Genomic DNA, 115,343 nt, shown 5'->3' with positions numbered 1-115,343 from the left:
TTGAGAAACTACGTGATCCATGTGATTACATTGTGCGCCTGTAGACGATAAAATCGTGGTATCTGAAATTGGGGAGCAATGGTCACCACATACTGCTCCTGCCATTACTGCAGATAAGCATGGAATGATTAGTGCAGGGTCAGAGTGTACTGCCATTGCTGCGCCAATGGGTAACATAATCCCGAAGGTTCCCCAACTTGTTCCCGTTGAAAATGCCATTCCCGCTGCTAATGCGAATAAAATTACCGGTAAAAAACCTGCTGCGATATGCTCCCCTACTAAACCTGATAAATATTTACCGGTTTGCATATCACTTACCACACCATTGATTGTCCATGCAAAGAATAAAATAGTAATTGCACCGGACATCATTTTCACCCCTAAACCATAAGATCGGATGTAATTTTTAAAAGAAATATTACCGCTTGCAATGATACAAATAGTTGCCACAATTAAGCCGGCTAAACCACCTGCAACCAAAGAAATCCCCACCGTAGTATTTTCGAAAGCACCTAAAATCGAGAATGGCGTACCCGCTTCAGCTAATGCATCAGCACCGGTTTTAAACATCATTGAAACCGTTACTAAAATTAAAGCTAAAATTGGAAATACTAAATTACGCATACGACCTTTAACTTCAATATGTTCTTCCTCAACTTCGGCTAATTTTTCTGCTTGACGTTCGAAACGTGCCATAGAGCCAATATCAAATGAGAAGTAAGCGACAATAAAGACCATAATCATTGCAAAAATTGCATAGAAATTCATCGCACTCATTGTCATAAAGGCCCCCAATGGCGAGTAGCCTGTAATTGAATGTGTTGCCAATAAACCGGCAACTAAGGTAATAATGTAAGCTCCCCAGCTTGAAATCGGCATCAACACACACATTGGTGCGGCAGTTGAATCCAGAATATAAGCCAGCTTTGCACGTGAAACACGGAATTTATCTGTTACAGGACGAGCAATCGCGCCCACTGCAAGACTGTGGAAATAGTCATCAATAAAGGTAAAAAAAACTAAACCTGCTGCAACTAATTTAGCGCCACGTTTACTTTTAATTCTTTTCTGAGCCCAATTTGCGAATGCTTGGTTACTGCCTGAAATGCTTAATAACGAGGTTAAAATACCTAATAATACTAAGAATAAAATAATATTTACATTATTTGAATTTAACCCCTCTTCCGGTCCTTTATAAACCAAAGATACCACGCTGTTTTTAATATAAGTTAAAGCATCAAGAAAACTGCTGTTAGTGAGCATAAAGGCACCAAAAATAATCCCGATACTTAAAGAAATAATCACTTTACGGGTAAGAATTGCCAAAATCAATGCAATCAACGCCGGTAACACAGACCAAAGTGATGTAGAGTAATCAACTAGATTCATAAAACCTCTAAAATGACTTGTATAAAATAAGAATAATAGCCAAACAAGAGATCTACTGGGAATATTTATTACAAATAAATATATGAAGGAAGGTAAATATATAAAATTGAAACCCACCCTAACAGTAGCACTCCGTAGCATTTACTACGACAGTGTCGTTTCTTTCGACAACGACCCCAACCAGATAAGATGACGCTTAACTGATTTCGGCAAATTCACCTTTCCTTTCTCTTCATCGTTTTCCACTCAGAAAAAATACTTATTGAATTTGCACCTCTACAATTTGTAGGACGGCTAAAGATAGCATGAATAGCTTCAGATATAAAGTATCTATTTTTATTTATATTTATTTACCTAAAATATCTTTTAAGATATGATAAATAACCCAACAAGATGATCAAATCATTGTTAGGACATTATTGAATTAATTTAGGAGAATAAAAATGTCAGCGTTAAAAAGCCTTTTAAATATTCGCAGCTTACGTACATTAGCGAAAGAGTTAGATCTTGAGCAATTAAAATCTATTTCAGAAAAACTTAACGTTATTATTACAGAAAAAGAAGAAGAAATTAAACTTGAAGAATTAGAAAAAGCCAAACAACTAGAAAGCTTAAATAAATACAAAGAAATGTTGAAACAAGATGGGCTTTCTATTGATGAATTGGCTGCATTATTAGCTGATAAAGTAATTAAAAACCGTAAAGTTCGCAAAGCAGTTACGCCTCGTCCTGCAAAATATAAATTCACTGATGAAAATGGCAATGAAAAAACATGGACAGGTCAAGGTAGAACACCAAAAGCTCTTCAACAAGCTTTAGATAAAGGTAAAAAATTAGAGGATTTTGCAATTTAATTGCTTAATTCCGGCTTTATTTTAATAAGGGAGAACTCAAACAGAGTTCTCCTATTTTATAATAGGAATGATAAATGATCGAACACAAAATCTTATTAACTGAATGCCCTGATGATACAGGACTGGTCGCAAAAATTACTAATATTTGTTACAAACACCAATTAAATATTATTAAAAACTCTGAATTTGTCGACAACGAAACCAAACGTTTTTTTATGCGTACTGAATTGGAAGGGATTTTTAATGATAAAACTTTATTAGCCGATCTAGGCTTTACACTGCCTGAAGGTTCTATCTACAAATTATTACCGAAACAGAGAAAAAGAATTGTTATTTTAGTCACTAAAGAAGCCCACTGCTTAGGTGATTTATTAATGAAAAACTATTACGGTGGTTTAGATGTAGAAATTGCAGCTGTTATCGGTAACCATGATACATTAAGAGGATTAGTTGAGCGTTTTGACGTACCATTCCACTTAGTAAGCCATGAAAATTTAACTCGAGTTGAACACGATAAGTTGTTAGCAGAAAAGATTGACGAATATACGCCAGATTATATCGTCCTCGCTAAATATATGCGTGTACTCAACCCTGAATTTGTTGCACGCTACCCAAATCGGGTTGTGAATATCCACCACTCGTTCCTACCTGCGTTTATTGGGGCAAAACCTTACCAAAGAGCTTATGAACGTGGAGTAAAAATTATTGGCGCAACTGCCCATTTTGTAAATGACGAATTAGATGAAGGTCCAATCATTATGCAAAATGTGATTAATGTGGATCATACCTATACCGCAGAAGCTATGATGCGTGCAGGAAGAGATGTGGAAAAAACCGTCCTAAGTCAAGCATTGGAATTGGTCCTTTCAGACAAAGTATTTGTCTATAAAAATAAAACCATTATTCTCTAAAGCATATACAAACAGCCGGTTGATTATAGTCGGCTGTTTTGCTTGCTTATTTAGAGGGCAGATCTTCTAATGTTTCCGGAGCCATTCCTGTAAGTAAGCTCAACATCATCGCTGCTCTAGCTAATATTTCTCTAACTCTTACTTGATAGGCGCCCTCTGGATATTTTGCTGCATAACAAATAGCATCAATATTTCTAAATTTTGCAATTAACAATGCCCTTTCACAATGAAATTTTTGCGATACTATCGTAAATGGCGGCAATTTATATACCTCTTTAGCTCGAATGATTGAATCGAAGGTTCGATAACCTGCATAATCTTGTTTAATTTTTTGTGTTGCAATTCCCATTTTTAACAGATCAACGGTCATCGTTTTAGGCTCATTATAATAAGGTGTTTTGTTATCACCACTTAGCAACAATTTATCCACTTTTTCATCTTTAATTAATTCTGCCGCAGTATCTAAACGATATTTATAGTATTCATTAATAACATCTTTGGTATAAAACTTAGCCGTCCCCAGCACCACTGCATATTCCCTATGAGGGAGCAGTTCAATGTTTGTATAAACTTTATCTCTTACTATATAGCTAGTTAGGGCATCAATCACTAATAAAGCAAGAATTGCAAACAAATTCAATCCGACAATGATTTTAAACAGTTTAATCATCTGTTGCTTAATTCGCTGCCATAACGACAAAATAGCCATACTTTCTTTTTCTTGATTCAAATGGAATTCCCTGATCTATTTTTGCTTACCCGTTTAAAGACAAGCTAACTACTTCAATTGTTCAATAAATTTATTCTATTTCACTTCATTTGTTAAGAGTAAGGCATGATTTATTCCTCTAAACGTCAGTTTTTTAGCCGTTCAAAAATCTAGACGTTTAGACGTCTAAAATTTCTTGACAATTGAAATGAACACCGCTAATTTATGCTTTAACAGCACCAACATCATAATAACAAGCGGTCAAAAAACACTGTTTTTTTGGCAACGCAAAAATATCCCAAAGGGATCACAATAAAAAGACTATTCATACAAGGATTTTATGGCTCAGCATATTACGCTTTTTGAGGAAAAACCACTACAACTTGCACTAGGTGGCGAGCTTTCCCCTATTACTATTGCTTACCAAACCTATGGCACACTCAATATCGAAAAAAACAATGCTGTGCTAATTTGCCATGCTCTAACAGGCGATGCAGAGCCTTATTACGACTCCTCCACCGAAAAAGGTTGGTGGCAAGACTTTATCGGCAAAGGCTTAGCATTTGACACTGAAAAATACTTCTTTATTTGTAGTAATGTTCTTGGCGGATGCAAAGGCACAACCGGTCCTTCTTCCATTAACCCACAAACAGGCAAAGCCTATGGTAGCCAGTTCCCTACTATTACTGTACAAGATATTGTTAATGTACAAAAAGCCCTACTTGATTATCTTGAAATTCCCCAACTCCATGCAGTAGTAGGCGGATCTTTTGGCGGTATGCAAGCAACACAATGGGGAATTAGTTACCCGGAACATGTACATAATATAATCAACCTCTGCTCTTCGCTTACATTAAGCGCAGAAGCGATTGGCTTCAATCATGTTATGCGACAAGCGATTATTAATGATCCCCACTTTAACGGGGGCGATTATTATGATGGCATTGCCCCTGAAAATGGGCTAAAAATAGCCCGTATGCTCGGTATGCTAACCTACCGTACTGATATTCAATTAGCAAAAGCCTTTGGGCGTGAAACCAAACAAGCCGGGGCTATTTGGGGGGATTATTTCCAAGTGGAATCCTATCTAAGCTATCAAGGAACAAAATTCTTAAGTCGATTTGATGCAAATACCTATCTTCGATTATTAAGAGCATTAGATCTCTACACCCCTGCTCTCGGCTATGAAAGCGAAGAAATCGCCTTAAAACGTATTAAAGCCAACTACACCTTTATTACCGTAACCAGCGACCAGCTATTCAAGCAAGTTGATGTGTATAAAAGCAAACGAAAATTAGAACAGGCCGGCGTTAAATTAGCATTCCACGAATTCAATTCCGATTTTGGACATGACTCCTTTTTGGTCGATTACGATTTCTTCGAACCAATGATCAAACAAGGATTAGCAAAGTAAATTTGCAAAATTTTTGTGAAATTTGACCGCTTGTTGCTATTCTTTCTTTTTAAGAAAGAATCTTTTTATTTTATTGATCTTTTTATCACTAATTCTCCTATTTATACTACCTAAAAAAAACAAGACGGAGAAACTAAAATGAATAAATTACCTGCTCTTTTCGTTGGCCATGGTAACCCAATGAATGTGTTAGATGCTCAAAATACCTTTAACTTAGGTTTTAAACAAATTACGCAAACCTTTGAGAAACCAAAGGCCATTTTAATGATCTCAGCACATTGGTATAGCTCAAAACTGCAAATTACAAGCGGTCAAAATCCGGAATTAATTTACGATTTCCACGGATTCCCCGAAGAGCTAAGCCAAGTCTCCTATCCTGCGCCCGGTTCCCCTGAATTGGCTGAGCAAATCAAACAACTACTTTTACCGGAACAAGCCGAACTTAACCCAAGTCGCGGCTTCGACCATGGTATGTGGTCTGTACTAAAATACCTTTACCCAAACGCAGATATCCCAGTAGTGCAGTTGAGTATTCACCGCCATCAACCGGCGCAGTGGCATTTTGAATTAGCACAAAAACTCAAACCGCTAAGAGAGCAAGGCGTACTTATTATCGGCAGTGGGAATATTGTACATAATTTAAGAGCAATTAGCTGGCAACATATGGAACAACTTGGGGCGGGATATGATTGGGCATTCGAATTCCGCGAATATATCAACAAAGCGATTGCAGACGGCAATTATCAAGCCATTATTGAGAGTGAAAAATTTGGCAATGCCGCAGATTTATCGGTACCCACACCGGAACACTATTTACCGCTACTTTATATTGTGGCACAACGGGATAATGATGAAGCGATCACTTTCTTTAATGATGAAATCGTAGGAGGCTCTCTTAGCATGACTTCCATTAAAATCGGGTAACAAAAAAGCACACCGAAGTGTGCTTCTATTCAAATCATTATTTCTGACGCATTGCAGGGAATAAAATCACATCACGAATTGATGGTGCGTTAGCAAAAATCATCGCTAAGCGATCAATGCCTAAACCTTCACCGGCTGTCGGTGGTAAACCGTGTTCAAGGGCAACCACAAAGTCTTCGTCTTTAAACATCGCTTCATCATCGCCTGCATCTTTCGCTGCCACTTGAGCATCAAAACGTTCAGCCTGATCTTCTGCATCATTTAACTCAGAGAAACCGTTACCGATTTCACGCCCGCCAATAAATAATTCAAAACGATCGGTAACTTCCGGATTTTCATCATTACGGCGTGCAAGCGGTGAAATTTCCGCAGGATGTGCCATTAAGAAAGTCGGCTGAATAAGTTGATGTTCAGCCACCTCTTCAAAAATAGCATTGATGACCGAACCTAAGCCCCATGATTTTTGAATTTCAATGCCTAAACCTTTGGCAATTTCAACGGTTTTCTCAAAATTATCTAAATCTTCGCGTTTGATGCCATTGCCGTATTTTACAATCGCATCGTGCATAGTGATACGCTCAAACGGCTTGCCGAAATCAAACACATATTCGCCGTAAGGCACATCAGTTGTACCAAGAATATCTAACGCCAATTTACGCAACAACTCTTCGGTGTTGTCCATTAAATCATGGTAATCCGCGTAGGCTTGGTAGTACTCGATCATCGTGAATTCCGGATTATGGCGTACGGAAACCCCCTCGTTACGGAAGTTACGATTCAACTCGAACACACGCTCGAAACCGCCCACCACCAAGCGCTTAAGATAAAGTTCAGGTGCAATACGCAGGTACATGTCTACATCTAACGCATTGTGGTGAGTAATAAACGGTTTCGCTGCTGCACCACCCGGGATAATCTGCAACATCGGCGTTTCAACCTCGATAAAGTCTTTTTCCAAGAAGAATTGACGAATACCGGAAACTACTTTTGAGCGGATCATAAATGTACGGCGAGATTCTTCATTAGAAATCAAATCTAAATAACGTTGACGATAACGGGTTTCTAAGTCAGTTAAGCCGTGGTGTTTATCCGGTAACGGACGTAACGCTTTGGTTAATAACTGAACTTCGGAACAACGAACGGTTAACTCACCTGTTTTAGTTTTAAATAAAGTACCTTCAACGCCGATAATATCGCCTAAATCCCAAAGACTAACTTTTTCTTCATACACGCTTTCAGCCAAATTATCACGAGCAACATAAAGTTGAATAGCACCGCTTACATCTTGAATAGTAAAGAAAGAAGCCTTACCCATTACACGTTTTAGCATAATACGTCCAGCAACTTTAACTTGGATATTTTGTTCTTTTAATGCTTCACCCTCAACAGAATCGTACTGAGTATGAAGATCTTTTGCTAACGCATCACGACGGAAAGTATTAGGGAAAGCGTTACCCTGCTCACGAATTTTATTTAATTTTTCACGGCGCGCTAACATTTCGCCATTGAGATCTAATTCTTGATTTTCTACTTCAGACATTGAATTACCTTTGAATTTTTAAATTTGAATAAATAAAACTGGACGATTATACGTGATTTTAAGGAATTTGGATAGGAAACAAGCGGTAAGATTTTCTAAAAATTTTGCAAATGATAGTAAAAAATTGAGGCTAATCGAAATTAGCCTCAAATTCTATTTCAATGATTACATCACCACTACATCAAACTGATCTTGGTGATAATAAGGTTCTAATTTAATCTCAATTTTCTTACCGATAAATGCTTGAACCTCTGCCAATAATGCATGGCTTTCTTCATTAATTAAATATTCAGCCACATCTTTTGACGCATAAACGTGAATGTTCTCAGTTTTAAATAGATGATGAACACGCACAATTTCACGCATAATTTCATAGCAAACCGTCTCAACGCTTTTCACCGTACCACGACCTTGACAAGCAGGGCAATCACAGCAAAGAATGCGCTCTAAACTTTCCCGAGTCCGTTTACGGGTCATTTCAACCAAACCTAGTTGGGTAAAACCATTTACATTGGTTTTCACTCGATCACCTTTTAAGGCTTCTTGCAAGGATTGTAATACTCGCTCACGGTGTTCCTCTTCCTGCATATCAATAAAATCAATAATGATAATGCCACCTAAATTTCGCAATTGAAGTTGATGTGCAATGGCTTGTGTTGCCTCAATATTGGTATTAAAAATCGTATGAGCTAAATTACGATGTCCAACAAAAGCGCCTGTATTAATATCAATGGTTGTCATTGCTTCAGTTTGTTCAATAATCAGATAACCACCCGATTTTAAATTTACTCTTTTATTCAATGCTTTTTGGATAGACTCTTCCACCCCATAAGCATCAAATAATGTTTTAGCTCCAGTGTACAAGCTCACCGAGTTTGTCAGTTCAGGCATAAACTCAGTCAGAAATTCTTTAACTTGCTCGCAAGTTGTTTTTGAATCTACCCAAACCGCATTAATATGCGTACCGATAAAATCTCTCAACACACGTTGAGCTAATGCAAGTTCGCCATACAGCATCGATTTAGCAGGATATTTCGTCTTTCTTTCTAACACCTTCCGCCATAAGCGCTTTAAAAATTCGACATCTTGTTTTAGGCTATCTTCTGTTGCCTCTTCTGCAGCGGTACGAACAATAAATCCACCCAGTTCATCACAATAAGGCTCAACCAAGGCTTTTAAGCGCTCACGCTCAGCCTCACTTTCAATACGCTGAGAGACCCCCACATGGCTATTCTCAGGCATAAAGACTAAATAGCGGGAAGGTAAGGTAATATCTGTAGTCAAACGTGCACCTTTAGTCCCAATAGGGTCTTTTACCACTTGAACTACAATATCCTGCCCTTCACGTACCAGCTCGGAAATATCTTTCACCACAAACTGCTTCTTTTCATTTTCATCCACACATTCGGTGTGAGAAACAATATCCGATGCGTGCAAAAACGCGGCTTTTTCCAAACCGATATCCACAAAAGCAGACTGCATCCCCGGCAATACACGAGTCACTCGTCCTTTATAAATATTACCGACAATCCCACGTTTGGCTTCCCTTTCAATATGCAACTCTTTTAATAAACCGTTTTCAAGTAACGCCACTCGCGTTTCACTTGGTGTTACATTCACCAATAATTCAGTACTGCTCATTATATTTTCTCTAATAACAAAAACTATGCTGAAGTGTATCACTTAGCTTAACAATAAAGAACACAAAAATCACTGAAAACAAGGAGTGATTTTTCACTTTTCTAATAAAAAAGTCTCAGCTAACAGTCAAAAAATCAGTCTATTGCTTGTTTTTAAACCTAAAACTAAGAGCAGTGAGTTTTTTTTCAACACTTAGAAAACAAGTTCTCATTTTAGCATTGACATAAAACGATAAATCCGTAAAATGCCATCTCATTCCAGGACGCAATGTTATGGAATATTCAAATGCGGGAATAGCTCAGTTGGTAGAGCACGACCTTGCCAAGGTCGGGGTCGCGAGTTCGAGCCTCGTTTCCCGCTCCAAATTTTCAATTCATATGGCGTGTTAGCAAAGCGGTTATGCACTGGATTGCAAATCCATGTAGCTCGGTTCGACTCCGGGACACGCCTCCATTAATTCTAAGCACTCATTAAATTATAGAAAAAGTTTGAGACCTACAGTTATTTTATTACCCTGCCAATAAACTTTCTTATAACCCTTAAAACATTTAATCTAATTATAATTAATCCTTTTTATGAAAAATAAAACCCCTCACAAATTAAATATGAGGGGTTTAATCACATTCTATTGGCAAATTACCAATTTACGCGCATACCAACACCGATTGCTTTTTCTGTTGTTTTATCACCACGAATACCGTTTGCGTTGAATTCTTTTCCTTTCACGTATTTACCTTCAACATAAGCAACAACATGTTTGTGGAACTGGTAGTCAGCACCAGCTAAGAAACCGTGAGTTTTATCTTTGCTACCGTCTTCATTTTTGGTTTGGCCATATAGATAGTTACCATAGATTGAAGATTTATCCGTTACTTGGAATTTAGCCATTGGGCCAACATAGAATGATTTATCTTTGCTTGAACCGGTTTTCTCAACTTGGTAACCACCGTCAACACCAACAAGCAATGCATCTGTTACGTTATAACCAATCGCTGCATCAAACGCATCTGCACGATGTTTTTCTGAAGTATTTGCTTTGTAATTTGTACGACCATAAACCCCATGGAAAATCCAGTTGTTTGCTTCATAAATACCACCAAAAGCGAAGCCATTTTTGATTTGCTCACCTTTAGCTAAACTTAATGCTGTACCATCATTTTTGGTATTCTGCCCAAAGTTATAGTTTGCACTTAAAGTTAAACCTTCAATCGCAGTATAGTCGTAACGAATGCTATTTGTGCTTGAAGTTGGCACATAGTCTGCTAATAAACCATATTCATAGTCATTTGCAAGTCCTACATCATCAGCAATACTGAGTTGTTTACCAAAGGTCATTTGCCCGTAACCCGTCTTACCTAACCCCACAAATGCGTGATGAGCATATAAAGTACCAAAACCTGATGCTGAATCGTTTTTGAAGCGAGTTTGCAAACCACCCACTGCATAGTATCCATTATCATTTAATGCATGTGTGATATTTAAGCCAAAACGAGTATCGTTGTTACGCAAGTGAGAGTGCCCGTTGTCACCCTCTCTCACAGTCTTACCATTTTCTTTTTTAGTTTGATTATCCAAAATTACACGAATAGAACCTGAAAAATCAATTTTTGTACCTTCTTTATCGAAAATAGTTTCTGCTGATGCTGAAGTTGCAAATGCTGCAACTGCTAAAGCTAAAAGTGTTTTTTTCATTTGATTTTCCCTTATATAAAAAATAAATCATAAAGAATTTTTTGCTCAAAATGGAGCATTAATTCTCCAGAGCTATATTCCCTATTCTACATAGATTTGTCAAGGGTATTTTTACAAACTAACATGGAGACCTGCCCTATGATTGATAAAAAAACCCTAACAATTTTCATTGTTAGGGGTTAATTTTATAATCTAGCGACTAAGGATTACCAGAATACGATTAAACCTGCTGCAATACCTTTGTCAGTTTGTTTAGATTTATCATCAAAACGTGCTTTCGCTAATTTACCTTCTACGAACACTTTAGCATGTTTGTGGAAGCTGTAGTCAGCACCTAATAAGAATTGGTGTGCTTTATCTTTTTCTTGACCGCTCTTAACTACTAGGTAAGAGTAGTTACCATAAACACCAGTTTTAGTATCTTGGATATCATAGCGTAAACCAGTACGTACATAATTTAATTTGTCTTTAGCATCGCCTGACTTACGTACACTATAACCACCGTCAACACCTAATTTAACACCATTGACTACATAGTTAAAGCCACCAAATACGCCATCTTGGTCTTTCTTAACTTTGCTACCAGATTCAATATCTTTATGCGCATAACCTAAAGATACGCTTGCTGTACCTTCACCTGCTGCAAATTCATAAATTGCACCTGCACCATAACCTGCTTTATCTGAACCTACTGTGTCATGTTTGTTAGCAAAACTATAGTCAGCGCTTAATGTTAAGCCTTGTACACCTTTGTAGTCATAACGTACCGCTGAGTCAGAAGATTCATTTAAGATTGTCCAACCACCTACAGGAGCATATGCTGAACCTACATTGTAGTAGTTATCTAATCCGATACGACCAATATCATCACCTACTAATAATTGCTTACCGAAGGTTGCTTGACCATATTGTTTGTGACCTAAACCCACAAATGCACGTTTAGCATAGGCATTACCCCAGTTATCGCTACCTTTTTTATCACCACCATCGAAGCGAATCTCTAAACGACCTAATGCATAGAAATCTTCTGTGATGTTATGATTTACTGTTAAACCTAAACGAGTACCATCATTTGATAATGCTGAGTGACCATAGTTAGTTTTGTCACGGTTTACTTTTGTTGTTTCTTTATGAGCAACTACTTTTACACGACCATCAGTAGAAACTGTTGTACCGTCTTGACTGTAAAGATCGATTTTTGCAGTTGCTGACGCTGCGAATGCTGTTACTGCTAATGCAACTAATGTTTTTTTCATAATTTTCACCTTAGATTTTTATATGTTGTATAATAAGTAATTACTCTCGTTAAGGTGTAAGAGTAACTCTCCAAGCTACAATGTATCAGCAAATGCTTCACACTGTGTTCGCAAGCATAATTGCAAAAAGAAAACTTAATGTCAATACTTCCAGCCACAAGCGAAAACCATAAAAAAATCATTTAAAATCAATTGGTTATGAAATCATTTATTCATTTGGAGGATTTTTGCACAATTTTTAAAGTTTAACTTCATTTCATAACTCATTGAAATATAATGAATTTATAAACGCATTTTGATCTATTACAACTTTCCGAAAAAGTTCATTTATTTTGTGACATAGTTCACATTTTTAGAATTTTGTTCGTTATGCCAGCATTTTTAGGCGTTTTATTTGCAAAAAATTAGTAAAAAACAACCGCTTGTAGCAATACATTTCACATTTCCAAAAGACTTGTATAAAATGTAGAGCCAATAAAATCCGATAGCAATATAGAACCAGCTATGCAAAAACATCATTTTATTACTCAAATCCAACAGAATTTAGCTGTATTTTCGCCTTTTTTAGAACAGAATATTGTACTTAACTCGACCTATTTTTCCCGAAAATCCGGACCGGTCAATTTTTTTACTACAGAAATAGAAAAAACAGCTGAAATTCTACTCTCTCAGCACGATACTTTATATGTTGAATACTATTCCGATAAGTTAATAAAACAATTTGATGCCTTAAATAAAGCAGTTGAAAATATTCAAAAAGAGAAAAAAAGGCTTCAATTTCATTCTTCATTTCAATTCCCTATGAATATTCATCGCTTATCACCCAATAAGCGTTTGCAAGAATATCGTAAGGCACTACGAGCTTTAAATGAAAAAATCAGCTGGTTAATGGAGCAGAATTATAATGAAGAAGATGAAGTGTTAAGCCAAGCATTAAAAAATCAAATAACCGAGACGGAATACCGTAAAATGAAGTGTTTAAAAGCTATTGAGGATTTAGAACAAGAATTACAGTTTAGATGAAGTTAACACCATACAATGTATGGTGTTAATGTTTAAGAGAATTATAACGATTTCGCTAGTTCTTTAATGAAAACCTTAAATTCTTTGCCGCATTTATCGTGATTTAGGCTGTACTCTACGAAAGCTTTCATATAGCCAACTTTATCACCACAGTCAAATGAACGACCTGTCATATTAAAGGCTTCAACTGTTTCTTGGTGAATCAACATATCAATTGCATCAGTTAATTGAATTTCATCACCTACACCAACCGGCGTTCTTTCTAGTAGCTCCCAAATATTTGCAGAGAATACATAACGGCCAACTACCGCTAAGTTAGACGGTGCATCTTCTACACTTGGCTTTTCAACCATTCGACAGATTTTAGCTGAGCCACCTAACGGAATATCAACACCATCACAATCTGCAACACCATAGCTGCTAACATTTTCCATCGGTACCGGTGCAACCATAATTTGGCTGTTTCCGGTTTCTTTGAAACGTTTTACCATTGCAGCAAGGTTTTCCGTTTTAGGATTTGCGGTGAAATCACCCAGTAGTACATCCGGTAGCACCACCGCAAAAGGTTCATTCCCAACCACTGCACGTCCACATAATACCGCATGACCTAAGCCTTTTGCTTGTCCTTGACGAACATGAATTAAAGTAACGTCTTTTGGTACAATCGAGCGCACATCATCTAAAAGTTGACGTTTAACTCGTTTTTCAAGCATTGTTTCAAGCTCAAAAGAAGTATCAAAATGGTTTTCGATGGCATTTTTGGAAGAGTGTGTGACTAACACAATTTCTTTAAAGCCCGCGGCAACACATTCATTTACAATATATTGAATTAGCGGCTTATCTGCAAGTGTAAGCATTTCTTTTGGAATCGCTTTAGTTGCAGGTAGCATACGAGTACCAAGGCCGGCAACAGGGATAATAACTTTCATTTGAAATCCTTAATCATATTTGAGTTTGCTAAAAATTCTCCGAAATAAACCGCTTGCATAAATATAAGCGGTCATATTTCATGAAAATTTTACAAAACGCTTGTGTCTTGTGTAAATATCAGCATTACTCATTACCTAATAAGTAAAAACTTAACTCTATACCTCATTGACAAAGAATATCAAAACTTTGAAGCACATTAGTCTTTCCATCATGTTTTCCCTTAAGGTAATGAGTGCATCTATTTTTCCTCTTCCAAGGCTTTGATTCTGTCATAAATCTCTTGTCGGTGTACCGAGATTTCTTTGGGTGCATTCACACCTAATTTTACTTGGTTTCCTCGAATGTTAAGCACCGTAATCTCAACATCGTCTCCTACGAGTAAAACCTCCCCAATCTTACGAGTTAGAATAAGCATAATTGTCTCCTAATGGGTTTAAAACTCTATGATAATTATAGAGCAAAGTTTTTAAGACGAGTTCATCCTCGCCTATTATTATTTTAAAGTTTTGTGCTGATCCACTCTGTAGCAAGGGCTAAAGCAGATGGAAGATTTTGTGGTTCCGAACCACCGGCCATCGCCATATCCGGACGACCACCTCCTTTTCCACCTACTTTTTGTGCCATTGCTCCTACAAGTTCACCTGCATTCACTTTATGGGTTAAGTCTTTTGTAACACCAACAATTAAGTTTACTTTGTCTTCTGCATTTGAGCCAAAGACAATCACAGCTGTGCCTAATTGATTTTTAAGGTCATCTACCATGGTGCGTAATGCTTTTGGCTCCACATTTTCTAATTGTTGGATAACCACATTCACACCATTGACTTGGGTAGCTTGTTTAGCTAAATCTGCTCCTGCTTGCGCGGCAAATTTACTTTGTAATTGTTGAAGTTCTTTTTCTGTGCGTTTCGCCTTTTCTTGTAACTGAATAATTTTTTCAGCTAATGAATTACTATCTGCTTTGAGCAATTCTGCGCTTTGTTGCACAGCCTGTTGAAGGTTATGTAACCAGACAATCGCATTTTCGCCTGTTACAGCTTCAATACGGCGAATTCCTGCTGCTACGGCACCTTCTGAGGTAATTTTGAATAAGCCGATATCACCGGTTTGTCTAATGTGTGTACCACCGCAAAGCTCAATGGAGAATTCAGGAATATCAACAACGCGAACAACATCGCCATATTTTTCACCGAATAAGGCCATAGCACCTTTTGCTTTAGCCGATTCAATGTCCATTTCTTCGATAACCACTTGAATATTTTCACGCACTTTGGCATTCACAATACGCTCAACTTCTTCTAATTGTGCTTTTGTAATGGCTTCAGGCTGTGAAATATCAAAACGTAAAATCTGCTCTGACACTAAAGAGCCTTTTTGTGCGACATGATCACCTAATACTTGACGTAGTGCCGCATGCAATAAGTGAGTTGCACTATGGTTTAAAGTAATAGCATTGCGACGTTCAACATTCACTAGGGCAGAAACAACATCACCAACAGCTAAAACACCACCATTAAGTTGTCCGATATGCCCCCAAACTTGACCGTATTTCTGTGTATCATTCACTTGGAATAAACCCAGTGGTGAGCTAATCTCACCTGCGTCACCTATTTGACCGCCAGATTCTGCATAAAATGGTGTTTGGTCTAAAATCACAACGGCATTATCGCCCGATTCAATTTTTTCAACTGCAACACCATTACAGAATAAACTGAGTACTTTTGCGTTATATGCAGTTTGTTCATAACCTAAAAATTTGGTTTGACCTTCTACGTTAATAACGTTGTTGTAATCCACACCAAAGTTACTGCTTGCCTTCGCACGCTCACGCTGTGCCGTCATTTCTGCTTCGAAACCAGCTTCATCAATAGTAATTTCGCGTTCACGGCAAACATCTGCAGTCAAATCAAGTGGAAAGCCGTAAGTGTCATATAGTTTGAATGCTACACTACCTGAAAGTGTTTTATTTTCCACTTTCGTTAAAGCATCTTCTAACAACGCTAAACCACGCTCAAGCGTGCGAGCAAATTGTTCTTCTTCTGCTTTTAAGGTTTTTTGAATCTGAGCCTGTTTTTCAGTTAATACCTCTCCTGCTTGTCCCATAACTTTTGCTAGGGTTGGAACAAGTTTGTAGAAGAAGGCTTCTTTTGCACCTAAGATATTTCCGTGACGAACTGCACGACGAATAATACGGCGCAATACATAACCACGCCCTTCATTTGACGGCGTAACACCGTCTGCAACTAAATAAGAACATGCGCGGATGTGGTCTGCTACAACCCGTAAGGATTTGTTGTCTAAATCTGTTACATTAAGAAGAGATGCGACTTCTTTAATTAAAGTTTGGAAAATATCAATCTCGTAATTAGAGTTAACATGTTGCATCACTGCAGTCATACGCTCTAATCCCATACCAGTATCGACAGAAGGTTTTGGCAATTGTTCCATTGTACCGTCTGCTAAACGATTAAATTGCATAAATACAATGTTCCATACTTCAATATAGCGGTCACCATCTTCTTCTGGTGTACCCGGTAACCCACCCCAATGCTCAGGACCATGATCGTAGAAGATCTCAGTACAAGGACCACAAGGACCGGTATCCCCCATTGCCCAGAAGTTATCCGAAGCATAAGGTGCGCCTTTGTTATCACCAATACGAATAATATGTTCTGCCGGCACGCCCACTTCTTTATTCCAAATCTCATAGGCTTCATCATCGGTTTCATATACAGTAACGTAAAGTTTTTCTTTCGGTAAGCCTAACCATTGTGGAGAAGTTAAATATTCCCAGCCAAATTTAATCGCATCTTGTTTGAAATAATCACCGAAGCTGAAATTTCCCATCATTTCAAAAAAAGTATGGTGGCGAGCTGTATAACCTACATTTTCTAAATCGTTATGTTTTCCCCCTGCACGTACACAACGTTGTGCTGTGGTAGCTCGGGTATAAGGACGTTTTTCTAAGCCTAAAAACACGTCTTTAAATTGGTTCATACCTGCATTAGTAAATAATAATGTCGGATCATTTTCCGGAACTAACGAGCTGCTTGGAACAATGGTATGCCCTTTGGTTTCGAAGAACTTAAGAAAAGATTGTCTGATATCTGAGGTTGTCTTCATGTAAAATACTCTTTAAAAAATGGAAATTAAATAGTTAAGTTATCTTGCTATTTTACACAGTTTTTGCTGAATTTTGTTAGTTATGTTTAGCTTATTTCAATAATTTCTCTTCTTTAATTGTAAATTTTCTTGAAAAAAGAACCGCTTGAATAAGAAAATTCTACTTCAAGCGGTCAATTTTACTTAAAGATTTACGTATTATTCATCAGCTAATGGGACAACAAGCATATCTACACTGATATTGTTCATTACTTGGCGGGTTGATGACATGAATTTACTCCAGAAATCTTGATGATGTCCGGTAACCAATAGATCTACATCGTGTTTTTCAACTGCCTCTTGCAATACTTGGCTAAAATCTCCCGTGCCGTTTAAACAATCAGACACCGGATAATTGACCTTAGCAGCCAACTCAGCTAATGCTGTATTAGTTTCTTCAACAACACCGTCTTGCACTGAAGACATATTAATATCAATTAATCCTGTATATAAATCAGAGAAGTTCACATCAACATGAATAAGCGACAATTTTGCACCACATTTAGCAGCTAAGCTTGCCCCTTTACGTGCTAAAACAAGACTCTCTTCCGAAAGATCGACTGCGACTAAAATATGTTTATACATAATAAGCTCCTTGTTTTTAGAGTTTCTGGGTTTATATAGACATACTAGCACAGTCCGTTTAATAAAAACTTGAAGTAGATCGCAAAATCGAAAATTTGTAAAAATTTTATGATGTCTTATCTCTCTTTTAATTTTTTCTACCCCACTTTGCTTAATTTCACTTTAATGGTAAACTTTGTTCTAAATCAAAAATTGCCAAAATCAAGGTTAAATGGATGAAAATTGTATCTGAATTAAAACCCAATGGACGCACATCCTGCACAATTCATTGCCAAAACTGCAGTATCAGCCAGCTATGTTTACCATTTACGCTTAATGAAACTGAGCTAACTCAATTAGATAATATTATTGAGCGTAAAAAACCGGTTCAAAAATCTCAAGTGATTTTTAAGTCTGGGGATGAACTAAAATCGCTTTACGCTATTCGTTCCGGCACCTTAAAGGCTTATACCTTAAGCGAAAGCGGTGAGGAACAAATTACAGGTTTCCATTTACCGGGTGATTTAATCGGCTTTGATGCTATTACTAATATGCAGCATGAGGGATATGCTCAAGCATTGGAAACCTCAATGATCTGTGAAATTCCTTTTGATATTTTAGATGACCTTGCCGGCAAAATGCCTAAAATCCGCCATCAAATTATGCGTTTAATGAGCAATGAAATCAAAAGTGATCAAGAGATGATTTTACTCCTTTCAAAAATGAATGCCGAAGAAAAACTGGCCGCATTTTTATATAACCTTTCTCAACGCTATTCTGCTCGAGGCTTTTCTGCAAAGGAGTTTCGGTTAACTATGACAAGAGGTGATATTGGTAACTATCTTGGTTTAACTATTGAAACTATCAGCCGCTTATTAGGCAGATTCCAAAAAAGCGGTATGATTACGGTACAAGGTAAATATATTATTATCAACCGTATGGAAGAACTTGCTGAAATGGCAGGTGCAATTAAACCACAGCAACCTGTTATTGCGCAAACAACAGCTTAGCTTAATATATACAAACCCTCTTAATAAACAAATTAAGAGGGTTTCTCATCCGATCAGCTCTTAACATCATTTGCCCCTTCCCAGTATATCCGCTATAATCGAAATAATTTTTGCCCCAATGAATATAATATAGAGGAATTTTTATGGGTATCTTAACTGGTAAACGTATTTTAGTGACAGGCTTAGCAAGCAACCGTTCAATCGCATACGGTATTGCAAATGCGATGAAACAACAAGGTGCAGAATTAGCTTTCACTTACTTAAATGATAAATTAAAACCACGTGTAGAAGAATTTGCTAAAGAATTTGGTTCAGATATCGTGCTTCCATTAGATGTTGCAACCGATGAAAGCATTACAGAATGCTTTACTGAATTAAGCAAACATTGGGAAAAATTTGACGGTTTTGTTCATGCTATAGCCTTCGCTCCCGGCGACCAATTAGATGGCGATTATGTAAATGCAGCAACCCGTGAAGGTTATCGCATTGCACACGATATTAGCGCATACAGCTTCGTCGCAATGGCTCAAGCCGCTCGTCCTTTCTTAAATGAAAATGCTTCATTATTAACATTAAGTTACTTAGGTGCAGAGCGTGCAATCCCTAACTATAACGTTATGTGTTTAGCCAAAGCATCATTAGAAGCTGCAACACGCGTAATGGCAGCAGACTTAGGTAAAGAAGGCATTCGTGTCAATGCAATTTCTGCCGGTCCAATCCGTACCTTAGCCGCTTCAGGTATTAAAAACTTCAAAAAAATGCTTTCTGCATTTGAAAAAACCGCTGCATTACGCCGCACAGTGACTATTGATGATGTTGGTAACTCAGCAGCATTCTTATGCTCTGACTTAGCCTCTGGAGTAACGGGCGAAGTATTACACGTAGATGCCGGTTTTAGCGTAATGGCAATGGGCGAATTAGGCGACGAAGAATAATTTGCAAAAAATTAAAAAAATGTAACCGCTTGTCCCTCTTTCTGGAATATTCTTGAAAGAGGGTTTATTTATTTTTATCAGATTAGAATTATGTTCCAAGATAACCCCCTTTTAGCTCAATTAAAACAACAAATTGAAGCCAGTAAAGAATATGTAGAAGGCTCAGTTAAAAGCTCAGATAAGGCTTTTGGCTTTTTAGAATGCGAGAAAAAAAGCTATTTCATCCCCCCGTCAGAAATGAAGAAAGTCATGCATGGAGACACTGTTAAAGCTGTCGTTAAACGTGATGGTGATAAAGAACAAGTTGAGCTAGATTCTTTAATTGAACCAATGCTCGAACGTTTCATCGCCCAAGTACGTTTAAATAAAGAAGGTAAATTACAATTAAATGTTGATCATCCAAGCATTAAACAAGCTATTCCTGCAAATACCCACAAAAAAATCACTGAAAAATTAGAAAGCGGAGATTGGGTAGTTGCACAGCTTAAAAGCCATCCGTTGCGAGATGACCGCTTCTTCTTCGCTCAAGTCACTCAATTTATCTGCAAAGCTGAGGATAATTTTGCACCTTGGTGGGTAACGCTTGCCCGCCACGAACAACCTCGTGAACCTGTAGCAAATGAAAAAAGCTACGTACTACAAGATGAATTAATGCGTGAGGATTTGTCTCATCTTTATTTCACAACCATTGACAGCCCAAGCACACAAGATATGGACGATGCCTTATATATTGAGCCTATCTTAGATAACAACATCCAAACCGGCTGGCGTTTAGTGGTGGCGATTGCCGATCCAACCGCCTATATTCCGGAAAATTCCAATATCGAAAAAGCAGCTCGAGAACGTTGCTTTACCAACTATTTACCGGGCTTTAACATTCCGATGTTGCCACGAGAATTATCAGATGATCTCTGTTCTCTTGTACCAAATCAAAAACGCCCTGCATTAGTAGCTTTTATCGAAACTGATTTAGAAGGTAACTTAGCAACCGAAACAACCTTTACTTCCGCTTGGGTGGAATCTAAAGATCGGCTGGCATACGATAATATATCTGACTATCTTGAAGGTGTAGAAAATGCATGGCAGCCTACTTCAGCTGAAACCAAACAGCAAATTGATTGGTTGCATCAATTTACTCAAACCCGTATTCAATGGCGAGCTAAAAATGCCTTGCAATTTAAAGAACAAAGCGATTACTCTTTTGAATTAAATGAAGACGGTTCAGTAAAAGATATCCATGTGGAACATCGCAGAATTGCAAATCAAATGATTGAAGAATCAATGATACTGGCGAATATCTGTTGTGCGAAATTCTTAAGCCAACATGCCCAAACAGGTGTATTCAATACCCACGCAGGTTTTGATGCAAAAAATCTTGAATTAGTGAAAACCTTCTTACTAAACACTTTAGCAACCGACGAAAACCGAGAAGTGCTTGCTGAGCGTTACTCAGCCGAACGATTATCGACTCTGGAAGGCTATTGTGAAATGAAACGTGACACTCAAGATTTCCCCGAAAAATTCTTGGAATTACGTCTACGCCGTTACTTAACCTTTGCGGAGTTCAAATCTGAAGTGGCGCCACACTTCGGGTTAGGTATCAGCCATTATGCGACCTGGACTTCACCAATCCGTAAATATGGCGATATGGTTAATCACCGCTTAATCAAGCAGGTTTTATTAGGCAAACAAATCAAGGCAGTTGAAGCATCTGTTTTAACTCGCCTGCAAGAGGCCCGCCGACAAAATCGTCTGGTTGAACGTGACATTGCCGATTGGCTCTATGCCCGTTACCTGTTCCCGATGGTTGAACAAGCGGTCGAATTTGAATGCGAAATTGCAGATGTTTCTCGTGGTGGATTACGTGCAAAAATCATCAAAAACGGGGCACAAATATTTGTACCGTTCTCGAGCTTACATGATAATAAGGAAGAAATAGAGTATCGCCAAGAAGAACTTGCCCTTTACATCAAAGGCGAAAAAGCTTATCAAATTGGGCAAGAAGTTAAGGTGAAACTGACTGAAGTACGTTTAGAAACACGTTCTATCGTGGGGAATATCGTATAAATATATGATGGGGCGAATCATTATTCGCCCCATCATATTAGGAAATCTTTTGAAAGGACGAAAAATTTTTCGCCCTACGGAAATGGGACAACATATGTCAACATATATCGTTGGCGACTTACACGGTTGCTTTAAAGAATTTCAGCTTTTACTGGAAAAAGTGAATTACAACCCAAAACAAGATGAACTCTATTTAACTGGCGACTTAGTCGCTCGTGGAGAAGATTCTCTTTCCTGCTTACGTTTTGTCAAAGAGCCGAAAAATAACGCCAAAACTGTGCTTGGTAACCACGACTTACATTTACTTTCTACTTTACTTGGGTTTAAAAAAGTCAAACCGAATGATAAAGTCGATAGTATTTTCCAAGCGGAAGATCGTGCTGATTTGCAAAATTGGCTGAGAAATCAACCGCTTGTCATCCAGCACCCAACTCATCAATTTTTACTCACCCATGCAGGCATAAGCCCTGAATGGGATTTAGCAACCGCTTTATCCTGTGCTAAAGAAGCTGAGGAAGTCTTAAAAAGCCCCAACTATGCAGATTATATTTGCCAAATGTATGATAATCAGCCGGAAGCTTGGAGTGAGGATTTAGAAGGAGTTGCACGCTGGCGTTATATCATCAACGTTTTCACCCGTATGCGTTTTTGTTACGCTGACAAGCGGTTAGATTTTTCTTGTAAATTACCAATTGAAGAAGCGCCAAAAGAACTACTACCTTGGTTTGAATTAGCTAATCCGCTATTTGAAAAAACCGAAATTTTATTTGGGCATTGGGCAAGTTTGATGGGGAAATCAAGTCGCTCAAATATCTACGCCTTAGATACCGGCTGTGCTTGGGGCAGCTATTTAACAATGATCCGCTGGGAAGATAAACAATTATTCACTCAACCGCGTTTAAAATAACCAAATAGCGTCTATACCACCTTGCATGCAAGGATTTTTTCTATTAGAATTCCTCCCATATCGCGACTATAGCTCAGTTGGTTAGAGCACCACCTTGACATGGTGGGGGTCACTGGTTCGAGTCCAGCTAGTCGCACCATTATTTTTAAGCACGAAAATCCCCATTCGTGCTTTTATCCAAAAAATCCCTTAATAAATCAATAACTTAATGATTTATAATACCTCCCCAAGTGTAGCATAACCTCAATAAATCAAGTGTTTTTCTTATGAAAACTTGATATTTATTGATCGTTTATGATCTCCATTAACATTCCTTTGCACAAATTTGCACACTCAAATTGCACACAAACAAAGGAAGAAAAAATGGCTACAATCATTAAGAATGGCAACAAATACCGAGTCCAAATCCGCAAAAAAGGTATTTACAAAGCGGCTACGTTTAGTACAAAAACAGAGGCTAATCGCTGGGCTTATGCGATAGAGGCTCAAATAGATGCCGGCGAGTACAACACCACCCCAAACATCTTATTTGCCGAGCTGATTGACAAATATCTCAAAGAGGTAACACCAACAAAACGAGGACAACGCGAGGAGCGATTCCGCCTACTCCGCATTGCACGCAGCAGTTTAGGTAATGTTGCCCTGCCGGAATTATCAAAAGAGCATTTTAGAAAATGGCAAAATCAACGTTTGCAAGAAGTGCAACCTGTATCGGTAGCACGAGAAAGGGCCACCTTGTCAGCCCTTATGACAAAAGCTCTTGAGTGGGATTACCTCAAAGAAAACCCCTTAAAAACGCTGGAAAAACTCAAAACACCACCGGCAAGAACTCGCCGATATAGCGAAGAGGAAATCGACAAGCTGATTTTTGTTTCAGGCTACGGACCTACTCAGCCACCGCTATTGATGCAAAACAGAGTGGGAGCCGCGATTTTATTTGCAATAGAAACTGCAATGCGAGCAGGAGAAATTACCGGCTTAAAATGGGAACACGTTAAGTTAGAACAACGCACAGCCTATTTGCCAAAAACAAAAAACGGCTATGCTCGCACTGTACCATTAAGCACTAAAGCGGTCGAAATTTTAAAGCACCTATCACAGCTTGAGCAGGATAAAGATAATAGTGTTTTCCAACTCTCAAGCCGTAGTCTAGATGCCATATTTCGCAAGTTAAAACGCAAAGCCAACCTACACGAGGCTAATCTACATTTTCATGACACCAGACGAGAGGCTCTAACACGTCTGTCTAAGTATCTGTCAGTGATGGATTTAGCCAAAGTATCAGGGCATAGAGATATAAATATGCTGCAAAATACCTACTACAACCCCGATATCTCAGAGCTGGTGAGTAAACTGCAGTAATAACAAAAGCCGATAAACCTCAAAATTTATCGGCTTTTGCTTATAAGGCTTGGGAGAATACCCTCTCAGTTGCAACTTGAGCCAAAAATCCGCTACGTGTCTTATATTCTGGATTTCTTGCTACTAATTCGTCAATGCGGCGAATTAGTAAAGTAGGTAATGTAACATTGATTTTTTCCGACTTACCCATTAAATGGGTTAAATCTACATCCACCAATGCAAACATAAACCCCTTAAACTCAGGCTTATCTTTATGCTCGGTTAACCCTTGAGGCTGAGGGATTTCTTCGCCATCCTCAATCATACCTTCAACATGAAATTCAATAGCTTCTTTTGCATTAACAAAGGCTTCTTCGAGCGTATCTCCTGCAGAAAAACAGCCCGGGACATCAGGCACAACAACACTATAAGCGTGGGTATCATCCCCCATTTCAATCGCGATTGGATATAACATATAAACTCCTATTTTAAAATCCTAAACCGTTAAAACAAGGGGGCTATCACAGCCCCGCTTGGGTTAATATTGATTTAACTGTTTTAATTGCTAAATCTTTTTTAGGATGAGGCACTGTAACACGCCCCGTTTTTGTTGGATGCTTAAATTGATGATGGCTACCTCTTACCGCAACTCTATACCAACCGTCATCCTCAATCCTTTTTATCAAAGTTCGGCTATCCATGGTTTTACCTCGCTTATTTAGGATAGAGTTATAATAACTCTACTCTTTTCATATTGCAAGCACTTTTTAGGGTTATTGGAGTTATTTTTATGATCTTCACCAAAATCAGTTAATTACTCAGGATATTCAACACTTTAAACAAAATCAGTAGCATATAAAGGCGTATACGATACGTGATCTGCACCCCAAAAGTTGGACTAAACAACCAACTGATTAAGGTGCAGATTTTTATGACTAAATACAACCTATCTTTCAAACAGCAAGTGCTCGAATTTTATCTTCAAAACGATAAAAATCGTTCATTGACCCGTCAACATTTTCAGCTTGCGGAAACGACCCTAAAACGCTGGATTAACCAATATAACCATAATGGTATCAATGGGTTAGCGGTTTTAGGCAAAAATCGGATTTATCCGCCCGAATTCAAATTAGCCGTCGTGCAAGCGGTCAAAAACAGGCAATTTTCTGCAGAATCTGCCACACTTTATTTTGGTATTGCCAATTCGGGTATCATCAGCCAATGGTTGCACACCTTTGATAAACAAGGTATAAACGGTTTATTTCCTAAACCGAAAGGGCGCCCGCCGATGAAACCGAAATACCCGAAAATGCCGCCACCACCGAAAACCGAAGAAGAACGCTTGCGTTATCGTATTTTAGAGCTGGAAGCGGAGAACGCCATTCTAAAAAAGTTGCAGGAACTCAACCAAGCCAAAATGCGGAAAAAGCCAATGTCGTAAAATCGTTGCGAAATCATTTTCCACTTGAAATGCTATTGCAACTTATCGGTTTAAGACGGAGTACGTTCTTTTATTATCTTGCCGATAAGGTGGATAAAAATGCGGAGATTGCGCAGAAAATTGCCGAGATTTTTCACGAAAATAAGGGGAATTACGGCTATCGTCGCATCACGTCAGTTTTGCGAAGAAGTTGGACAATCAATCACAAAAAAGTCCAAGCAATCATGCAAAAATTGGGGTTGAAAGGGAAATGTCAGCGTCGAAAATATCGTTCTTATCAAGGCGAGGTAGGTAAAATAGCGGATAATCTGTTGGCACAATACTTCCGGGCAACTCAGCCAAACGAAAAATGGGTGACGGACGTGAGCGAGTTCAAATATGCGGAAGGTAAGCTGTATTTATCGCCTATCAAGGACTTATTTAATGGTGAGATTATCGCTTACGATTTGGCAAGAACCCCGAATTTTGAGCAAATTACCCGAATGATGGAACAAGCGGTAGCAAGGCTTGATGGTGCGAGACCGATATTGCATTCAGACCAAGGTTGGCAGTATCAAATAGTCGGTTATCAAGCTATATTGAAACGAAACGGTATCGTGCAAAGTATGTCGAGAAAAGGAAATTGCTTGGATAATGGGGCGATGGAAAGTTTTTTCGGGCGACTGAAAACGGAATGTTATTTTGGCAAGCGGTTTGAGACCTTTGCCGAGCTTGAGCAGACGATTCACAACTACATTCATTACTATAATAATGAGCGTATTCAAGTGAAATTAAAAGGACTGAGCCCTGTGGAATACAGGGCCCGGTCCTTGAATTAAATGAGTCTAACTTTTTGGGGGGCAGATCAAAATTGATAGCCTTTGTCATTTCAGTTATGCTGACTTCACTTTCTTGTTTTTATACCATTTCCAACCTATAAATAAGATTACTACACCTAAAATTACGAAAATAATATGCTGACCATTTGTAACTTGTTCTTTCAGCCAATCAATATTAGAGGCACCATAATCACCTAAATAAACCCAAATAGGCACAGAAATAATCGCAGCAATAAAATCAACGAATAAAAATTTAGCAAAACTAACCTTTCTGGTAATGCCAGAAACCAGATAGACTACCGCACGTAACCCTGGGAGGAAACGCGCCATGAAAAGTAATTTCCAACCTTGTTTTTCGAAACGTTCTTGTACTGTTGCAAAACGCTCAGGCGTTGCGACTCGTCTAATTAATGGAAACTTAAGAATTTTTTCACCATAAATTCTACCCAACCAGTACATCGTGCTATCACCGATCAATACACCAAACATACTGACTACAAGCATCCAATGTACATTGGTATAGCCCAACCCCGAAATAACACCGCCGGATACTAATGTAATATCTTCAGGAATAGGAAGCCCGAATCCACAGGCAAGTAGAACAAGAAATACAGCCCAATAGCCGTAACTACTAAAAAATTCAATTAACGTTTCCATATTACTCCTTAATTATTGTTAAATCTCTAACTGAGCTGCGTTTTACTAACTCCGGAAAAAATTCTAATACTTTTGGTTCTTTAGCTTTCTCATTATCTTCTATTCTTGCCAAGAGTAATTCCAAAGCAGCTGATCCCAAGCGGGATTTTGATTGGTGTACCGTTGTTAGTGGTGGCGCGTAAAAGCGTGAACTATGGATATTATCATACCCGATCACAGAAATATCCTGCGGTACACCTAAACCGCTTTCAGTAATTGCAGAAATTGCCCCTAATGCCATCACATCATTAAAACAGAATACTGCCGTTGGTAAGGTTTGACCACTTTTTAGCAAATTATTCATGCACTCATAACCGCCTTCTGGTTCAAAATCACCTTCTAAAACCCATTCATCACGGAGAACTAAACCGGCATTCGATAGCGCTTTTTTAAATCCGTCAAAACGAGTCCGTGCAATTTCTTTACTTAAATTTCCGGTAATTACCGCAATTTCTTTATGCCCATTTTCAATCAAATGCTGTGTGGCTAAATAACCGCCGTCAAAGCCATGATCTAAAATTAAATCACTACGCTCATCACTCATTCCCCAATCCATAATAACCATCGGAATATTGGTATTTTCGAAAATGTCGAAAGAATTATTGGTGTATTCAGAACACATCACTAAGATACCATCTACCCGTTTTTTAATAAGCATATCCAAATGATTTTGAATTTTCTCAGGATCATTTTGAGTATTACATAAAAACAGGGAGTAGCCTTTTCGGTAGCAATATTCCTCCACTGCTAGAACAATCTCAGCAAAGAAAGGCGATTCGCTGGTTGTAATGATCATACCAATCGATTTTGTAGTATTGATTTTTAAACTGCGCGCTACTGCACTTGGGGAATAATTAAGTTCTTTAATTGCATTCCATACCGCTTTAGTTGTCTCTTCTGCTACAAAGCGGGTTTTATTAATGACATGTGAAACGGTAGTAGTTGATACACCTGCCTGTTTCGCAACATCTTTTATCGTTGCCATAACTGTTTCCTTGAAAATAAATTCTTCGGATTATAACCGATTCTATCTTAGTTTTCTGCCAAAGCAAAAAACCATTAACTAAAAGCGGTTATTTACACCAAATTTTTTGCAAAAATGTTATGAAATATAACCGCTTGTTAAGCTTTGATTGCAATCATTGAGCCGAAGTTAAAACATTGAAACCATAACTCCACTTGCTCAAATCCGGCTTCTTTCAAACGGGCTTTATGAGTTTCAATACTGTCTGTTAACATTACGTTTTCTAATGCATTACGTTTTTGACTGACTTCCAGTTCACTATATCCGTTTGCTCTTTTAAAAGTATGGTGTAAATCAATCAACAATTCATTCATGATCTCACTATCGAAGGTAAATTTTTCCGATAATACCAACACACCATTTGAGTTCAGTCCATGATAAATTTTTTGCAGTAATTGAAGTCTATCTGCTCTTGGTAGAAATTGTAATGTGAAATTCAGCACAACCATAGAAGCATTTTTGATCTCAATTTCGCGAATATCATCCAATAAAATCTCAACAGGGATATCTGAATGATAGGCATTTAAATGAGCTTTACAACGCTCAACCATTGGTTGTGAATTATCCACACCGATAATTTGAACATCTTTCGCTTTTAGATTGCGCCGAATAGATAAAATTCCAGCACCTCGAGAACAACCTAAATCATAGACATTTGAGGAATCAGTTACAAAACGCTCGGCCAACATTCCGATTGCGGTGATGATGTTCGAATACCCCGGTACAGAGCGTTGAATCATATCGGGGAAAACTTCAGCAACCGACTCATCAAAGGTAAAATCCCCTAATTTTTCAATAGGCGCTGAAAATAACGTATCTTTTTGCATTTTATTCTCTCGATTTTTCTAAAAATTTGGTGATAGCACGAACTACGGCATCGGGTTTCTCTGCATGAACCCAGTGATCTGCATTCGCAACAATAAAAGATTTTGCCTGCGGGAATTGGCTTAAAATAGTATTCGTATATTCTTGCTGAATATAATCTGATAATGCCCCTTTAATAAAAAGGGTTGGTTTATCTACTCTTACCTCATGCCAATCCATTAAGTGCTGATAATTTTGGCTAAGTGCTGTTAAATTAAAACGGAATGACTCCTCGCTTGCATTATCAAAAGATTTAAGCATAAATTGTTGGATCCCCTCGTCAGGAATATATTCTACCATAATCGCTTTGGCTTGCTGTCGAGTTTCCGGCTTGGCATTTCGCACTGCTGTTAAGCCTGCAATAATTTGTTGATGACGATTTTGCGTATAAGTTACCGGTGCTATATCAATAATCACTAATTTATCCACTAATTCAGGGGCTATATCAGCTAATGCCATTGCACTTTTGCCGCCCATTGAATGGCCTACAATTATTGTATTTTGAATCTTTAATTCATTGAATAAACATTTTAGATCTTCGGCAATTATTTGGTAATCCATTTCGTCTGCGTGGAAAGATCGTCCATGGTTTCGCAGATCCACACGTAAAACAGCATACTCTTCGGCAAAGGCTTTTGCGATAATCCCAAGATTATTCAAATCTCCAAACAAACCGTGTAAAAACACCATGGTTTGGGCATTCGGATTATTTTCTACAGGCTGATAACTAAAGTGTAAAAGAGGTTGTTTTGTCATATAAATTTTTGCTTTTTAAAATACAAATTTTCAGCAAAGATCCTCTATAAAATCACAGCGATAATGCGTATAATATGACATATAATTACATGTTTTTATGATCAGATGAATGAGGATCCCGATGAAAAGAATCGAAATTGATGATGAATTATATCAGTATATTGCAAGTCGTACACAATCTATTGGTGAAACTGCGTCAGATATCTTACGTCGTTTACTACGCTTGCCAGAATCACCTCAACCGTTTGTTTTAGTACAAGAACATATGATTAACGAGCTTAAAGAGTTAGTAAAAAGCCCCTCTCGTGCTACAAAAAAAGATGAATCTAATATTGAAAAAACCGTTTCTAAACTAGAACATATCCTAGAATCTGAGCATTTTATCAATGAAAATAAAAATGTTGTGCGCTTTATTATGCTATTAGCCGCATTATATCGCTCAAATCCGGAAACTTTCGCCAAAGCAACTGAAAATGTGCGAGGTAACGAGCGAATTTATTTCTCACAAAGTGAAGAAGAGATTTTATCTACCGGCAGCAGCGTAAAAGCAAAACAGATCCCAGATTCCCCTTTTTGGGTCATCACCAACAATAATACTGCGCGTAAAGGCTTAATTCTTAAAGCGGTTATGGAGTCAATGAAAGTGCCAAGCCACTTAATTGAGCGTATCCAATCACTTTTTGTATAAATTATCAATGGTCGCTGATTGTTCTTTTTTTCCGACTTCCTTTTGGGCTACTCATACAGCTCAAAAGATCGCTATTATCTGGGAAAAAGATCAGTCAGACTATTTTTCATCTCTCCCATCTCAATTAAGTTGGGCTGAATTACATCAATTACTTCAACAAGTTTCAGTCTTTTTTCAACAAAAAGGGATAACCTCCCAAAGCTTAGTCGCCTATAGTGGAACCCATCGCTTATGTGGTCTTTTAACCTACTGTACAACACTAGCAATGGGGGCAAAGATTTTAATGTTAAATCCTGCTCTATCCGATTTCCAACGGCAAACTATCTTAGAAGATAACGGGGTTGACATACTCATTTGTGAGGATGACTTTGCAAATTTTTCTGCAAAAATGACCGCTTGTTATCATTTTCCTAAACTTAACATTCAACAGGCAGCCACCTTAACATTGACCTCAGGTTCTATAGGTAAACCCAAGGCGGTCGTTCATTCTATTTCCGCTCATTTAGCCAGCGCTGAAGGTGTCTGTGAATTAATGGGTTTTGAAAAACAACATAGCTGGCATCTCAGCTTGCCACTCTTTCACGTGTCAGGACAAGGGATTATCTGGCGTTGGTTACTAAAAGGCGCCACCCTTTATCTAACTGAAAATAAAGCCAATTTTTTTAAGACGCTTGAAAAAGTCACTCATAGTTCGCTCGTACCGACTCAATTACAGCGTTACCTTAACCAATTAACAAAACCGACTTCTCTAAAATGTTTACTTGGTGGAGCTCATATTCCAGCGGAATTGCTAGAAAAAGCACAACAATATGGTATTACCACCTTTGCCAGTTATGGGATGACGGAAATGGCCTCTACCATTTGTGCAGTGAAAAATGAATCGGATAATGTAGGTTTTCCACTGAAGTATCGAGAAGTAAAATTAGAAAATAATGAAATTTGGGTAAAAGGCGAAAGCTTAGCATTAGGTTATTGGCAAAAAAATCACACAATTCGACCGCTTGTCAATGAACAAGGCTGGTTTCAAACCAAAGATAAAGGGGTATGTAACGCACAGAAACAGCTTGTAATAAAGGGGCGATTAGATAATATGTTTATTTCCGGAGGAGAAAATATCCAACCGGAAGAAATTGAACTGGTGATTTTTCACTCTCAACTAGTAGAACAAGTTTTTATTTTACCTATCCCGGATAAAGAATTTGGTCAACGTCCTGTTGCTGTATTGCAATTTAAAAATCCGGATTTTTCACAAGAACTTAACAAATTGAAAATTTGGCTGTCTGATAAATTGGAAAAATTCAAACATCCGGTTGCCTACTATCTGCTAGATATTGAAAAATATCAAAAACAAGGCACAATCAAAATCTCCAGAACGGAGTTACAAAAAGATTTAAACAATAAAATAATAAAGGAAATCCATGTTTAAACACATTTTAAAAACACTTTTCATCAGTTTAGGGCTAATGTTGCATGTCAATAATAGCTATGCTCTATCTGAAATTCCTACGGAAAAAGTAATAAAACAGCAGCTAGATAGCGCAAAAAAACTAGACCAAACCGATGCAAAGAATAAAGCATTGGTGCAAACACTTGAAGAAACGTTATCACTTTTATCTCAAATAGAAAAACAAAAAGCAGAAAATGAGGCGTTAAAACAATCTATTCAGGAATCTCAAAAATCACTGAAAAACAGCCGTGCTAATCTTGAAAAATTAAAAGCGGAGATGATTCCTGCCATCGAAGCCTTAGATCAAAAATCAACAACTGATTTGCAAAAAGAGTTGACCGCTACTCAATCTAAATTAGAGGTGGTGCAACATGACTTAAGCGTTATTAATAATAACTTGGTTATTCAAAATACCGCACCGGATAAAGCACAATCAACTTTAACTGAAAGTGTTAAACGTAAACAGGTAATCAATACTCTACTCGCTTCCAGCTCAATAAGTAGTGAGGAGAGAAACAAATTAGAAACCGAGCTGGAATTAATTGAGCTAAAAAGTAGCTATAGCCAGATTTTGTTAAATGGTAACGAAAATTTATCTGCTCTCTATTCAGCCCAATTGGATGAGAAGAAACAAGCTCAGCAAAACCTACAAGCTGAAATTACCAACTTACAGAGTGCTATTGACAACAAAATTGTTGAAGAATCCAAAAATAAAGTTGAACAAGCTCAAGCGGTTCAAGATCAACAAAATAATGCGACTGCAAACCCAATTCTTTTGCGTGAGTTAGATACCAACACACGTGTCAGCCAAGAGCTACTCAAACAAACAAAAGATATGAGCCAATTGTCGCAAGATAATTTACGCATTAAAAGTATTCTAGATAATTTACAACAAACTCAACGTAATATTGAAGAACAAATCAGCTCGCTTCAAGGCACTCTTGTGCTTTCTCGTATCATCAATAAACAAAAACAAGCCCTACCTCAAGATGAATTGATTTCCGGCTTATCTAAACAAATTGCTGATTTACGTGTACGAGTTTTCGATATTACAGAGTTTAAAGACTCTTTTGCTGACCCAGCCGCTTATATTGCCAACTTGGAAAAAGATGAGAAGATAACTTTCACTGCTAAAGAAAAAGAGCAACTGACCAAGGTCTTACAAGAGCGTTCCGACACTTTGTCAGAAATGATCAAGTCATTAAATAACCAACTTAATTTATTAATTAATATTGAATTAAACCAGCAACAGGTTAAAACCATCAGCGATACTTTGCAGCAAAAACTACAGCAACAAAGTTTCTGGGTGAGAAGTAACAGCCCGATGGATTTGGAATGGTTTAGCAAATTTGTAGATATCGCAGGCTATCAATTTAATGATATTGGCAAAAAACTTAATTTCTCAAATTGGCGGGATAATCTGTTACCTGCCGGAGTATTAGTTACTTTCTTATTGTGTTTGGCGGCCTTTATTCAACGCCAGAAAAACAATATTAAACGAAAGTTAACTCAAATTAATAGCCAACTTAAAACCGTTGCAACCGATAGTCAATGGAATACACCTATTGCGATTTTTTGGACAGTAGTACTTTGCCTACCGAGTACTTTAATGTTCTTAGCTTGCTTTATTGCTATAACCTATATTTCATTCCAAAACCCAGTGGAAATTTGGCCTTGGGGACTAAAAATGGCGGTTTACTGGCTTTATTTTGCTTTTATGGTCGCTATGTTACGTCCTAATGGTATCGGCTATGTCCATTTTAATATGCCACAAAAAAGTAATGAAATATTCCATAACATCTTAAAACGCTCTGTATGGTTGATTGCCCTACTGTTAAACACCTCAATCTTCACTAACTTAGAGATGGGGGTAGCTTATGATGTGATCGGGCAAATCATGACTATTTTTACCCTAATTTTAATGATTTGGATGATTGTTCCTGCCTTTAGGCAAGCAATCTCAACCTATGAGAATGTAACAACAGGGGAAACCAAAAGCTCACCGAATCTTTTGCTAACCACAGTTAAAGTAGTCTTGCTAATTGCACCAATCATTCTGATTATTTTAATTGTACTGGGATATTACTATACTGCTTTAGTGATTATAGAGCATTTAGTTGACTCTTATTTTGCAATTATTACTTGGATTATTTTCCGTAATATTTTATACCGCGTATTTTCTATTTCATCACGCCGATTAGCTTATCGCCGTTTACAGGAAAAACGTGAGGCAGCCAAAGCAAGAGCCGAACAAAACAATGAAAATTCTAGCGAAATTGAGATTCCATTTGAATTAAGAGATGACTCCATTGCAGTAAGTGATGTCAAAAACCAAATGATAAAATTAATTGATTTCGTACTTTGGGTAGGACTCTTCTTGCTTCTCTACTGGGTATGGTCAGATTTAGTAACGGTTGCGCTTTACTTAGATGGTATTACCTTATGGCAACAAAGTGTAATTACCCAATCCGGCACAATAATGGAGTCCATCACTTTACTTAACTTACTGACAGCAATTATTATTATTGTGGTTTCTGTAGTATTAGTAAGAACGCTAGGCGGGGTTTTAGAAACACTTATCTTCTCACACATTAAGTTATCTCAAGGTACACCTTATACTATTACAACCTTATTAACCTATGTCATCATTGCATTAGGGGCGATATTTGCCTTTGCAACATTAGGGATGTCTTGGACTAAACTTCAATGGCTATTTACTGCTCTATCCGTTGGTTTAGGTTTTGGTATGCAAGAGATCTTTGCTAACTTTGTATCCGGCATTATTATCTTGTTCGAACGCCCTGTGCGAATTGGTGATACAATCACAATCGGTACTTTTAGCGGTAAAGTCTCTAAAATCCGTATTCGTGCGACAACCTTAGTGGATTTTGACGGCAAAGAAGTGATTGTACCGAACAAAGCTTTCGTAACCGAACGCTTGGTTAACTGGGCCTTAAGCAGTACTGCAACCCGAGTGATTGTGAAAGTCGGTGTCGGTTACGGATCTGATTTAGAACTCGTAAAACGCTTACTCTTAAAAGTCGCAGAAGACAATCCAAAAGTATTAAAAGATCCGGCACCGCGAGCTTTCTTCTTAAACTTTGGAGCAAGTACACTAGACCACGAACTGAGGGTTTATGTAAATGAACTGGCAGATAGGACCTCAACCGTCGATGCATTAAACAGCGAAATTCATCGTGTCTTTAATGAACACGACATTGAGATCGCATTCAACCAGCTCGATATTTTTATTAAAAATAACGACACACAAGACGAACTAAAAATTGATTCAAAACGTTTTGAATTTAACACAACAGACAACGCAAAGCATAAAGAAAAGGAATAAAAATGGCAGGCAACAGCATTGGACAACTCTTTAAAGTAACGACTTTTGGCGAATCTCACGGTATTGCATTAGGCTGCATCGTAGATGGCGTGCCACCAAATATGGAACTAAGCGAAGCAGATTTACAACCGGATTTAGACCGCCGCAAGCCCGGCACATCTCGCTATACCACGCCACGCCGTGAAGATGATGAGGTGCAAATTCTCTCCGGTGTATTTGAAGGCAAAACTACCGGCACCAGCATTGGCTTAATCATCAAAAATGGTGACCAACGCTCGCAAGATTACGGAGATATTGCCGAAAAATTCCGCCCGGGACATGCTGACTATACTTACCAACAAAAATACTGTATTCGTGATTACCGAGGTGGTGGGCGTTCTTCCGCTCGTGAAACCGCCATGCGTGTTGCAGCAGGAGCGATTGCCAAAAAATATTTACGCGAACAATTTGGCATTGAAGTCCGTGGTTATTTATCGCAAATCGGAAATGTCAAAATTGACCCTAAAACAGTTGAAAATATAGAGAAAATTGATTGGAATGCGGTTAACAGTAATCCGTTTTTCTGCCCTGATCCTGTTGCTGTTGAAGGTTTTGATGAATTAATTCGCCAACTGAAAAAAGAGGGAGACTCAGTTGGTGCCAAATTGACGGTAATTGCCGAAAGAGTACCTGTGGGATTAGGCGAGCCTGTATTCGATCGTTTAGATGCCGATTTAGCTCACGCATTAATGTCTATCAATGCGGTGAAAGCGGTCGAAATCGGTGATGGTTTTGCGGTTGTTGAGCAACGTGGCAGTGAGCATCGTGATGAAATGACACCGGAAGGTTTTCTATCAAACCACGCAGGCGGTATATTAGGCGGTATTAGTTCGGGGCAACCGATTATTGCCAATATTGCCCTAAAACCGACTTCAAGTATTACTATTCCGGGCAAAAGTGTAAATAAAAACAATGAGGCGGTTGAAGTGATTACCCGTGGCAGACACGATCCTTGCGTGGGCATTCGTGCTGTGCCGATTGCAGAAGCCATGATGGCAATCGTATTGTTGGATCATTTATTACGCTTTAAGGCACAATGCCGTTAAAATTTAATTTGTAATGGCAGGTTAAAACCCGCCTCTACAGGAATCTATGAAATTAGTTAAAACGCTTTTTATTTCAAGCATTGCAATGGTCGCAACCACCGCCAATGCAACCCAATGGGAAAAAATTAAAACCCCTGTGCAAGGTAATGCACAATCTATTGGTGGATACAGCAACGGCTGCATTACCGGTGCACAGCCCCTTGCCTTAAAAGGCGAAGGTTATCAAGTGATCCGCTCACTTAAAAATCGTTATTACGGGCATCCCCAACTACTAGATTACTTAACGAAATTAGCAAAAAAAACCAAAGCTGCCGGCGTGCCAACTATTCTAATTGGTGATATGGGAATGCCCGCTGGCGGACGTTTTGCCTCCGGTCATGCATCTCACCAAACCGGCTTAGATGCAGATATCTGGCTAAAATTTGGACCAATGGACGATAAAACCGCTCAAAACCCGGCAGGGCTTGCAACCATTATGGTAAATCGCACTACCGAACGAGTGGATGATAATTTATGGAATCAACACCACACTAATTTGATCAAACTTGCAGCAACAGACAGTCGTGTAGATCGTATTTTTGTCAACCCTGCTATCAAAGTCAAACTTTGTCAAACAGCCGGCAATGATCGTGGATGGTTACGTAAAATCCGCCCTTGGTATGGACATGACTCCCACTTTCATATTCGTTTAAGCTGTCCGGCTGATGCTCCAAGCTGCGAAAACCAATCACCTGTGCCGGCTGGCGACGGTTGTGGCGAGGAGCTTTATTCTTGGTTTGAGCCGAAAGCCGACACCGACACACCAAGATCAAAAGTGCTGCCAACACCACCGGTTCAATGCCAGATGATTTTATCCGAAAACGGTTTAAACTAATTTGTAAATTTTTTCGCTTTTTTAACCGCTTGCTCTGTTAAACCAAGCGGTTAATTTTCTTTATGGTAATTTTATGCGTTTATTTGTTGCAGAAAAACCCAGCCTCGCCCGTGCGATTGCCGATGTGTTACCTAAACCTCACAGCCAAGGAGATGGCTTTATCCAATGCGGTCAAAATGATATGGTCACTTGGTGTATCGGTCATTTGCTTGAGCAAGCGGAGCCCGATGCTTACGATGAACGCTTTAAAATGTGGCGTATGGAACACCTGCCTATTATTCCGGAGCAATGGAAACTAATTCCGAAAAAAGAGACCTTAAAACAGTTTAAGGTAGTGGAAAAACTCATCAAAAAAGCGGATGTTTTAGTCAATGCCGGCGACCCGGATCGAGAGGGGCAACTATTAGTGGATGAAGTCTTCGGCTATCTAAATTTACCCCCTGAACGCCGTAACCAAATTCAACGTTGCCTGGTAAGCGATCTCAACCCAAGTGCTGTGAGCCGAGCCATCGAAAGATTGCAAAAAAATACCGATTTTATACCGCTTGCAACCTCTGCTCTTGCCCGCGCCAGAGCTGACTGGCTTTATGGCATCAATATGACTCGAGCCTATACGCTGCAAGGGCGTTGGGCTGGATATAAAGGTGTATTATCAGTAGGCAGAGTGCAAACTCCTGTGCTTGGGCTGATTGTTCGCCGAGATTTGGAAATTGAACATTTTGTGCCTAAAGATTATTTCGAAGTATTCGCCCATATTGTAGTACCGGAGACCCAAGAGAAATTTAAAGCACAATGGCAGCCGAGCAAGGCTTGTGAAGATTATCAAGATGAAGATGGACGAGTGTTATCTCGTCCGCTTGCAGAAAATGTAGTAAAACGCATCACCAATCAGCCGGCAAATGTCACCGAATACCAAGATAAAATCGAAAAAGAAACCGCACCGCTTCCCTATTCTCTCTCTGTTTTACAAATGGAAGCGGCGGGTAAATATGGGCTATCGGCTCAAACCGTATTAGATATTTGTCAGAAATTATATGAAACCCATAAGCTGATTACCTACCCTCGCTCCGATAACCGCTATTTGCCGAATGAGCATTTTAACGATCGCTTTAAAGTGATGGCTGCAATCGCCCATCATCTACCGGAATATCAAGAAAAACCGGAAGCAGTCGATCCGAATCAACGCAATCGCTGTTGGAATGACAAAGAGGTTGAGGCACATCATGCGATTATTCCAACCGCTCGCCAAGGCACGGTGCATTTAACCGAAAACGAAAAGCGAATTTATCAGCTGATAGCCCGTCAATATTTATTGCAATTTTGCCCCGATGCGGAGTACCGCAAAAGCAAAATCGGGCTTGAAATTGCAGGCGGGAATTTCATCGCACAAGCCCGCAATTTAGTGGTTGCAGGCTGGAAATCACTTTTAGGCAAAGAAGATAATTTTGATATATCAGAACCGCCACTTCCGATTGTGAAAAAAGGGCAACAACTGCATTGTGAAAACGGCGAAATTATCAGTAAAAAAACACAACCGCCCCGTTATTTTACCGACCGTAGCCTGCTTTCAGCCATGACAGGTATTGCCCGCTTTGTGCAAGATAAAGAACTGAAAAAAATCTTGCGAGAAACCGACGGATTAGGCACCGAAGCCACTCGAGCAGGGATTATCGAATTACTGTTTAAACGTGGTTTTCTCATTCGCAAAGGTAAAAATATCCACAGCACTGAAGCAGGTAGAACGCTGATTCATGCCTTACCTGATTCCGCGACTCAACCTGATATGACGGCTCATTGGGAAATGCAGCTGAATCAAATTAGTAAAAAAGAAACAAGCTATCAACAATTTATGTTTGAGCTAAGCAATCAACTACCTAACTTATTGCAAAGTCCTAATCGGCAAATTTTGCAAAATTTAGCTAAAATTTCACCGCTTGCAGCGAAGCCAAAAGCTCGTTATGCAAAAAAGACAACACAATCTGCTGAAAATTAAGCCAAGCGTTTAAAAATCAGCGTTTTCCTCTTGTCAAAAAGGGATAAATTCTATATTATTCACGCCATTGCAAATTTAGCATAAAGAATACATAGAGAATAAATTAATGTTAATTAATGTCTTAACAATTGCTTATCTTGTTGTTGCCATCTTACTGATTGCATTCGTATTAATGCAGCAAGGTAAAGGCGCTGATGCAGGCGCATCATTTGGTGCTGGTGCTTCAGCTACTGTGTTTGGTTCAGCAGGTTCAGCAAACTTTTTATCAAGAACAACAGCACTATTAGCAACAATCTTCTTTGCAATTAGCTTAGTAATCGGTAACTTAAGTTCACATTCAAAGGCACCAACAAGCCAATTTGAAGATTTAAGCCAAGTTGAACAAAAACAGGTTGAGCCTGTTAAAACAGAAAACAGCGATATCCCTCAATAATCGCTAAAACAAATAAAGCTCTGGTGGTGGAATTGGTAGACACGCCATCTTGAGGGGGTGGTGGACGTAGTCCGTGCGAGTTCAAGTCTCGCCCAGAGCACCATTTAAAAAGCCTGTAAAATCGAAATTTACAGGCTTTTTACTATCTTAGCTCAACACATCTAAACGTCTTTAATCGCAAATTATTGTAACCAAAATTGTGCGAAAAAATAGTTTATTTTCTGCTATTTTCCATGATGCCATATTTCATTTGATGATAAGCAATAATGGCTTTCTTTTGTGGTTCTTGGTTATCTCTTTTATTAGTAAATAAATAAGCTAATAACATAAATGGGGCAACAATCAGTAAAAAGATAAAAGTGATAGCACTCAAACCCCATGCAAGTCCAGCCAATGCAAAAGTTATCAGCATACAAATAAACGAACCAACAAGCAAATATGCAAAGATCGCTTCCATTTTTACCTCTTTATTTAGTATTACCTAATATAATATGAAACGAAATCCAAAAACTCAAGAGAGTTTATCATCCCTTGACAAACCATCAAAATTATTTCCTCCAAGGCTGCTGAATAGCTAACACCCCCTCAAAAATAACAGATAGTATGCAGAAATCAATTAGTATTTCGAGAACATTCCCCTATTTTTTATAGACCAAGCATAATGAATCCAAACAAAAAGGACCAAACCCTTTTCAGAATTTGATCCTTAATTTTAATTAACTTAGCGATTAGCCTTTGTAGTTATATACGTGAGCAACTAAGTCTAATACTTTGTTTGAATAACCTACTTCGTTATCGTACCAAGATACTAATTTAACGAAAGTATCCGTTAATGCGATACCTGCTGCTGCATCGAATACAGAAGTTTCAGTTGCACCGTTGAAGTCTGTTGAAACTACCGCATCTTCTGTGTAGCCTAACACGCCTTTCATTTCGTTTTCTGAAGCACGTTTGATTTCAGCACAGATTTCAGCATAAGTTGCCGGTTTTTCTAAGTTTACCGTTAAGTCAACAACAGAAACGTTTGTGGTTGGGACACGGAAAGCCATACCGGTTAATTTACCGTTTAATGCAGGTAATACTTTACCTACTGCTTTCGCTGCGCCTGTTGATGAAGGGATGATGTTTTGTGAAGCACCACGACCACCACGCCAGTCTTTAGCTGATGGGCCATCTACAGTTTTTTGAGTTGCAGTTGTTGCGTGAACTGTAGTCATTAAACCTTCTTTGATACCGAATTTTTCATGGATAACTTTTGCTAATGGTGCTAAGCAGTTTGTAGTACATGAAGCATTAGAAACGATGTCTTGGCCAGCGTAAGTATCAAAGTTTACACCGTTAACAAACATAGGAGTTGCATCTTTAGATGGACCTGTTAATACAACTTTTTTCGCACCAGCGGTGATGTGTTTACGTGCAGTTTCATCATCTAAGAATAAACCTGTTGCTTCAACTGCGATATCAACACCGATTTCGTCCCATTTTAAGTTAGCAGGATCACGCTCAGCAGTTACACGGATTGCTTTACCGTTAACAACTAATTGACCATCTTTAACTTCAACAGTACCGTCAAAACGACCGTGAGTTGAATCGTATTTTAACATGTAAGCCATATAGTCAACATCGATTAAGTCGTTAATACCAACTACTTCGATGTCATCACGATGTTGTGCTGCACGGAAAACGATACGACCGATACGACCAAAGCCGTTAATACCAATTTTAATTGCCATAGATTTTTCTACCTATATTAAAGTTAAACAAAATTTGTTCTTTATGTACTACTATAAAGATGTGTGGATTATAGCACATCTTCTCTACTTCCTGACAAGCCAAAAGAACGCTTCCAATATAACAGATAAATTTTTTGTGATCTATGTCAAATTTTCAAATTTGAGACGATTTTTAGACGAAAAAACGTTACAATATCAAGCAATTATCAAGGAGGAAATTTGAATGATAAAAGAGATTAAAGATCTAACTGCGCAGCAAATTGAGATATTAATAAATCATGGGACCGAGCGCCCGTTTAGCGGTAAATTTTTAAATGAACACCGGGTGGGAATATACCGTTGTGCCAGATGCCACCATGAGCTATTCAAATCAGATACAAAATTTGATGCAGGTTGTGGCTGGCCAAGTTTTTATGAGGCGATTTCTAAATCCGCGTTACGTTATTTAGATGACTATAGTTTAGGATGCCATAGAACTGAAATTCGTTGTGGTAATTGCGATTCTCATATGGGGCATGTATTTAATGACGGCCCACCTCCAACAGGCTTACGCTTTTGCCTAAATTCAGTTGCCCTAAATTTTAAATGGGCTGAAACCGGCGAGGAAATGGACGGCTAATTACCTATACAAGCGGTTAATTTTGGATAAAAATTTGCAAAAAATTGTCCAATTTTAACCGCTTGTAATAACAGGCGATAAACATATGAAAAAACGCTTACTACTATTAATATTAACTCTTGTTTTATTAGGGAGTGCTTTATTTTTGAACTACAGAAGCCTAACTGTTTACACCACCCCCGAAATTGCTTTCCAAGATTCCAAGAAAAGTATATTTAAAGAGATGGAATTTTCTTCTTATTGGCAATGCTATCAAAATACCGGCGTTCTGCCTGCCTCTAATAAGCGTTTTCAGTTACTTAATTGGAATATTCATAAAGGTAAAGATCCTAACTGGCAAGAAGATCTAAAAAAATTCGCCGAGAAAAAAGATTTTATCCTGTTACAAGAGGCAACCTCCGGGCAGCAAATTTCACAGTTGCTTTCACAGTTTGATACTTCTTTGCATATTTTTGCTTTTCAATACCAACAACAGAAATCAGGTATTCTCAATTTAAGCCACTTAAATGCAGACCGCTATTGCTTCAATGGTTCGCTTGAGCCTTTAATTAGATTACCTAAACTAATGTCTGCAATGCGCTTTCCTTTTGAAAACAATAAGTCATTGCTTATCATCAATGTACATTTGATTAATTTTGATTGGACAAATCATAGTTATCAAAAGCAATTAGATGGCTTAAAAGGGCTTATCCAACAACATCAAGGTGCAGTAATTTTAGCGGGCGATTTTAATGCTTGGAACGAAAAACGAAAAACAAAGCTATTTGAATTAACTAATGCACTACATCTCACTGAAGTAAAAATGACCTCGGATACCCGAACTACAGCATTCGGTTATCCACTTGATTATATTTTCACTCGAGATATCATTACGCATGATGCAACAAGCAAGGAAGTGAAAAGCTCTGACCACAATCCACTTGAACTCGATTTTTCGTTAAAATAGCGTTGAAACTCTTTTGATAAGGACTGTCTTATGCCGTTTTCTTTTACCTGGAGTGGTTTTTTACTCTTAATTAACTTTCTTATTGTGCTGGTGTTCGCAATCAGAGTTTTATATACCCAGCGTAATATAGGGGCCGCTATTGCGTGGCTGATTATCCTCTTTGTTTTCCCCGTGGGGGGCATAATTCTCTATCTATTAGTCGGTGAAACACGAGTGAGTAAAAGACGTCTTGCTCGAACTAAGAAAATGATTAAATTCTACGATGAATTTGCTGAAGAATATATGCCGAGCAAGCATTTCAACCCTGATGATGAAATTCCTTCCGCCCTTAGAGGTATTGAAAAAATGGCAGAGCAAACCACCCGCTTAGGTGCAAGCTCAAATAACAGCATGAAGCTCTTAAGCACAACCGATGATATTCTACAATCTATGATTGAAGATATTGAGCAAGCCAAATCTAGCTGCTTACTGGCATTTTATATTGTTGAACCGGAAGGCAAAATTAATCAGCTGTTAGAGGCGATCAAGGCCGCCGCAGAGCGTGGCATTCATTGCTTTATTTTAGCTGATGATGTGGGTAGTAGCTCTTTCCTCAAAAGTGAATGGCGGGCAAAACTAGAGCAAGTTGGTGTATTTATTCAAACCTCCCTGCCTGTTGGTATTATACAAACACTTTACGGTCGTAATGATTTACGCAACCACCGCAAAATTTTAGTTGTCGATTACCAAATCGGTTATACAGGAAGTTTCAATTTGATCGATCCTGTATTATTTAAAAAAAGCACGGGCATTGGTGAGTGGGTTGATGTGATGATGCGTTGTGAAGGTCCTGTCGTACTTGAAATGGCAGCTGTTTTATATGCAGATATTGTAGTTGAAGATGATGCCAACTTACAGAAAGTAAAAAATCACCTCAACCAACAAGCAAAACAAAATAGCGGTTTAACGCCACCTGCTGATGGCAATGTGATTGCTCAGGTTATTCCTTCTGCTCCGGAGCAAGAAGAAAGCATTATTTACGAAACCATTTTGTGTGCAATCCATCTTGCCACCAAACGTATCGTAATTACTACCCCTTATTTTGTACCGAATGAACCCTTACTGCTGGCACTGACTACCGCAGCACGCAGAGGGGTTGATGTTACCTTGATTTTACCGAGAAAAAATGACTCCAGAATGGTGCATTATGCGTCTCGTGCTTATTTCCCATTATTGCTCAAGCACAATGTTAAAATTGCCCGTTTTGATCAAGGCATGCTCCATACCAAGACATTGGTAGTTGATGATGAGTTCAGCCTATTCGGCACAGTAAATATGGATATGCGAAGTTTCTTCTTGAATTTAGAAATCAGCCTTGCGATTTATGATAAAAAGATGACTAAAGAAATAGCCCAACTTCAAGAAAAATACCTAGAACAAAGTGAATTAATTACTCCAAAAGGTTGGCGTTATCGTATCAAATTGTGGGGGCTAGTTGAAAACATTGTCAGATTGATGAGTCCACTACTCTAAACAAAAAAACAAGCGGTCAAAATCAGGGAATTTTTTGCAAATTTTCATCCGATTTTGACCGCTTGCTTATCTGATTCTCATATTACGCTAAAATATTTTTTGCAATAATATCACCCATTTCCGAAGTTGAAAGTGGTTTGCTTTCATCCGCTAAATCAGCGGTGCGATAACCATCTGCTAAGGCTTTTTGAATTGCTGCTTCAATTGCATCTGCTGCCTCATTTAAGTTAAAGCTATAGCGTAACATCATCGCTGCCGATAAAATCTGGGCAATCGGATTAGCAATATTTTTACCTGCGATATCAGGCGCGGAGCCACCCGCCGGCTCATATAAGCCAAAACCTTTTTCATTCAAACTTGCAGACGGCAACATCCCCATTGACCCCGTGATCATCGCTGCTTCATCAGAGATAATATCACCGAAAATATTTGAACATAATAAAATATCAAAGGATTCAGGGGATTTGATAAGCTGCATTGTCGCATTATCAATGTACATGTGTTCTAAAGTCACTTCAGGGAACTCTTTTGCGATTTCAGTAACGGTTTCACGCCATAAAATCGAGCTTTGTAGCACGTTGGCTTTATCCACCGAAGTAACATGTTTTTTACGCTTCATGGCAGATTCAAACGCCACACGGGCAATACGTTCAATTTCATATTTGTAATAAACTTCCGTATCAAAAGCTCGGGTTTGTGAACCTTCTCCGTCTCTACCTTTTGGCTGACCAAAATAAATACCACTGGTTAATTCACGTACGACCACCATATCAAACCCTTTTGCCGCGATATCTGCACGTAACGGGCAAAATTTTTCCAGCCCTTTGTAAAGGGCTGCTGGGCGTAAGTTACAAAATAACGCAAAATGTTTACGTAGTGGTAAAAGCGAGCCACGCTCCGGCTGTTCATCGGGCGGTAAATGAGTCCATTTCGGTCCGCCAACCGAACCGAATAAAATTGCATCAGCCTCTTCACAACCTTTTAATGTATTTTCAGGTAAGGCTTTGCCTTGTGCATCAATCGCCTCTCCACCGATGTTATATTCATTAAAATTCAGTTTAAAGCCAAATTTTTGCTGGGTAGCCTCTAATACTTTGATTGCTTGAGCCATCACTTCAGGGCCGATTCCATCTCCAGCCAAAACGGCGATGTTGTAAGTTTGCATATAAAATCCTCTTTAAAATAATAACATTTGAGTCTGCTACATTCTGCCTTAAAATCGTTTTTTTTAAAATGAGTTTTTCAGCAGACTTCACAAAAATAGCGTAAAATAGCTGAGTATTTGGAGATTTTTTGATGAAATTAACCGCTTGTAGAACCGCTATCCTACTCTATTTGGTCTTTAATTTGGCTGCTTGTGGCACAATTATCAGCCTGGTTGAGCAGGATTACAGCGTATATGCCGGCGTAACAAAAGATTTTTACGCCATGCAAGAAGGGGGCGTATTCGCTATACTTGCTGTGATCGATTTACCTTTAAGCTTTGTATTAGATACACTGATGCTACCGGTTACCTTAACCCAATAGTACAAGCGGTTAAATCAAACTGATATTTGCTGATATGAGCTTGCTCTTTAAATATGAGTTACTCCGACAATTCCGCTACCATCAACGGCATCTGTTCTTGCTGTTTTTTCAATAGATTCTGCTCTCTAAAATTAATCGGAAAATGGCAAGCAAATTCATGCTGTTTAACTTTTACCAATGGTGGTTTATTCACACATTTCTTTTGAGCAAACGGACAACGAGGCCCCAAACGGCAACCTATAGGCATTTCTTGTAACATAGGCACTGAACCTCTTAAAGTATTGAGGCTACTTTTAAAGGCTAATGGCTGTGAGAAATCCGGCATACTATTTAATAAAACCCGAGTGTAAGGATGATAAGGTGATTCCAGAATACTTTCCTTATCTGCAATTTCTACCGTTTGCCCACAATAAAGCACATTATAAGAATCTACCCAGTTTTGAATACTCCGCATATCATTACTCACTAATAAAATGGAGGTTCCTAAGTTTTTATTCATACTGGAAAGCAAACGATAAATTTGCAACTGAGTAGTCGATTCCATAATATTCGTCGGCTCATCCGCCACTAATAATCTAGGTTGATTGGCAATTGCCATCGCAATCATGACTTTTTGTGCTTCACCTTCAGTAATATCTTTCGGATAACTTGTCATAATATCTTGATGATCACGTACGCCAACCCTATGTAACAGCTCAATCGCTTTTTTCTTCTTCCAGCCGAACCATTGCCACCATTTTCCTTTGAAATGAATAGTTTGCATCAATTGTTTGCCCACTTGTTGGCTTGGGTCTAGGCTGGTAAGCGGATCTTGAAACACCATGGAAATCTGATCGCCCACCAATTTTCGGCGTTCTTTGGGGGAGAGTTTTAATAATTCTACATCATTAAAACGAAAGCGATCAGCAGTTACCGTCCATTCGTCTTTGGTAATGCCACAGATAACTTTGGCTATCAAACTTTTTCCCGAACCGGACTCTCCGACCAAGCCGCAAATTTCGCCCTCATCAAGAGTCAAATTGATATTATCGACCATTTTCATCCGCCCTTTTGGTGTGTTTATTTCAATACTTAAATGGCGGATATCCAGTAATGCCATAATGTTCCTTATGTGTAAATTTTGACAAAATTATGACCGCTTGTAGCGTTCTACATGCTGCTTTAGGGAAATGGAGAAGATTCTTTATTCCTTTCGATACTTTTCAAATACATTGCTTAAACGAGTACCAAGCATTGTAATTGCAAAAATACTGAAAATAATAGCCAGCCCCGGTAATACAACGGTCCAAGGGGCAACATAAATCAGCTCCATTGATTCTCGGATCATCGCTCCCCATTCAGGTGTTGGATTCTGTGCGCCTAACATAATAAAGCTTAATGCACTGATGTCTAAAACTGCAATCACAAAAATATGTGATAATTCTTTAATTGCAACCCCGGTTAAATTTGGAATAATCACTTCTCGAATAAGATACCAGCGACTTGCCCCATCTAATCTGAGCGTGATGATATACTCTTTTTTTAATTGCTGCTCAGTCGCTTGATAAATTTTATGGATAAAATGTGGCAACATAGCTAAAAAAATCGCCAGCATTGCGTTAATCAAACTTGCATCCATTAAGGTGGCAATAATAATGGCAATTAATAAAATTGGCATAAATAAGAAGGTATCAAACAGATGGCTGATAAACCAAAATGAACGCCCTTTTTTTAAGCCGGCAATAATTCCAATAAAGCCTCCAAATAAAGCGACTAATCCGGTAATCATTAATGCAGAACCGACTGTATAATAAAAACCATAGAGAATACGACTTAAAATATCTCGCCCTAAATCATCTGTTCCTAAAAAATGACTAATTTGCCCTTTTTCATCCCATGACGGAGGCATTAATTCTAAACCGACAAACTGCTGGTTATAATCATAAGGCGCTAATAAACTACCGAAAAAAACCAGTATTAATAAAAAAAGAAAAAGATAAAAACTCCCAAGGGCCACCTTATCTTGTCTGAAATAATGCCAGAATTTTTTAAGCAATTCCGTCTCTCTAAATTGTTCGGCTTCTCTAATGAGCTCCATACCAATCCTTTTTCTCTGAAGGGTCTAAAATCACACGAATAAAGCCTGTTATCATATCCACACTGAGTACAAATACCCCTATTGCCACTACACCGGCTGAAATCGCATTGTAATCTTGAATAGCAAGAGCATTAATCAACCAACGGCCAATTCCACCCCAACTAAAGATTGTTTCAATCAACATACCAAAGGCAAAAATTAAAATAAAGGTACGGGCAATCATCGGTAAAAGTGAGGGCAACGTATTACGAAGAATATGTGTCGTCCAAATTCGAAATGGTGTCCAACCACGAGTTTTTGCCACTTTAATATAGTTCTGTTTCATTACATAACTGGCTCGTGCCTGAGTCACGTGCATTATTTCTAATGTTGCAGGAACTGCCAAAATCAGTGTTGGTAAAGCTAAATGATGTAAAGCACTTTGTATCATCTTTAATTTATATGGACTGTCTGATAGCCAAATATCCAGTAACAAAAATCCGGTTATACTTTCTTTCGGATAAATCGAATGCATTTCACCAATAGCGGCGATCTCCCATTGATGCAAAGAGGCATAATACATTAAAACTAATGCGAGCCAGAATACCGGCACCGCCAAGCTTAATGAACCTAACATATTTAATGCTTTGCCCAACATATTGCTTTTTTGCGTGGCAGAGAAAAAGCCAAGCGGCACACCTAAAATCAATGAAAGTAGCAATGCCGATAAACAAAGTGTGATCGTTGCCGGAAACACCTGTAAAATCTGAGCCGTCAAAGGCTCGCCATTGCTAAAACTAATACCAAAATCACCGGCTAATAACCCTTTGAGATAGTTAAAATAAGCCCCAAACCAATTCATATCCGTTAAGCGATTGAGCGGGTCTCGTAGCAAAATATGAAAACTGATAATTGATAGAACAATCAGTGTAATAAATGTCAAAAACATTTTTCGGATTAATGCAGTTAACATAAATTATTGCCCCTTTTCCTTACCTGCTGCGAGTCGCAATTCAGATAATTTTACTTGCCCAAAAGGAGATATTTCTGCATTTTGCACAACATTATCTATTACCAAAACCCGATTAGCATTCACTAAAGGTAAAATCGGTAATTGCTCTTCTAATAATTTTTGTGAAAATTCATATAACAGGTGAGACGAGGAAGCATCTTCACTCAAACGAGCCGTTTGTAGCCAAAAATCAAAATCTTCGTTACACCAATTCGACAAATTCGTCACCGTATCCGCCATTTTACAGCTCAATATTGCCTCCAAAAAACTGTTAGGATCTAAGTTGTTCGCCAACCACCCGCCTAAAATCAGATCATAATCGGCGGTTTTATTTTCTAGCTGTTGAACCAAATAAGCCCTACTGACTAGGCGAATATCAACCTCAATTTGCTGTGCGCTCAAATCCGCACGAATCATCTCCGCCATCTTAATCGGATGCGGATTGTACACCCGCTTTTCATCAATCACCCACAATTTCAAGCGGTCATTTTTTGCAAAATTTTTACTGTTTTCGACCGTTTGTTCCGGCTGCCGATGGGCTAAATATGGGTAACTATCGGGATTTTTCTTCTGCCAAAGTGCTGTAGGTAACACGTTATCCGCCACTTCACCTGTGCCGTAGAATAACTTATCGGCAATACGCTGGCGATTGATGCTTTGGGCAATTTTCTGACGAAAAGCCAAATCTTCGCCGATAGGTCTTTGCATATTAAATGCTAAATAAACCAAATTTGCCCCTTTACTGCTGATTAGCCGCTCGTTTTTCAATACCGAAAGTTGGCTTGGCTCAGGGAAAGCAACAATATGGCACTCATTATTTAAAAACTTTGCCATTCGCCCGGTAGCTTCTGTCGAGAAATCTACAATCATATTTTGAATGTGAGCTTTTTTCCCCCAATAATACGGATTAGGTTTTAACCTTACGTCATTGTTATTTTCATAACTTTCTAACTGGTAAACCCCTGTCCCAACCGGCAATAAATCCAGTTGTGCTAAATTTTCATCGGCATTCAGCTGTAAGGCATACTCTTTCGATAAAATCACAGCATATTGGCTGGCAAGATGAGCCAAAATAGATGAATCCGGTTTTGACAGCTCAATCTTAACCACATGTGTGGAAGGAGCGGAAATTCGAACGATTTTATTACGTAAATCAACACTTTCAAAATAAGGATAATAAATCTGCCTTGCGGCTTTTTGGTAAATATAGCTTTGATGTTGATGGTGTAAAGTACCACTTATATCAGACAAGCTGATTTCGGGCAAATCTGTTACATTACCCATCATGCGGTTTAACGAAAAAACCACATCCTCTGCATTAAATTTACGGGTGGGAGTAAACCATTTTGTCGAATGAAACGACACATTTTTCCGTAAATAAAGTGTAATGATTAAGCCATTCTCACTAATAGAATAATGCTCGACCAATGCAGATTCGAGTTGATTCTTTTTCGGATTAAATTCAAATAATTTATCATAAATCTGCTCTGTGACTACGTTCATATTAGAACTAAGATCTGACTTTTGCGGATTAAACGAAAAGCCCGATGAGGTTGTACAATAAACTAGACTGTTCTCCTGCAACTCTTTAGGTATACGAGGAGCGGCACAAGCGGTCGAATTTAGAGAAAAATTTGCAAAAAGTGCTAAGAAAACAACCGCTAGTTTATTCATTTTTACCATTTCCGCTTTTTGTTAAACCATATTGGCGTAGCTTATTTGCAACCGCTGTATGCGATAGCCCTAATCTTTGAGCCAATTTTCGAGTGCTCGGATATTCTGCATAAAATTTTTGCAACAGTTTTGCTTCATATTGATTCATTAATTCTTCTAACGTCTCACTCCCTGTTTCTATTTCATCCATTTGGGATAATTCATTCGGTAAATTTAAATCTTTAACGGCTAAATGCCCTGCATAAGAGAGTGTGCAAGCTCGATAAATCGCATTATAAAGCTCTCTTAAATTACCTGACCAACGATGATTTTGCAGTGCTTGTAAGAATTGCTCGTCATATTCCAATTTACTCACGCCTAACTGCTTACTAATGTGAGCAATAAAAGCCTCAGCTAGAAGCGGGATATCCTCTTTCCTCTCTCTTAATGGCGGTAAATCAAGGGTCAGTACATTTAAACGATGATAAAGATCTTCTCTGACTTTCCCCTCTACCACCAACTGCGATAACGGTTTTTGCGAGGTGCAAACCACGCGGACATCCACTTGAATTTCTTTATCTTCTCCCACTCGACGGAAAGAACCATCATTTAAAAAACGTAACAACTTTGCTTGCATTTCAAGGGATAATTCAGAAATAGAATCCAATAACACTGTTCCACCATTAGCATATTCAAAAAAGCCAATATTTTCTACGCCATTGCCCCGATGTCCAAACATTTCCGACTCAGCTTCTTCTGACGGTAAGCCGGCACAATTTACTGCAATAAATTTTTCTGCACTTCTGCTACTGAAATTATGACAAGCTTTCGCAAATAAGTCTTTTCCTGTACCGGTTTCTCCTTGAATCAATAAAGGGGCATTTAAATTGGCAAATTTTTTAGCCTGTGCAATCACTTGCTTCATTTTTTCCGATTCCCCAATAATTTTTTCAAAACACGCTAGATTTTCCGTCATCAAGAGACTCCCCCTTATTTGCAAAATTTTGGATGAATAATACCGCTATTTTTTACTTTTGGAAACTTTTGTTTACAACCCGAAAGTATTATTTAAGCTACTTGATTTACAATTTCCTTGAGATCTTCTAAACTTAAGCTACTTTTAATCGTAACAAGCGGTTAAAAAACTTCATTTTTTTGCAAAAGGGGCATCCTATGTATTTAGAACAAATTAAAGCGGAACTTCAAGAAGCTGCAGATGTATTAGATAAATTTATGTCTGATGAAAATAACATTAAACTAATTCAAGAAGCAGCCTTGTTGATTTCAAACAGTTTCAAACAAGGTGGCAAAGTGCTTTCTTGCGGGAATGGCGGCTCACACTGTGATGCTATGCATTTTGCGGAAGAATTAACCGGTCGCTACCGCGAAAACCGCCCAGGTTATCCGGCAATTGCGATTTCTGATGTGAGCCATTTAAGCTGTGTGAGTAATGATTTTGGCTATGAATATGTCTTTTCCCGTTACTTAGAAGCTGTCGGACAAAAAGGCGATGTGCTATTTGGTTTATCAACTTCGGGCAATTCTAAAAACGTGCTGAATGCGATTAAAGTTGCAAAAGAAAAAGGGATGAAAGTCATTGCCATGACAGGCAAAGATGGTGGTCAAATGGCAGGCTTAGCCGATGTCGAAATCCGTGTACCACACTTCCGCTATGCAGACCGAATCCAAGAAATTCACATTAAAGTCATCCATATTTTAATGATGTTAATTGAATTTGAAATGGCAAAAGCTTAACAGTTAAAAGGCGTTTCTGATGAAACGCCTTTTTTGTGATTTAAACCTCATCAATCACAAATTCAAACCAGTCAATAATCTCTTTTTCATGAATACCGTTTGGGATAAGAATACCGGCTTTTTGCACTGAGTTCGGATCTTGTGATATAAGCGGATGCCAATCAAACAACGATTTTCCTTCATAAAGTAGGCGATAAGCGCAGGTTTTCGGCAACCAGCCAAAATCCGGTAAATTCTTTTTGGTGAGTTTGGTGCAATCCTTCTCAATTTTAAATCGATTTGCGTAATTGTTACAACACCCTGTCTTAAGATCTAATAAATTGCAAGCAACCGAAGTGTAATAAAGCCTTTCACGCTTGCCTCGCCCTTGAATATATTTCCGGTAGCAGCATTTCCCACAGCCATCACATAGCGCTTCCCACTCTGCCTCATTCATTTCGAGCAAGTTTTTTTTCTGCCAGAAATCAGGCTCAATGCTATTTTGAGTGATCGTCATAATTAACGCACAACTACTGCCGTGCCTGTTGCTACCACAATAAACATACCTTTATCACCACCCATTGATTGATACTCGAGAGAGACACCAACAACTGCGTTTGCGCCTACTTTTTTCGCCTCTTTTTCCAGCTCCGCAAGCGCATTTTTTCTGGCACTGTGAAGTTTGCTTTCATAAGCACCAGAGCGCCCGCCAACAATATCAGTAATTCCGGCTAAAAAATCTCGAATAAAGTTCGCTCCCGAAACCACCTCACCAAATACTAATCCTTTATATTCAGTAACAGTTTTTCCTTCAATAGTAGGTGTTGTCGTAATGATCATCTGTTATTTCCTTCTAATTGCTGCTTTAAACTTTCTAATGCAATAGCTCGATGAGAGATTGCTTTCTTCTCTTTGGTTTCTAATTCTGCAAAGGTGCAATTTTTAGGTGGATAGAAAAAGAGTGAATCATAACCAAAGCCGTTTTCACCTCGCTCCTCTTTTAAAATTTCACCGAAGCATTCACCTAGTGCAATATAGGGGGTAGGATCGGTTTCATGTTTTAACAATACAATACAGCTAACAAATTTTGCTTCTCTGTTTATTTTACCGTCCATCTCTACCAATAATTTTCTACGATTGTCCGCATCCGTTGCCTCAGCACCGGCATAACGGGCGGAATATAATCCCGGTTCTCCGCCCAATACTTCCACCGATAAACCGGAATCGTCTGCAATTGCCGGCAGCCCGGTCATTTTTGCGGCATAACGTGCTTTAATTAACGCATTTTCTACAAAGGTTAAACCTGTTTCTTCAGGGGAAACAATACCAAATTCACTTTGTGCCACCACATCGAAACCGAATTGTGATAACACATCTGCCATTTCTTTTACTTTACCGGCATTGCCTGTAGCAAGCACTACTTTTGTTCTATTCATTTATGATTCAATCCCTTTTTGGTAAGACATCATTAACAAGGTACGCCATTTATCATTCCCTTGTTCATCTTTTCCCATGTTTGCAATATGAGGAAATCTACCCCACTGTTCAAATCCGTGTTTTTTCATCAGATTTTGACTCACTTGATTCAGCTCAAATACATACGCCATCAAGGTATGGATATTATGATTGAGCATTTCTGCCTGCATAAACTCAATAATTTTTGAGCCGTAACCTTTCCCTTTTGCTTTACTATCTAAATAGATACTGATTTCAGACGTATGCACAAATGCAGATCGCTCATAAAAAGGCGAAAAACTAAACCAGCCCACTATTCCAGTTTCATCTTCAACTGTCCACACCGGATACTGTTGGCTATTTAGATGAAAGTCAAACCACTCTCTACGGTTCTCTAATGTTGCCAAGTCTAAATCTGCTGTAATTTGATGAGTGGGTATAGCTTGATTATAAATTGCTAAAATGCTTTCAAAATCCGCTTCTGTTGATTTTCTGATTTGCATTTTCCATCCTTATATTGTACTAATCTATTTCTATTTGCAAAATTCTTGTAAAAAATTACCGCTTGCTCATCATATTCGGCAAAACAATTTGGACTTTCACACCACCACTTTCATGATTTTGGACTAAAAATTCTGCCTTTAATTCAGCCGCCCGCTCTTGCATAATGGTTAATCCATAATGTCCGTCTAATAATGTATTATTCGGTAATCCCTTGCCATTATCTTGGATAATAAGACAATGTTCTCCATCTGCGTTAGTTTCAGCCACAACGTTAATTTCCGTCGCCTCTGAGTGCTTCATCGCATTAATTACCGCTTCCCGAACAATTTGTAGCACATGAACTTGCTGTTGAGCATTAAACAAATGAGAGGGTAATTTACAACTTAAGCGAATCTGTGCCGTAGTTTTTGCTCTTAGCCCTTCAATAATTTTTTCTAATGCCTGCTGTAGATTTGCCTCTTGGATAGTCAGCCTAAAAGTTGAGAGCAACTCTCTTAGCTGGCTATAGGCTTCATTCAATGCCTTTTCAAATACGGCTAAAATTTCAGTTCTTTTTTCATCGCTTTTCGCTAATTTAAGCAAGCTTACTTGAATTTTAAAGAATGTCAGAGACTGAGCCAATGAATCATGCAATTCTCGTGCAATAATAGCTCGTTCTTCCATTAAAACCAATTGTTGCTGCTGCTTTTGCATTTGTACAACATAAAGACTGCGACCAATCATTTCCGATACGTTTTGAATCAATCGCTCATCAGGACAAAGTAATGACGGCTTCCAGCGTAATAATCCAAGCTTTTCATTTTCTATTGCAATCTCTAATGAAATCCAGTCTATCTGCGGTTTATTATCTATGGTAACGTTCCAATAATCGGCACCATACACTTGCAATTCAATACCAAGAAGATGTTCATTATCAAATACAGTTTTCAATACTTGATTGAGAACATCTTGATTAATCGGCTTAGCGGTCAATAGTTGAGAACATTGATATAAAACTAAAAGCGAGCGATTTACCGCCAATAAACGGCGGGTTTTATCCTGCACTTTATCTTCTAATGAAGTATAAAATTTTAACAACTCATTAGACATATCAATAAATGTTGCAGAAAGCAAGCCTAATTCATTCGGATCGTTTACTGCTAATTTAAGATGGCTAAAATCTTTATTTTGTATTTGCAAGCTTGCTTTCACAAGCTGCTTTAATGGACTAATAATATGTCTGCGGGTATACCAAACACCGATATACGCAAGGGCGATAATCAGTAACATTGCAATAGAAATTACGCCTGTTGCAATCTTTAGTTTCAACTCCGCAAATTCTTGAAGCCGTAAAACAAAATCATCAACTTTCTGTACATAAGCCTCAATATGAGCAGCATAGCTACCTCTATCCCCACGATTTGCATAGGACTGCATTTCATACCAATCTTTTAACAGTTTTTGGTAACTATGCTCAAGATTATTAGGCAATAACCAATTTTTTTTCAGTGAACTCAGCTCGGTTGAATGTAATGTCCGATGATATTCTAATAAACGCTCGGGCAAAACCTCTTGCTTTGTATACATTTCCGACAACAAGCGGTAACTTTGCATACGTAATGAACCCGAAACATTAATCAGACTTGCATCAGATTTGTTGCTCCACATAATCCCCAATGAGATACCACTAATAATGGAAGCAAATGCAATCATAATTAAAAAATAGAGCCCTATACGGCGAGCAATAGAATCTTTGGGCTTAATCATAATTTAAAGGTTAAAATGGAGCTTTAATTCATTTGCAATACTATCTTCATTATTAGAACCGATCGTTTTTTTAGCTTTTTGCTGAACTTCTTCTTCGGAACCGCCCATTGCAATACCCAAGCCTACACTTTCCAACATAGAAATATCATTGAAATTGTCCCCAAATGCAATAACTTTCTGAGCTTCAATACCTTCTAATTTCAATAATTCTGTCAATCTTGCCCCTTTACTGTTACCCACACTGGTAATATCAACACGGTCAATCCAAGACCACTCAGGGCTTACTTCATCAAGCGGTAATTTTTCCACAAATTTTTGCATCTTAGCTAAATCCGGATCACTAATGAGTACCTTCCAAATTGTTATTCCTTTATCAATTTCTTTTTGGAAATTTTCAACCTGTTGCACATCTGGACGAACTGATTCAGGGCAAGAATCTACCCACTTTTTAAATTTGATAAAATGGTTATTAGGTTCTTCATAAGTCATGGCATCCTGAAAATAAACCGCTGTATGAATACCTTCTAACTGTGCTTCATTAATTAATTTCGTCGCAGTTTCTGGTTTCAATGGATTACCTGTTACCACCTTTTCATTTTTAAAATCATACACATAGGTGCCATTACAACAAACTACTGGTGTATCTAAACCAAGTTCTACATAATAAGGACGTACCGCCGTGTGGTGTCTTCCTGTAACAAAATATACTTTGATTCCCTTTTCTCTTACTTTTTGAATCGCCAATTTACTTGATTCTAAAATAGTAGCATTGGATGAAAGTAACGTTCCGTCTAAATCAAAAGCAATAGCTTGATAACTCATGGCATTCTCCTGGAAATTAAAAAAATAAAAGAAAAGGCAACCAATGGGTTGCCTTTATATTCTACTCTAAGTTAATTAAAACTAGAAATTATTTGCTGCCGTTATACGCAGGAGTTTGATAAAGTGGAGCCGGGCCATTAGGACCTGCAACATTACCACCATCTTGTTGTTTAACTACACCACCATTTGCAGAAATTTCTACGCGACGGTTAGGACGTAAACAATCTTTTAACGCTTTGCCGCTTTCGCCATCACACGCTTTTACTTGGTTTGCTTTACCATAACCAACAGCTTCGATTTGTGCATTAACACCTTGTTGGATTAAACGTGCTTTCACTGTGTTTGAACGACGTTGTGATAAATCTAAGTTATATTCAGCAGAGCCTAAGCGATCTGTATAACCTGAAACTTTAACTTGTTGAGCTTTAGATGATTTTAATTGTTCAGCTACATTATCAACAACTTCTTTACCTTTGGTTGTTAAAGTATCTTTATCGAAGTCAAATAAGAAGTCACCCGTTAAGTTGAATGATGAGTTACCGTTACAACCATTTGGATACCAGAAGAAACTTTGAGCATTCATATTTTTATCAAATAAGATTTTATATTGACAAATTTTATGAACACCATTTTCACGATAGTTAAATGCATAATCCCACTCACGCACGCCATATAAACCTTCTTCAAAGTGTGGACGACCGATTAGATTATATAACTGATCTTTGTTCATACCTTTTTCAATTTGGCGAACATTTTCCCAATTTGGCCATGAACCAAATTGCGAACCATCGTGGTTGAATTCAGATTCTGAGATTTTTGGGAATACAGGGTTTTCAGTTGTCCCTTCATCACTTACTTTGCTTAAATTACCACATGCAGCCACTGCAAGAGCTACCGTCGATAATAATAAACCACGGGAAAGTACTGTTTTCTCCATTTTCATATAGTTTCCTTATTAGTTTCCTTAATTAAATACCATTTAAAAAATTGCTTACAACTTTACAACCGATAAAAGCTGTATACGCCCTGATTTTACAATAGAAATTGGATTAATTCTAACTAATTCTCTTAAATTTATGTAAATTACATCTATATGTAAAATCACTCAAATATAATGCAGATACTCTACTTTCAACTGTAAAAATTTATTCCCGCGAAATTCATTCACATCCAACTTATAAACTAATTTTGCTCTTTTAACAGACAAATCGGGGAAAAAACGAACATCAACATTAAACCAAATTGCATCTAATAACTGTCCACAACTTGACTCTAACATTAATTTCAAATGCTTACCTGCCAGTAATTTTTGTTGAAGAATTTTAAACTCACCTTCAAAACTCGGTTCTGGAAAATGCTGTCCCCATGGGCCTGCTTGACGTAACATTTCAGCACATTCTAAATTAAACTCTTGAGCGGTAAGTTCACCATCGGTATAAATAACACCCTGTAGTTGTTCCGGCTCTAAAATTTCATCAATAGCCTCATCAAAAACTTGCTTAAATAAATCTAACTTAGATTGATGAATAGTGAGTCCGGCAGCCATCGCATGCCCACCAAATTTTGTGATTAACTCCGGATTTTGAAGATCAATATGCTCTAAAAGATCTCTTATATGTACTCCAGCAATAGAACGGGCTGAGCCTTTTATATATTCACTTTCATCACTTTCTTGTGCAAAAGCAATCACAGGGCGATTAAATTGATCTTTGATACGTGAAGCAAGAATGCCCAGCACACCTTGATGCCAATCAGGCTGATACAACACTATTCCATGAGCTTGTTCCGACTGATTAAGGCTTGGCAGCTTAGCACAAATTGCCAAGGCTTCGGTTTTCATCTCAAGCTCAAATTCTTTTCGAGTTTGATTCAAGGAGTCTAGTTCAAACGCCAACTTGCGAGCAGTCTCCATATTATCCGATATCAATAGCTCAACCCCTAAAGACATATTTTCTAATCGACCTGCCGCATTTAATCTCGGCGCTATTGCAAATCCTAAATCAGCTGCTTGCAGTGTTGAAAGCTCCCTTTTTCCAACTTCTGCTAAAGCTTTTATTCCAAAACGGCAATTGCCTGAACGAATTCTCATTAACCCTTGATGAACCAAAATACGGTTATTTTGATCTAACGGCACAACATCGGCTACAGTCCCCAATGCTACTAAATCTAACAACTCAGCAAAATTAGGTTCAGGTGTTTTTTCAAATAACTTTTGCTCACGCATACGAGCACGCAATGCCATCATGACATAAAAAATAACCCCAACCCCTGCTAATGACTTAGAAGGAAAGCAACAAGAAGAAAGATTCGGGTTAACCATAGCATCTGCATTAGGTAATGTTTCTGCCGGTAAATGATGGTCAGTAACCAAAACATTAACGCTCTTACTTTTTAACAAGGCAATGCCTTCAAAAGAGGAGATACCATTATCTACCGTTAATACTAAATCTGCTCCCTTTTCCAATACCATTTCAGCAACAGCAACGCTTAAACCATAACCTTGTGAAAAACGGTCCGGAATTAAATAATTTACTTGACTAAACCCTAATTGACGTAAAGCTGTTATCGCCAAAGCAGTACTGGTTGCACCATCAGCATCAAAATCCCCAACGATCACAATCCTGCTTTGAGTATGATAAGCATCCAGCAATAAATCCACAGCCTGTTCAATATTAGCAAGCTGCTGCGGACGATATAAATGTTGCAAGGTATGTTCTAATTCTTGAACTGATTTTATTCCCCTACTTTGATAAATACGGTTAAGCAATCTATTAGGAGAAAGTATTTCTGTTGTGAGTAAAGGACGTTGTTTAATTAATTTTTCCACAGTATTCTTCTTTCATCATAAATAGTTGGAGTTTAACGATAATTGAGAACCAAGTCAGAAGATAAGGTCATATTTATAACGGGGTTTTAAATTAAAAAAGTTACCAGCGTTATAAGAATAAGACCAGTAACTTTTTTCTACTATTACACAATTTTACGTAATTTATTAAAAAGAAGCTTGGTAATTTCGCTACTTTTTAAATAAATCATCGAAGACTAGATATCTAACTGAGCATACAACGCATTAGTTTCGATAAAATCTCGACGTGGCTCAACCTCATCCCCCATTAAGGTACTGAATAGTTTGTCTGCCGCAATTGCATCGGTGATATTTACCTGCAACATTTTACGAGCGACCGGATCCATTGTAGTTTCCCATAACTGTTCAGGGTTCATCTCACCTAACCCTTTATAACGCTGAATAGTTAAACCTTTGCGAGATTCTTTCACTAACCAATCCAAGGCTTCTGCAAAGCTGCTGATTTCTTGACGGCGTTCGCCACGGACTACATAAGCCGAATCTGAAAGTAAATCATTCAATTCATTACCCAACGCCACAATACGAGCATATTCGCTGCTACTGATGAAATTGAAATCTAAACGATAAGTTGTGTCCATACCATGAGTTGTCACCACAACTTCTACTTCATAGACTTGACGTTCTTCATTAAATACCGTGCCGGCCCGATAGAAACTGCCACCTACTTCTTTTTCCATTAATTTTGCTACAAACTGTTCGCTCCAAGCGGTCATATTTGCTTGATTTTTTGCAAATTCTACCGATAACGCAGGAGAATAAATCAGCTCGTTTAATAGCAGAGTCGGATAACGGCGGCTTAAGCGCTCAATCAATTTCTGCACGTTGTTATACTGCGAAATCAGATTTTCTAACGCTACACCACTTAATGCTGGGGCATCATTGCTCACATATAAACCTGCACCTTCAAGGGCAATATCAATTTCATACTGCGACATTTCATCATTATCTTGAATATAACGCTCTTGTTTGCCTTTTTTCACTTTATAAAGCGGTGGCTGAGCGATATAGATATAACCGTTTTCAATCAACTCCGGCATTTGACGATAGAAGAAAGTTAATAAAAGCGTACGAATGTGCGCACCATCCACGTCCGCATCGGTCATAATAATGATTTTGTGATAACGTAACTTTTCAAGGTTGTAATCATCACGCCCAATACCTGTGCCTAACGCGGTAATCAATGTTGCCACTTCTTGCGAAGAAAGCATTTTATCAAAGCGGGCTTTTTCCACATTTAGGATTTTACCTTTCAGCGGCAAAATTGCTTGGTTTTTACGATCACGACCTTGTTTTGCCGAACCGCCCGCAGAGTCTCCCTCCACCAAGTAAAGTTCAGATAATGCCGGATCTTTTTCCTGACAGTCTGCCAATTTACCCGGCAAGCCACCTAAATCTAACGCTCCTTTACGACGTGTCATTTCACGCGCTTTACGCGCCGCTTCTCTTGCACGAGCGGCATCAATAATTTTAGTGACAATGTTTTTCGCATCGTCCGGATTCTCCGCCAAATAATCGGCTAAGGCTTCATTCATTGAGCTTTCAACTGCCCCACGCACTTCAGATGAAACCAATTTATCTTTAGTTTGCGATGAGAACTTTGGATCCGGCACTTTCACCGAAATCACCGCCACTAAACCTTCACGGGCATCATCACCTGAGGCATCAATATTGGCATCAGCTTTTTTCAGCACACCGCTGTTATCCATATAGTTTTTCAACGCACGAGTTAATGCTCCACGGAAACCGGCTAAATGCGTACCGCCATCACGCTGTGGAATATTATTGGTGAAACAGTAAACATTTTCGTTGTAACTGTCGTTCCATTGTAAGGAAATTTCCACCCCTATGCCGTCTTTTTCGGTTGAAAGATAAAATGGTGTGTTATGAATATGGGTTTTGCCTTCGTTTAAATATTCTACATAAGCTTTAATACCACCTTCATATTTGAAATGCTCTTCTTTACCATCACGCTCATCAATTAATTTAATTGATACTCCAGAGTTAAGGAAAGACAATTCACGTAAACGTTTGGATAAAATTTTATACTCAAATTCGGTTTTATTTTTGAAAATATCTAAACTTGGCCAGAAACGTACCGCTGTCCCCGTTTTTTCGGTATTGCCAATCACTGTTAATGGTGCATCCGGCTCACCAAGGCTGTAGAATTGTTCGTGAACGTGCCCTTCACGGCGAATGGTAAGCTGTAATTTTGACGAAAGTGCGTTTACCACCGACACACCTACACCATGTAAACCACCCGATACTTTATAAGAATTATCGTCAAATTTACCACCGGCGTGCAGTACGGTCATAATCACTTCTGCTGCAGAAACACCTTCTTCCGGGTGAATACCGACAGGAATACCACGACCATCATCTTGTACGGAAACTGAATTATCTGAATGAATAGTGACAATAATATCTTTACAATGCCCTGCTAATGCTTCATCAATCGCATTATCCACAACCTCAAACACCATATGGTGCAAGCCGGTGCCATCGTCCGTATCGCCGATATACATTCCCGGACGTTTACGCACGGCATCTAAGCCACGTAAAACTTTAATACTTGAAGAATCATAACTTGTTGTTTGATTTTGTTCAGACATTCTTATTCCTACTATTTTAAAATGGAAAAAATTGGCTCAATTATAGCAGAAAAATGCGAGAAAGTATCGTAAAACAAGCGGTTAAATTTCATCTGGAATTTGCAAATTCCTAAAGAAATTTAACCGCTTGTAGAAGCAAATTATCATTCGCCAAAGCAGAATTAAAAAGGCGAAAAATATTTCGCTCCTAAAATGAATAGACTAAAAATAAATCCCTACTAAAATCGCAGCAAAAACGCCTAAGCCAAAATAATGGTTATTTAAGAATGCTTTAAAACATTCACTACGTTCTCGTTTTTTCGTCAGCCAACATTGGTAGATAAAGAGTGTGGCACTTAAAGCCAAAACAATAAAATAGCCGATATGGTAATTTTTAATTACGCCTAATAATCCCAATAAAATCAGAGTAGTAAACTGCAATAAGGCAATGATTTTATTATCATATTGAGCAAATAAAATCGCGGTGGATTTCACCCCAATTCGCAAGTCGTCATCTCTATCGACCATTGCATATTGGGTGTCATAAGCAACTGTCCACGCTAAATTTGCCCAAAATAATAACCAACACTCAAGTGGTAGAGATTCACTTACCGCACCAAACGCCATTGGGATTGCCCAACCAAACGCCATACCAAGCACCACTTGTGGTAAATGAGTAAAGCGCTTCATAAAAGGATAGATAACTGCTAAAAACACCGCTACAAAAGAGAGCAAAAATGCATAGCGATTAAGCATTAAATCAAGCAAAAATGCCATTACCAGCAACACCGCAAAAATGATTTTAGCCTCTGTAGTTGAAACCCGCCCTGTTGCCAATGGACGTTGTGAAGTGCGTTTAACATGCCCGTCAATTTCTCGGTCGGCATAATCATTAATCACACATCCAGCTGCTCGCATAATAATGACACCAAGAATGAAAATAATCAGTGTAGATACCGGCGGCATTCCATTTGCCGCTACAAATAATGCCCAAAGCGTTGGATGCAGTAATAATAGTGTGCCGATAGGTTTGTCAAACCGCATAAGCTGAGCATAGGCAATCCATTTTTGTTTAGAAAAAAAAGTCTCGTTATTCATTACAAATTTTGACAATAACATCCGATTGATTTAAGTGGTTTTGTAATTCTAGCGGTAACCAAGTATCTGTAAACAAATAATTTACTTCTTTAACATTTCCTAAACGAACAATAGCATTACGACTGAATTTTGAGTGATCGGTCACTAAAACCACTTGTCTGGAACATTCCATTAAAGCTCGCTTAACTTGCACTTCGTGATAATCGTAATCTAACATTGAGCCGTCTAAATCTACCGCACTAATACCTAAGACTCCAAAATCCAATCTAAATTGATTAATAAAACGCACGGTTTCTTCACCGATCAAACCACCGTCTGTTCTTAAGCTACCACCTGCAACCGTAATTTGGCAATCCGGATTCTGCATTAAAATATGCGCTGCATTTAAGTTGTTGGTGACTACTTTTAAATTTTTATGTTGTCTTAAGGCAAAAGCCACCGCTTCCGATGTAGTGCCAATATCTAAAAAAACGGAAGCCCCATTTGGAATGAGTTTTGCCACTTGCTGAGCAATAGCATTTTTTTCTTGTGAAAAAAACTGTTTACGGTGAGCATAATCGCTGTTTTCAGTATTTGAAGGTGCAGCAGCCCCACCATGATGACGGCGAATTAAATTATTTTCCGCCATTTCATTTAAATCTCGACGAATGGTTTGCGGGCTCACTTTCAGCACTGTAACTAATTCTTCCGTGCTGACATATCCAAGCTGGTTTACTAAGTCAATTATTTTTTTATGTCTATTTGCCTGTTTCATATTTCTTCCTTTTGCAAAATAAATACAGAAAAAGACCGCTTACAAGCGGTCTATTTTGGGCTAAATTTTACAATTGATCGACCAATTCAACAGCGTAGCCGATATAGGTCGCCGGAGTCATCTCTTTCAAGCGAGCTTTCTCTGTTTCAGGGAGAGCCAGCTTCTCAATAAACTCACGCATTGCCGTTTCATCAACACGTTTACCACGGGTTAATTCTTTTAATTTCTCGTATGGTTTTTCAATACCATAACGACGCATTACCGTTTGGATCGGCTCTGCCAATACTTCCCAATTTTGATTTAATTCATCAAGTAAATGTTGCTCATTCACCTCTAACTTACTGATACCTTTTAAGGTTGAAGCATAGGCAATTAAGGCATACCCTAAACCAACACCCAGATTACGTAATACCGTTGAGTCGGTTAAATCGCGCTGCCAGCGGGAAATTGGCAATTTTTGCCCTAAGTGTGTCATCACCGCATTCGCTAAGCCTAAATTGCCTTCTGAATTTTCAAAGTCAATCGGGTTTACTTTATGCGGCATAGTGCTAGAGCCAATTTCTCCTGCAATAGTGCGTTGTTTAAAATGATTTAACGCAATATAGCCCCACATATCACGGTCAAAATCAATAATAATCGTGTTAAAACGTGCCACACAATCAAAGAACTCCGCAATATAATCATGCGGTTCAATTTGCGTGGTATAAGGGTTCCATGTTACCCCTAATGACTCCACAAACTCTTGACTAAAAGTATGCCAATCCACATCAGGGTAAGCGGATAAATGCGCATTGTAGTTCCCTACCGCACCATTGATTTTAGCCAAAATTTCTAAATTTTCTAACTGTTTATATTGACGTTGTAAACGATAAGCTACGTTTGCCATTTCTTTACCGATCGTTGTCGGGCTGGCCGGCTGGCCGTGAGTACGAGAAAGTAAAGGAATATGTTGATAGCGTTTAGCTAAATCTACCACAGCATCGATCAGTTTTTTCCATTCAGGTAATAACACTTCTTCACGAGCCGCTTTTAGCATTAACGCATGGGAGGTATTGTTAATATCTTCTGAAGTACAAGCAAAATGAATAAATTCGTTAACCGCTTGTAGCTCAGGTAAAGCATCACATTTTTCTTTTAAGAAATACTCTACGGCTTTTACATCATGGTTAGTTGTACGCTCAATTGTTTTGATACGATTTGCATCTTCTAATGAGAAATTAGCCACAATTTGATTTAAGTAATCGTTTGCTTTTTCAGAAAAACCCGGAACTTCCTTAATTTGTGCGTGAGATGCCAATTTCTGTAACCAACGCACTTCGACCGTCACTCTGAATTTTAATAGACCAAATTCACTAAAAATCGGACGAAGACTCGCCACTTTATCTTGGTAGCGGCCATCAATTGGGGATAATGCTGTTAAAGCAGTCAGTTCCATTATTTAATATTCTCCAAATAGATAAATGTTTAATTAAATTTGACGATAAAGTTGCTGTGCTTGATTAAAAATTTTCTTACGAGAAAATAAAAATTGCCACCGGCTACCGCCCACTTGTTGCCATAAAATCGCAGCACGAATACCGGCAAGCAAAGAAGCGCGAATTTTATGTTGAATATCCGGGCGAACTAAATAATCTTGTAAGCCCACCACATGAATTTTGCTCCCTAACGGACTAATCACATCGCTATAAATAGCCGCCAAATTTGCAATCATTTGATCGGCTAAGATATTATCTTCATACAACGATAATTGACGTTCAACTTGTTGTAAACGCTGGGCTAATTGCTGCTTGGCTTGTGGATTTTTATTTAGCTTTTGGCTTAATGCAAGCAGGCTTATCCAATAACGACCGATCTCCGCATCTAATTTCCCGTTACCACCACTTGTTTGTGATAATGCTGTTTCAAGCCCGATTTTTAAATGTGAAATTGAATCGCCAAATACGCTTAATGCCGATTCAGGCTGGGTAACTAATAAGCTACGAATGGAATGCTCAAAAACCTCTCTATCTGCTACACCTTTATGAGCAAACTGTTGCACTAAAGTTGCTGCTTGGCATACGCCGGCATAAGCAAGGGTAATATCGTGATAATCCGTCATATTGTATAAATGTAATCCCATAAATCAATAAAAAGAGAATATAGCATTTTTTCCCTTTATTTTGAATGCTAAAAGGCATTTATCCGCAAAAAAGATAAATGCCTTTGAGTTACTGTTTTAATTCAGCAATCGCCCGTTATCTATTCGATAAATCACATCAAATTTCTCTAATGCACTTTGACGGTGGGTGATCATCAATAAAGTGCGATCTTTACAATGCGTAAGAATTAAATTTAAGATCTGCTGTTCGGTTTCCCGATCCAACCCTTCAGTCGGTTCATCTAATAACACTAATTCAGCAGAACTTAGTAATAACCGAGCTAAGCCTAAACGGCGTTGTTCGCCACCGGAAAGCGGTCTGCCTCCTTCACCAAGCCAAAGCTTTAAACCCTCTGTTTCAAGCAGATAGCCTAAACCGACTTTTTCTACAACTTCAATCATTTGAGCTTCAGTTGCTGCTGCATTGCCCATCAATAAATTATCCTTTAAAGTTTGGCTAAAAATATGGACACGTTGACTAAGCGTAACTAATTTTGAACGTAAAGTCGGTTCTGAAAAATTTTCAATTTTGCAATTATTTAACCAAATTTGACCGCTTGTTGCCTCATAATTACGATTTAACAACTGGAAAATAGTGGATTTACCGCTGCCCGTTTTACCTAAGATAGCCACTTTTTGCCCTTTTAGCACCTCAAAGGAAAGTTGGTTTAGTACCTTTTGCTCGCCATTTAGGTAGCGAAAATCCACCTGTTCAAAACGGACAAGCGGTTGATTTTTCTCTAAATTTTGCCATTCTGCTGAACCATTAAATTGCACGTTCGGCTGTTGTTCAGTAATTTCATTTAAACGTTCGGCTGCAGTAATTAGCTGCCCTAAATGCAAAAACGCAATGCCAATCGGAGCAAGGATTTCATTTGATGCCAACACACAAAAAATCACTAAAGCAATTAAAGCTTCCGGATATTCGGCACTCGGCACATTAACTGCGGTAGCAACCAAATAAATGACTACACAAGTTAAAATACCGTTTGAAAGCATTAACAAGCCGCTTGATAAACCTGAAAGCTGACTTTCTTTACTTTGTGCATTCAGCCATTTACGTTCGATTTCTTGTAATTTCTCGCTGACTTGATTTAAATTACCGAAAAGGAGAAATTCGGCATTAAGCTGCACCCATTCGATAAATTGGCTGCGATAATTTGCTCGATTTTGAATAGCCTGTCGCCCTAATTTCATTCCTAATCGGTAAAAAACGGCAGGAATAACCAATAAAAGGAATAATAGGCTGCCACAAATAATCAGCATTAGCTTAATGGATACAAAAGACAGCCCAAATGCCATAAAGGCAATAATCATCACTGCACTGACAAAAGGCGATACCAAATTAAGATAAAGCGTGTCTAAGGTGTCCACATCCGCCACTAAACGGTTGAGTAACTCGCTGTTTCTGAAACGATTTAAACCGCTTGGGCTAAGAGGGATCAGCTTCTTAAATACACTAACCCTCAAATTTGCCAACACACGGAAGGTCGCATCATGTGTAACCAAGCGTTCAAGATAACGTGACGCAGTACGCCCGATAGCTAAACCTCTCACCCCTGATGATGGATAGAAAAAGTTAAACGTAATGGCAGAACCGGCTAAAAAAGAAGCTGCTAAAAACCAACCCGATAAACTGAGCAAACCGATACTGGCAGCCAGACTTAAGATTGCAAGCACGATCCCTAATAACAAACGCCCGAAATGGGTACGATAGAGAGAAAAAAATGGAAAAAGTGCTTTCATTAGTGTTCTCCCTGATGAACTAATTCGTTATTTAACAGCTCTGCAAAAAAGCCGGTGTGTTCTAATTCGGCAAAAGTACCTTGTTGAATAATCTGCCCTTGCTTCATCACCCAAATTTCATCGCATTGGGTTAAATCTTCCACACGGTGGGTAATCATTAGAGTCGTTTGCTGACGACTTAAATGGTGTAATGCGGCTAAAACTTGTTGCTCTGAATCCATATCCAAGCTGGCAGTTGGCTCATCTAACAATAATAATTGATAAGGACGTAATAAGGCTCGAGCAATCGCAATACGCTGCGCCTGTCCGCCTGAAATGCCGATATTACTATCTTGCACTTGATGCTCTAAGCCTAAACGCTCAACAAACTCATCTGCTTTGGATAAATGCAAAGCATTGGCTAATTCTGTTTCAGTCGCATTCGGATTACCAAGCAAAATATTCTCTTTTAAAGAACCTCGTATTAATTGCGGATTCTGCCCCACCCACGCTAATTTAGCTCGCCATTGGCTTAAATTGAGTTCTCTTAATTCTGTGCCATTAATGGTCACTGAACCTCGATAAGGTAAGAAACCGAGCAACATATTCATCAACGAACTTTTGCCCGCACCACTTTGTCCTACCAACGCAATATGTTGATGAGCATTCAAGGTGAAACTAAGCGGCCGGGTTAACACCTTACCTTGTGGTGAAAGGATTACACAATCTGCTGCTTGAATAACAAGCGGTTGATTTTGTAAGTTTTTTTGCAAATCAGAGGAAGTTTGCGTTTTTACCTCTTCTTTTAAAAAACTTTCAATACTGTCTGCCGCACTAATAGCAGCCGCTTTATCATGGTAGAAAACCCCAAGCTCACGCATAGGTTGATAAAACTCCGGTGCCATCATTAAGCAGAAAAAGCCGACAAACAGCGACACGCCCGTACCGTAGTAACCAAAATCCAACTCTCCCAAATAGATGAAACCGAAATAAACCGCCATTACCGCCACTGAAATCGCCGTAAAAAACTCTAATACTGCAGACGATAAAAAGGCCATTTTCAACACATCCATTGTACTGGTACGGAAATCTTCAGTGCTTTGATAAATCTGCTCGGTCTGCTTTTCTGCCTGACCAAACAAACGAATAGTTTCCAAACCTTTAAGCTTATCTAAAAACTGACCGCTGATGCGAGAAAGAATACCGATATTGCGTTGGTTAGCTTCCACCGCTTTAATTCCTGCCAAGATCATAAAAAGCGGTAGTAGTGGCATTGTAGCAAATAAAATAACGCTGGCCGCCCAGTTAATCGGAAAGACAAAACAAAGAATAACCAGCGGTACAATTAGCGATAAAAATTGTTGTGGTAAATAACGAGAATAGAAATTATGCAGATTTTCCACCTGCTCAAGCATGAGAGTTGCCCAACTGCCTGCCGGTTTTTGTTGAATGATCATCGGCCCCACGGCTTCCATTTTGGCTAAAATTTGTTGTCGAAGATGAAATCTCAGCACTTGCCCGGCTTTAAACCCCACTCGCTCACGCAGAAAAATCATCAAAGCTCTACCGACAAAACAGAGAAATAGCAGCCCAATTTCCATTAAAAAGGTGCTTGGACTTTGTTTGTCTATTATCATTTTATGCAACATTGTTGCAAGCAGCCACATTTGCCCGATCATGAATAAACTGCTGATTATCCCTAACAGCACGTTTAAGTGCATATATTTTTTAATGACTTTTTGCTGACTTTTAAGCCATTTTTGTAACTCGCGTTGGCGTTGTTTTTCCATAATAATTGTAAAATTTTTATCTTTTTTGACCGCTTGTAAAAATGAAACGACATTCTACTATAAAGCAAAAAGGTTGTTAATGTTTCCATCAACAACCCTTTAAATTAGAAGAGTTCATCAAACTCAAAACGATACATTAGATCTACCGCTTGGTTAATATTTGAAACCCATTGCAAATAAAGCCTTGGTGTTAAATTATAACGTAAAGTTAATTCTGTTAATGGAGCAAAAATCCCCACGCCATATTTCACGCGGAACTTCGGAGCAAGACTGGCGCTGAACTCTACTTTTGTATTATCGCCAATGCCTGCGGTGCTGACACTTAAATCTTTTAAACCAAAGGTACTGCCAACATCTCCCACCAATTTACTGCTTTTCGATAAACTCATACTTAATAATGCTGCAGCAACCGCATTACTTGAGCTGGCATCACCACTACTTTCTAGCGAACGTCCGGTTAAAATATAAGAAAGCGCCTCATTTTGTGACATAACCGGATCAGAGAAGACTTTCACATTTGGGTTATCCGCAAGCCCGGTTACCCTAACACCTGCGGTAATCGTTGGGTCTTCCATCGCCTCCGGATTTCGGATCGCTTCAATATCAAGTGAAGACTGAGATGGCGAACCGGCAAAAATAATATTGCCTTTTCGGATCAATAAATCTTGACCATACGCCGCAAAACGCCCTTCACCCAAATTCACTTGCCCGTAAAGCCCCAGGCCTTGCTTACCTTGGCGGACAGATAATAATCCATTTAGATTACTATCCAAACCATAGGCTTTTAACTTCACATCATTACCAATATTGATTTTAATGTCTGCATTGACCATCATGCCGTTTGCAGTTTGAGCCGGAATATCCCTTTGATTAAACGGCACTTTCGCTTTAGCCGAACCATCCATAATCACTTCATCACCGCTGACTGTAACCGCATTTTCAGGTAACTTTTCCACCTCAATTCTTGCCCATGGAATGTCAATATTACCGCTTAATGTGAGCAAATTCGGTGTTGCCGTTACTTGAATATCCGGACTTATCTGCACTTTAGCTATATTTGGAATATCCACCTGGAAGCGGTTAGCCTGAGCATGGACTCTTGTTTTCCAAGCATTTACATTCCGCCAATCAGCATCTCCCTTCAGTTGTAATTGGCTTTGGTTTGATTGAATTTGCCCACTTAGTGTTGAAGTCGCACCATGGAAATTCATCGCTAAATTTCCACCGGTAATATCAAACGGCATCACAGTTGAACGCGCTTTTAGCGAAGTTAAATTCAGATGCCCGTGCAATAATGGCGAAGTTGCAGTTCCGCCTAAAGTTAGGCGAGCGTTAATATTACCATCAACTGAATCACCTTTATTTAACAAAGGACGAAAGAGTCTTAGAGTTAATTGATCAATATGAATATTGCCCGACAACGTTCTTGCTTTATTTAAATCTTTCATCACTACATCGGTCGATAACCTACCGTTATTTTCCATTCGTAAATCTGATTTCAGCACTAAATTATTCTCTGCCATTTTTAAATTAATTTTCAATGGCGAAACCGTTAACGGAAAACTTTTACCACCTTCCATTTTTTGTAGAAACTTAATCGAATTGGATGTGAGATCCACATTAACTTCAGGCTGTTTGTTCTTAAACCAAGCAGCATCACCTTTTGCATTCACAATGCCAGAAATCTGGCTGTTTTTATCCAAAAACTCTTGTAATACGGCTAAATTAAAATTGCGTAATTCAAAAGGTACTTTTCCTTCAACACCTGCATTAAAGGCAGTCGGGAAACACAAATTAATTTTCGGATTATGCCAACAGTGAGCAGATACATTCGCATTAATTGCCTTGTTGTCATATTTCACATTTACCGCTTTGTCGGTTTGGAATTTGCCAAAATCCTTAGACTGAATCGCAACTTGGCTTAATTGCCCTTCCCAAATCTGTTGCAAGCGGTCAAATTTTCCGGAAATTTGCAAATCAGCCCCAACAGGATTCCCTTTTGAGGTTAATTTTAACGTATGATTTGCTTCATTGCCCTGCGCCAATACTGTTGCACTCTCTACTTTAATATCATTATATGCAAACTGGCGTAGCCCTAACTCAACATCACCTTGAATCGTTTTTTCTGTCGTGATTTTACCTTTGGCAGTTAGATGCTGTAATTTGAATTGATCATAACTTACATTAGACGCAACTAAGTCTACATCCATATTAGGTTGAGACACTTGCCCCGATAACTTAACATTACCACTTATGCCGGCTTTTAAATTCGGTACTAGTCCTTGTAGATTCGGAGCTTTAATATCTGCATAGAAATCGGATTTTTCGCCTAAACTCCCTTTAACATCAATTTTATTTTCACCATACACAAGAGACAGTGCCGGCACATTTAAAAATTGCTGATTATTGGCATTAAGATCACCGGTTAATTTCAGATTTTTCTGCTGCAACAATCCTTTTAAATCGATATTCGAGATATCTACATTCCAGTCTGAACCTAAATTGCCTCGCGCTGCATAACCTTTCGATTTAAGTGAGCCGGAAAGCTGGGCAGGCCAATCAGCCAATAATGATTTAGTATTAATGTCATTTAACGCAAGGTTTGCATCCCATTGGACACCATCTACCCAATCCGCAGCTCCTTGTAACTGAGCCTTACCCCCTAATGTATTTAGCGTTAAATCTTGAACATTAAAATGTGTCAGCTCTCCATTGCCTTTCAATAGCGCAGAACTTGGCGGTATCCCCATACCTTTTGCGCTCAGATTTGCCACCAAATCATATTGAAGTAGATCACCACTTAAGCGAATATCAATATTCTCTAACTTCAACACATCATCCCCTTGCTGTACTGCAAAAGGATAACGCATTGACTCACTTTTTAAACTAAGATCAAAAGGTGTTTTAGCTTCGGCTAATTGAACATTACCGCTAACAGTCGCGTTAATTGCGCCTTTAGTTAAAACATTCAGTCTTGTTGTTTCATATAATTCACCGGAAATATCAGCGTTAATATGGCTAAACGGAAGTTTCACCTTTGCATTTTTTGCCTCATACCCTTCTAGATTCCATACCAATGGATAATTATCTTTTAAGGATAATTCCCCTTTTGCTGTCAAATCACCTTGATCGCTTTTAAAATCAAGGTATTGCAAAGCAAGATGTTGATCTTTTGCTTGTGCTTTTAAATCTAAAGAATCTACTTTTAACAAAGAAATCGGCTCAATATTGTTTCCTTTTTCATCCTTAGCTTTTTGTGCAAGGGCTACATTTTTTACCTCAATTTGCTCAACCATTAAATCTAAAGGTAATGTAAAGCGAACTTGTTTATCTAATAATGGTTTTTCCAATTCGGCGCGAATAGTTGCCCAGTCAATATTGTTGCGTGGTTCTTGAGCCACTTTTTCCGGCGTTTTACCTTGCAATTCATGGAATTGCTCAACAACTTTTTCTCCTGTTTTTTCTACAGCTTCTTTTACGACCTTATCTGCTACTTCTTGGGCATTGGTTAGTGTTGTCGGTAACTCATCGTCCGATTTTGCTATTTTTTCATCAAAATCAACCGCTTGTTTCTGTTCTGCTTCCTCTAATTTTAAAGCTAACAACAGATTTAAACCGTCTAATTTGGTCGAATGTAGCGTAACTGAACGCCCTTTCCCGGAAAGAGCTGAGTGAAAATGGTTAAGGTGAATTTCTGTTTCATCCACCTTCACATCAATATTGTCCAGCTGAATATTGTTAGCAGAAATTCCAAGCGGCAAATTCAACTCGGTAAAGGGCTTTGTATCCTCTTTTTCTTGAGAAGGGGGTAATTTAGTAGTATCAATGACCACTGAAGTATCTTTCACACTCAGATTATTCAGGCAGACTTCATAATGCACCAAGCAATTAAAACCAAGATGTAAATCAGCTTTACCTACCTGTACATTCACACCATCTATCACAAACTGAGTATCGGTTAATGTCAGCCCCTCTTGCAGGCTACCTTCTACCATCCCAATTTGTAATGGCTCAACAAATTTATCTACCAACGTAAGCGCTTTACGCTGCCCATATCCTGTAGCTAAAAACAGAAGCGGAATTAACAACACAATAAGCAATACGCAAATCCCCCAACGTAACCAACGCCATGTTGGAGCTTTTGAGGAGGTTTTATCGACTTCATTTTTATCCGATGTAGGAGATGCCTGTTCAGGCAGTATCGTATTTTGATTTTGCATTACTTGTTGTTTTTCTTCGTTCATAGTCGTGATTAATAACTGTAAAAATTTATCTAAAATTGACCGCTTGCTGCCACTTAAAGATCCGAACCTAAACCAATATAAATTTGAAAGCCTTTTTTATTATCAGGCGATTTCACCGGTGTACCGACATCAAATTTAATTGCACCGATTGGCGATGCCCAACGGACACCAATACCTGTTCCCGAATGTAGATCTTTGGTTTTAAATTTATTAGAAGCCAACCCGGTGTCGTAAAATATTGCCGCCCACCACCCCGGGTAAACCTGGTATTGATATTCGACCGCACCTGTCGCTAAGTGAGAGCCGCCAACACGTTTTCCATTTTTAGGATCACGCGGAGAAATATCTTTATAGCCAAAGCCACGAACACTCATATCACCACCGGCGAAATAACGCAAAGCCGGTGGAATACGCTCAAATTGATTCGCCTTTATATAACCGATTTCTGCTCTTAAGTAGAAACGATGATTATCAAAATAGGTTCTAGCCCAAGAGGTTGAAGCCTTATAACTATAAAAATTTACATCTGAACCAAAAGCTTTACTCCCCCAGTTTACGGTTAATTTTTGCGTATCGCCCCATAACGGATAAGGTTTACCATCTGTTCGGGTTCTGTTGAGCGAAGCGGTTGGATAAATTAACAATGTTTTAAAACGATCTTGTGCTTGAGTAAAAGAATCATAACGCGCTTTTACGCCAGCTGAAAATGACCAACCGGTTTCACGCGTCCAAAAACGTTGTAATCCTAAAGTTGCCGCGGTTGATTTGGTGTCATTTTGGTTTTCGTTTTCCAAAGTACCGGATAATTGATAATAGTAGTGTAAAGGGTCTTTCCTTAACGGAATGTTATAACCTAATTCAAATGTTTGCTCAGGCTTTGATACATAAGTTCGAGTCTCAATGCTGTGACCACGGCTGTTTAGCCAAGTTTTTTTCCAGTTAAGTTGTAAACGTGGACCAACTTCAGTTTCAAAACCAATTCCAATTTCTACTTCGTTCTTCTTTCTTGGTTTGAAAAGGACATTTAAGTTCACCCGTTTATCTTGTTCATTTAAGTGAGGCTCAACCATAACAGACGAAAACCATTTACTCGATAAATAGTCTTGAGTTAAAACGGAAAGATCGCTTGCTAAATAAGGATCACCTGTCTGGATTTTGAGAATATTGCGTAAATATTCTTCTTGAATTTGATTATCCACAAAAGTGATATCCCCATAGAGATAACGGCTACCACTGTCATAGCCCAAACGCCAGTCTGCTTTGTGATCGAGTGGATAAACTTCTAAGCGATGATATAGCCAATGTCCATCAAAATACCCTCGACTAAAAGCATTGCTTTCAATATTACTTTTAAAATTTTCATAGGTTTTATGATTAAGCCTAGATCCTGATTTCGGTGCCTTTTCAACTAATCGAATAAATGCATCATCTTCTTTCGCTTCACCTTGCAAGACGATATCAGTCTCATCAATTTTGACAGTTTCTTTGCCTAATTGTACATTTAACACCAATAGCGGTTTCTTTCCGTTACGAGGAAGCTGCACAAATTGATATTGGCTGTTGTAATAACCTAAAGCTCTTAATGCTTTATCAACATTGGTTTGTACTAAATATTGATAGCGTTCTGAACCATCTGCATATTCATTAGCAATTTGGGCTAAATATAAATTGACATTTTTCTTTGCCTCTTTATCTCTAATGCCTTTTATTTCTAAATCGACGAGTGGCTCAACCCTATCTTCTTCTATCAATTCTTCTGAGGAGGCTTCTGCTAAGTCCTCTTCTAATTCTTCAACTTTATCGGCATCGATATCTGTAATACGCTTAGACGGCTCTGCTTGTGCCATTGAGGCGAACGCAACTAAACAGCAATATGTTAAAAAATGAAATTTTGTATTCATTGTTGACCTTTTATTCTCTTGGAATACCACGTAAAAGCGGAATGCTTTCATAAGGCGGTATAGATGTAACTGCCGGCTCATGCTCAAATAGCATAATAAGTGGTTTTTCCGGTGTGACTTTTTCGTTTCGCCAAAGTGCTCCGATACTAACTAACTCAACCTCTTTGGGTAATTTGGCTAAAGTATTCTTCAACACACGAATTGTATTTTGACGTGGATGCCCAATAACCACCGCTACGCCGTATTTCTTTGCGCGTTCAACGGCTAATAAAAACTGCTTTTGCACATTGGCAAACTCATCGCTATCGTCTAAGAAAATATCTCGCTCCAGTGTACTGATACCCATTTGGCGGGCAATTTTTGCAGCAACACTGCTACCAATGGTTTTACTATCTAAAAAGAATAGTTGATTTTCTTTTAGCACATTCATCAAATTTATCATCGTTTGACTATCTGAGGTTGCACCACTTCCCATATGATTATTTAAACCAATAGCATATGGTACTTGACCACGAGAACTCTCAATAAGTTTCCGAAGTTTTTCTTCGCTATCACCAATTTTAAGTCCGCCTTGTTCAATAGGTTGCTTGGATTTAGGCTCCATTGGCAGGTGAATTAAAATATCCCGCTTTTGGTGATGAGCATCAATCGCTCTGGCTTTCGCATAAGGGGCCGATGGAATAATCGCCACACTCACCTCTTTCGGCATTGATAAGATAGCCTTATCTTCTTTTACTCGATAACCGACATCATCAATAACAATAGCTAGTTTTGCTGCCTGTGCAAGCGGTGGAAAAAACAGAAAAATTTGCAAAAAAATACTCAAATTTAATCGCTTGTAAACTTCTTTTAACATTAATTATTTCACCAAATTTAAAGGATTAATCGGTGTTCCTTTTCGAGTCACACCAAAATAAAGAGCTGATCGATTTTGTCCTCCGCTGTTACCCACTTTGGCAATCACCTGACCACCTTGTACCCGGCTTCCTTTGCTAACGGAAATTGATTGGTTATAGCCATAAAGGGAAATATCTCCATTGCCATGATCAATTGCAACCATTTGCCCATAACCTGCAAGCCATTGTGCCATAATCACCCGACCGGAAGCCATTGCTTTCACAGATGTACCGGCAGGTGCGGCAATAACAACACCATGCCAATTATTACCAAACTTAGTAATCACGTTGCCCGATACCGGCATCGTATATCTACCGGCCTTAATTGGTGTAGTATCTACTTTCGCGTTAGCGTTAGATTGAGACTTAGATTTTGCTGCTTGCTGCTCACGTTTTTGAGCTTGCTCAGATTCTCTTTGTGCCTGTTCCAATTGCTGCCTTAAAGCAGCTTCATTATTCCGCAAATTCTTTAAACGGCTTTGATCTTGCTCAAGCGTTTTATCAATGGAACGTAGCGTACTCTCACGCTGGGCTTGTACTTTCTTTAAATCTCGCTCTTGTTTTTTATGTTCGTTTAATTGTGATTGATGATCTTTTTGCTGACCTTTTAACTCATCTCGTCTGGCTTTTAAGTCTGCCTGTGTTTTGCGAATTTCGTGAATGGCATCAATACGAATATTATTCATATGCTCATAATAAGCGGTCATTCTTTCTGCATTTTTTGCATCTTCAGACATTAAACGCTCTAATACAGAAGGATTAACGCCTGAACGATAAGCAGAATCCAGTTGTTCTTTTAATTTTTCTTTTTGCTGCCTCTCTTGTTTTTCAAGACGACTGATTTCAAGCTCAGTTGCCTTAATGGTTTGGCGAATTTCACCTAATGACATTTCTGTTTTTTGCAGTTTATCTAACACTTTGCCCATTTCAACTTCTTGGGTTTTTAATGTTGATTGTAAAGCAGTACGCTTTTGTTTCTGCTCATTAATTTTAGAAGTTTGTTGCTGAATTTTCTGCTGAATCTGATTAAGGTTATTTGCAAAAGAAAAAGATGCGGAAAGGCTAATTGCTCCGCCCAATAGTAATGCCCAAAAGTCAAAATTTCTTCGTTTCACAAGTATTCCTTTTTTATTCCAAATATCGCTAAGGCTATATTCTAATCGGTTATTTGCTTAAGATCAGCTTTTTAGTGAAAGAATTTAACTATCTATTTCAAAATGGAGAGAATTTTGCTATAAATAACGCAGTTTTAAATCCGTTATTTTTTACTCAAAGCAAGGAGTTATTATGCAATTAGTATTTATCCGCCACGGTTTCAGTGAATGGAATGCTAAAAACTTATTTACAGGTTGGCGTGATGTTAATTTAACAGAGCGTGGTATTGAAGAAGCAAAATCAGCAGGTCAAAAATTAAAAGCAGCAGGTTTTGAATTTGATATCGCTTTCACTTCTGTTTTAACTCGTGCAATCAAAACCTGTAATATCGTGTTAGAAGAATCTGATCAATTATGGATTCCTCAAGTGAAAAACTGGCGTTTAAATGAGCGTCATTACGGTGCGTTACAAGGTTTAGACAAAAAAGAAACAGCAGAAAAATACGGTGATGAGCAAGTTCACATCTGGCGTCGTTCTTACGATATTTCTCCTCCGGATTTAGACCCACAAGATCCAAATTCTGCTCATAACGACCGCCGTTATGCAAATTTACCGAAAGATTTAATTCCAAATGCCGAAAACTTAAAAATCACGCTTGAGCGTGTATTACCATTCTGGGAAGATCAAATTGCTCCGGCATTAATTTCCGGCAAACGTGTTCTTGTAACCGCTCACGGTAACTCATTACGTGCATTAGCAAAACACATTGAAGGAATTTCTGACGCAGATATCATGGATTTAGAAATCCCAACCGGTCAACCATTAGTGTATGAATTAGACGATAACTTAAAAGTTATCAGCAAACGTTACTTATAATGGTAAATTTTCGATAAAAAACAACCGCTTGTAATCATCAATTACAAGCGGTTAATTTTTTCATCTTTTTTGCAAATTAGAAATCTAATAACTCTTTCTCTTTTGCTGCCAATACTTCATCAACTTTTTTGATGAAAGTATCAGTAATTTTTTGAATATCTTCTTCGGCTTTATGCTGCTCGTTTTCGCTGATCTCTTTATCTTTCAATAATGCTTTGATTTGATCATTCGCATCACGACGAACATTACGGATAGCTACTTTACCTTGCTCCCCTTCTGCTTTGACGATTTTGATTAAATCACGGCGACGTTCTTCTGTTAACGGTGGAAGTGGAACGCGAATAGTGGTACCGGCAGATGATGGGTTTAAGCCCAAATCTGAGGTTAAAATCGCTTTTTCTACCGCTGAAATTAAAGATTTATCAAACACGTTTACCGCAAGGGTACGTGCGTCTTCAGCAACTACGTTTGCAACTTGGCGTAATGGTGTCGCTGAACCATAATATTCAACTTGAATGCCATCTAATAAAGAAGGTTGAGCACGGCCTGTACGAATTTTCGCAATATGACCTTTTAAAGCCTCTAGGCTTTTTTCCATACGATCTTGTGTATCTTTTTTGATTTCGTTAATCATTGATTTTATCCTTTATAAAAAAACAGAGAAATAAATTATTCAGAAATGGTTGTACCTTCTTCGGTACCAAACACGACTTTACGTAATGCACCCGGTTTGCCCATATTAAACACTCTAATCGGCATACCGTGATCACGAGCAAGAGTGAATGCCGCTAAGTCCATCACTTGTAATTCTTGGTCGATAACTTGTGCATAAGTCAGTTTATTATAGAGTTTCGCATCTGCGTATTTTGCCGGGTCTTTGTCATAAACGCCGTCCACTTTTGTGGCTTTTAATACAACATCAGCTTCAATTTCAATACCACGTAAACAAGCCGCCGAGTCGGTCGTAAAGAACGGGCTACCGGTACCTGCCGAGAAAATGACTACACGCTTTTCTCTTAACATTTTAATTGCTTCAGACCAGTTATAGGTATCACAAATACCGTTTAACTGGAATGCTGACATCAATTTTGCGTTCACCTCTGCACGGTGCAAGGCATCACGCATTGCTAGGCCATTCATTACAGTGGCAAGCATGCCCATATGATCGCCCACTACACGGTTCATTCCCGCTTTTGCTAATTTTGCACCACGAAATAAGTTGCCGCCACCAAGAACAACACCCACTTCCACGCCTTCGGCGAGAAGTTCTTTAATCTCTAACGCCATACGATCTAGAATGGACGGATCGATACCAAAACCTTCGTTCCCTTGTAAAGCTTCGCCACTTAATTTGAGAAGAATTCGTTTATAGATTGGGTTACTCATTTTAATTGCCTCTTATACTGTATGGACTAAACACAAAATTACGCTATTATAGAACAATCCTTTTCTACGATAAACTGAAAAATTTTAACTAAATGAATTCAAAACAAATTTTCGGCATTATTACAGCTCTTTTCTTAGCAAGTTCTGCAAGCTATCTTATGCTCATCGGCTCAGGATTTTTCCCACAGCCGACTATTTTAGAGCTGCTTTTTGGGATTTTTCTTATCATTGCATTAGCCAGTTCCAAGTGGACTTACTATTTTCTGCTGCTGCCAATCAGTATTGCCTACGCTTTTTATACCCCGGTTGGGATTAATTTCGGTAAGCCTACCTATGAATATATTGCTTCTATTTTTGCCACCGATATGATGGAAAGTCGTGAGTTTCTTGCTCAACTGCCCATATTGCATATTTTAGCAGGCATTGGGATTGTACTAGCGGTCATTTTTTATCGAAAAATTACCAATATTTATCATATTCGTTTTCTAAAAAACAAAACCTTTGTGATGAGTGCATTTATTTTGATGCTCTTCTCTCTTGCGCCTTTTAAATTCTTCCATGAATTTTACCAATCAAGCTTAAAAGTCAAAAAAGAGTTAGAGGTATTAAATAATTTAACATTGGAGTCAAAATGGGGAGAATCAACACTCAACGAAAATGCTAAATATGATGACTACATCTTAATTATGGGCGAAAGTGCAAGAAAAGACTACCACCATGCTTATGGCTACCCGGTCCCTAACACACCGTTTATGAGTTCAGCAAATGGAACGCTAATTGATGGCCTAACTGCCGGCGGCACTAACACGATCGCCTCTCTGCGGTTAATGCTCACTAAACCGGATACGGAAAAATGGGAAGCAAACTATTCTTTGACCTTAATTGATTTGATTAAGTCTGCTGGGGTGAAAACCTACTGGATTTCCAATCAAGGTTATTTGGGTAATTACGACACTCCGATTTCTTCTATCGGCAATAAAAGCGATATCAGAATCTTCACCAAAGCTGGCGATTCATTAAATACCAATGTAAGCGATTTTGAACTGCTCCCGCATTTCAGTAAAGTGATTAGAGAGCCTGCAAGCGGCAAACGCTTTATTTTCTTACATTTATACGGCTCTCACCCGATTACTTGTGACAGATTAACCGATTATCCGAAAATGTTTGACGATAATAAATTACCAAAACGGTATTTTAATGTGAATTGCTATGTGTCTTCTATTAAGAAAACAGACGAATTTCTCAAACGTGTGTATGAAACTTTAGTTCAAAACCAAACAGCTAATCAGCGTTCATTTTCAATGATTTACTTATCTGACCATGGCTTATCACACGAAATGAGTAAAGATAACATTTTGATTCAAAACGGTAAGGATAAAAGTAAACTACACTACGATATCCCATTATTTAAAATTTCGAGTGATGATACTAAGCGTAATGTCTATAAAGCCTTTAAATCCGGCTTAAATTTTACTGACGGTATTGCAAATTGGATGGGAATTGAGAATCCGTTATTGAATAAAGAAATTGATTTATTTAGCAATCAGGCGGATAAAAACGATTATGGGTTGAGAAAAATCATTGAAACCCAATCAACCGTTGAAGATCCGGCCGTTGCCATTCCGATGAATAATAAAAAATAGAACGTAAAAAAGCAGGCAAAAGCCTGCTTTTTCCATCAACTCAAAGTTTGAATTAAGCGTTACCGCCGGTGATTTTAGCAACTTCTGCTGCGAAATCTTCTTCAACTTTTTCGATACCTTCACCCACTTCTAAACGGATGAAGTTAGATACTGAAGTACCTACTGATTTTAAGTATTGGCCCACAGTTTGTGATGGATCCATTACGAATGGTTGACCGGTTAATGAAACTTCACCGGTGAATTTAGCCATACGACCTTCAACCATTTTCTCAGCGATTTCTTTTGGTTTACCTGAGTTCATCGCGATTTCGATTTGGATTTCACGCTCTTTTGCAACAACATCTGCAGAAACATCTTCTGGGTTTACGAATTCAGGTTTGCTTGCAGCAACGTGCATTGCTACTTTGCGTAATTCTTCTTCAGAACCTTCACCAGCTACTAATACACCGATTTTCGCACCGTGTAAGTATTGTGCAATCACATTACCTTCTAAGAACTTAACACGACGAATGTTCATGTTCTCACCGATTTTAGCAACTAATGCAACACGTTTTTCTTCAAATTGAGCTGCTAATGCTTCAATAGAGATGTCTTTGTTTGCTGCTGCATAGTCTGCAACTTCGTTTGCTAAACCTAAGAAACCTGCATCTTTTGCTACGAAGTCAGTTTGGCAGTTCATTTCAACTAATACACCGAAACCTTTCGCTACGCGAGCTAAAATTACACCTTCAGCTGCGATGTTACCTGCTTTTTTAGCTGCTTTCGCTTGACCAGATTTACGCATGTTATCGATCGCTAACTCGATGTCACCGTTTGCTTCTTGTAATGCTTTTTTACATTCCATCATACCTGCGCCGGTACGTTCACGAAGTTCTTTAACTAATGATGCTGTGATCTCAGCCATTTTTTAATTCCTCTTGATTTGATACGGGAAAGACAGGCATTCACCTGTCTAGAGATTTTATCGTTTAGGGCAGGTTAAAACCTGCCCTTACAAACTGAATTATTCAGCTGCTGCTTCTGCGGCAACTTCAACTTCTTGACCACGACCTTCTTTGATTGCAGCAACCGCTGAATCTAAGTAAAGTTGGATTGCACGTGTTGCGTCATCATTACCAGGGATGATGTAATTAACGCCATCTGGAGTTGAGTTAGTATCAACAATCGCAAATACCGGAATACCTAAGTTGTTTGCTTCTTTGATTGCGATATGCTCGTGATCAGCACCGATTACAAATACTGCATCCGGTAAGCCGTTCATATCTTTGATACCGCCTAAGCTTAACTCTAATTTCTCTAACTCACGAGTACGCATTAACGCTTCTTTTTTAGTGATTTTGTCAAAAGTACCGTCTTGAGTTTGAGTTTCTAAATCTTTTAAACGTTTGATTGATTGACGAACGGTTTTCCAGTTTGTCAACATACCACCTAACCAACGGTGGTTAACGTAGAATTGTTGGCTATCTACTGCTGCTGCTTTAACTGCTTCACTTGCCGCACGTTTTGTACCAACGAATAATACTTTACCGTTATTGCTTGCAATACGTGTTAATTCCGCTAATGCTTCGTTAAATAATGGTAATGTTTTTTCTAAGTTGATTACATGAACACCGTTACGTGCACCGAAAATGAATGGTTTCATTTTTGGGTTCCAGTAACGAGTTTGGTGACCATAGTGAACGCCCGCATTAAGCATATCGCGCATAGAAACTTGTGCCATAAGAATTTTCCTTCAAAGTTGTTTGTTTTGCCACTTATGAACGGCAAAACGGGGTTTAGCCTCCACATATCCTAGAAAATCGATCTATAAAATAGACACCCCAATTTCTAGCTTGTGATATGTGTGTGTTTTAGTGTTAAAAAATAAATGTTTACGCTTTCTGCCCGAAACAGACAAAAAACGGTGCATATTATGCCAAAAAACAGACAGCATTACCACTCTTTTTCGCACTCAAAATGCAAAAGATAACAAAAAGAAAAACGGTCGGTTTTGCAAAAATTTGCCACAAAACGCACAGCGTTTTGAACGTTGGCTTTGCCAACGGCTCCATAGGAGCGAACAAAATTGCACACAATTTTGAGAGTAAAATCCGACCGCTTGTAAGGATAATTAAGCCTATTTTTTAGTGATCGCGCCTAAAATTCCACGCATAATTTGCTTGGTCACTTGGTTGCGTAAATTTCTACCCACAGAATGTGCCACTTGGCTCACGACCTGTTCGGTAACAGATTGATCTTTTTTCTTTTTTGAGCCAAAAATCGAAGAAATAATACCACCGAAGAAATCATTGTTCGCTTCTGCTGCCGCCGCTTGCTCAGCCTTAACTTGTTCTGCTTTGGCATTAAGGCGTTCAAAAGCAGATTCATTATCTACAAATTGACTATAGTGATGGTATAAATCATCTTGTTTCACTAACGCAGATCGCTCACCGGTTGCAAGCGGTGTAAGCTGGCTTTTCGGTGGATAAATATAAGCAATCTCAACCGGCGTTGGCATCCCTTTTTCATCTAATACAGAAACTAAGGCTTGCCCAACACCTAATTGAGTAATGGCTTCTACCACATCCACATCTTTATTGGCACGGAAGGTTTCCGCTGCTGATTTCACCGCTTTTTGATCACGCGGAGTGAAAGCTCGTAATGCGTGTTGAATACGATTACCTAGCTGACCTAACACCGAATCCGGCAAGTCTAACGGATTTTGTGTTACAAAATAAACACCTATACCTTTAGAACGAATTAAACGTACCACCTGTTCGATTTTGTCCACCAATACTTTCGGGGCGCCATCAAATAATAAGTGAGCCTCGTCAAAAAAAAGCACAAACTTCGGTTTTTCCGGATCGCCTACTTCAGGTAAGTTTTCAAATAATTCTGCCATAAACCAAAGTAAGAACGCTCCATACATTCTTGGTGAGTTGATTAATTTTTCCGAATTTAAAATATTGATTACACCGCGACCGTCACGGGTTTGGAGCCAATTATGTAAATCTAATGCAGGCTCACCGAATAAATTCGCTGCTCCTTCATTTTCAAGTGCTAACAACGCGCGCTGAATCGCTCCCACACTCGCAGCGGAAACATTCCCATATTCCACTTGAAATTCTTTTGCATTATCGGCAACGAATTTTAATAACGCACGTAAATCTTTTAAATCAATGAGCAGTAAACCTCTGTCATCCGCCACACGGAAAACAAGATTTAATAAGCCCTCTTGTGTATCGTTTAAATTTAATAAACGAGCAAGCAACATTGGCCCCATTTCTGAAATCGTGGTGCGAAGCGGAATGCCAGACTCACCAAACACATCCCAAAATGACACAGGATAACCGTTTAAATACGCCTCGCCACCTAAATTAAACATTTCAATGCGTTCTGCAATTTTTCCGGAAAAATTGCCCGCTTGTACAAGGCCTGACAAGTCACCTTTTACATCAACTAAGAACACCGGCACGCCATCATCACTAAAGGCTTCTGCCAATTTGCGTAAAGTTACGGTTTTACCGGTACCAGTCGCCCCTGCCACTAAACCGTGACGATTCGCCATTTTTGAATTCAGAGAAATCACTTCCCCTGATTCGGTTTGAGCAATGTTATATAAACTCATATCAAATTCTCTTCTTTGAATTAACTTTTTGTTCCGATAAGGAATCCTCTATCCCAATTACTACGATATTGTGCAGGAAGTTGCTTTACATTATAACCGCAATATTCACTTCGCTGCTGTAGCATCCGTAGTTTCTGAGTCTGGAAAGATTTTCCTACACGATAACCATCTAAATACCAATCATCACTGTCTTTACAAGCTGTTGTATTAATTCTCTTGGTTGTTACCTTAGGATTTACAACAGGCTGGTTGCTTGATGTTGGGAAGGTAGCTAGTTTAGAAATTATACGTTCTCTTTTGATTGTTGATTTATCAATAGAGGCATGTTGATTCGCCGACTCTGAGAATAACCCCATATCCTCCTCCCATTTATCTAATGTGCTACACCCTGCAATCACCAGAATGCTACACACGATTGCCGCGAACTTAGGTAAGTTCATATTTCTCCCTTCAATTTGAGTTGTTAAAACATAATTGCTATTAATCATTTTGTTCTAGTTACGCCCATTTCGTTTCTGTACAAAAGCATGTTTATTTCTTGAACGATTTACTTTCGGCAAAGGTAGTAACGAGCTTTTATCATATTGACTAACGGGAATTTGGTGCCCGATATACTCCTCTATCGCCGGCAAATTAACCGCGTAACGCTCGCAAGCGAAGCTGATAGAATGCCCGCTCTCCCCTGCTCGACCAGTTCTACCAATGCGGTGAACGTAATCTTCTTTATCATCAGGTAAGTCATAATTAAACACATGTGTGACATCCGGAATATGTAAACCTCGGGCGGCAACATCTGTTACAACTAAAATATCTAAATTGCCTTTAGTAAAATTATCAAGTAAGGACAGACGCTTTTTCTGTGGAATATCTCCGGTCAACATACCTACACGATGGCCATCTGCAGATAAATATTGCCAAATTTCTTCGCATTTATGCTTGGTATTAGCAAAAACCATGCAACGCTCCGGCCACTCTTCTTCAAGTAACGTTAATAATAGGGCCATTTTATCTTCATTAGAGGGATAAAATAGCTCTTCTTTAATACGATGCCCCGTGCGTTGTAGCGGCTCAATTTCAATATATTCGGCGTTATTCATATCTTCATAGGCAAGCTCTCTCACTCTTGGGGAAAGCGTTGCTGAAAATAATAGTGTTAAGCGTTTCTGCGGTGGCGGCGATTTACGCATAAGGTAACGGATATCTTTAATAAAGCCCAGATCAAACATTCGATCCGCCTCATCTAGCACAATTACTTGGATTTTATCTAAATTAATAATGCCTTGTTTAACATAATCAATCACACGCCCTGTTGTACCGACTAAAATATCTACACCTTTTTCAATTTCTTGTAGCTGTTTATCATAACCATCACCACCATAAGCAAGGGCCAATTTCAGATCAGAATGTTGTAGGAAAAGCTGTGCATCTGCTGCAATTTGCACGGCTAATTCTCGGGTAGGAGCTAAAATTAATGCTCTAGGCTGATTTTTAGCTGCTTTAATTTCATTACTTAACAAATAATGGAAAGTTGCGACTAAAAAGGCTAACGTTTTTCCCGTGCCTGTTTGAGCTTGCCCTGCAATATCATTACCGGAAAGCGTAATCGGAAACGTTTTTGCTTGAATCGGTGTACAAAATTCAAAACCTTTGCTATCTAAGGCATTTAATACATTCGTGTGAATAGGGAAATCAATAAAGCGGTGTTCTGTAAGATGATTCGACATCATAAATTCCTTATATTTTTAGCTTATTTATTGCCATAAATGTAGCATATTATTATGTGCTATGCATAATTTTGCCTCATTTCTTACACATTACTATAAAGAAAAAATATGGCAAACCGATCTTTGCTCAAAATTCATTCAACCAAGCCAAAGTACGCACTATTGCCATAAATTTTTTATTGAAATCCGACCACTTCTCAAAAACGTATAAAAATCAACCAAAAAGCACTTAACATTAACAATTTTTTCATACTTCAAAATTGATTACAAATCTAGATTAATTCAAGTTTCCAAATAAATTTACTATTCACATTTTTTACCATTAAGAAATTAACAAAATATTAACAATAAAATAATAAATTACAAAAATATAACATTGGTTTGTTTGAATCTTAAATTTGTAGCATTTACATAACTTTCATAAAGATCTAAAATACACTCCATTACGCAGTAGATGTTATTGCGTATCATTACCAAATGGAAATTAATAAAATTTCTAAACTATTATATATACTTTATTTTAAAATAAAAGGAGACTCAAATCATGTTATCAACTCTAACAACAAAAGCTTACATTGCTGTAACTGAAGGTTTTCGTTCATTTAAAGAAAACCAAAAAGGTGTGACTGCTATTGAATACGGCTTAATTGCTGTAGCGGTAGCTGTATTAATTGTTGCTGTGTTCTATAGCAAAGATGGCTTTATTCAAAAATTACAAGCTAAATTTGGTGACTTGACAAAAGCTATCGAAGGCGCAGCTACTACTATCAAGAAATAGTAAGCATACAAATATCCTTATGTCTTTTAGACATAAGGATATCTTTAGTCCATTATGAACATTAAAGACTTTATTCGATTTTGTCAGCAACAAAAAGGGATTACCTCAATTGAATATGGCTTAATTGGTTGTGCAGTGGCAGTATTTGTTGTATTTGTGTTATACGGTGATAACAGCTTCAGCAAAGAAACCTTAATAAAATTTGAGCAATTTGCAAACTTAGTTAAAAGCGCACTTTTGACCGTTTCGTGATCCTTTTAATCAGTTGCAGATATGTACAAATAATAATTAAGGTGAATTACTTTTATGTTGTTATTTCACTTCCGTTCTATTTTACTTGCCGCCATTATTTTATTGTTAATAAGGCTTTCTTGGACAGATCTCCAACAACGTATTATTAGTAATCGAATCATCGTAGCACTGGTATGTGTAATTATCCCATTCAGTTGGCTTACACATAGTACGTTCTACTTCTTACCGGCGTTACTTTGCTTAATCATCGGTTTTCTGCTTTTTTTATGTAAAGTAATTGGTGCCGGCGATGTGAAATTACTTTCTGTCTTGATGTTGGCTGTCCCCACAGAATATGCCCCATATTTTCTTTTTCTAACTGCATTATCAGGGCTGATACTCATTATTATCGGTAGCTTGTTCTTTTTTCGTTCTATTCGAGAAAAAGGGCTCCCCTATGGGATTGCAATTAGCTCGGGCTTTTTAGCGACAGTCGTGCTATTTAGCCTATAACGATTTATCACTTAAGGAAATAGACAATGAATTACAGGGTACTATTTATCACCTCTCTTTTCATTATTCTTATTGGGTTTGGCGGGTTGTTTATGTTGCCGAATTTAAATACAGAAAATTCAGAAACTACTGTAGAAGCCCCCCAACAAAATGATGTGCAGAGTTCATCTGCAGAATCTACAGAAATAGCGGAAAAAACTATTACCGTTATTACATTAAACCGAGATTTACCTAAAGGCTCTCTTCTGCAATCAGAGGATTATTCCTTATCTGAATTAAAGGTAGGAGAAACAGATCCATTAACCGAGTCAGATCTTAAGCCTCTGCTTGATAGCGTAGAAAGCCACTCCTTACAAGGTTTTTTGCTCTCGGAAGATACACAATCAGGCTCTTTACTTAATCCTAAACTATTAATTTCACCTGAAGATCCTCGTTTTATTTTGATGAGTATTGATTCAACGGAAGAAGTTGCTTATCGCATTTATATTCGCGATACCGAACAATATCTATTGGATTCACTACGTGGTGGAGATGTTGTTTCTATTTATAGTGTACAACAAGATCTTGCTCATCAAGAAAGAGAACAAACTTCAATGACAAAATTGGCTGATAACTTCAAAGTATTACAAGTAAAAAAATTTACTCAAGAAGATACAAAGAATGAAAGCTCAAATAATAAAGATTATCTAGGCTATGTGAGCATTAAGATGAATGCACAACAAGTAAAAGAATTTTATTCGCTAGATAAACAGGCCAAACTCATTGCTCTGCCAATGGGTACTAATACTCAAACGATAAATCATCGTGGAATGTTTATTCGCCAATTAAGAGGAAAAAATAATGCTAATTAATAAATTCCAAAGAGCAGCATTCTATTGTGCAATGTGTAGTTTGTTTGCATTACCTAATCATATTTCTGCAAAAACATTTAATTTAGAACAAGGGCAAAGTCAATTAATTAAGACTTCACAGAAAATTGATACTATTTTTGTTTCATCACCGGATGTTGCAGATTATGAAATTTTAGATGACAACACATTTATGCTTTATGCCAAAAATGAGGGTAAAGCAGAAATTATTGCATTTGATAATAACGGTAATGCTTTAACAGAAGATTTTGTTAATGTAAACAATGTAATAAATAACATTTCTGCAACAAATGAACAAATCCAAACTCGTTTTCCGGATAGTGGTCTTTCCGTTAAGAAAATTGGTAAGGCTTATGTTATTGAAGGTAAAGCTAAAAACTCAATTGAAAGTGAAGAAATTAACCGCATTGTAGGCGAAGCCTTAGGTTCTCAGAAAAAGGTGATCGAAAAGAAAATTAAACATGATAACGCAGAAGAAGAAGTCCCTTTCTTGAATAAATATCAATATGATGGGGTTATCAATAATGCGAATGAAGAAGCTGCAACTCAAGTTAATGTGAAATTAACTGTTGCAGAAGTGAACAAAACTTTCTCTGATGCAATCGGTATTAACTGGAATAACTTAAGTGGTAATTTCTTCAAAAATTTAGGCGGAGCCTCAATTAGTGGAGGCTTTGGTAATAAGGGAGGACAATTAGCTTTAGTTAATTCCAATAATCTAAATGTTCTCATTAATGCATTAGACAATCAAAATAACGGCAAAATTTTAGCAGAACCAAATATTTCTATGCTCTCCGGAGAAACTGCCGATATTTTAGTTGGCGGCGAAGTCCCTTTTGTACAACGCAATAAAGATGGTGAACTCAATATTCTTTATAAAGAGTTTGGCATTAAATTACTTGTTGGTGCAAAAGTACAAAAAAGCGATCGTATTCGTTTAATTCTTTCACAATCTGTCAGCACAATTGCTGGAAATTATGAAATTGAGAATAACTCTATTCCTATCTTTAATACTCGTCGTTCTAAGTCAACCTTTGAAGTAGGTAATGGTGAAAGTTTTATTATCAGCGGTTTATTGAATAAACAAGACCTTGAAGGAGTGAAGAAAGTACCGATTCTGGGAGATATTCCGATTTTAGGAGCATTTTTCCGCAGTGCAAATTCATCTCGTGAAAGTAAGGAACTTGTCGTAGTTGCGACAGTAAACTTAGTAAAACCGGTTGATGGCTCACAAATACTTTATCCAACATTTGAAAATACCGGAACAATGGAAAGATTTTTTAACAGTACATCATTAAAAAATGTTTACCACAAAACACTAACGTCTAACTTCTTAAAAAATGGTGGTTTTATACAATGAGAAGATTATTAACCTTATGTAGCATTTTAAGTTTGTCGCTACCCCTTTTTGCCAAAAATAATACTGAACTTTTAAGTAATACTCGACCGGCTCAACCAACTAATAGTGAAATAGTTACTCATAAATCTCTAAATATAAAACGTTTGGTTTTAGCCGATTTTTCTGCTGTAGCAATCGAAAATTTGCTTACTGAGATTAAACGCCATGCAACTAGCACAAAAGATGAACAAACCATTCATCTGATCTCTTTAGAAAACCGAGCAAAAGACTTAGCCAAAGAACTAAGTAAACGCCTTAAATCCGAAAAAATAAAAAATATGATTTATGTAGAACATCGAAAAACTACAAACAGCTTATATCCTCTTTATGTAGAAATTCATCAAACAGCAAGAAAAATGCAACCTTGCAAAGCAGATACGGCAGAAGATCATATGAGTTTTGATCCATATAAGGCTTGTACATTAAAGCACAATAACAAGCTACAACTTATATTTTAAATTACAAAAGGATTACTATGTTACTACTCGATCAAGAAAGCCGTACTGTTGATAGCGTACGTAAAATAACGGTTATTTCACAACAAAATCAGCTAAATAACCATGTTGCACAACTTTTACGGTCCCGTGGTTTAGAAAATATTGAGTTAATTAATATGGATTTTTTTGCGGCAGATAATTTATCCATTTCTGCCGAAGAAACTCTAGGAGTCATTATCGATATAGGAAATAAAACGCATCTTACTGAAATAACCGATCGCATTCACAGTATTGTGCCACAACACGTATGGTGTTGTGTAATTGGTAATAGTGACTCTATTTCTCTTGCTCAAAAGTTACTCGAACAAGGTGTTCTTTACTTTAATACAGAGACTCAATTAACCCAAATGGTAGAGCGTATTATTACAGGCGTAAATATACCGCTTATTCGGGATACTATTAAAGTGAGTATTTTAAGTTGCAAAGGTGGTATTGGTGCAAGTTTTATTAGTGCTCATATTGCCAATACCATTGCAACGAAGAAAAAAGTTCCTGTATTGCTTGCTCAAGGAAAAAATGGTTCCCAGGACCTTGATTTATTATTCGATAAAAAAATCCAAAGCGATGTTGTTCAAAGTACAGAAAATCTTGACTTATATAAAGGAGCTCCATCTCAATTAACTACGGATACATTGAATAAATATAATTTTATTGTTTATGACCAACCTATTTTTAATCTAGGTAAAGAATTTTATTCTGATATTCAAAAAGAAAGTAATACCTTTATCTTAATTGTAGAGAGAAAAATCAGCTCATTACGGGTTGCTAAACAATTCTTAGATGAATGTGAACGGCTTAAAAATACTTCAGGGCAATTAATCCGTACTTTCATATGTATTTCAGATCATAATCTTGAAATATCAAAACTGATGGCGACCACTGATATTGAACGCTTATTAAGATGTGAAGTAGATAGTGTAATTCCTTATTCTAAACATATGACATCTAACGATAAAGTACTTAATGCTAATTTAAGTCGCAATGGAAAGAAAGAAATTGAATCTCTCACAATGAAAGTAATAGGTATTCTATCTCGCCAAAAAGTTAAGGTACCTAATAAAACAGGGACATCTTTCTTAAAGAAACTTTTTAACTAAACATTATTATGCTAACAAAAGAACAACAAATATTTTTCCGTTCTGAATTATTAAGTAATCTGGATATAGAGAAACTAGATCAAATCCAAAATGAGCGGATAAAATTAATTGAAGAACTAACCCAATCTCTTCAACGTATTTCGAGTAACAGTAATATTTATCTTACGCCACAAGATGCTAATTATATGGCTGAAATTGTTGCCGATGAAATTGATGGCTATGGGCCAATTAGAGAATTAATGGAAGATGAATCTATCAATGACATCTTGGTAAATGGTCCTGATAATATTTGGGTTGAGCGTGCAGGTATTCTGGAAAAAACAGATAAAACCTTTATCAATAACGAACAATTAACAGATATTGCTAAGCGTTTAGTCACACGTATCGGACGACGAATTGATGAAGGAATGCCATTAGTAGATGCTCGTTTACCTGATGGTAGCCGTTTAAATGTGGTTATTAAGCCCATTGCAATAGATGGTACATCTATTTCTATTCGTAAATTCTCTAAATCGAAGAAATCATTACAAGATCTTGTCAATTTTGGCTCAATGACACTTGATATGGCGAATTTCTTAATTATTGCTGCGCGCTCTAGAGTAAATATTATTGTTTCAGGTGGAACCGGCTCAGGTAAAACGACACTTTTAAATGCACTTTCTAACTATATTTCTCATACAGAACGAGTACTAACGTTAGAAGATACGGCTGAATTACGCTTAGAGCAACCTCATGTTGTTCGTTTGGAAACGCGTTTAGCAGGTGTAGAGCATACTGGTGAAATTACAATGCAAGATCTGGTTATTAACGCATTACGTATGCGCCCGGAACGTATTATCGTTGGTGAGTGTCGTGGAGCAGAAGCATTCCAAATGTTACAGGCAATGAATACCGGACATGACGGCTCAATGTCTACTCTACATGCCAATAACCCACGTGATGCAACTGCACGTTTAGAAAGTATGGTAATGATGTCGAATGCCTCATTACCTCTAGAAGCAATTCGCCGAAATATTGCCTCTGCAGTAAATATTATTATCCAGGCATCTCGTTTAAATGATGGCTCACGTAAAATTACTAATATTACGGAAGTAATGGGTATGGAAAACGGCCAAATCGTTTTACAAGATATTTTCTCCTATGAACCAAGTAAAGAGCGTGATGCAAACAATAATATTATCGGTAAATTTATTAATCATGGACTTTTAACACGTTCTGCGGTTTACCAAAACGCTCAATTGTTTAATTTAAGTAACGAATTACAACATATTTTTAAGGAGCATGGATGACTGTTCTTTATTATCTTGTGTTTACCTTCGGTATATTGTTATTCATATTTACTGCTTCAGGTTGGATTAAAACCCGTAAAAAAGTTAATGCCAGAGAAACAACTTTGAGTGAAAAATTTACTCATTTGATAAAAAAAATCAAGAAAAGCATTAACTTATGGATTTATTACTTCATGGCAAGTAATAAAGATAATTTGGTTAAAAACCTTATTATTCATTTCGCTATTTTTGCCGGCTTGTATTATTTAAATGCTTCATTTATTCGTTTTGACAACCAATATTTCCTAATTGCAGAAATTCTTGCTTTTATTCTGATTGTATGGAAATTGGGAAAACGTCGTAATAAAAAAATGTTTAATGAGAAATTTCCAGAAATAATACAAGTTCTTAATTCTGCAACATCATCAGGCATTAGTTTACTACAAGCACTTGAGCGATGCGGTAGAGATATTACAGGACCTATAGGTGAGGAATTCCAAATTATTTATAAACGTTTAGCTCGAGGTGAAGACGCTATGGCAGTATTCAATGATAGCTATTCACGCTACCCTTACAAAGAATTTTATTTCTTTATCAGCATTGTTCGAACCAATCTTTCCAGAGGTGGGCAAATGCGTGAAGTTATTTCTCGTTTAGGTAGAGCAATAGCTGATTCAAATAAAATGGAACAAAAAAAGAAAGCAATGACATCTGAAGCTAGAATGTCTGCAGCTATCGTTGCGTGTTTTCCTATAGGTTTTTTCTTCTTTATGAAAATCGCCACTCCAGAGAATTTTGATTTTCTAATTAATAACCCCTCTGGACGTATCATCCTATACTACGTTATAGGAAGCGAACTTTTAGGTATGTTTATTATCTGGTGGTTAATGAGGAAATCTACATAATGAAAATCATATTATTCTTTTTACTGATTATTTTACTAGGCGTCTTCATTTTTATAATGGCATTTTCTTATAAGAAAAAGATTGATTATCACGAAGAGATACTAGCAGGTAACCGCCCTAAAGAAAACAACGAAGAAGAAAGACCAAAAGGCAAAACGAAACAGCAAATTGAGCTGGAATTATTACTGGTTAATCACAGCCCTTTACTTAAGTTATTAGGGCTAATTGATAAAAATATTAAAATAAAATTATTTGCCATTTTATTTTTAACTTTTATTAATTACTTAATTAATAAAGATCAAACTGCGTTTATATTAGGTTGTGCATTTATTATTGTACTTACTATTCTAATTCCAAGTATTGTAATTAATACAATTTTAAAAAGTAAAATTAAACGTATTATGAATGACATTCCCGGTTTTATCGACTTAGTTGCAGTAAATGTTCAAACAGGTATAGGTGTTGAGTCTGCGTTTAAGCAAGTCGCTATAGATTTTGAACATTTAAATGCCGATTTAACTTATGTCATCTTACGAATTATTCGCAAAGCGGAATTAACCAACTTTAGCGCTGCACTGCAAGATCTGGCAATTTCTTTACCAACTAAAGAAATTCGGATGTTCTGTACAGTAATACAACAAAGCTTAAATTTTGGCTCTTCGCTTTATGAACATTTAACACAATTGTCTGCCGACATTCGTGAAATGCAATTACTGGTAATGGAAGAAAAGCTTGGAACACTCTCCGCTAAAATGAGTATTCCTCTTATTCTATTCATTATGTTTCCAATCATTATTTTAATTGTAGCACCTGGTGCAATGAGGGTTTTACCAAATGTCTTATAAACTTATAAAAGTTACTTTTGTTTCTGGTTTATTACTAACTTTATCTGCTTGTTCAACCTTAAATCAATCTTCACATAATTTGCCTGAACGCAAAGCAGAACAGGAAAAATTGTATGAAAACACAAAAAATTACAGCGCACTTATTTCAATGTATCGAGATGAACTAAAATTAAATCAAGATCCATTGACACAATTTAAACTATCGAAAAGTTACTATCATCTGGGAGACAGTGCATCCTCACTTATCTACCTTGAACCTTTACGATTTAGTGCGCACCCATTCAATCAAGATATTGAATTGCTCTATATCCGTAATAAAATCCAATTAGGTCAATACCAAGATGCCTATTTAGCTGCCACTGATTTAATTCAACTTGCTCCTAGAAATAGTGAAGCCTATAACCTAAGAGGTATTAGCTTAGCTCAAATGGGAAAACTGGCAGATGCAGAGATCGATATAAATAAAGCACGTGAGCTATTTATTAATGATATCACCGCTATTAATAATATCGCGATGTTAAGCATTCTAAATACTGATTATCGTAATGCAGTCAATTTACTATTACCACAATATTTAAGCGGTTCTAAAGATCCTCGCCTAGTTCATAACTTAGTCTTTGCGCTGGTTAAAAGCGGTGATATTGATTACGCATTAGATATTATCCGTAAAGAAAACTTAAATACTTCGCCTGAAGATTTAGTCAATGCACTCAAAAAAACCGAAAAATTGCCTAAAGTGAGCATGAATAAATGATGAAAAGATCTGTATCTCGTTTTATTTCTAATATAAAAGGTACATCAACAATTGAGTTCAGTCTCACGATTGGACTCTTTGTTCTCGTCCTTTTTATGATTGCGGAAGGCTGCCGAATTGCACTGCTTTCCTCCTACTTGGATTTATCGATTTCAGAGGCTTCGCGTTTTGCCAAGAAAAATCCTGCCAGAAGTAACTATCAAGAAATATTTACACAAAATATAAAAAGCCCAGATAAGCTTTGGACATTTCTCAACCAAAATGCCATTACTGAAGTAACAGTGCAATATGCAAATAATTTTGATGATCTGGTCTCCGGCAAGCTTCATGGTAGTTCTGTCGGCTCGCCTTTTGCACAATATACTTTTAAGTATAAATATACACCTTTATTTTTCTGGGTGTCTAAAACTGCAGTTGAACCATTATTCACACGTAACATTGTAGTCCTTCAAGAATATGAAAAAGATAATAAAACTCCTTAAAAATAACCAAGGGTCTGTAACAGTTGAATTTATATTTATTTTCTTCCTGTTCTCCATATTACTTATTTTCCTAATTGATGTTGCGATTTTGCAATCAACAACGGGAAAATTACAACGTACTTCTTATTCCATACTCAACGTAGTAAAAGAACGCAATATCTCCGATGGCGGTAAAGAAGAAGTAACTGAAGAAGATGTAAAAAAACTGAAGAAACTTGCTGCACGTTTAATGGGAGAGTCAGATGAATCTCTTATTGATGTAACTGTACACTATTATGGATTTGAATCAATTAAACCTCAGAATCCGAATGGTGACGCTACTCGTCCGCCAAAGACAACCAAACCGTCGTCAAAAAATATTTCAACAAACAGTAATAATTGCAAATCTGCTTATACAACCAATATTACAGATGCATCCCCTATTACCGAAAATTTTAAAGGTTCAAACCGTTATGCTTCCATTTATCATGTTACGGTATGTCGAAAAATGACGAATTTATTCAAAGGGCTAACCCTAGCAAAAAGTGACTATGAGTCAGGTTTTTTAAGAGCTTCAGCCTTAGGCGTAGGTCGCTAATCTTATTTTTAGAGGATTGAGCTTATGAAAATAATATCACTATTTCAAACTAAACGTTTTATTCAAGACGAATCGGGTGTCTATACCATTATGGGTGGCCTATTAGCACTCCCTATTCTTGCACTTATTTTCGTCTCTCTTGAAGGCGCTGCGATTATTCAAGATAAAGCACGCCTTGCCGATAGTCTAGAACAAGCTGTTTTAGCACTGACCGCTGAAAATAACAGTGGGCGAAAGGCGACTGATTATAAATTATCTGGCGGTAATACAAACAATGACGGCTTTAATATGCATTCCGAAGTGGGAAAACGCGATCATCAAATCACCAAAACTTTTGTAAAAGTCTATCTCCCTCAAACAAATGAAGAGAAAATGCAATTAACGCCGGTCTGTACAACAAAGCATGAAACAAATAAAAAAGGGCATACAAGTTCAAGTGAAGTCACTTGTACTGTTGCCGGTAATATTGATCACCTTTCATGGTTTCCACTCACTGTAGGTAATATTACTGTTATCCCCCAAAATGTATCTGTTGCCAGCGAGTCCAAAGCATTCAAAAAGAATAGCTTTAATATTCCAATTGACCTAATGGTTGTAACCGATTTATCCGGTTCAATGAGATATGATTTAACTAATACACGTGAAGTCAATAATGGAAGCAGTAAACTGGGAATATTAAAATCCGTGCTTGAAGAATTGGCTGCGAAATCATTATTTAGCCCGGAATCTAATGATAACAACCGTATTGCAGTTGCACCTTTTGCACTAGGTGCACAATATTCAGATAATCAATGTATACTTCCATTTGTATTAAAAAATGATCAAATATATTCTTATCGAAGAGCTTATTATACTTCTAGTGAGAGTATGAAAAAAAGTATTACTAATTATTTATCTGGTTACTATCGGCATGAAATTGATAGAATCAAATTTGCACACAGCTTGGCTTATTTAGTTGATATCAAAAAAACCATTGAATCCATTGGAAAAGAATATCCTAAAGATCCGATTATTTTCAACAAAAACAAACTTTGTTTAGGTGAACGCAATAGAAATAGCCATAAATGGTATAATAAAAATGAATCAAGTCAATTTTTTACTTTAGTAGAAGGACTTCATGCTGAAGGAAGTACATTAGTCAGCTCAGGTTTGCTTACAGCAGCAACAATTATGCTTAAAGAAAAAAGCCGGACTGAAGAGTTAGGAGAACAGACTAAACGGGTAATTTTAGTTTTATCTGATGGTAATGATGAGCTAACTGCTGGTGATAAAGGCACTCCATTTACACAATATAGTCGAATTACCGAAAACTTTCTTTTAGGTCAGGAAGAAGTAACTCAGAAAGCTAATAATAATCAAGACTTTTATGACAAAGATAGACGTTATGTAGGCTCACTTCCACTTTATTTTAAAGATGAAACTCAACGTAGAAAATTATCCTTAAATGCATGTGATCAAATTAGAGAGAAGCTAAATCAACATAATAGAGATCAAAATACTAAAATCGTGTTTGTTGAATTTGGTTATTCTTCAAAATCCAGAAATGCTTGGGAGAAATGTGTAGGGAAAAATAACTACTACTCTGCCAATAATAGGGAATCTCTCCTTAATTCATTTAAGCAAGCAATTGGGGAAACCGATGACATCGGGCGTAGTATAAACTAACTCTCTTTAACAACAAGCGGTTGGATTTGTAAAATATTTTGCAAATCCAACCGCTTGTTGTTAAATAAAGTTTAACTTCCTTTTAATTTATTCGGCAAAATAGTTTGAAATAACTCTCGGCTCTTTAGTGGCTGAGAACCTAAATAAGGTTTTAATGCAATTCGGGTAAAGCGTTTTGCTGCCTGTTGAGTAGACTTTTCCGAAAAATCCAGCTCGGCAAATGCCAGCAGATCCCGCCCTAAAAAACTATAATTATTCTGCAGTAACGAGGCAATAAAGCCCTCATTTTCTCTAAATTGATAGCTCATATCCGCATCTACCGCCAAACCTGTTGCCGCACAATGAGTAAAATCCACACCATAACCAAGTGCTTTTAGGGTCTGAAATTCAAAGGTGCGTAAAATCGGCTCGACCTCTTGCTGAGTGGCTAACTGAGTGATGCAGGTTAAATAATGTTGAAAAAGCGTTGGGTAAGCGGTCTGATTTTCCAATACTCTTGCAAGTACTTCATTGATATAAAAACCGCTGTAAAGTGAAATAGTATTCATCGGCAAGGTTAACGCTGCCGGTTCTGCTTTGGTTAAAGTTTTCAGATCACCCTTGCCTGTCCAACGAAGCAACAACGGCGTAAAAGGCTGCAATACCGCCTTCAACGGCGAACGAGAACGCCTTGCCCCCTTGGCAAGTAATGTGATCCGCCCGTGATGTTCTGTAAAGAAATCCACAAGCAAACTACTTTCGCTGTATTCTCGACGGTGAAGTACAAAGGCTCGTTGCCATTGGTCTGTGGTCATAGTGTTCTTACTAATTATGAGGTTTTAATACTTCTGCCAAATCTCTCCCTCCCCTCTTTGCTAAAGAGGGGGGATAGATCACCACAAATTTTAAATTTATCTGGTCTTCATTACGCTCTTAAATAGCCCAATGAATACAAATAACAAACTGAATGATCACCCCTCTTTAGCAAAGAGGGGAGGGGGAGATTTGATCAAGATTTCAAAATCAACTTCAGAATATGAGCAGTTTTAGACTACTCGTCCATATACCCCAAACTTCTCAACGCGCGTTCGTCATCTGCCCAGCCAGCTTTGACTTTCACCCAAAGTTCGAGGTGGACTTGGTTGTCGAACAAACGTTCCATATCTTTACGGGCTTCAATACCAATGGTTTTGATTTTTTGACCACCGGCACCGATTACCATTTTTTTCTGTCCGTCACGTTCAACCAAAATCAAGCCGTTGATCTCATAAACGCCACGTTCGTTCATTTTAAATTGTTCAATTTCCACCGTTACAGAATAAGGTAATTCTTCGCCAGTGAAACGCATTAATTTTTCACGAATAATTTCCGATGCCATAAAACGTTGCGAACGGTCGGTGACATATTCTTCAGGGAAATGATGTTCACCCGGGCGTAGTGACTCACGAACAAATTTTTGCAGAATATGAACGTTTTTGCCACGTTGAGCCGAAATTGGGAGAATCTCCGCAAAATTGAATTTTTGTGAAAGTTCGGTAATGTGTGGCAATAATTCTTCCTTTTCTTTGATGTTATCGATTTTATTGATCGCCAACAATACCGGGGCTTTGGATGCACGCAGTTTGTTCAGCACCATTTCATCATCCTCTGTCCATTTTGTGCCTTCCACTACGAAAATGATTAAATCCACATCGCCAATTGCTGAGCTTGCCGCACGGTTCATCAAACGGTTGATTGCTCGTTTTTCTTCAATGTGAAGCCCCGGAGTATCGACATAAATCGCTTGATATTGATCTTCGGTATGAATACCAATAATACGGTGACGGGTGGTTTGCGCTTTACGTGATGTAATTGAAATTTTTTGCCCTAAAATTTTATTTAATAAGGTCGATTTCCCAACATTTGGGCGACCGACAATAGCGATAAAACCGCAATAGGTTTTTGCTGGGGTTTTGGTTTGTTCTGTCATTTGGTTTTCCTTTTATATAAGTTCCCCTCTTTAGAAAAGAGGGGTTAGAGGAGATTTGATTACGATATTAAAATTTCGTATGAGAATATTTTACTTCTACCAAATTCCCTCTGCCCCTCATAGCTTAAAGAGGGGAATTAATTATTTTTTGTCTTAATTACAGCCAATACTTTCTCTGCTGCATTCTGCTCAGCTTTACGGCGACTTGTGCCTATGCCGATAAAAATTTCATCTAAGTTAATCACTTTACAAGTCACTCGGAAAGTTTGGTTATGTGCTTCGCCTTTAATATCCAGCACATCATATTCCGGCAACGGCAATTTTTTGCCTTGTAAAAATTCTTGTAGGCGTGTTTTTGGATCCTTCTGCGAATCGCCCGGGCTTATTTCATTCAATAAATCCGCGTACCAATCTGCTACTTTTTCCATTGCTTTTGCCATATCTTGATCGAGATAAATTGCTGCTATAATGGCTTCAACGCAATCTGAAAGAATAGATTCTCGGCGGTATCCACCACTTTTTAGCTCGCCCGGTCCTAATTTAAGATAATCGCCTAAATCAAATTTACGAGCAATAATAGCTAAGGTTTGCTCTCTAACAAGGGTTGCCCGCATACGACTAAGCTCCCCTTCATTAGCTTTAGGGAATTTGTCGTATAAGGCTTTACCAATTGTGAAATTTAAAATTGAATCGCCTAAAAACTCAAGGCGTTCATTATTTTTAGCCGCCGCACTGCGGTGCGTTAAGGCTTGTGTGAGGTAATCAAGGTTATGGAACTGATAACCTAATTTTTTCTGTAATCGTTCTAATTGCATAGTATTTATTTTAGGCTTTTGCTTGCCTTTAATTTGAATAAAGGGCGTATGCAATACGCCCTGTCAGTTTATTAGTGGATGGAAGTAAACATTCTTGAGAAACGAAGCCCTTTGCTAAATAAGGCTTTGAGCGAACTTTCGTCTTGTTGTTTATCAATACTTAACCAAATAAAGCTGGCTTTGCCTACTACATTTTGTTCCGGTACAAATCCCCAAAAACGGCTGTCGCCACTATTATCACGGTTATCGCCCATTACAAAATAATGTCCTTGCGGCACTACCCATTCGCCTTCCGGCTGCCCTTCTTGTTTAAAGAAATAAGGGGCGTAGTTAAATGCCATCGGGTGATTTAAAATTTGGTGAGTGACATCACTTTTTTCAGTACGCTCAACTTGCATTTCACCTTTATAGAAGAAATCCGCGTTTGGCTTGCCTTCACTATATTCAAACGACTGTACTTCTCCATTGGCTTTGGTTAAGGTTAAGCGTTGAGTGGCAAAATCGTATTTCAGGTTATCACCACCTACTGCAATTACACGCTTAATATAATCAATATGCGGTTCGGTAGGTGCTTTAAATACGATCACATCACCACGCTGAGGCTTACCGGTTTCAATTAAGGTGTTTTGCCAAATCGGATCTTTGATGCCGTAGTTAAATTTATTTACCACTAAAAAATCACCCACGCGTAAAGTTGGCTCCATTGAGCCGGTTGGGATTTGAAAGGGTTCAAATAAAAATGAACGCAAAACCGTTACAAAAAACAACACACCGAAAAGTGAAGCAAAAAATTCGCCGACTGATGATTTTGGCTGAATCTCTGCAATCTCTTCTGCCGTTAATTCTCTACCTAAGCGTTTTTGTTGTTGTGCAATTGCCCGTTTACGTCTTGGATCGGCACTAAATTTATAAAATGCCCAAAATCCACCACAGATTAGAACTAATACAACTAAAATAATTGAAATCGTATTCGGTAGCTGCATTGAATCCAACCATTTCCAAATACTGTAAATAATGCCTAAAAAAATAATTGGCATAAATTGTGCCATTGAATGTTCCTTTTTAGTTACCCCGGCACGCTAAGCGTACTAGGCTTTTTGCAAAATTTTCAAGAAATATGACCGCTTGCAAGCGGTCGAATTTCGCATTTTTTTAGCAAATTAATCTTTGCCAACGTGAAGAATTGCTAAGAACGCTTCTTGTGGTACTTCTACATTACCGAGGGATTTCATACGTTTTTTACCCTCTTTCTGTTTTTGTAGAAGTTTTTTCTTACGGCTTACATCACCACCATAACATTTCGCCAATACGTTTTTACGCAGTTGTTTAACTGTTGAACGAGCAATTACGTGGTTGCCGATTGCTGCTTGGATTGCAATATCAAATTGTTGGCGTGGAATCAATTCACGCATTTTTTCCACTAATTCACGACCACGATAAGCCGCATTCGCACGGTGGACAATAATCGCCAACGCATCAACACGCTCGCCATTAATCATAATATCCACACGTACCATATCCGCATTTTGGAAGCGTTTGAAGCCGTAATCTAATGAGGCATAACCACGAGAAGTCGATTTTAAGCGGTCGAAGAAATCCAACACCACTTCACCCATTGGGATCTCATAAGTTAAGGCGATTTGGTTGCCGTGATACACCATATTGGTTTGCACACCACGTTTTTCCACACAAAGGGTAATTACGTTGCCTAAGAACTCTTGCGGCACAAGCATATTACACTCTGCAATCGGCTCACGGATTTCTGCGATGTTATTGATTGCAGGGAGTTTAGATGGGCTATCCACATAAATAGTTTCGCCATCTGTTTGCACTACTTCATACACTACCGTCGGAGCAGTAGTAATCAAATCCAGATCATATTCACGCTCTAAACGCTCCTGGATAATTTCCATATGCAACAAGCCCAAGAAGCCACAGCGGAAGCCAAAACCTAACGCACTTGAGGTTTCCGGCTCGTAGAATAATGAAGCATCGTTCAAACTTAATTTGCCTAACGCATCACGGAAGGCCTCGTAGTCATCCGAACTAATCGGGAATAAACCTGCGTAAACCTGTGGTTTTACTTTCTTAAAGCCCGGTAATACTTCCGTTGCAGAATTATGGTGATGGGTTAACGTATCGCCCACTGGTGCACCCAAAATATCTTTAATCGCACAGACTACCCAGCCTACCTCACCGGTTTTCAGTTCGGTAGTATCGACTTGTTTCGGGGTAAAAATACCAAGGCGATCTACATTATAAGACTGTCCAGTACTCATCACTTTGATTTTATCGCCCTTTTTCAGCACGCCGTTTTTTACACGCACTAAAGAAACCACGCCCAAATAGTTATCAAACCAAGAGTCGATGATCAATGCTTGTAATGGCGCTTCAGGATCACCTTCCGGTGCCGGGATTTTCTTCACAATATCTTCTAAAACATCTTCAATCCCTAAACCTGTTTTTGCCGAACAGCGTACTGCATCAATGGCATCAATACCGACAATATCTTCAATCTCTTCTGCCACACGTTCAGGCTCGGCTGCCGGTAGATCGATTTTGTTTAAAATCGGCACTACTTCCAAATCCATTTCGATTGCGGTATAGCAGTTAGCTAAGGTTTGAGCTTCAACGCCCTGACCTGCATCCACCACCAACAATGCCCCTTCACAAGCGGCAAGCGAGCGAGAAACTTCATAGGAGAAATCCACATGCCCTGGAGTGTCGATAAAGTTCAGCTGATAAGTTTCACCGTCTTTTGCTTTATAGTTTAAGGTTACACTTTGAGCTTTAATCGTAATACCGCGTTCACGTTCAAGATCCATTGAATCTAATACTTGAGCTTCCATTTCACGGTCTGATAAGCCACCACAAGTTTGAATCAAGCGGTCTGATAAGGTTGATTTACCGTGGTCAATATGAGCGATAATCGAAAAGTTACGAATATTTTGCATTTTCATCGGGCAGTTAATGTCCTGTTTTGTTATTTGTCTATCTAAAATTAATCGGAGAATTGTACTTGAAATACAAGGTTTTGCAAAGAAAAACAAATAGTAACAAGCGGTTGTTTTGAAGGATTTTTTTGCAAAATGATTTTGCAAAAAATTATAAATCAATAGAGAAAAAATTTATTGCATTAGTTTTTTTGATCTATATAATTAAAAAAACTAATCAAATAATATACAGGGGTCTATATGAAGCATGTTATCGCAATCATAAAACCATTCAAATTAGCTGATGTCCGAGAGGCACTTTCTGATTTAGGTATTTCTGGTATGACTGTTACTGAAGTCAATGGATTTGGTAGGCAACAAGGTCATACAGAAAGTTACCGTGGTACAGAATATGAAGTTGATTTCCTACCTAAAATAAAAATTGACTTGGTCATCTCTGATGAAATGCTTGATTCAGTGGTACAAACCATCATTCAAGCTGCTCATACAGGAAAGGTAGGAGATGGAAAAATTTTTGTCTCACCCGTTGAACAAGTTATTCGAATTCGCACAGGCGAAATGGATAACGACGCAATATAGAAATCTTATTAGGAACATTTTATGAAAAAATATTCTCTGCTTTCTTTTTTTCTTCTCCCCGCTTCTTGCTATGCTGAAACAAATTGGTGGAAGCCTCTTTCTGAAATTAATGGAGGGGATACAGCTTGGGTTATGATATCAGCCATTTTAGTGCTATTTATGACTATTCCAGGCTTAGCTTTATTTTATGGTGGTATGGTACGTAAGAAAAATATCCTTAGCACTATGATGCACAGTTTTTCTGTTGCCGCATTAATTAGCTTCTTATGGGTCGCGGTGGGTTATTCACTTGCTTTTACTGAAGGAAATGCTTTTATTGGTAGTTTTGATCGCTTATTCCTAAGTGGAATGGGATTAGATCTTGCTAATGAACAAGGTACTGTAGCCCCTAATGCCGGAAGTATTCCTGAAACAGTCTTTATGTTTTTCCAAATGACATTTGCTGTGATTTCAGTTGCTATTATTTCAGGTGCTTTTGCAGAGCGAATTAAATATTCTGCAATGATGTGGTTTTCCGGATTATGGTTTTTGCTTGTATATGTCCCTGTTTGCCATTGGGTCTGGGGCGGTGGCTTTATGGCGGAAGGAGGGGTCTTAGATTATGCTGGAGGAACCGTTGTTCATATTAATGCAGGAGTAGCAGGCTTAGTGGCAGCCATTATGGTGGGGAAACGCATCGGCTATAAAAAAGAGGCAATGCCGCCACATAATATGGCATTTACTCTAATTGGTGCTGCTATGCTGTGGATTGGCTGGTTTGGATTTAATGCAGGTTCTGCATTAGCAGCAAATGCTTCAGCAGGAATGGCTCTCGCTGTTACTCAAATTTCAGCTTCAGCAGGTGCATTGGCTTGGTTAGTGTGCGAAAAATTAGCAAAACACCACCCATCATCACTTGGTTTAGCTTCTGGAGCAGTTTCGGGGTTAGTTGGTATTACACCTGCAGCAGGATTTGTTGATGCACAAGGAGCAATTTTTATTGGTATTTTCACATCTATTTCCTGCTATTTTTCTGTTACCTTAATGAAACATAAACTGGGATATGATGATTCATTAGATGCATTTGGCATACACGGATTTGGCGGTATTGTTGGGGCATTACTGACAGGTATTTTATTTAATAACACTGTATTTGCAGGCGAATCAAAAGTAGGTTATCAGTTACTTATTCAAGCTAAAGATGTCATAATTACTGTGCTTTATAGCGGTGTGATGAGCTTTATTTTACTCAAAATTATTAGCTTTCTTTGTGGAGGCTTACGTGTAGATAAAGATGATGAACGTCAAGGCTTAGATATCAGTATTCACGGTGAACGTTTGGAATGATACGTTAAAATTAAACAATATCTATGGTATGTATGTGATGAAATTAATCACGGCTATCACTGTTAAATCATACTTTTTACAAAGCTCAATCACGTAATTTCGGGCGGCAATATCTTCTTGGGTAAACACCAAACGGGTAATTTCATTTGCTACCAATGTGAAACTATGGATTCACTGCATATTAATTCACATAAATCACCCCTTTTCTGTGTAATCTCGCTATAATTATAACTACACTGAGGTATAGAAATATTTATCTGTATCAAAATTTATTCACATATTCCTAACAAGATAAAAAGGAGATGGCGATGAAAAAAATGTTATTAATGAGTGGTTCTAAGTATAAAAATACGGAATATTTGGCTCACACTATTCCTTGGTTAAAAACGTTTTTAGCGGATTATCAAGGCAAAAAAGTCGCCTTTTTGCCTTATGCGGGCGTAAGACGAAGTTATAACGAATACGAAAACACCGTAAAAGCAGCATTAGCTGATTTAGACCTTGAAATTATCTCTGTTCATCGTGGCAATAAACATACCGATATTATTGAGCAAGCAGACGTAATTGCAGTTGGTGGCGGTAATACATTCTGCTTGCTTAAACAGATGTATGAAAACAATGTGTTGGATTGCATTCGCCACAAAGTCGAAAACGGTACGCCTTATTTTGGTTGGAGTGCCGGGGCAAATGTTGCCGGTAGTTCAATTATGACGACTAACGATATGCCGATTACTTATCCGCCATCCTTTCAGGCATTAAATCTATTCCCTCATCAAATCAACCCACATTTTATTGCCGGCAAAATTCAGGGGCATAACGGCGAAAGTCGTGAAGAACGCTTAGAAGAATTTTTGATCGTCAATCCAACTGCATTAGTTTACGGCTTACCGGAAGGCACTGCGTTACAAATCAAAGGAGATCAAGCGGTCGTTTTAGGCGAAAATTCTGTATTACAATTCAGCCGAGATATGCAATTAAAAACCCTTGAACCGGATTCAACTTTTACCTATTAAGGAGATAATCTATGGAAACCTTCAATCTTGTGATTGCAATAATCGGAATTATTGCGACCGTCTATTTGCTGATAAAAAAACATGAAACCCGAACGGTGTTAATTTCCGTCGGTTTAGGTATGGCAATGTTGACCCTGCAACCAATGGCAGCGCTTGATGCTTTTGCTAAAAGTATGACCTCAGGCGGATTAATTATGGCGATTTGTTCGAGTATGGGTTTCGCCTATGTGATGAAATATACCCAATGCGACAGCCATCTTGTCCAATTATTAACGAAACCGTTAAGCGGATTAAAATTCTTTTTAATTCCTGTGGCAACCATTATTACCTTCTTTATCAATATTGCCATTCCATCGGCTGCCGGTTGTGCTGCTGCGGTGGGAGCAACCTTAATTCCGGTATTAAAGTCTTCCGGTGTTCGCCCAGCTACTGCCGGTGCAGCAATTCTTGCCGGTACTTTTGGTTCAATGATGAGTCCGGGTTCTTCACATTCTGCAATGATTAGTGAAATGTCAGGCTTAACCGTTACTGAGGTAAACCTTTCTCACGCACCCTACACTATGATTGCAGGGGCAATTGGTGCAGTTACGCTCACTATCATTGCGTTAATCTTAAAAGATTATGGTAAAGAGCACCGTGATGCTTATTTGGCTGAATCTAACCACACTCACGCAACCGAAACTAAAACCAATATTTTATTTGCGATTGCTCCATTGGTGCCACTTGTAATTTTAGTTATTGGTGGTACTTCTTTACAGCAAATTTCTTGGTTGAACTGGACCAAAATGGGCGTGCCTCAAGCAATGTTAATCGGTGCGATTTACGGCTTAATCGTTACCCGCACCTCACCGGCTAAAATTACCAATGAATTCTTTAATGGTATGGGTAATGCCTATGCGAACGTATTAGGTATTATCATCGCTGCCGGTGTGTTTGTAGCCGGCTTAAAAGCAACAGGGGCAATTGATGCTGCTATCGAGTTCTTAAAACACTCAAACGAATTTGTGCGTTGGGGTTCAACCGTCGGTCCATTCCTAATGGGTGTGGTAACAGGCTCAGGTGATGCAGCTGCCATCGCCTTTAACACTGCCGTTACGCCACACGCAACAGAATTAGGTTACACCCACGTGAATTTAGGTATGGCAGCAGCCATTTCCGGGGCGATTGGTCGAACCGCCTCGCCGATTGCGGGTGTGGTCATTGTGTGTGCCGGTATCGCAGGTGTGAACCCGGTTGAAATGATTAAACGAACCGCTCCGGGAATGATCCTCGCCACCTTATTCCTTGCATTATTTATGCTATAACCGAATTGCCCTTTACCCTGCGTAAAGGGCTTTTTTATAAGGAGAACAGTATGAGCCTTTCATTAGAACAACTGATTGAACTACGCCGTGAATTTCACAAATTCCCTGAAACAGGCTGGAGTGAATTTTGGACAACCGGGAAAATTGCTGATTATTTAGAGGCAATCGGCTTTCAAATTTTATTAGGTAAAGAGATTATTCACCCTGATTTTGTGCGTGGTCGTAATAAAGCGATTGTGGAAAAAGGCATTCAACGAGCCATTAATTACGGTACAAATCCCAAATGGCTGGAAAAAATGGACGGCTACACAGGCTGTGTGGCAGTATTTGATTCAGGCAAACCGGGCAAGACCGTTGCTCTGCGTTTTGATATTGATTGCGTAGATGTGAGCGAAACCAAATCTCCCGAACACCGAGCCAACCAACTTGGGTTTGCTTCCGTAAACGAAGGCGAAATGCACGCTTGCGGTCACGATGGGCATATCACTATCGGTTTAAGCGTGGCTCACTGGTTAATGGAAAACAAAGACGAGCTCAAGGGCAAAGTGAAAATCATCTTCCAACCCGCCGAAGAGGGCGTGCGTGGTGCCGCTGCGATTGCCGCGAGTGGTGTGATTGATGATGCCAATTACTTTGTTAGTTCACACATCAGCTTTTGTGCCAATTCCGGCACCGTGTTAGCCGATCCGAAAAATTTCCTTTCCACCACCAAAATTGATATTCGCTACAAAGGCAAACCGGCACACGCAGGTGCTGCTCCGCATTTAGGGCATAATGCCTTACTGGCTGCCGCCCACGCCGTAACCCAACTGCACGGGATTTCCCGCCACGGTAGCGGTATGACACGAATTAATGTCGGTGTGTTTAAAGGCGGTTCCGGACGAAATGTCGTGCCTGCCGATGCCGAAATCAAACTTGAAGTACGAGGCGAAAACAAAGAGATCAATCAATATATGGTTGATCAAGTAATGCAAATCGCCCAAGGTATTGCGGTGAGTTTTGGTGTGGAATATGAAACCGAAATTATGGGCGAAGCGGTAGATATGAACAATGATACCGAATTGGTTGAATTAATCAGAGAAATCGCCATTGCACAACCGCAAGTGCATAGCAGCGACAAAGAATATGCTTTCAATGCCAGCGAAGATGCCACTATTCTCGGCCGCCGAGTGCAAGATAATGGTGGAAAGGCCATATACTTTATTATTGGAGCAGATAGAACTGCCGAACACCACCAAGCCGAATTTGATTTTGATGAGGAACAACTCTTAACAGGCGTTAATATCTACACCTCTTTGGTGGAAAGATTGCTCGCCTAATTTCTTAAAATCTTTCATAGAAAGCCCTGAATATTCAGGGCTTTTCTTTATAATTTAAAATCTGCTTAAATCTAACCCACCTGCCGTTTTTTCATTAGCTTTTAGATAACTCGGATGCGTTTCAATTTGCGAGAGATAGCGACAAATATTCGGATATTTCGATTTATCCACATAATTTAACCCCCATTGAAGTGGGAAACTTAATGAGAAATCAGCCCCGGTTAATTGCTCACCAATAATCCAAGTTTTACCCTATAAGGTTTGTTCCACATGGTTAAAATAAAGCCCTGTTTGTGCCGCAGCATATTGGCTGAAATCACCAAAATCGCCCTGTTTAGTTAATAACGCCAACAAATTAGCAGAGAACATTGAAGCAGAGATGCTTAACCAATAGACATACTGTGAATAATCATCTGTTTGTTGTGGTGGCGTAAAACGATTTTCGTGGTCGTAGCGGTCGAGTAAATGCTGAATAATTGCATTCCCCTCCGCCAACACTAAATGCCCGTCTTGCAATACCGGAGCTTTGCCAAGTGGATGTTGAGCGTTCAACTCAGGCGGAGCTAACGCGCTGTCCGGGTTACGATTGTAAATTTTCAGTTCATAATCCAGCCCTAATTCCTCAAGTAACCAAACAATGCGGTGCGAACAAGATTGTTTAAGATAATGCAGTGTAATCATCATTGCCTCACAAATAGTATATCTAAAATTAACCTTATAGAACTTAGCTCTATTAAGGAGCTTTCATCTCGCCCATCATAAACAAGCGGTCAAATTTTTGCAATTTTTTGACCGCTTGTCATTATAAATCAAAAGATTGAATTAAATTCACATGCAAACGCGTTTCTACATTGCCACGCACCGCATTAGAATATGGGCAAACTTCGTGTGCTTTTTCAATCAGTTTACGTGCATCTGCCTCGCTGACACCTTCAACGGTAATGGTAATATCTAAATCTAACGAAAATGCACCGTCTGCTTTTTGCCCGATCCCCACTGCCACGCTGGTAGAAGATTTAGTTGGTTTAATTCCCAACGTTGGGGCAACGTGGTTCATCGCACTGTCAAAACAAGCAGCATAGCCCATTGCGAAAAGCTGTTCAGGATTAGTCCCTTGTTTGCCTATTTCGTTTTGGAAACCGACTAAATCAAAGCAGATTGAGCCATCATCAATACGAGTATGTCCATCACGACCACCAGTTGCGGTTGCTGAAGTTTTATAAAAAATTTTCATATTTGATCCTTTTGAATGATTGTATTTAACTGATTGAGCGATTCTGCAATAGGTTTACCAATGCAAAGTTGCACTCTCTTCTACAGGAACACGCCCTAGATGATGTTTATTTTGCATCGCCTCCCAATCTGGGTGTCCGAATGAAATGGCGTGTAGCAGTTTATAATTCTCTGGAATACCTAATTCTTCACGCACATCATCAGCGAACATTGCAAGAGCTAATTGCGGAATACCGCCAAAGCCACGAGCTGTAAGCGAAAGCAGAAAAGTTTGTGAATACATACCGATATCTGAAGCGATATTCACATCGTGTCCATCAATCGCCGGCATAAACAAAAATGCCATATGCGGTGCACCGTAGCCGATAATGTTGTCGTCATAAACCACTTGGCGACCGGCTTTGTCTTCACGGGCAATCCCGTAGCTGGTGGTGAAAACGTGCGAATATTGATTACGCCAACGTGGTTCATAATCCCCTTTGAATTTGCCTTGATCAAATTCAAAATCAGCTTGGTTGATACCTTGAGCAAAAGTGGCTTGGAAGCGTTTTTTCAAACGATCTAAGGTTTCGCCTGATGCAACGTGAACCAACCAAGGTTGAGTATTACACGCTGATGGTGCGTTTTGAGCATCGGCAAGGATCTGTTTGATCTCTTGCTCCGTCATTGGGGTCGGTAAAAATTTACGGATTGATTGGCGGGTTTTAACGGTGGTTTCAAAATCTAACATAACGTTCTCCTGTATTTGGAATGCGTATATCATAGCGATTTTTTTTATTGAAGGTTATCTTGTTTCTCTAATATGTTTGCCTAATTCTCTAAAATTGCAAAAAAATCCATAAAAAAACACCGCTTGTACGGTGTTAATGTTTAAGGCTTTGTGCATAGACCACAAATTCGCCTTGCCAAAGTGCGGCTAATTTATTCTCGCAGATTAATTGGCACGCAATGTGAAGCGTGCCTCTGCCAAAACGTTTTAACATTTTTTGGCATTTTTCCATCTGTTCGGTTGAAATCGGTTGGCAAACGGCAATTAAATCACCTGTGGCCGGCAATTGGTAGTCGATCTCGCTCCGTTTGATCACAATCTGGGGATTCTGATCGGTTTGAACAAAAGCCGATAGCCAACCACAAGCAGTGGAGATCAACGCCATACTGCCACCGAACATCGTATTGTGATGATTGCGGTTTTTTGCAAAATTTGCCCGCAAACGCACCGCTTGTAAGTCAGCTTGTTCAAGTTGAATATCCAGTAACGCTGTTGCCGGAATGTGTTGATAAAGCCACGTTTGCAAGGCGTGCAGTTCAAATTTAGCCAAGATTTTTCAACCCAGCACAGGATTGAGCAAGATTATCGGCGACAAAAGCAAGAGCAATCACATCTGCTCCCACCACAACAAAACTTACTCCCCATTCAATATAGCGTTTTGCTTCTTCTGGCGTACCTGCAATCGTACCAACAGGTTTGCCCCAACTACGAATATCTTGGATCAGCTTTTTAATGGTTGCTTGCATTTCTTCGCCTGAAAAATCGCCATAGTAGCCCATATCTACGGCTAAATCGGCAGGGCCTAAGAAAATCGCATCAACGCCTTCAGTTTTAGCAATCGCTTCGGCATTTTTCACTCCCAATTTGCTCTCAATTTGTAGAGCTAGGAATAGATGCTGTTCTGCACTTGCCGCATAGTCAGGAATTCTCGCCCAACGCCCAGCTCTTGCTCCCGGTGCACCAAACCCACGTTTACCTTTTGGTGGATAATACATAGATTCGGCAACGTATTTTGCTTGCTCTGCTGTTTCAATCATTGGGGCGATGATGGATTGTACACCAGCGTCTAATAATTGCTTGATTAACGCTCGGTCGCTTTCTAATGGACGTACCACAAGGTGGCTATCGTAAGCAGCAATCGCACGAGCTTGGGCAAGAATGGTCTCAATCGTATTCGGACCGTGTTCGCCGTCAATCCATAAAAAGTCAAAACCGGAACCCGCCACAATTTCTGCCACAGTTGCCGAGCCTGAACCTAAACCAAAGCCGATTTGCACTTGGTGATTTTGCACCGCTTGTTTGAAAGGGTTGTTTAAGTAATTTTTATCAAATACACGCATTTTTTGCTCCTATTTTTATGATCTTTTTGCAAGGTAAAGTTTGTCGCCTAAGCGATTTAATAAACTGATTTCGGCTTCTAGCCAAGCAAGATGCTCTTCTTCATCTTTCAAAATATTTTCTACTAAGATACGAGATGTGGCATCATGTTCTGATTGGAATAATTCAACAACAGCGTTTAAATTCGGGCGAACATTGATTTGTAAGGCTAAATCAGCTTTAAACGCTGAGTGAATATCTGTACCAAAGGTAGGTTGTGGCAAGGTATAACAAATTTCGCCACCTAAATCTAAAATACGGTTTTGCAAGGCAATAATCGTTTCGGGTTCATCAGTAATATGTTCAACGGTTATATCCGCTAATTTTTCATAACCCCAAGCACGAAATAGTGCAGCGTGGGTTTGATGCTGGATATTAGCCATTTGATAAACAGCAAGTAATTCATTCAATTTATTGATTACAGTTTGATTCATTGTTCATCTCCTATATTGTGTGAAATTCGTTTCCTTCTGGAATGGTGCAAATTATATTGCTCAATTTGCCGAACTGTTATACGATTTCTCCAAATTCCTTGCCTAATTCTACATATGTTTACTTCAGATTTAATCCAACGCCTAACTGCTATTTCACCCAAAAATGAAGTGTGGTACACGCCTATCCAAGGCTTAACAATTCACTGTTGCGATCAACCCACTCAACTTTCTTCCTATATTCAAGAGCCGAGTATTTGTATTGTCCTACAACAAAGGCGACAAATTTGTAATGGCGGAGAATGTTATCTATTTGGGCAGGGACAGTTTATGTTTTGCCCTGTGAATTTGCCTGTTACTATAGAAATTCCACAAGCAACTGAAAACGAACCCTATTTGGGCATTTCAATGAAAATTGATTTGCAAACTGTAGCCAAAGTGTTGGCTCAGTTGCCAAAAAATTTTGTAAAAAAAGCCGAAAATCAGACTGCTTTCGGGCAATGGCAAATTTCCAGTGGGCTAGAAAATGCGTTTTCTCGCCTGCTGATTTTGCTCGAAACCCCAAATGATATCGGCTTTCTTGCCCCGCTGATTCAACAGGAAATTTATTACCGCCTATTGCAAAGTGATCAAGGCGAAAAATTACAAAATTTGCTTACACAAGATTCTCACACCAATCTGATCAGCCGAGCGGCAATATGGATTGAGCGGAATTTAAGTCAGTCGTTTACGGTTGAAATGCTTGCCTATCAAAGCGGTATGTCAGTATCGGGTTTTCACAATCACTTTAAAAAAGTCACCGGAATGTCGCCATTGCAATATCAAAAACGGCTAAGGCTCACGGAGGCACAAAAATTGATTAAACAAGGTAAAGCAATTTCAGAAACCGCTTATGAAGTCGGCTACGAAAGCCCAAGCCAATTTAGCCGAGAATATAAACGCTATTTCGGGTTATCACCCAGCAACAAAAGCGAATAAATTTCAAACAATCTATAAATAATTTGTACAAAAA

105 protein-coding genes, 4 tRNA genes, 2 pseudogenes and 1 riboswitch (1 of these 112 cut by a window edge) are annotated in these 115,343 nt (G+C 38.4%); of the genes and pseudogenes, 50 read left to right on the top strand and 61 right to left on the bottom strand.

All coding sequences use genetic code 11. The features are described from left to right. Positions 1–1,389: the 5' portion of a Na+/H+ antiporter NhaC family protein gene (locus A6B41_RS05180; RefSeq protein ID WP_027074691.1), read on the bottom strand. It extends 153 nt beyond the left edge of the window; 1,389 of the gene's 1,542 nt are visible here — the first part of the coding sequence; its start codon is at positions 1,387–1,389; its stop codon lies off the left edge, out of view. A 117-nt stretch (positions 1,390–1,506) separates the two neighbouring features. Further along, positions 1,507–1,676: riboswitch (Lysine riboswitch) on the bottom strand. A gap of 156 nt (positions 1,677–1,832) precedes the next feature. Here A6B41_RS05180 and A6B41_RS05175 point away from each other — a divergent pair. Then, the gene (locus tag A6B41_RS05175; RefSeq protein WP_027074692.1) at positions 1,833–2,243 is read left to right on the top strand and encodes an H-NS family histone-like protein; all 411 of its coding nucleotides are present in this window, start codon (positions 1,833–1,835) and stop codon (positions 2,241–2,243) included. Positions 2,244–2,317: 74 nt separating this feature from the next. Continuing rightward, entirely contained in the window at positions 2,318–3,154 is an 837-nt protein-coding gene (gene purU / locus A6B41_RS05170; RefSeq protein ID WP_027074693.1) for a formyltetrahydrofolate deformylase, read from the top strand. Between the two features lie 46 nt (positions 3,155–3,200). On the opposite strand, the gene A6B41_RS05165 is transcribed toward purU, so the two are convergent. Beyond that, positions 3,201–3,863 (bottom strand): SanA/YdcF family protein, encoded by a 663-nt coding sequence (locus A6B41_RS05165; RefSeq protein WP_032847567.1) that lies wholly within the window; start codon positions 3,861–3,863, stop codon positions 3,201–3,203. Between the two features lie 340 nt (positions 3,864–4,203). Here A6B41_RS05165 and metX point away from each other — a divergent pair, with 340 nt between their 5' ends. Together metX and ygiD are read left to right on the top strand one after the other, a co-directional pair. Further along, on the top strand, positions 4,204–5,277 hold the full coding sequence (gene metX, locus A6B41_RS05160) for a homoserine O-acetyltransferase MetX (protein WP_027074695.1): 1,074 nt from the start codon (positions 4,204–4,206) through the stop codon (positions 5,275–5,277). Between the two features lie 138 nt (positions 5,278–5,415). Continuing rightward, positions 5,416–6,201 carry a 4,5-DOPA-extradiol-dioxygenase gene (gene ygiD / locus A6B41_RS05155; protein WP_027074696.1) on the top strand — a complete coding sequence of 262 codons (786 nt, stop codon included), beginning with the start codon at positions 5,416–5,418 and terminating at the stop codon, positions 6,199–6,201. A 37-nt stretch (positions 6,202–6,238) separates the two neighbouring features. On the opposite strand, the gene lysS is transcribed toward ygiD, so the two are convergent. Both lysS and rng read right to left on the bottom strand, forming a co-directional pair. Further along, positions 6,239–7,741: a lysine--tRNA ligase gene (lysS, locus tag A6B41_RS05150; RefSeq protein WP_027074697.1), complete on the bottom strand. Its 1,503-nt coding sequence runs from the start codon at positions 7,739–7,741 to the stop codon at positions 6,239–6,241. 165 nt (positions 7,742–7,906) lie between these two features. Beyond that, entirely contained in the window at positions 7,907–9,382 is a 1,476-nt protein-coding gene (rng, locus tag A6B41_RS05145; protein ID WP_027074698.1) for a ribonuclease G, read from the bottom strand. 287 nt (positions 9,383–9,669) lie between these two features. Here rng and A6B41_RS05140 point away from each other — a divergent pair. Both A6B41_RS05140 and A6B41_RS05135 read left to right on the top strand, forming a co-directional pair. Beyond that, positions 9,670–9,745, top strand: a tRNA-Gly gene (locus A6B41_RS05140). A 16-nt stretch (positions 9,746–9,761) separates the two neighbouring features. Then, positions 9,762–9,835, top strand: a tRNA-Cys gene (locus tag A6B41_RS05135). Positions 9,836–10,018: 183 nt separating this feature from the next. On the opposite strand, the gene A6B41_RS05130 is transcribed toward A6B41_RS05135, so the two are convergent. Both A6B41_RS05130 and A6B41_RS05125 read right to left on the bottom strand, forming a co-directional pair. Beyond that, on the bottom strand, positions 10,019–11,074 hold the full coding sequence (locus A6B41_RS05130; protein WP_027074699.1) for a porin: 1,056 nt from the start codon (positions 11,072–11,074) through the stop codon (positions 10,019–10,021). Between the two features lie 206 nt (positions 11,075–11,280). Further along, positions 11,281–12,330 (bottom strand): porin, encoded by a 1,050-nt coding sequence (locus A6B41_RS05125; protein ID WP_027074700.1) that lies wholly within the window; start codon positions 12,328–12,330, stop codon positions 11,281–11,283. Between the two features lie 504 nt (positions 12,331–12,834). Between A6B41_RS05125 and priC the strand changes: the two genes are divergently transcribed. Beyond that, positions 12,835–13,353: a primosomal replication protein PriC gene (priC, locus tag A6B41_RS05120; protein WP_027074701.1), complete on the top strand. Its 519-nt coding sequence runs from the start codon at positions 12,835–12,837 to the stop codon at positions 13,351–13,353. Positions 13,354–13,394: 41 nt separating this feature from the next. On the opposite strand, the gene galU is transcribed toward priC, so the two are convergent. The 4 genes from galU to A6B41_RS05100 all read right to left on the bottom strand — a co-directional run bounded on the left by galU (position 13,395) and on the right by A6B41_RS05100 (position 18,030). Then, entirely contained in the window at positions 13,395–14,282 is an 888-nt protein-coding gene (galU, locus tag A6B41_RS05115; protein ID WP_027074702.1) for a UTP--glucose-1-phosphate uridylyltransferase GalU, read from the bottom strand. Between the two features lie 239 nt (positions 14,283–14,521). After that, complete coding sequence (csrA, locus tag A6B41_RS05110) at positions 14,522–14,698, bottom strand: carbon storage regulator CsrA (RefSeq protein ID WP_027074703.1); 177 nt, start codon at positions 14,696–14,698, stop codon at positions 14,522–14,524. An 83-nt stretch (positions 14,699–14,781) separates the two neighbouring features. After that, positions 14,782–17,406 carry an alanine--tRNA ligase gene (alaS, locus tag A6B41_RS05105; RefSeq protein ID WP_027074704.1) on the bottom strand — a complete coding sequence of 875 codons (2,625 nt, stop codon included), beginning with the start codon at positions 17,404–17,406 and terminating at the stop codon, positions 14,782–14,784. 198 nt (positions 17,407–17,604) lie between these two features. Beyond that, positions 17,605–18,030 carry a universal stress protein gene (locus A6B41_RS05100; protein ID WP_032847484.1) on the bottom strand — a complete coding sequence of 142 codons (426 nt, stop codon included), beginning with the start codon at positions 18,028–18,030 and terminating at the stop codon, positions 17,605–17,607. A 215-nt stretch (positions 18,031–18,245) separates the two neighbouring features. Between A6B41_RS05100 and A6B41_RS05095 the strand changes: the two genes are divergently transcribed. From A6B41_RS05095 to A6B41_RS05070, 6 genes are all read left to right on the top strand, one after another. Further along, positions 18,246–19,019: an FNR family transcription factor gene (locus tag A6B41_RS05095; protein WP_027074706.1), complete on the top strand. Its 774-nt coding sequence runs from the start codon at positions 18,246–18,248 to the stop codon at positions 19,017–19,019. A 143-nt stretch (positions 19,020–19,162) separates the two neighbouring features. Further along, complete coding sequence (locus A6B41_RS05090) at positions 19,163–19,954, top strand: enoyl-ACP reductase FabI (RefSeq protein WP_027074707.1); 792 nt, start codon at positions 19,163–19,165, stop codon at positions 19,952–19,954. A gap of 90 nt (positions 19,955–20,044) precedes the next feature. After that, a complete protein-coding gene (locus A6B41_RS05085; RefSeq protein ID WP_027074708.1) occupies positions 20,045–22,021 on the top strand; it encodes an exoribonuclease II in 1,977 nt (658 codons plus the stop codon). Positions 22,022–22,115: 94 nt separating this feature from the next. Then, positions 22,116–22,928: a bis(5'-nucleosyl)-tetraphosphatase (symmetrical) ApaH gene (apaH, locus tag A6B41_RS05080; protein WP_027074709.1), complete on the top strand. Its 813-nt coding sequence runs from the start codon at positions 22,116–22,118 to the stop codon at positions 22,926–22,928. 62 nt (positions 22,929–22,990) lie between these two features. Beyond that, a tRNA-Val gene (locus tag A6B41_RS05075) sits at positions 22,991–23,067 on the top strand. Between the two features lie 224 nt (positions 23,068–23,291). Beyond that, a complete protein-coding gene (locus A6B41_RS05070) occupies positions 23,292–24,290 on the top strand; it encodes a tyrosine-type recombinase/integrase (RefSeq protein WP_027074710.1) in 999 nt (332 codons plus the stop codon). A gap of 40 nt (positions 24,291–24,330) precedes the next feature. On the opposite strand, the gene A6B41_RS05065 is transcribed toward A6B41_RS05070, so the two are convergent. Together A6B41_RS05065 and A6B41_RS05060 are read right to left on the bottom strand one after the other, a co-directional pair. After that, positions 24,331–24,744 (bottom strand): type II toxin-antitoxin system HicB family antitoxin, encoded by a 414-nt coding sequence (locus A6B41_RS05065; RefSeq protein ID WP_027074711.1) that lies wholly within the window; start codon positions 24,742–24,744, stop codon positions 24,331–24,333. Positions 24,745–24,790: 46 nt separating this feature from the next. Then, the gene (locus tag A6B41_RS05060; protein WP_027074712.1) at positions 24,791–24,970 is read right to left on the bottom strand and encodes a type II toxin-antitoxin system HicA family toxin; all 180 of its coding nucleotides are present in this window, start codon (positions 24,968–24,970) and stop codon (positions 24,791–24,793) included. A 230-nt stretch (positions 24,971–25,200) separates the two neighbouring features. Between A6B41_RS05060 and A6B41_RS11265 the strand changes: the two are divergent. Both A6B41_RS11265 and A6B41_RS05055 read left to right on the top strand, forming a co-directional pair. Then, positions 25,201–25,494: pseudogene (locus A6B41_RS11265) on the top strand (helix-turn-helix domain-containing protein); the annotation flags it as partial. A 74-nt stretch (positions 25,495–25,568) separates the two neighbouring features. Beyond that, complete coding sequence (locus A6B41_RS05055; RefSeq protein WP_237052509.1) at positions 25,569–26,528, top strand: IS3 family transposase; 960 nt, start codon at positions 25,569–25,571, stop codon at positions 26,526–26,528. Between the two features lie 54 nt (positions 26,529–26,582). Here the strand turns inward: A6B41_RS05055 and A6B41_RS05050 are convergent, their stop codons facing one another. The 4 genes from A6B41_RS05050 to A6B41_RS05035 all read right to left on the bottom strand — a co-directional run bounded on the left by A6B41_RS05050 (position 26,583) and on the right by A6B41_RS05035 (position 29,868). Next, entirely contained in the window at positions 26,583–27,185 is a 603-nt protein-coding gene (locus A6B41_RS05050; RefSeq protein WP_027074715.1) for a DedA family protein, read from the bottom strand. A gap of 1 nt (position 27,186) precedes the next feature. Next, on the bottom strand, positions 27,187–28,209 hold the full coding sequence (gene purR, locus A6B41_RS05045) for an HTH-type transcriptional repressor PurR (RefSeq protein ID WP_027074716.1): 1,023 nt from the start codon (positions 28,207–28,209) through the stop codon (positions 27,187–27,189). Positions 28,210–28,346: 137 nt separating this feature from the next. Continuing rightward, positions 28,347–29,075, bottom strand: a complete 729-nt coding sequence (cmoA, locus tag A6B41_RS05040; RefSeq protein WP_027074717.1) for a carboxy-S-adenosyl-L-methionine synthase CmoA — start codon at positions 29,073–29,075, stop codon at positions 28,347–28,349. A 1-nt stretch (position 29,076) separates the two neighbouring features. After that, positions 29,077–29,868, bottom strand: a complete 792-nt coding sequence (locus A6B41_RS05035) for an alpha/beta fold hydrolase (RefSeq protein WP_027074718.1) — start codon at positions 29,866–29,868, stop codon at positions 29,077–29,079. A gap of 121 nt (positions 29,869–29,989) precedes the next feature. Between A6B41_RS05035 and seqA the strand changes: the two genes are divergently transcribed. The 8 genes from seqA (at position 29,990) to A6B41_RS04995 (ending at position 39,837) form a co-directional block, all read left to right on the top strand. Continuing rightward, positions 29,990–30,556 carry a replication initiation negative regulator SeqA gene (gene seqA / locus A6B41_RS05030; RefSeq protein WP_027074719.1) on the top strand — a complete coding sequence of 189 codons (567 nt, stop codon included), beginning with the start codon at positions 29,990–29,992 and terminating at the stop codon, positions 30,554–30,556. A 7-nt stretch (positions 30,557–30,563) separates the two neighbouring features. Further along, positions 30,564–31,982 carry an o-succinylbenzoate--CoA ligase gene (gene menE, locus A6B41_RS05025; RefSeq protein WP_027074720.1) on the top strand — a complete coding sequence of 473 codons (1,419 nt, stop codon included), beginning with the start codon at positions 30,564–30,566 and terminating at the stop codon, positions 31,980–31,982. Next, a complete protein-coding gene (gene mscK / locus A6B41_RS05020; RefSeq protein ID WP_027074721.1) occupies positions 31,975–35,349 on the top strand; it encodes a mechanosensitive channel MscK in 3,375 nt (1,124 codons plus the stop codon). The genes menE and mscK overlap by 8 nt, the downstream gene beginning before the upstream one ends. A gap of 2 nt (positions 35,350–35,351) precedes the next feature. Then, positions 35,352–36,434: a chorismate synthase gene (gene aroC, locus A6B41_RS05015; protein ID WP_027074722.1), complete on the top strand. Its 1,083-nt coding sequence runs from the start codon at positions 35,352–35,354 to the stop codon at positions 36,432–36,434. A 46-nt stretch (positions 36,435–36,480) separates the two neighbouring features. Further along, positions 36,481–37,308: a penicillin-insensitive murein endopeptidase gene (gene mepA / locus A6B41_RS05010; protein WP_027074723.1), complete on the top strand. Its 828-nt coding sequence runs from the start codon at positions 36,481–36,483 to the stop codon at positions 37,306–37,308. Between the two features lie 73 nt (positions 37,309–37,381). Further along, positions 37,382–39,301 carry a DNA topoisomerase III gene (locus A6B41_RS05005; RefSeq protein ID WP_027074724.1) on the top strand — a complete coding sequence of 640 codons (1,920 nt, stop codon included), beginning with the start codon at positions 37,382–37,384 and terminating at the stop codon, positions 39,299–39,301. A gap of 106 nt (positions 39,302–39,407) precedes the next feature. Further along, positions 39,408–39,734, top strand: coding sequence for a preprotein translocase subunit SecG (gene secG / locus A6B41_RS05000; RefSeq protein WP_027074725.1), 327 nt, complete (start codon positions 39,408–39,410; stop codon positions 39,732–39,734). A 17-nt stretch (positions 39,735–39,751) separates the two neighbouring features. Further along, a tRNA-Leu gene (locus A6B41_RS04995) sits at positions 39,752–39,837 on the top strand. 111 nt (positions 39,838–39,948) lie between these two features. Here A6B41_RS04995 and A6B41_RS04990 read toward each other — a convergent pair. Further along, entirely contained in the window at positions 39,949–40,191 is a 243-nt protein-coding gene (locus tag A6B41_RS04990) for a hypothetical protein (RefSeq protein WP_027074726.1), read from the bottom strand. Positions 40,192–40,462: 271 nt separating this feature from the next. Then, a complete protein-coding gene (gene gap, locus A6B41_RS04985; protein WP_027074727.1) occupies positions 40,463–41,467 on the bottom strand; it encodes a type I glyceraldehyde-3-phosphate dehydrogenase in 1,005 nt (334 codons plus the stop codon). A 223-nt stretch (positions 41,468–41,690) separates the two neighbouring features. Between gap and msrB the strand changes: the two genes are divergently transcribed. The 3 genes from msrB (at position 41,691) to cls (ending at position 44,544) form a co-directional block, all read left to right on the top strand. Further along, positions 41,691–42,086, top strand: coding sequence for a peptide-methionine (R)-S-oxide reductase MsrB (gene msrB / locus A6B41_RS04980; RefSeq protein WP_027074728.1), 396 nt, complete (start codon positions 41,691–41,693; stop codon positions 42,084–42,086). Between the two features lie 85 nt (positions 42,087–42,171). Further along, positions 42,172–43,032 carry an endonuclease/exonuclease/phosphatase family protein gene (locus tag A6B41_RS04975; RefSeq protein ID WP_027074729.1) on the top strand — a complete coding sequence of 287 codons (861 nt, stop codon included), beginning with the start codon at positions 42,172–42,174 and terminating at the stop codon, positions 43,030–43,032. A 30-nt stretch (positions 43,033–43,062) separates the two neighbouring features. Continuing rightward, positions 43,063–44,544, top strand: a complete 1,482-nt coding sequence (cls, locus tag A6B41_RS04970; protein WP_027074730.1) for a cardiolipin synthase — start codon at positions 43,063–43,065, stop codon at positions 44,542–44,544. Between the two features lie 82 nt (positions 44,545–44,626). Here cls and leuB read toward each other — a convergent pair whose 3' ends face one another. Then, positions 44,627–45,709: a 3-isopropylmalate dehydrogenase gene (gene leuB, locus A6B41_RS04965; RefSeq protein ID WP_027074731.1), complete on the bottom strand. Its 1,083-nt coding sequence runs from the start codon at positions 45,707–45,709 to the stop codon at positions 44,627–44,629. Between the two features lie 131 nt (positions 45,710–45,840). On the opposite strand from leuB, the gene A6B41_RS04960 reads away from it, so the two are divergent. Next, positions 45,841–46,071 (top strand): YceK/YidQ family lipoprotein, encoded by a 231-nt coding sequence (locus tag A6B41_RS04960; RefSeq protein ID WP_027074732.1) that lies wholly within the window; start codon positions 45,841–45,843, stop codon positions 46,069–46,071. Positions 46,072–46,129: 58 nt separating this feature from the next. Here A6B41_RS04960 and A6B41_RS04955 read toward each other — a convergent pair whose 3' ends face one another. From A6B41_RS04955 to A6B41_RS04935, 5 genes are all read right to left on the bottom strand, one after another. Then, on the bottom strand, positions 46,130–47,170 hold the full coding sequence (locus tag A6B41_RS04955; RefSeq protein ID WP_027074733.1) for a peptide ABC transporter ATP-binding protein: 1,041 nt from the start codon (positions 47,168–47,170) through the stop codon (positions 46,130–46,132). An 84-nt stretch (positions 47,171–47,254) separates the two neighbouring features. After that, complete coding sequence (locus A6B41_RS04950) at positions 47,255–48,148, bottom strand: ABC transporter permease subunit (RefSeq protein ID WP_027074734.1); 894 nt, start codon at positions 48,146–48,148, stop codon at positions 47,255–47,257. Next, complete coding sequence (locus tag A6B41_RS04945) at positions 48,135–49,100, bottom strand: ABC transporter permease (protein ID WP_027074735.1); 966 nt, start codon at positions 49,098–49,100, stop codon at positions 48,135–48,137. Before A6B41_RS04945 ends, A6B41_RS04950 begins: the two co-directional genes overlap by 14 nt. Positions 49,101–49,103: 3 nt before the next feature. Then, the gene (locus tag A6B41_RS04940) at positions 49,104–50,822 is read right to left on the bottom strand and encodes an ABC transporter substrate-binding protein (RefSeq protein WP_027074736.1); all 1,719 of its coding nucleotides are present in this window, start codon (positions 50,820–50,822) and stop codon (positions 49,104–49,106) included. Further along, a complete protein-coding gene (locus tag A6B41_RS04935) occupies positions 50,806–51,768 on the bottom strand; it encodes a sigma 54-interacting transcriptional regulator (RefSeq protein WP_027074737.1) in 963 nt (320 codons plus the stop codon). The genes A6B41_RS04940 and A6B41_RS04935 overlap by 17 nt, the downstream gene beginning before the upstream one ends. A 197-nt stretch (positions 51,769–51,965) precedes the next feature. Here A6B41_RS04935 and lpcA point away from each other — a divergent pair, with 197 nt between their 5' ends. Further along, on the top strand, positions 51,966–52,547 hold the full coding sequence (gene lpcA / locus A6B41_RS04930) for a D-sedoheptulose 7-phosphate isomerase (RefSeq protein WP_027074738.1): 582 nt from the start codon (positions 51,966–51,968) through the stop codon (positions 52,545–52,547). A gap of 40 nt (positions 52,548–52,587) precedes the next feature. On the opposite strand, the gene A6B41_RS04925 is transcribed toward lpcA, so the two are convergent. The 19 genes from A6B41_RS04925 to A6B41_RS04835 form a co-directional block, all read right to left on the bottom strand. Continuing rightward, the gene (locus A6B41_RS04925; protein WP_027074739.1) at positions 52,588–53,043 is read right to left on the bottom strand and encodes a YcgN family cysteine cluster protein; all 456 of its coding nucleotides are present in this window, start codon (positions 53,041–53,043) and stop codon (positions 52,588–52,590) included. A 2-nt stretch (positions 53,044–53,045) separates the two neighbouring features. After that, positions 53,046–53,366 carry a heavy metal-binding domain-containing protein gene (locus A6B41_RS04920; protein ID WP_027074740.1) on the bottom strand — a complete coding sequence of 107 codons (321 nt, stop codon included), beginning with the start codon at positions 53,364–53,366 and terminating at the stop codon, positions 53,046–53,048. Then, positions 53,363–53,962: an RdgB/HAM1 family non-canonical purine NTP pyrophosphatase gene (rdgB, locus tag A6B41_RS04915; RefSeq protein WP_027074741.1), complete on the bottom strand. Its 600-nt coding sequence runs from the start codon at positions 53,960–53,962 to the stop codon at positions 53,363–53,365. The genes A6B41_RS04920 and rdgB overlap by 4 nt, the downstream gene beginning before the upstream one ends. Next, positions 53,963–54,484 carry a GNAT family N-acetyltransferase gene (locus A6B41_RS04910; protein ID WP_027074742.1) on the bottom strand — a complete coding sequence of 174 codons (522 nt, stop codon included), beginning with the start codon at positions 54,482–54,484 and terminating at the stop codon, positions 53,963–53,965. Between the two features lie 55 nt (positions 54,485–54,539). Further along, a complete protein-coding gene (gene narQ / locus A6B41_RS04905; RefSeq protein ID WP_027074743.1) occupies positions 54,540–56,231 on the bottom strand; it encodes a nitrate/nitrite two-component system sensor histidine kinase NarQ in 1,692 nt (563 codons plus the stop codon). Positions 56,232–56,234: 3 nt separating this feature from the next. Then, a complete protein-coding gene (locus A6B41_RS04900; RefSeq protein ID WP_027074744.1) occupies positions 56,235–57,053 on the bottom strand; it encodes a pyridoxal phosphatase in 819 nt (272 codons plus the stop codon). Positions 57,054–57,141: 88 nt separating this feature from the next. Next, positions 57,142–57,990 (bottom strand): OmpA family protein, encoded by an 849-nt coding sequence (locus A6B41_RS04895; RefSeq protein ID WP_027074745.1) that lies wholly within the window; start codon positions 57,988–57,990, stop codon positions 57,142–57,144. Between the two features lie 168 nt (positions 57,991–58,158). Further along, entirely contained in the window at positions 58,159–59,880 is a 1,722-nt protein-coding gene (recJ, locus tag A6B41_RS04890; protein ID WP_027074746.1) for a single-stranded-DNA-specific exonuclease RecJ, read from the bottom strand. Between the two features lie 215 nt (positions 59,881–60,095). Further along, positions 60,096–62,528: a DNA topoisomerase (ATP-hydrolyzing) subunit B gene (gene gyrB / locus A6B41_RS04885; RefSeq protein WP_027074747.1), complete on the bottom strand. Its 2,433-nt coding sequence runs from the start codon at positions 62,526–62,528 to the stop codon at positions 60,096–60,098. A gap of 201 nt (positions 62,529–62,729) precedes the next feature. Then, entirely contained in the window at positions 62,730–63,605 is an 876-nt protein-coding gene (ubiA, locus tag A6B41_RS04880; protein WP_027074748.1) for a 4-hydroxybenzoate octaprenyltransferase, read from the bottom strand. Beyond that, entirely contained in the window at positions 63,598–64,359 is a 762-nt protein-coding gene (locus A6B41_RS04875) for a DeoR/GlpR family transcriptional regulator (RefSeq protein WP_027074749.1), read from the bottom strand. The genes ubiA and A6B41_RS04875 overlap by 8 nt, the downstream gene beginning before the upstream one ends. 67 nt (positions 64,360–64,426) lie before the next feature. After that, entirely contained in the window at positions 64,427–65,794 is a 1,368-nt protein-coding gene (gene purB / locus A6B41_RS04870; RefSeq protein WP_027074750.1) for an adenylosuccinate lyase, read from the bottom strand. A gap of 33 nt (positions 65,795–65,827) precedes the next feature. After that, the gene (gene hflD / locus A6B41_RS04865; RefSeq protein WP_027074751.1) at positions 65,828–66,457 is read right to left on the bottom strand and encodes a high frequency lysogenization protein HflD; all 630 of its coding nucleotides are present in this window, start codon (positions 66,455–66,457) and stop codon (positions 65,828–65,830) included. A 117-nt stretch (positions 66,458–66,574) separates the two neighbouring features. Then, complete coding sequence (cydC, locus tag A6B41_RS04860) at positions 66,575–68,242, bottom strand: heme ABC transporter ATP-binding protein/permease CydC (protein WP_027074752.1); 1,668 nt, start codon at positions 68,240–68,242, stop codon at positions 66,575–66,577. Next, a complete protein-coding gene (gene cydD / locus A6B41_RS04855) occupies positions 68,242–70,011 on the bottom strand; it encodes a heme ABC transporter permease/ATP-binding protein CydD (RefSeq protein WP_027074753.1) in 1,770 nt (589 codons plus the stop codon). Before cydD ends, cydC begins: the two co-directional genes overlap by 1 nt. 104 nt (positions 70,012–70,115) lie before the next feature. Further along, positions 70,116–74,255 (bottom strand): autotransporter assembly complex protein TamB, encoded by a 4,140-nt coding sequence (gene tamB, locus A6B41_RS04850; protein ID WP_032847486.1) that lies wholly within the window; start codon positions 74,253–74,255, stop codon positions 70,116–70,118. 53 nt (positions 74,256–74,308) lie between these two features. Further along, positions 74,309–76,156, bottom strand: coding sequence for an autotransporter assembly complex protein TamA (gene tamA / locus A6B41_RS04845; RefSeq protein ID WP_027074755.1), 1,848 nt, complete (start codon positions 76,154–76,156; stop codon positions 74,309–74,311). A gap of 10 nt (positions 76,157–76,166) precedes the next feature. After that, a complete protein-coding gene (locus tag A6B41_RS04840) occupies positions 76,167–77,012 on the bottom strand; it encodes a divergent polysaccharide deacetylase family protein (RefSeq protein WP_027074756.1) in 846 nt (281 codons plus the stop codon). Between the two features lie 3 nt (positions 77,013–77,015). Then, the gene (locus A6B41_RS04835; RefSeq protein ID WP_032847568.1) at positions 77,016–78,131 is read right to left on the bottom strand and encodes a peptidoglycan DD-metalloendopeptidase family protein; all 1,116 of its coding nucleotides are present in this window, start codon (positions 78,129–78,131) and stop codon (positions 77,016–77,018) included. Positions 78,132–78,339: 208 nt separating this feature from the next. Here A6B41_RS04835 and A6B41_RS04830 point away from each other — a divergent pair, with 208 nt between their 5' ends. Next, positions 78,340–79,023 (top strand): 2,3-diphosphoglycerate-dependent phosphoglycerate mutase, encoded by a 684-nt coding sequence (locus A6B41_RS04830; RefSeq protein WP_027074758.1) that lies wholly within the window; start codon positions 78,340–78,342, stop codon positions 79,021–79,023. Between the two features lie 76 nt (positions 79,024–79,099). On the opposite strand, the gene frr is transcribed toward A6B41_RS04830, so the two are convergent. Together frr and pyrH are read right to left on the bottom strand one after the other, a co-directional pair. Next, positions 79,100–79,657: a ribosome recycling factor gene (frr, locus tag A6B41_RS04825; RefSeq protein ID WP_006248085.1), complete on the bottom strand. Its 558-nt coding sequence runs from the start codon at positions 79,655–79,657 to the stop codon at positions 79,100–79,102. Positions 79,658–79,692: 35 nt separating this feature from the next. Further along, complete coding sequence (gene pyrH, locus A6B41_RS04820) at positions 79,693–80,409, bottom strand: UMP kinase (RefSeq protein ID WP_027074759.1); 717 nt, start codon at positions 80,407–80,409, stop codon at positions 79,693–79,695. A gap of 92 nt (positions 80,410–80,501) precedes the next feature. Between pyrH and A6B41_RS04815 the strand changes: the two genes are divergently transcribed. Beyond that, positions 80,502–82,052, top strand: a complete 1,551-nt coding sequence (locus A6B41_RS04815; RefSeq protein ID WP_027074760.1) for a phosphoethanolamine transferase — start codon at positions 80,502–80,504, stop codon at positions 82,050–82,052. A gap of 52 nt (positions 82,053–82,104) precedes the next feature. On the opposite strand, the gene tsf is transcribed toward A6B41_RS04815, so the two are convergent. The 5 genes from tsf to rhlB all read right to left on the bottom strand — a co-directional run bounded on the left by tsf (position 82,105) and on the right by rhlB (position 87,383). Beyond that, positions 82,105–82,956 (bottom strand): translation elongation factor Ts, encoded by an 852-nt coding sequence (gene tsf / locus A6B41_RS04810; RefSeq protein ID WP_027074761.1) that lies wholly within the window; start codon positions 82,954–82,956, stop codon positions 82,105–82,107. A gap of 99 nt (positions 82,957–83,055) precedes the next feature. Next, positions 83,056–83,772, bottom strand: coding sequence for a 30S ribosomal protein S2 (rpsB, locus tag A6B41_RS04805; protein ID WP_027074762.1), 717 nt, complete (start codon positions 83,770–83,772; stop codon positions 83,056–83,058). Between the two features lie 396 nt (positions 83,773–84,168). Then, the gene (locus A6B41_RS04800) at positions 84,169–85,659 is read right to left on the bottom strand and encodes a helicase HerA-like C-terminal domain-containing protein (RefSeq protein WP_027074763.1); all 1,491 of its coding nucleotides are present in this window, start codon (positions 85,657–85,659) and stop codon (positions 84,169–84,171) included. Positions 85,660–85,679: 20 nt separating this feature from the next. Next, on the bottom strand, positions 85,680–86,099 hold the full coding sequence (locus A6B41_RS04795) for a hypothetical protein (protein ID WP_050436792.1): 420 nt from the start codon (positions 86,097–86,099) through the stop codon (positions 85,680–85,682). 54 nt (positions 86,100–86,153) lie between these two features. Further along, positions 86,154–87,383 carry an ATP-dependent RNA helicase RhlB gene (rhlB, locus tag A6B41_RS04790; protein ID WP_027074764.1) on the bottom strand — a complete coding sequence of 410 codons (1,230 nt, stop codon included), beginning with the start codon at positions 87,381–87,383 and terminating at the stop codon, positions 86,154–86,156. Between the two features lie 544 nt (positions 87,384–87,927). On the opposite strand from rhlB, the gene A6B41_RS04785 reads away from it, so the two are divergent. The 14 genes from A6B41_RS04785 to A6B41_RS04720 are packed head-to-tail and all read left to right on the top strand — an operon-like array spanning position 87,928 to position 99,263. Beyond that, positions 87,928–88,161 (top strand): Flp family type IVb pilin, encoded by a 234-nt coding sequence (locus A6B41_RS04785; protein ID WP_027074765.1) that lies wholly within the window; start codon positions 87,928–87,930, stop codon positions 88,159–88,161. Between the two features lie 54 nt (positions 88,162–88,215). Continuing rightward, positions 88,216–88,413, top strand: coding sequence for a Flp family type IVb pilin (locus A6B41_RS04780; protein ID WP_032847487.1), 198 nt, complete (start codon positions 88,216–88,218; stop codon positions 88,411–88,413). Between the two features lie 54 nt (positions 88,414–88,467). Then, the gene (locus tag A6B41_RS04775; protein ID WP_050436793.1) at positions 88,468–88,905 is read left to right on the top strand and encodes an A24 family peptidase; all 438 of its coding nucleotides are present in this window, start codon (positions 88,468–88,470) and stop codon (positions 88,903–88,905) included. A gap of 26 nt (positions 88,906–88,931) precedes the next feature. Continuing rightward, positions 88,932–89,756: a hypothetical protein gene (locus A6B41_RS04770; RefSeq protein ID WP_027074768.1), complete on the top strand. Its 825-nt coding sequence runs from the start codon at positions 88,932–88,934 to the stop codon at positions 89,754–89,756. Further along, a complete protein-coding gene (locus A6B41_RS04765) occupies positions 89,746–91,134 on the top strand; it encodes a type II and III secretion system protein family protein (RefSeq protein WP_027074769.1) in 1,389 nt (462 codons plus the stop codon). The genes A6B41_RS04770 and A6B41_RS04765 overlap by 11 nt, the downstream gene beginning before the upstream one ends. After that, a complete protein-coding gene (locus tag A6B41_RS04760) occupies positions 91,131–91,631 on the top strand; it encodes a hypothetical protein (RefSeq protein ID WP_027074770.1) in 501 nt (166 codons plus the stop codon). The genes A6B41_RS04765 and A6B41_RS04760 overlap by 4 nt, the downstream gene beginning before the upstream one ends. 17 nt (positions 91,632–91,648) lie before the next feature. Continuing rightward, entirely contained in the window at positions 91,649–92,767 is a 1,119-nt protein-coding gene (locus A6B41_RS04755; protein ID WP_027074771.1) for a CpaE/TadZ family protein, read from the top strand. A gap of 8 nt (positions 92,768–92,775) precedes the next feature. Continuing rightward, complete coding sequence (locus A6B41_RS04750) at positions 92,776–94,056, top strand: CpaF family protein (protein ID WP_027074772.1); 1,281 nt, start codon at positions 92,776–92,778, stop codon at positions 94,054–94,056. Then, a complete protein-coding gene (locus A6B41_RS04745) occupies positions 94,053–94,940 on the top strand; it encodes a type II secretion system F family protein (RefSeq protein WP_027074773.1) in 888 nt (295 codons plus the stop codon). The genes A6B41_RS04750 and A6B41_RS04745 overlap by 4 nt, the downstream gene beginning before the upstream one ends. Continuing rightward, positions 94,940–95,785, top strand: coding sequence for a type II secretion system F family protein (locus A6B41_RS04740; RefSeq protein ID WP_027074774.1), 846 nt, complete (start codon positions 94,940–94,942; stop codon positions 95,783–95,785). Before A6B41_RS04745 ends, A6B41_RS04740 begins: the two co-directional genes overlap by 1 nt. Next, positions 95,775–96,539, top strand: a complete 765-nt coding sequence (locus A6B41_RS04735) for a tetratricopeptide repeat protein (RefSeq protein ID WP_027074775.1) — start codon at positions 95,775–95,777, stop codon at positions 96,537–96,539. The genes A6B41_RS04740 and A6B41_RS04735 overlap by 11 nt, the downstream gene beginning before the upstream one ends. After that, on the top strand, positions 96,539–97,021 hold the full coding sequence (locus A6B41_RS04730) for a TadE/TadG family type IV pilus assembly protein (protein ID WP_027074776.1): 483 nt from the start codon (positions 96,539–96,541) through the stop codon (positions 97,019–97,021). Before A6B41_RS04735 ends, A6B41_RS04730 begins: the two co-directional genes overlap by 1 nt. Further along, entirely contained in the window at positions 96,996–97,598 is a 603-nt protein-coding gene (gene tadF / locus A6B41_RS04725) for a tight adherence pilus pseudopilin TadF (protein WP_027074777.1), read from the top strand. The genes A6B41_RS04730 and tadF overlap by 26 nt, the downstream gene beginning before the upstream one ends. Before the next feature lie 24 nt (positions 97,599–97,622). Then, positions 97,623–99,263 (top strand): tight adherence protein G, encoded by a 1,641-nt coding sequence (locus A6B41_RS04720; protein WP_027074778.1) that lies wholly within the window; start codon positions 97,623–97,625, stop codon positions 99,261–99,263. A 71-nt stretch (positions 99,264–99,334) separates the two neighbouring features. On the opposite strand, the gene recO is transcribed toward A6B41_RS04720, so the two are convergent. The 5 genes from recO to lepA form a co-directional block, all read right to left on the bottom strand. After that, positions 99,335–100,057 (bottom strand): DNA repair protein RecO, encoded by a 723-nt coding sequence (gene recO, locus A6B41_RS04715; protein ID WP_027074779.1) that lies wholly within the window; start codon positions 100,055–100,057, stop codon positions 99,335–99,337. Between the two features lie 236 nt (positions 100,058–100,293). Continuing rightward, the gene (era, locus tag A6B41_RS04710; protein WP_027074780.1) at positions 100,294–101,211 is read right to left on the bottom strand and encodes a GTPase Era; all 918 of its coding nucleotides are present in this window, start codon (positions 101,209–101,211) and stop codon (positions 100,294–100,296) included. A gap of 137 nt (positions 101,212–101,348) precedes the next feature. After that, positions 101,349–102,026 (bottom strand): ribonuclease III, encoded by a 678-nt coding sequence (gene rnc / locus A6B41_RS04705; protein WP_027074781.1) that lies wholly within the window; start codon positions 102,024–102,026, stop codon positions 101,349–101,351. Positions 102,027–102,097: 71 nt separating this feature from the next. After that, positions 102,098–103,075, bottom strand: coding sequence for a signal peptidase I (lepB, locus tag A6B41_RS04700; RefSeq protein ID WP_027074782.1), 978 nt, complete (start codon positions 103,073–103,075; stop codon positions 102,098–102,100). A 111-nt stretch (positions 103,076–103,186) separates the two neighbouring features. Further along, positions 103,187–104,980: a translation elongation factor 4 gene (gene lepA / locus A6B41_RS04695; protein ID WP_027074783.1), complete on the bottom strand. Its 1,794-nt coding sequence runs from the start codon at positions 104,978–104,980 to the stop codon at positions 103,187–103,189. 240 nt (positions 104,981–105,220) lie between these two features. Between lepA and A6B41_RS04690 the strand changes: the two genes are divergently transcribed. The 5 genes from A6B41_RS04690 (at position 105,221) to A6B41_RS04670 (ending at position 110,521) form a co-directional block, all read left to right on the top strand. Next, positions 105,221–105,559, top strand: a complete 339-nt coding sequence (locus tag A6B41_RS04690; RefSeq protein WP_027074784.1) for a P-II family nitrogen regulator — start codon at positions 105,221–105,223, stop codon at positions 105,557–105,559. A gap of 21 nt (positions 105,560–105,580) precedes the next feature. Then, the gene (locus A6B41_RS04685) at positions 105,581–106,885 is read left to right on the top strand and encodes an ammonium transporter (protein WP_027074785.1); all 1,305 of its coding nucleotides are present in this window, start codon (positions 105,581–105,583) and stop codon (positions 106,883–106,885) included. Between the two features lie 308 nt (positions 106,886–107,193). Next, entirely contained in the window at positions 107,194–107,898 is a 705-nt protein-coding gene (gene pepE, locus A6B41_RS04680; RefSeq protein WP_027074786.1) for a dipeptidase PepE, read from the top strand. Between the two features lie 11 nt (positions 107,899–107,909). Then, entirely contained in the window at positions 107,910–109,202 is a 1,293-nt protein-coding gene (dcuC, locus tag A6B41_RS04675) for a C4-dicarboxylate transporter DcuC (protein ID WP_027074787.1), read from the top strand. Between the two features lie 50 nt (positions 109,203–109,252). Next, positions 109,253–110,521 carry a M20 family metallo-hydrolase gene (locus A6B41_RS04670; RefSeq protein WP_027074788.1) on the top strand — a complete coding sequence of 423 codons (1,269 nt, stop codon included), beginning with the start codon at positions 109,253–109,255 and terminating at the stop codon, positions 110,519–110,521. Positions 110,522–110,575: 54 nt separating this feature from the next. Here the strand turns inward: A6B41_RS04670 and A6B41_RS04665 are convergent. The 6 genes and pseudogenes from A6B41_RS04665 to A6B41_RS04640 form a co-directional block, all read right to left on the bottom strand. Continuing rightward, positions 110,576–111,202: pseudogene (locus A6B41_RS04665) on the bottom strand (glutathione S-transferase family protein). 121 nt (positions 111,203–111,323) lie between these two features. Continuing rightward, positions 111,324–111,755 (bottom strand): organic hydroperoxide resistance protein, encoded by a 432-nt coding sequence (locus A6B41_RS04660; RefSeq protein WP_027074789.1) that lies wholly within the window; start codon positions 111,753–111,755, stop codon positions 111,324–111,326. 54 nt (positions 111,756–111,809) lie between these two features. Next, positions 111,810–112,484, bottom strand: a complete 675-nt coding sequence (locus A6B41_RS04655; RefSeq protein WP_027074790.1) for a nitroreductase — start codon at positions 112,482–112,484, stop codon at positions 111,810–111,812. Between the two features lie 133 nt (positions 112,485–112,617). Continuing rightward, positions 112,618–113,073: a YiiD C-terminal domain-containing protein gene (locus A6B41_RS04650; RefSeq protein WP_050436794.1), complete on the bottom strand. Its 456-nt coding sequence runs from the start codon at positions 113,071–113,073 to the stop codon at positions 112,618–112,620. Beyond that, a complete protein-coding gene (locus A6B41_RS04645; protein WP_027074792.1) occupies positions 113,066–113,863 on the bottom strand; it encodes an HpcH/HpaI aldolase family protein in 798 nt (265 codons plus the stop codon). The genes A6B41_RS04650 and A6B41_RS04645 overlap by 8 nt, the downstream gene beginning before the upstream one ends. A gap of 15 nt (positions 113,864–113,878) precedes the next feature. Beyond that, complete coding sequence (locus A6B41_RS04640; protein WP_050436795.1) at positions 113,879–114,334, bottom strand: ferritin-like domain-containing protein; 456 nt, start codon at positions 114,332–114,334, stop codon at positions 113,879–113,881. Between the two features lie 114 nt (positions 114,335–114,448). Between A6B41_RS04640 and A6B41_RS04635 the strand changes: the two genes are divergently transcribed. Next, on the top strand, positions 114,449–115,309 hold the full coding sequence (locus A6B41_RS04635; RefSeq protein ID WP_027074793.1) for an AraC family transcriptional regulator: 861 nt from the start codon (positions 114,449–114,451) through the stop codon (positions 115,307–115,309). Positions 115,310–115,343 lie beyond the last annotated feature (34 nt).

The sequence above is a fragment of the Mannheimia granulomatis genome (genome assembly GCF_013377255.1).
GTDB lineage: Bacteria > Pseudomonadota > Gammaproteobacteria > Enterobacterales > Pasteurellaceae > Mannheimia > Mannheimia granulomatis.
The sequence above is the reverse complement of the archived record's forward strand: the minus strand, read 5'-3'. Positions and strand labels throughout refer to the sequence as shown.

Bases quoted from the DNA above. Each gene is read 5' to 3' on its own strand.
- A6B41_RS05175 (WP_027074692.1), top strand. From the start codon at position 1,833: ATGTCAGCGTTAAAAAGCCTTTTAAATATTCGCAGCTTACGTACATTA.
- purU (WP_027074693.1), top strand. From the start codon at position 2,318: ATGATCGAACACAAAATCTTATTAACTGAATGCCCTGATGATACAGGA.
- A6B41_RS05165 (WP_032847567.1), bottom strand. From the start codon at position 3,863: ATGGCTATTTTGTCGTTATGGCAGCGAATTAAGCAACAGATGATTAAA.
- metX (WP_027074695.1), top strand. From the start codon at position 4,204: ATGGCTCAGCATATTACGCTTTTTGAGGAAAAACCACTACAACTTGCA.
- ygiD (WP_027074696.1), top strand. From the start codon at position 5,416: ATGAATAAATTACCTGCTCTTTTCGTTGGCCATGGTAACCCAATGAAT.
- lysS (WP_027074697.1), bottom strand. From the start codon at position 7,741: ATGTCTGAAGTAGAAAATCAAGAATTAGATCTCAATGGCGAAATGTTA.
- rng (WP_027074698.1), bottom strand. From the start codon at position 9,382: ATGAGCAGTACTGAATTATTGGTGAATGTAACACCAAGTGAAACGCGA.
- A6B41_RS05130 (WP_027074699.1), bottom strand. From the start codon at position 11,074: ATGAAAAAAACACTTTTAGCTTTAGCAGTTGCAGCATTTGCAACTTCA.
- A6B41_RS05125 (WP_027074700.1), bottom strand. From the start codon at position 12,330: ATGAAAAAAACATTAGTTGCATTAGCAGTAACAGCATTCGCAGCGTCA.
- priC (WP_027074701.1), top strand. From the start codon at position 12,835: ATGCAAAAACATCATTTTATTACTCAAATCCAACAGAATTTAGCTGTA.
- galU (WP_027074702.1), bottom strand. From the start codon at position 14,282: ATGAAAGTTATTATCCCTGTTGCCGGCCTTGGTACTCGTATGCTACCT.
- csrA (WP_027074703.1), bottom strand. From the start codon at position 14,698: ATGCTTATTCTAACTCGTAAGATTGGGGAGGTTTTACTCGTAGGAGAC.
- alaS (WP_027074704.1), bottom strand. From the start codon at position 17,406: ATGAAGACAACCTCAGATATCAGACAATCTTTTCTTAAGTTCTTCGAA.
- A6B41_RS05100 (WP_032847484.1), bottom strand. From the start codon at position 18,030: ATGTATAAACATATTTTAGTCGCAGTCGATCTTTCGGAAGAGAGTCTT.
- A6B41_RS05095 (WP_027074706.1), top strand. From the start codon at position 18,246: ATGAAAATTGTATCTGAATTAAAACCCAATGGACGCACATCCTGCACA.
- A6B41_RS05090 (WP_027074707.1), top strand. From the start codon at position 19,163: ATGGGTATCTTAACTGGTAAACGTATTTTAGTGACAGGCTTAGCAAGC.
- A6B41_RS05085 (WP_027074708.1), top strand. From the start codon at position 20,045: ATGTTCCAAGATAACCCCCTTTTAGCTCAATTAAAACAACAAATTGAA.
- apaH (WP_027074709.1), top strand. From the start codon at position 22,116: ATGTCAACATATATCGTTGGCGACTTACACGGTTGCTTTAAAGAATTT.
- A6B41_RS05070 (WP_027074710.1), top strand. From the start codon at position 23,292: ATGGCTACAATCATTAAGAATGGCAACAAATACCGAGTCCAAATCCGC.
- A6B41_RS05065 (WP_027074711.1), bottom strand. From the start codon at position 24,744: ATGTTATATCCAATCGCGATTGAAATGGGGGATGATACCCACGCTTAT.
- A6B41_RS05060 (WP_027074712.1), bottom strand. From the start codon at position 24,970: ATGGATAGCCGAACTTTGATAAAAAGGATTGAGGATGACGGTTGGTAT.
- A6B41_RS05050 (WP_027074715.1), bottom strand. From the start codon at position 27,185: ATGGAAACGTTAATTGAATTTTTTAGTAGTTACGGCTATTGGGCTGTA.
- purR (WP_027074716.1), bottom strand. From the start codon at position 28,209: ATGGCAACGATAAAAGATGTTGCGAAACAGGCAGGTGTATCAACTACT.
- cmoA (WP_027074717.1), bottom strand. From the start codon at position 29,075: ATGCAAAAAGATACGTTATTTTCAGCGCCTATTGAAAAATTAGGGGAT.
- A6B41_RS05035 (WP_027074718.1), bottom strand. From the start codon at position 29,868: ATGACAAAACAACCTCTTTTACACTTTAGTTATCAGCCTGTAGAAAAT.
- seqA (WP_027074719.1), top strand. From the start codon at position 29,990: ATGAAAAGAATCGAAATTGATGATGAATTATATCAGTATATTGCAAGT.
- menE (WP_027074720.1), top strand. From the start codon at position 30,564: ATGGTCGCTGATTGTTCTTTTTTTCCGACTTCCTTTTGGGCTACTCAT.
- mscK (WP_027074721.1), top strand. From the start codon at position 31,975: ATGTTTAAACACATTTTAAAAACACTTTTCATCAGTTTAGGGCTAATG.
- aroC (WP_027074722.1), top strand. From the start codon at position 35,352: ATGGCAGGCAACAGCATTGGACAACTCTTTAAAGTAACGACTTTTGGC.
- mepA (WP_027074723.1), top strand. From the start codon at position 36,481: ATGAAATTAGTTAAAACGCTTTTTATTTCAAGCATTGCAATGGTCGCA.
- A6B41_RS05005 (WP_027074724.1), top strand. From the start codon at position 37,382: ATGCGTTTATTTGTTGCAGAAAAACCCAGCCTCGCCCGTGCGATTGCC.
- secG (WP_027074725.1), top strand. From the start codon at position 39,408: ATGTTAATTAATGTCTTAACAATTGCTTATCTTGTTGTTGCCATCTTA.
- A6B41_RS04990 (WP_027074726.1), bottom strand. From the start codon at position 40,191: ATGGAAGCGATCTTTGCATATTTGCTTGTTGGTTCGTTTATTTGTATG.
- gap (WP_027074727.1), bottom strand. From the start codon at position 41,467: ATGGCAATTAAAATTGGTATTAACGGCTTTGGTCGTATCGGTCGTATC.
- msrB (WP_027074728.1), top strand. From the start codon at position 41,691: ATGATAAAAGAGATTAAAGATCTAACTGCGCAGCAAATTGAGATATTA.
- A6B41_RS04975 (WP_027074729.1), top strand. From the start codon at position 42,172: ATGAAAAAACGCTTACTACTATTAATATTAACTCTTGTTTTATTAGGG.
- cls (WP_027074730.1), top strand. From the start codon at position 43,063: ATGCCGTTTTCTTTTACCTGGAGTGGTTTTTTACTCTTAATTAACTTT.
- leuB (WP_027074731.1), bottom strand. From the start codon at position 45,709: ATGCAAACTTACAACATCGCCGTTTTGGCTGGAGATGGAATCGGCCCT.
- A6B41_RS04960 (WP_027074732.1), top strand. From the start codon at position 45,841: ATGAAATTAACCGCTTGTAGAACCGCTATCCTACTCTATTTGGTCTTT.
- A6B41_RS04955 (WP_027074733.1), bottom strand. From the start codon at position 47,170: ATGGCATTACTGGATATCCGCCATTTAAGTATTGAAATAAACACACCA.
- A6B41_RS04950 (WP_027074734.1), bottom strand. From the start codon at position 48,148: ATGGAGCTCATTAGAGAAGCCGAACAATTTAGAGAGACGGAATTGCTT.
- A6B41_RS04945 (WP_027074735.1), bottom strand. From the start codon at position 49,100: ATGTTAACTGCATTAATCCGAAAAATGTTTTTGACATTTATTACACTG.
- A6B41_RS04940 (WP_027074736.1), bottom strand. From the start codon at position 50,822: ATGGTAAAAATGAATAAACTAGCGGTTGTTTTCTTAGCACTTTTTGCA.
- A6B41_RS04935 (WP_027074737.1), bottom strand. From the start codon at position 51,768: ATGACGGAAAATCTAGCGTGTTTTGAAAAAATTATTGGGGAATCGGAA.
- lpcA (WP_027074738.1), top strand. From the start codon at position 51,966: ATGTATTTAGAACAAATTAAAGCGGAACTTCAAGAAGCTGCAGATGTA.
- A6B41_RS04925 (WP_027074739.1), bottom strand. From the start codon at position 53,043: ATGACGATCACTCAAAATAGCATTGAGCCTGATTTCTGGCAGAAAAAA.
- A6B41_RS04920 (WP_027074740.1), bottom strand. From the start codon at position 53,366: ATGATCATTACGACAACACCTACTATTGAAGGAAAAACTGTTACTGAA.
- rdgB (WP_027074741.1), bottom strand. From the start codon at position 53,962: ATGAATAGAACAAAAGTAGTGCTTGCTACAGGCAATGCCGGTAAAGTA.
- A6B41_RS04910 (WP_027074742.1), bottom strand. From the start codon at position 54,484: ATGCAAATCAGAAAATCAACAGAAGCGGATTTTGAAAGCATTTTAGCA.
- narQ (WP_027074743.1), bottom strand. From the start codon at position 56,231: ATGATTAAGCCCAAAGATTCTATTGCTCGCCGTATAGGGCTCTATTTT.
- A6B41_RS04900 (WP_027074744.1), bottom strand. From the start codon at position 57,053: ATGAGTTATCAAGCTATTGCTTTTGATTTAGACGGAACGTTACTTTCA.
- A6B41_RS04895 (WP_027074745.1), bottom strand. From the start codon at position 57,990: ATGGAGAAAACAGTACTTTCCCGTGGTTTATTATTATCGACGGTAGCT.
- gyrB (WP_027074747.1), bottom strand. From the start codon at position 62,528: ATGTCTGAACAAAATCAAACAACAAGTTATGATTCTTCAAGTATTAAA.
- ubiA (WP_027074748.1), bottom strand. From the start codon at position 63,605: ATGAATAACGAGACTTTTTTTTCTAAACAAAAATGGATTGCCTATGCT.
- A6B41_RS04875 (WP_027074749.1), bottom strand. From the start codon at position 64,359: ATGAAACAGGCAAATAGACATAAAAAAATAATTGACTTAGTAAACCAG.
- purB (WP_027074750.1), bottom strand. From the start codon at position 65,794: ATGGAACTGACTGCTTTAACAGCATTATCCCCAATTGATGGCCGCTAC.
- hflD (WP_027074751.1), bottom strand. From the start codon at position 66,457: ATGACGGATTATCACGATATTACCCTTGCTTATGCCGGCGTATGCCAA.
- cydC (WP_027074752.1), bottom strand. From the start codon at position 68,242: ATGAAAGCACTTTTTCCATTTTTTTCTCTCTATCGTACCCATTTCGGG.
- cydD (WP_027074753.1), bottom strand. From the start codon at position 70,011: ATGGAAAAACAACGCCAACGCGAGTTACAAAAATGGCTTAAAAGTCAG.
- tamB (WP_032847486.1), bottom strand. From the start codon at position 74,255: ATGAACGAAGAAAAACAACAAGTAATGCAAAATCAAAATACGATACTG.
- tamA (WP_027074755.1), bottom strand. From the start codon at position 76,156: ATGAATACAAAATTTCATTTTTTAACATATTGCTGTTTAGTTGCGTTC.
- A6B41_RS04840 (WP_027074756.1), bottom strand. From the start codon at position 77,012: ATGTTAAAAGAAGTTTACAAGCGATTAAATTTGAGTATTTTTTTGCAA.
- A6B41_RS04830 (WP_027074758.1), top strand. From the start codon at position 78,340: ATGCAATTAGTATTTATCCGCCACGGTTTCAGTGAATGGAATGCTAAA.
- frr (WP_006248085.1), bottom strand. From the start codon at position 79,657: ATGATTAACGAAATCAAAAAAGATACACAAGATCGTATGGAAAAAAGC.
- pyrH (WP_027074759.1), bottom strand. From the start codon at position 80,409: ATGAGTAACCCAATCTATAAACGAATTCTTCTCAAATTAAGTGGCGAA.
- A6B41_RS04815 (WP_027074760.1), top strand. From the start codon at position 80,502: ATGAATTCAAAACAAATTTTCGGCATTATTACAGCTCTTTTCTTAGCA.
- tsf (WP_027074761.1), bottom strand. From the start codon at position 82,956: ATGGCTGAGATCACAGCATCATTAGTTAAAGAACTTCGTGAACGTACC.
- rpsB (WP_027074762.1), bottom strand. From the start codon at position 83,772: ATGGCACAAGTTTCTATGCGCGATATGCTTAATGCGGGCGTTCACTAT.
- A6B41_RS04800 (WP_027074763.1), bottom strand. From the start codon at position 85,659: ATGAGTTTATATAACATTGCTCAAACCGAATCAGGGGAAGTGATTTCT.
- A6B41_RS04795 (WP_050436792.1), bottom strand. From the start codon at position 86,099: ATGAACTTACCTAAGTTCGCGGCAATCGTGTGTAGCATTCTGGTGATT.
- rhlB (WP_027074764.1), bottom strand. From the start codon at position 87,383: ATGTCGAATCATCTTACAGAACACCGCTTTATTGATTTCCCTATTCAC.
- A6B41_RS04785 (WP_027074765.1), top strand. From the start codon at position 87,928: ATGTTATCAACTCTAACAACAAAAGCTTACATTGCTGTAACTGAAGGT.
- A6B41_RS04780 (WP_032847487.1), top strand. From the start codon at position 88,216: ATGAACATTAAAGACTTTATTCGATTTTGTCAGCAACAAAAAGGGATT.
- A6B41_RS04775 (WP_050436793.1), top strand. From the start codon at position 88,468: ATGTTGTTATTTCACTTCCGTTCTATTTTACTTGCCGCCATTATTTTA.
- A6B41_RS04770 (WP_027074768.1), top strand. From the start codon at position 88,932: ATGAATTACAGGGTACTATTTATCACCTCTCTTTTCATTATTCTTATT.
- A6B41_RS04765 (WP_027074769.1), top strand. From the start codon at position 89,746: ATGCTAATTAATAAATTCCAAAGAGCAGCATTCTATTGTGCAATGTGT.
- A6B41_RS04760 (WP_027074770.1), top strand. From the start codon at position 91,131: ATGAGAAGATTATTAACCTTATGTAGCATTTTAAGTTTGTCGCTACCC.
- A6B41_RS04755 (WP_027074771.1), top strand. From the start codon at position 91,649: ATGTTACTACTCGATCAAGAAAGCCGTACTGTTGATAGCGTACGTAAA.
- A6B41_RS04750 (WP_027074772.1), top strand. From the start codon at position 92,776: ATGCTAACAAAAGAACAACAAATATTTTTCCGTTCTGAATTATTAAGT.
- A6B41_RS04745 (WP_027074773.1), top strand. From the start codon at position 94,053: ATGACTGTTCTTTATTATCTTGTGTTTACCTTCGGTATATTGTTATTC.
- A6B41_RS04740 (WP_027074774.1), top strand. From the start codon at position 94,940: ATGAAAATCATATTATTCTTTTTACTGATTATTTTACTAGGCGTCTTC.
- A6B41_RS04735 (WP_027074775.1), top strand. From the start codon at position 95,775: ATGTCTTATAAACTTATAAAAGTTACTTTTGTTTCTGGTTTATTACTA.
- A6B41_RS04730 (WP_027074776.1), top strand. From the start codon at position 96,539: ATGAAAAGATCTGTATCTCGTTTTATTTCTAATATAAAAGGTACATCA.
- tadF (WP_027074777.1), top strand. From the start codon at position 96,996: ATGAAAAAGATAATAAAACTCCTTAAAAATAACCAAGGGTCTGTAACA.
- A6B41_RS04720 (WP_027074778.1), top strand. From the start codon at position 97,623: ATGAAAATAATATCACTATTTCAAACTAAACGTTTTATTCAAGACGAA.
- recO (WP_027074779.1), bottom strand. From the start codon at position 100,057: ATGACCACAGACCAATGGCAACGAGCCTTTGTACTTCACCGTCGAGAA.
- era (WP_027074780.1), bottom strand. From the start codon at position 101,211: ATGACAGAACAAACCAAAACCCCAGCAAAAACCTATTGCGGTTTTATC.
- rnc (WP_027074781.1), bottom strand. From the start codon at position 102,026: ATGCAATTAGAACGATTACAGAAAAAATTAGGTTATCAGTTCCATAAC.
- lepB (WP_027074782.1), bottom strand. From the start codon at position 103,075: ATGGCACAATTTATGCCAATTATTTTTTTAGGCATTATTTACAGTATT.
- lepA (WP_027074783.1), bottom strand. From the start codon at position 104,980: ATGCAAAATATTCGTAACTTTTCGATTATCGCTCATATTGACCACGGT.
- A6B41_RS04690 (WP_027074784.1), top strand. From the start codon at position 105,221: ATGAAGCATGTTATCGCAATCATAAAACCATTCAAATTAGCTGATGTC.
- A6B41_RS04685 (WP_027074785.1), top strand. From the start codon at position 105,581: ATGAAAAAATATTCTCTGCTTTCTTTTTTTCTTCTCCCCGCTTCTTGC.
- pepE (WP_027074786.1), top strand. From the start codon at position 107,194: ATGAAAAAAATGTTATTAATGAGTGGTTCTAAGTATAAAAATACGGAA.
- dcuC (WP_027074787.1), top strand. From the start codon at position 107,910: ATGGAAACCTTCAATCTTGTGATTGCAATAATCGGAATTATTGCGACC.
- A6B41_RS04670 (WP_027074788.1), top strand. From the start codon at position 109,253: ATGAGCCTTTCATTAGAACAACTGATTGAACTACGCCGTGAATTTCAC.
- A6B41_RS04660 (WP_027074789.1), bottom strand. From the start codon at position 111,755: ATGAAAATTTTTTATAAAACTTCAGCAACCGCAACTGGTGGTCGTGAT.
- A6B41_RS04655 (WP_027074790.1), bottom strand. From the start codon at position 112,484: ATGTTAGATTTTGAAACCACCGTTAAAACCCGCCAATCAATCCGTAAA.
- A6B41_RS04645 (WP_027074792.1), bottom strand. From the start codon at position 113,863: ATGCGTGTATTTGATAAAAATTACTTAAACAACCCTTTCAAACAAGCG.
- A6B41_RS04640 (WP_050436795.1), bottom strand. From the start codon at position 114,334: ATGAATCAAACTGTAATCAATAAATTGAATGAATTACTTGCTGTTTAT.
- A6B41_RS04635 (WP_027074793.1), top strand. From the start codon at position 114,449: ATGTTTACTTCAGATTTAATCCAACGCCTAACTGCTATTTCACCCAAA.